The following is a 110,435-nucleotide window of genomic DNA, read 5'->3' as shown; positions in this document are numbered from 1 at the left end:
CCAGCGCGGCTTCGATGATGCCCTTGCCCTGCAGTTCCAGTTCGCGGGCGAACTCGACGATCAGGATGGCGTTCTTACACGCCAGGCCCATCAGCACGACCAGACCGACCTGCACGAACACGTTGTTGTCGCCGCCGGTCAGCCACACGCCGAGCAGCGCGGACAGCATGCACATCGGCACGATCAGGATCACCGCCAGCGGCAGGGTCCAGCTTTCGTACAGCGCCGCCAGCACCAGGAACGCGAGCAGGATGGCCAGCGGGAACACGATCAGCGCGGCATTGCCCTGGCTGGCCTGCTGGTAGCTCAGGTCGGTCCATTCGATTTCCATGCCGTGCGGCAGCACCTTGGCGGCCACGTCCTTGACCACGTCCATGGCCTGGGCCGAGGACATCACGCGCGGATCGACGTCGCCGGCGATGTCGGCGGCCGGGTAGCCGTTGTAGCGCAGCACCGGGTCGGGGCCGTAGGTCTGCTTGACGCTGACCATGGAACCGATCGGCACCATCTCGCCGCGGTCGTTGCGGGTACGCAGGTTGGCGATGTCCTCGACGCTGTCGCGGAACGAACCGTCGGCCTGGGCGATGACCTGCCAGGTGCGGCCGAACTGGTTGAAGTCGTTGACGTAGGCCGAGCCCAGGTAGGTCTGCAGGGTGTCGAACAACTCGGTCAGCGGCACGCCCTGCGCCTTGGCCTTGACGCGGTCGACTTCGGCGTCGAGCTGCGGCACGTTGGCCTGGTAGGTGCTGTTGGCGTAGCCCATGCCCGGGGTCTGCATGACCGTGCCCTGGAACGCGCTGACCGCGTTCTGGAGCGCGCCGTAACCCAGGTTGCTGCGGTCCTCGATGAACATCTGGTAGCCCGCGCCGTTGCCCAGGCCGAGGATCGGCGGCGGCATCAGGGCGAAGGTGAAGCCTTCCTGGAAGCCGCCGATCTTCTGGTTGAGCTCGGCGGTGATCTCCACCGCGCTACGGCTGCGCTCGCTGAAGGGCTTGAGCGGCAGGAACGCCACGCCGGTGTTGGGCGTGTTGGTGAACTGCACCGCGTTCAAGCCCGGGAAGGCCATGGTGTTCTGCACGCCGTCGATCTTGCCGGCGATGTCGGTGACCTTCTTCAGCAAGGCGTCGGTGCGCGCGATCGACGAACCTTCCGGCAGCTTCACCGCCGCGATCAGGTACAGCTTGTCCTGCAGCGGGATGAAACCGGCCGGCACCAGCTTGAACATGAAGCCGGTCGCGACCAGCAGCACCGCGTACACCACGAACACCGCGCCGCGCTTGCCCAGCGCGCGCGAGACGGCGCCCTGGTACTTCTGCGAGCTGGAGGCGAAGAAGCGGTTGAACGGACGGAAGATCCAGCCGAACAGACGATCGATCAGACGCGAGGGCGCATCCTTGGCGGCGCCGTGCGGCTTGAGCAGACGCGCGGCCAGGGCCGGCGACAGGGTCAGCGAGTTGATCGCCGAGATCACCGTCGAGATGGCGATGGTCACCGCGAACTGCTTGTAGAACTGACCGGTCACGCCCGACAGGAACGCCATCGGCACGAACACCGCGCACAACACCAGCGCGATCGCGACGATCGGGCCGGACACTTCCTTCATCGCCTGATGCGCCGCGGCCAGCGGGGTCAGGCCTTCCTCGATGTTGCGTTCGACGTTCTCCACCACCACGATCGCGTCGTCGACCACGATGCCGATCGCCAGCACCAGGCCGAACAGGGTCAGGGTGTTGATCGAGAAGCCCAGCAGGTACAGGGCGGCGAAGGTGCCGACTACCGAGACCGGCACGGCCAGCAGCGGGATGATCGAGGCGCGCCAGGTCTGCAGGAACAGGATCACCACCAGCACCACCAGCGCGATCGCCTCCAGCAGCGTGGTCACCACGGCCTTGATCGAATCGCGCACGAAGATGGTGGTGTCGTAGACGGCCTCGTACTTGATGCCTTCCGGGAAGCTCTTGGACAGGCGATCCATGTTGGCGATCACCTGCTCCTGGATCTCCAGGGCGTTGGCGCCCGGCGACTGGAAGATACCGATGCCGACCGCGTTCTTGCCGTCCAGCTGCGAACGCAGGCTGTAATCGCCGGCGCCCAGTTCCAGACGGGCGACGTCGGACAGGCGCACGATCTCGCCGTCGTTGCCGCTCTTGACCACGATGTTGCCGAACTCTTCCTCGCTCTGCAGACGGCCCTTGGCGTTGATCAGGGTCAGGAAGTCGCTGTTGGGCATGGGCTCGGCGCCGAGCTGGCCGGCCGAGACCTGCACGTTCTGCTCGCGCATGGCGCGCAGCACGTCGCTGGCGGTCAGACCGCGCGAGGCGATCTTGTCCGGGTCCAGCCACACGCGCATGGCGTAGTCGCCGCCACCGAAGATCTGCGCGTCGCCCACGCCGGACAGGCGCGCCAGGGAATCCTTGACGTGCAGACGGGCGTAGTTGCGCAGGTACAGGGTGTCGTACTTACCGTTGGGCGAGGTCAGGTGCACCACCATCAGGAACACCGGCGCCTGCTTCTGGGTCGTCACGCCTTGCCGGCGCACGTCCTCGGGCAGTCGCGCCAGCGCCTGGCTGACCCGGTTCTGCACGCGCACCGCCGCGTCGTCCGGATCGGTGCCCGGGCGGAAGGTGACGGTGATGGCCAGCACGCCGTCGGAACCGGCGACCGACTTGATGTACATCATGTCCTCGACGCCGTTGATCGCTTCCTCCAACGGCGTGGCGACGGTTTCGGCGATGACCTTCGGGTTGGCGCCCGGGTACACCGTGCGCACCATCACCGAGGGCGGTACCACTTCGGGATATTCGCTGATCGGCAGGATCGGTATCGCGATCAGGCCGGCGGCGAAGATCACGATCGACAGCACGGCAGCGAAGATCGGCCGATCGATGAAAAATTTGGAAAAGTCCATAACGGATTCCTTGGTGCGGCATGTAGCCGCATGAGTCCCCGGCCGACGCCGCGGCGTCGGCCTTGATTGCGGAAACCTGGCCGGAAGGCGGCCGACGCCCGCGCGTGCGGGGCGTCGGCGGCCTGCCTGTGCTTGGTGTTCGGCTAGCGGTCCGCAGTCATACGGTCGTGCGTCACTTCGCGCCGGCGGTGCTGGCGACCGGCTGACCCGGCACCGGCGCGGATGCGCCCATGACGATGGTCTTCGGGGCCACCGGCGCGCCGGGGAAGAAGATCTTCTGCACGCCGTGCACGATCACCTTGTCGGTCGGCGCCAGGCCCGACTGGACCACGCGCAGGCCGTCGATCATGCGACCGAGCACCACGTCCTTGCGGACCGCTTCGCTCTTGGCGCCGAGCACGTAGACGTACTTGCGGTCCTGGTCGGTGAGCACGGCCTTGTCGTCGATCAGCATGGCCTTGAAGTCGCCGCTGCCTTCCAGCTGCACGCGCGCGAACATGCCGGGCGTGAACATCCGGTCCGGATTGGCCACCACCGCGCGGGCGCGGATGGTGCCGGTGGTCGGATCGACCTGGTTGTCGGTGAAGTCGACCGCGCCTTCGTGCGGATAGCCGGCTTCGCTGGCCAGGCCGACACGTACCGGGTTCTTGTTCTCGGCGCGCTCGCCCTTGCGGGCCAGGTCGTTGTAACGCGAGTAGGTCTGCTCGTCGCTTTCGAAGTAGATGTACATCGGATCCTGCGAGACCAGGGTGGTCAGCAGGGTCTGATCGGCCTGGGCCAGGTTGCCGACGGTGGTCAGCGCGCGGCCCGCGCGGCCGCTGATCGGCGCGCGCACTTCGGTGAAGGTCAGGTCCAGCTGGGCCGAGGCCACCGCGGCCTCGGCGGCGCGCACGCCGGCGTTGCCCTGGGTGGTCGCGGCGCGGCGGGTCTCGAACTCTTCGCGCGAGATCGCCTTGGCTTCGACCAGGGTCTGGGCGCGCTGGTCCTGGGTCTGGGCCAGGCGCGCTTCGGCGCGCGCGCGTTCCAGTTGGGCCTGGGCGCGGTTGAGCTCGGCGCGGTAGCGGCGCTGGTCGATCACGAACAGCAGATCGCCCTTCTTGACCTCCTGGCCTTCCTTATAGGCGACGCGCTCGACGTAACCGCTGACGCGCGGGCGCAGTTCGACCGATTCCACCGCCGCGACGCGGCCGGTGAATTCGTCCCACTGGCGGACCTGCTTGCTCAGCACCTGGGCCACGCTGACTTCCGCCGGCGGCGGCATGCCGCCACCACCGGATTCGGCGGCCTGGCTGCCGCAGCCGGCCATGGCCAGCGCAATGACGACGCTCGCGGCCAGCGCGAGTACGGGGAGCCCGGGGCCGGCGCGGCCGGAGCGGGCGAGGACTTTGCGAGGGCTCATTGTGGGGAGGGTTCCTGGTTGGTTTTCGAAGTGGTGATCGCTTTCAGCAGCGCGCGTGCGTCTTGCAGACAGCGTTGCGTTTTGGAGTCGACGGGGCTATCCGGATCTTGCGTAGCGGTCGCTGGCGTCGTCGATTCGGCGGCGGCTGGCTGCAAGCGCGCGGTCTGGGCCGCGGGCGGTGCGGGTTCGCGGTCGATGTCGTCGGACAGATCGACCGCATAGGAAGGCAGCGTGCCGGGGCCGAGCGCGCGCGCGTAGGTGACGATCGCGCGCGCCGGTTCGCTGCGTTGTTCGGCCTGTTCGATCAGCGCCAGCGCGCGCTGGCCGATCGACAGGGCGCTGGGCCATTCCGGGCAGGCATGGCAGCCGTTGAGCTCGGTGCGCACCGGCATGTCGACCGCGAGCAGCTGCACGCGCACCGACATCTGCCGGGCTTCGTCGTGCAGCACGCGCGCCAGCATGCGCAGCGCGGCCGCGCCGATCGAGCGATGGCCGTAGCCGGCCCAGGGGTGTTCGCTGCCGGGGCCGCCGATCAGCACGTAGCTGCCGCCGCGGTCGCCCTCGGCCAGCAGCGGCAGCAGGTGGCGGGCGGCGGCCAGGTGCGGCAGCAGGTCTTCGTCGAGCTTGCGGCGCAGGAACGCGGCCGGGTGATCGAGCAGGCGGCCGCGCTCGTTGCTGCCGCAGACCGCGGCGACCACGCCGGCCAGCGGGCGCCCGAGCTTGCGCAGGGCGCGCGCGAGCTTGGCGCCGTCGGCGTCGCTGGCGACCGAGCCGCTGAGCACGGTCAGGTCGGCCTCGGGGTAGGCCGCCCGCAACAGCTTGAGCTCGCGGCCGCCGCGGGCCACCGCGATCACCGGCCAGCCGGCCTTGATCGCGGCCTGGACCACGCCGCGGCCGACGCCGCCGGTGGCGCCCAGGATCACCAGGGGGGATTTCATTGTCCCGCTCCCGGGATTTTTTCTCCCATCAGCGGGATGGTTTCGCGGCGGGTGTGGTGGGACAGCAGGGCGCCGATCGCCGGCAGCACCAGCATCGCGGTCGGCAGGGCGACCGTGAAAGCCAGCACCCAGGCCAGCATCCAGGCCTCTTCCGTGCCTTCGGACAGGCCTTGGCGGAACACGATGGCGGCCAGCACGATCAAGGCTGACATCGCTATCATCATCAGCGGCAGGAAGGCGAGGCGGGCTTGGCGGGCGGTCAACATGGGGGCGGCAGGGGGTTCCGGGTGTGCGACAAAGACTAGGCGCACGAACGGCACTTGATTAGCCGTTGATTCAGGGAATAATTGTCCCGACATCGGGCTAATGCCCGGCTCGGCCCCCTAGCCAGTCCCGAGACGGCCCCTCCCGTCATCCCACATCCGGAGTCCCCCATGGCCCGCGATCTCAACGACACCCTGATCTTCGTCAAGGTGGTCGAGCACGGCAGCTTCATCTCCGCGGCGCGTGCGCTGCGGCTCCCCAAGACCACGGTCAGCCGCAAGGTGCAGGACCTGGAGGCGCGCCTGGGCGCGCAGCTGCTGCATCGCACGACCCGCAAGCTCGGCCTGACCGAGGCCGGCAACATCTATTACGAGCACTGCCAGCGCATCGCGCGCGAGCTGGACGAGGCCGAAAGCGCGGTCGGCCAGCTCCAGGGCGGCCCGCGCGGCTGGTTGCGCTTCACCGCGCCCTACTCGGTCGGCATCACCTGGATCGCGCCGCTGCTGGGCGAGTTCCACGCGCGCCACCCCGAGGTGCGCCTGGAGATGCTGCTGACCAACGAACCGCTGGACATCATCGACAAGGAAATCGACGTCGCCCTGCGCGTGGGCGAGCTGCCCGACTCCAACCTGATCGCGCGCCGCCTGGCGGTGTTCCGCACCCAGGTCTACGCCAGCCCGAACTACCTGGCCCGCCACGGCGAACCGCTGCACCCGGACGATCTGCAGCATCACCGTACCCTGGCGATGCAGAAGTCGCGGCGCAACGGCGCCTACGTGTGGACGCTCAGCGACGGCGACCGCAGCATCGACTACCGCGTCGATCCGGTGCTGGTGGCCAACGACCCGGGCGCGCTCAAGGGCGCGCTGCTGTGCGGCGAGGGCCTGATGCTGGCCAGCGATGTCACCGTCAAGGCCTATGCCGAGCAGGGCTACGTGCAGCGCGTGCTGGCCGGCTGGACCGGGCCGGAGATGGACTTCAACGCGGTGTTCCCGCGCGGCCAGGTGCAGTCGCCCAAGGTGCGCGCCTTCGTCGACTTCCTGGTCGAGCGTTTGAACTTCGACGCCGACTACATGCAGGTGCTGTGCCCGGACCGCCAGCGCTTCCGCAAGGCCTCCGAGGACGCCTCGGCGGCGATCGCGGCCGAGCTGGCCAAGGTCGCCAAGCAGCGCCCCAGCAAGGCGTCGCCGGAAGTCGAGGTCGATGCGATCGTGGCCGGCGCGGTGCACGACAGCGAGGATGCGGAGCTGGCTTGAGCCGGCTTCGAATACGACTGCGGCCGTAGGGTGCGGTGAGCGTAGCGAACCGCACCATCGCCATAGCCGGCCGGCCGCGCCGGTGCGGTTGTCGCCGCGCCCTACGAGTCCGATGTGCTCCTTCTTTCTTTAGCCCCTCTCCCGCTGGCGGGGTGAGGGTCGGTGCAGGCGCTTGGCTTCAACCTCATGCGCTGCCCTCATCCGCCCTTCGGGCACCTTCTCCCGCAAGCGGGAGAAGGGACGGCTAGTGGCGGGAGCGGGGCTAGCGCAAGCGCGCCGCCAAGCCCGACACCCGCATCGCGTGCCGCGACAAGGCCGCGCGCAGCACCGCCTCGCTCGCGCACAGATGCAGCTCGCGGCGCGCGCGGGTCATGCCGGTGTAGAGCAATTCGCGCGACAGGCTGCGCGCATCCGCGCGCGGCAGTTGCAGCCACACCCGGTCGAACTCCGAGCCCTGGGCCTTGTGCACGGTCATCGCGAACGCGCCCGCGTGGGCGGGCAAGGCGGCCGGGTAATAGCCGCGCACGCCTTCGCTGCCGCCGGCGAACCAGACCACGCTGCCCTCGCCGTCGGCGGGACGCAGGCAGACGCCGATGTCGCCGTTGAACAGACCGTGGCGGTAGCTGTTCTCGGTGATCAGCAGCAGGCGGCCATGGAAGTAGGCCGCGCGATGGCTGCCGGCCAGCGCCTCTTCGATGCGCGCGTTCAAGGGCGCGGCGCCCTGCGCACCGTCGCGCAGCGCGGTTAGCAGGCGCACGCGGCCGGCCAGGGCCAAGGCCTGCAGGGGATCGTCGACCGCGGCCAACGCGCGCCATTCGCCGAGCAGGCGCTCGCGGCCGGCACCGGCCAGCGGGTCGATCGCGTCCTCGTGGAAACTCACGCCGCGCAGCGCGCCGTCGCGCAGCAGGGCCAGCGCGGCGTCGGCATCGCCGGCGCGGGTGGCTTCGGCCAGCGGCGCCAGGTCCAGGCTGTCGGCCTGGCGGTAACCGCGTTGCAGATGCACGCGGTGGCCGGCCAGCGGCGCGGCGGCGGTGTCCGCGATCGGCCCCTCGCCGAGCAGCGGTTGCAGCAGGCGTTCGATCGGCGCCGGCAGCGCTTCGTCCTCGCCGGCCGCGTCGACGATCGCGGCCAGCACGTCGCCGGCTTCCACCGACGGCAGCTGGTCGCGGTCGCCGAGCAGGATCAGGCGCGCGCCGTCGGGCACGGCCTCGACCAGCTTGCACATCAGCGGCAGATCGACCATCGAGGCTTCGTCGATCACCACCGCGTCGTAGGCCAGCGGATCGCGCGCGTCGTGGCGGAAGCGCGGGCTGTCGGGCAGGCTGCCGAGCAGACGATGCAGGGTGCGCGCCTCCACCGGCAGCGCGTCGCACCAGGCCGGGTCGACGCCGGGCAGCATACGCAGGGTGGCGGCGGCGGCGCGCAGGCTTTCGGCCATGCGCTCGGCAGCGCGGCCGGTCGGCGCCGCCAGCGCGATCCGCGGCGGCCGCGCGCCCGCGCGCTGCGCCTGCGCGATCAACAGCAGCAACAGACGCGCGACCGTGGTGGTCTTGCCGGTGCCGGGCCCGCCGGTGACCAGCAGCAGCGAACGCGCCAAGGCCAGCGCGGCCGCGCGCGCCTGGCGGTCGCCGTCGCGTGCGTGCGGAAACAAGCTCGCGAACAGGGGCGCGAGCGCGGCGGTGTCGGCCGGCGGCGGCGCTTGCGCGGCCAGCGCGCGCAGGCGCGCGGCCAGGCGGCGTTCGTATTCGCGGTAACGACGCAAATAGAGCAGACCGCGCTCCAGCACCAGCGGCGCGCCCGGATCGGCGATGCCGTCGTCGCCGGGCTGGGCGATCCAGGGCGAGGCGCGCAACGCCGCCAGCCATTGCGCGGGTTCGACCAGCACCGCCGCGCCGATGTCCTCGTCGGGTCGGGCGACATCGAACGCCGCATGGCCATCGGCGATCGCGCGCGCGGCCAGCGCGGCGCCGGCCTGCACCAGCTCGGGCGTGGCCGGATCCAACCGGCGCAGCGATTGCGCCAGCGCGTGATCGACGCTGCGCACCAAGCCGCGCCGCAGCAGGGCGTCGAGCAGGCTCATGGCGCGCCACCCGCGCCGCCGAACAGCGCGTCCAAGGCCTCGACCAGCGCGCGCGGCGGCACCTCGGCGTGGATGCCCGCGCCTTCTTCATCGGATCGCATCGGATCCAGACCGCGGCAGAACAGATAACGGGTGCCGCCGAAATCGCGCGCGTAGTCGTAGTCGGCGCCGAGCCGGAAGCGCAGCCAGCGGTGCAGGGCCAAGGTGTAGATCAACGATTGCAGGGTGTACTCGCTGTCGTCCATCGCGCGCTCGATCGCGGCGGCGTCGTAGGACGGCAGGCGGTTGGTCTTGTAGTCGAGCAGGTAATAGCGGCCTTCGTGCGCATAGACCAAGTCGATCTTGCCGGTCATCAGACCATCGAGCCGGCGCCGATGGCCGAAGGCCTGGCGCGCGCGCAGCCAGCCGTGCGCGTGCAGCAGTTCCAGCAGGGCCGTGGTGGAGGCGTCGTTGAGCGCGAAATGGAATTCCATCTCGGCGCGCAAGGCGGCCGGCGGCAGGTCGGCCAGGCGCGCGCCTTCGGGCAGGGTCGCGGTCAGGGTCGCGCCGACCAGGCGCGCCAGCGTGTCCAGGCCGCCGTCGTCGACGTCGGCCTCGGTATAGCCCTGTTCGTGCAGGGCCGTGCGCAGCAGCGCCTCCTGTCCGTCGGGTATCGCGCCCAGGCGGCGCCAATCGCCCCAGACGGCGAAGTCGCAGCGCTCCAGCGCGGTGTGCACGGCGTTGCCGAAGCGGCTGCCGGAGAAGCGCAGCTCCATCGCGTCGATCGGCAGCTCGCTGGGCGCGGGCAGCGCCAGCGGCTCGGGTTCGTCCTGCGCGCCGTGTTCGTCCTGGACCCTGCTGCCGGCGTCCTCGCGGGTGAGCTGGGTGAAGCTGTGCACCCACCAATCGCGCGGCAGCCCGCGGCGCAGGCTGCGCGCGGGCGGCACCGCCGCGGGCGCGATCGGAGGCAGCGGTGCGGGGCGCGGCTCCAGCGCGCGATCGTCGATTTCGATATCGCCGGCGTCGCCGCTGTCCAGCGCCTCGGGCGCATCCAGCATCGGCGCCAGCGGCGTCGATGCGCTCAGGTATAGCGGCCCGGTCGCCAGCCACAGCGCGTGGCGGGCGCGGGTCAGGCCCACATAGAGCAGGCGCGCGTCCTCGGCGGCGGACTCGCGCGAGGCGCGCACGCGCGCCTCGCCCCAGACCGGCGTGCCGGCGTCGTCGTGCTCGCCTTCCAGTTGCAGCACGCGGCCGTCGTCGTCGGGGTATTCGCAGTGACGCCCGCCGCGCGGCTCGCGACCGATCGCGGCGAACGGCAGGAACACCAGGCCGAACTCCAGGCCCTTGCTCTTGTGCAGGGTCAGGATCTGCACGCGGCGCGCGTCCGATTCCAGACGCAGCTGCTGTTGTTCGTCGTTGTCGTCGGCCTCGGCGATGCGCAGGCGCAGCCAATCGACCAGGCCGTGCAGGCCCAGCGCCTGGGCGTCGGCCTCCTGCAGCACTTCGCCCAATTGCAGCAGATTGGTCAGGCGGCGTTCGCCGTCGCCCAGGGCGAGCAGGCGCGGCGCCTGCTGCGCGCACAGGTCGGCGACCAGGGCCAGCGGGCCGTGACGCTGCCAGCGTTCGCGCCATTCCAGCGCGCGCAGCTGCCAGTCGCGCTGCCAGGCGTCTTCGGCGTCCATGCGCGCGATCGCGCGCGCGTCCAGGCCCAGGAACACGCTGGCCAGAGCGCCGCGCAGGCGGCCGTGATCGCCGGGTTGGAGCAGGGCCTCGAACAGCGCCAGCAATTCCAGGGCCTGCTCGGTCGCGAACACGCTCTGGCGTCCGGCCGCGACCGCGGGGATGCCGGCGGCGACCAGGGCGCGCTGCATGCGCGCGGCCTCGTCGTGGCTGCGCACCAGCACGGCGATGTCGGCCGGTTGCAGCGCGCGCCCGTCCAGCGTGGCCTGCCCGGCGCGCGCGTCGGCGAGCCAGGCGTGGATCGCGGCCACGCAGGCGCGCGTGGCCAGTTCGCGCGACTCCGGTGCGCTCCATTGCGCGCGGCCCTTGCCGGAGCCGGAGCCGGAGCCGGCGTCGTCGGGCGCGGGCAGTCGGCGCAGGGTCAGCGCGGGCGCGCGCCGGCCGTGACGCGACAGGGCCGCGTCGGCGACGCTGCCGCCGGGCTCGACTTCGAGGAAGCGGATGCGCGCGTCGACGAAGGCGTCCGCGCCCGCGCGTTGGTACAGGGCCTGCACCGCGCGCAGCAGCGACGGCCGCGAACGGAAATTGCGCAGCAGCGGCGGCGCCAGCTCGGCCTGGGCCGCGGCCGCCAGATAGGTGTGCACGTCGCCGCCGCGGAAGCCGTAGATCGCCTGCTTGGGATCGCCGATCACGAACAGGCTGCCGCCTTCGCGTCCGTCGGGCCCGAACACGCGTTCGAAGATTGCCCACTGGCGCGCGTCGGTGTCCTGGAATTCGTCGACCAGGGCGACGGCGTACTGCGCGCGCAGCCGCGCAACCAGGGCGCCGGCATGCGGGCCGCTCAAGGCCTGGGCGACACCGTCGATGAGATCGTCGTAGGTCTGCACGCGGCGCACGCGCTTGAGCTCGGCCAGGCGCGCGGCCGCCTCCTCGCGCACGCGGTGGACCAGGGCCAGGCCCTGCGCGTCCAGCCATTGCGCGCGCGCGGCCGCGGCCTCGAGATAGTCGGCGATGGCGACGAACAGCGGCGAGCTTGGGGTCTGCGCCTGCTTGCCCTTGTTGGTGCGCTCGGCGAGCGCGGCCGGGGTCATGCGGTCGATGCGCGGCTCGATGCGCGCGGCGGCGTCTTCGTTCGCGCACCAGCGCGTCAGCGCCTCGCGCAGCGCGCCCGGCAATTCGGCGCGCCAGGTCTGGCCGTTGAGCACCTTGGCGGCCATCGCGGCTTCGATATCGTTGAAGGCCTGTGCGCCGTGCTGGCGATAGCGCTCGCGCAGGGCGGCCGCGCGCGCCTGCAGCAGCGGCAAGGGATCGGGCGTGGGCGCGGGCAGCGCGGGCTTGAGGCGTGCGGCGCGCAGCAGCGGCCCCAGGTCGGCGGCCAGGGCGGCGGGACCGGCGGGCCAGCGCGCCTGCAGCAGTTCGGCCGCGACCGCGTCGGTGCCCAGCGAGCGCCACAGATCCACCGCGACCTCGTCGCGCAGGTCGCGATCGCTGCCGATCATCTCCGGGGCCAGGAAGGCTTGGCCGGTCTCCAGCGCGTGTTCGCTGAGCACGCGCGCGCAGAAGCCGTGGATGGTCACCACCGCGGCCAGGTCGATCTCGCGCGCGGCGCGGGCCAGGCGCGCGCGCAAGGCCGACGGGGCTTCCTCGCGCAAACGCGCGGCGATCAGCGCGCGCGTGACCGCGCGTTCGCCGTCGTCCTCGCCGATGGCCAGGGCCGGATCGTCGGCGGCGATGCGCGCGGCCAGCAGCAGGCGCTTGCGCAGGCGCTCGCGCAGTTCCTGGGTGGCCGCGTCGGTGAAGGTGACCGCGAGGATCTGGCCCACGCGCAGGCCGCGCTCGATCACCAGGCGCGTGACCAGGGTGGCCAGGGTGTAGGTCTTGCCGGTGCCGGCGCTGGCCTCGATCAGCTGCAGGCCGTGCAGCGGCAGACGCAGGTAGGCGTCGTCCGCGCCGGGCTCGGGCGCCGGCGGCAGCTCGTCGAACAGATCGCGCGTATGCCCGCTCATCGCGCGTCCTCTTCGCTGCGCGCGTGCACCACGGCGTCGAATACCAGCCGCGCGATCGCGCGGAATTCTTCGGCCAGGTCGGCGCCGTCCGCGCTCGCCGCGGCGAACGGGTCGCGGCCGCGCAACGCCAGGCGCGCGCCGCTGGCCTCGGCTTCGCTCCAGCTGTGAGTGCCGCCGTGCCATTGCAGTGCGGCCTGGTTCCAGGCGTCGCGGCCCTCCGCATCGGCCGCGTACCACAGCCAGCCGGCGCGCGGCAGGAACGGCAGCGGTTCGCGCAGGCCGTGCGCGCGCAAGCGCAGCAGCGCGTCCAGCGCGGCGCGCGCCCGCGCGGGCGATGCGGCGGCACGCAGCTGCGGGCCGACGCCACCGGCGGCCTCCGCGAACTGCGCCAAGGGACGCGCATCGCCCAGCGCCGACAGCACCAGCCAGTCCAGCCCGTGGGCGATCTGCGCGGGCCCGTGCAGTTTGCCGAAGCGCAGGCGCGCCAGCCCGGCGGCGTAGAGATCGTCGACGCGGCCGTGCAGGCGGCCGGCAGCGAGCTCGAGTTCGAAGTGCTGCGACTGCGGCGCCTGCTGTTCGCGCCACTGCGCGAAGGCCTCGGCATAGGGGCGCACTTCCGCGAGCAGGCTGTCGAGCTGGCGCCGGCCCAGCGGACCGGACGGCAGCAAGGCGCGCGCGCGCAGTTGCGCCTGCAGATCCTCACCGCGTCCGGCCAGCAGGGCCTCGTACACCGCGTACTGCAGTTGCTGGCGCTGCAGGCCGCGACCGGGCAACAGCAGCGGCTCGACATCATCGACGGCGGCGCCGGCGTCGGGCAGGCGCATGTTGAGGCGCTGGCGCAGGAAGGCGCCGGGCGGATCGCGCAGGAAGGCGCGCAGATCGGCCAGGGCGATGGCCGGCGCGGTCGCATCCAGCGGCGCCAGCGGCGCGTCGATCCAGGGCCCGAGCTCGATGCGGGCCTCGCCGCCCGCTTGCGCGGCCGGCTGCCACTCGCCGCGATAGCTGTAGCGGCGCGGTTCCGGCGCGGCCTCGCCGTGGTCGCCGGCGCCGAACGCGGCCGGCGAGAACGGCTGCAAGGGCTCGCGCACGGTCAGCGCGGCGCGCGCGACGTCCGGTGCCTGGTGGTAGCGCGCGGCCACGTCCAGCAGTTCCGACACCAGCGGCGAGGGCTCGCGCAGGCTGCCGTCGCGCGGGTCGGCACCCAGGTAGCTCAGGTACAGCACCTCGGAGGCGGCCACGAACAACTGCAGGAACAGGAAACGATCGTCCTCGCGCAGCGAACGGTCGCCGTGGCGGCGCGCGGCGGTGCCCAGCTCGGCGGCCAGGCGGTTGAGGCCGCCGACCGGATCGCGGCGCGGGTAGTCGCCGTCGTTCATGCCGAGCAGGCAGATCGCGCGGAACGGGATCAGGCGCATCGGCACCATGCGGCCGAAGCTCACGCCGCCGGTGAGCAGCGGCGCGCGGGTGTCGGCCTCGCTGAGGGCGGCGCGGAAATGCGCGCGCACCACCTCGGCCGGCACCGGTGCATCGAAGCCGGCGCGTTCGGCATCGCGCGCGAAGGTCTCCACCAGCAGACGCAGGCGCTCCAGGGTGCGTTGATCGCCGGCGTCGTGCGGGCGCCGCGGCAGCAGCGCCTGCAGCAAGCCGAGCAGGCGGTCGCGCCACTGCGCCGGCGGCATCGCCGCGCTCAGCGCGCGTTCGTTGCGCGCCAGCACGCGCAGCAAGCGGATCAGCGCGTCCAGGGCGTCCAGGGCGCTGCCTTCGAGCTCGGTATAGGGCGCGACGCCCGCGATGGCCTCGTCGGCGCCGCTGGCGTGCCCGATCAGCAGACGATCCAGAGCGAAACGCCAGGTGTAAGCGTCGTCGGCCGGAGCGTCGTGGCGTGCGCGGTGGGCGTCGTCGATGCCCCAGCGCGCACCGGCCTCGTGCAACCAGGTGTGCAGGCGCTCCAGCGCCGGCGCGTCCAGGCCGGCGGCGGCGGCGATCGCCGGCGCGGCCAGCAGGTCGAGGATCTCGCTGAGGCCGAAGCGCGACACCGGCAGCGCGAGCAGGCGCAGAAACACGTCGGCCAGCGGCTCGGCCGCGAGCGGGCTCACGTCGGCCAGCGCATACGGAATGAAGCCCGGGCGCCCGGCCAGGCCGCCGAACACCGCCGCGATGTGCGGCGCGTAGGGATCGATGTCGGGCGCGAGCACCGCGATCTCGCGCGGCTGCAGCGGCGGATCGAAGCGCGGGTCCTCGAGCAGGCCGCGCAGTTGATCGTGCAGCACCTGCACCTCGCGCAGGCGGGTGTGGCAGGCATGCACCTGCAGGCTGGGGTCGGCGCTATCGACCGCCGCGCGCCAGCCCGGCACCGCCGGCGCGCGCCGATGCAGCAGGTCGCGCTGCAGGCGCCGCAGCAGGCTGTCGCGCGCGGGATCGTCGGCGGGGTCGGTTTCGGGGTCGGCGTAGGCCGCGATCTCGCCCGAGGGGTGCACCACCTCGTAACCGCCCAGCACCGCCATGAAGTCGCGGCCGGCCGCGCCCCAGGCCTGCAGCAGCGGGTTCTCGTCCGCATCCTGCACCGACGCGTCGGCATCGAGCAGGCGCAGGCGTTCGCCGTAACTGGCCAGATCGCCCCAGTACTTGCGGCTGGGCGTGGGCAGATAGAAATGCAGCACGCCGGCGCGGGCCTGGGTGGCGATCACGCGCAGCACGTCGGGCGAGACGTTGAGGGTGGCGAAGGCGAACAAACGCGGCGGCAAACCTTCGGGCACCTCCGCGCCGTCGCCGCCGTAACGCGCCAGATAGTCGCCGATGCGACGCGCGCGGTAGCGGCTGGCGCCGGCGACCCGGCGCCACAGCGCGGCCTGAGCATCGTCGCGGTCCTGGCCTTGGTCCCAGGCGCGCAGCCAGTCGCGGCGCCAGGCCTGGTATTTCTCGAACAGGCCCGCCAGTTCGCCGGCCAGCGACCAGGGCTTGAGCGGGTCGGCGCCGGACAGATAAGCGCGCAGCTCGGCCAGCGCCGGTTCGCGCAGCGCGGCCGGATGCGAGAGTTCCTTATAGAGCCGCCAGCGCAGCGCCTCGGCGCCGATGTCGTCCTCGATGCCGGGCACGTTGGCGTCCAACGCGCGCTGCACGAACTCGCCGGGGGTCAGGAATTCCAGGTTGGCGGCGATCCCGTAGGTCTGGGCCAGGGTCGCCTGCAACCAGCGCCGCATCGCCACCTGCGGGATCAGCACCACCTCCGGCGCCAGCACCGACCGCCCGGGCACGGGCGTGCGCAGTTCCTGTGCCAGCAGTCCAGCCAGCACGTCCAGCGCATTGGAGTGGTAGAGGCGGAAGTCGGGACGGCCGGGCATCGCGACATCTTGCCGGAATCGGGATTGGGGAATGGAGAATCAGGACTGGCTACGACGACCCGCGTCACCCCGATTCGTCATTCCCGCGAAGGCGGGAATCCAGTGATTGGGTCGACCTGCCGCTGGCGACGCGACCGCCATAGCGCCGTGGAAATCATCTGTCTCGGCCGTTCGCGCACGACGCCGGCATACGCGCTGAAGTCACTGGATCCCCGCCTTCGCGGGGATGACGGATCGACGGTGGCGACGCGACCGGCTGGAACACGGCGCTTAAAACCTTCTTAATCCGGGCCGTCCAGGATCGGCCGACACGATGACGACACCGCCTTGCGTAGCGTCGCCGCCGAACCTGCGACAATGACCGCACTGCATCCCCCGTTCAGCCTCAGCCCGCCAAGCTGCCGAAACTTGCGACCCCGCGCGGGCCGCGTGCGGCCGCACCTCTCCGGATGACGCCCCCCAGCATGACGACCGAAACGCCCATCGTCCGCCTGACCGACCTGCGACTGGATCGCGGCGGCCGCGCCGTGCTGCGCGACATCAACCTGTCGGTGCCGCGCGGCAGCATCGTCGCGGTGCTGGGCCCCTCGGGCAGCGGCAAGTCGACCCTGCTGTCGGCATTGACCGGCGAACTCGCGCCGGCCGCAGGCCGGGTCGAAGTGCTGGGCCGCGAAGTGCCGCGGCCCTCGCGCGCGCTGCTCGAACTGCGCAAGGGCCTGGGCGTGCTGCTGCAGGGCAACGGCTTGCTCACCGACCTGACCGCGGCCGAGAACGTGGCCCTGCCGCTGCGCACGCATACCGATCTGCCGGACGCGCTGATCCGCCGCCTGGTGCTGATGAAGCTCAACGCGGTCGGCCTGCGCGCGGCCGCCGACGCCTATCCGCGCGAACTCTCCGGCGGCATGGCGCGCCGGGTCGCGCTGGCGCGCGCGCTGGCGTTGGACCCGCCGCTGATGATCTACGACGAACCGCTGACCGGCCTGGACCCGATCGCCTCGGGCGTGGTCATGAGCCTGGTGCGCCGCCTCAACGACACCCTGGGCCTGACCAGCATCATCGTGACCCACCACGTGCACGAAACCCTGCCGGTGGCCGACCACGCCATCGTGATCGCCAACGGCGGCATCGTCTTTTCCGGCACCCCGGCGGACCTGGAAGCCAGCAGCGACCCGCTGGTGCAGCAGTTCCTGCGCGGCCAGCCCGACGGCCCGATCGCCTTCGATGCCGCGCCGCGCACGGCGGAGGCCGCGTGATGGCCTTCGTCGACGCCACCCGCCAGCTCGGCCGCGCCGGCCTGTTCACCCTGTCGGTGTTCCGGGCCTCCAAGCCGACTCCGGACTTTTTCCGCGAGCTGATTCGCGAAATCTACAAGATCGGCGCACGTTCGCTGCCGATCATCGCCGTTGGCGGCGCTTTCGTGGGCCTGGTGCTGACCCTGCAGGGCTACCGCACGCTCGCCACCTTCGGCGCCAGCAACTCGCTGAGCACCCTGCTGGGCCTGTCGCTGTACCGCGAACTGGGCCCGGTGCTGACCGCGCTGCTGTTCATCGGCCGCGCCGGCAGCTCGATCGCGGCCGAGCTGGGCCTGATGCGCGCGACCGACCAGATCACCGCGCTGGGCCTGATGGCGATCGATCCGGTCGGCAAGGCGGTCGCGCCGCGCTTCTGGGCCGCGGTGCTGAGCGTGCCGCTGCTGACCGGGTTCTTCTGCAGCTTCGCGATCGCCGCCAGCTATCTGGAAGCGGTGCACGTGATCGGCCTGGACCCGGGCTATTTCTGGCCGGCGCTGAAGGACAACGTCGATTTCGTCGACGACTTCTGCGTGGCCCTGTTGAAGTCGGGCGTGTTCGGCGCGATCGCGGCGCTGGTCGCGGCCTACGTCGGCTACCACGCCGAGCCGACCATCGAAGGCACCTCGGTCGCGACCACCAAGGCGGTGGTCAACGCGTCCTTGCTGGTGCTGATGTTCAACTTCGTCATGTCCGCGTTGTTGTTTAAGTAAAGCATCGCCCGCGCATAGAGTTTCGGAGACCCACCTCATGTCCGTCCGCAGTCCCCGCATCGAATTCGCCGTCGGCGCGTTCCTGTTGCTCGCCCTGGCCTCGCTGCTGGTGCTGGCGATCGCCTCCACCAACGGCAAGTGGGGCTTCGGCGGCGACAGCTACGCGCTCAAGGCCCGCTTCACCACCATCGGCGCGCTGCGCCCGAACGCGCCGGTCAAGATCGGCGGCGTCGCGGTGGGCCAGGTCGCCAACATCGAACTCGACCCCAAGACCTTCGAGTCCAAGGTCACCCTGGCGATCAATAGCCAGTACAAGGGCCTGCCCGCCGATACCTCGGCCGGCATCTTCACCAGCGGCCTACTGGGCGAGAGCTATATCGGCCTGACCCCGGGCGGCGATCCGGAGCCGCTCAAGCCCGGCGACGAGATCTTCCTGACCCAGCCGGCGGTGGACTTGATCCAGCTGGTCGGCAAATACATGTTCAGCGGTGGCGGCGCCCAGGGCGGCGACAAGAAGGAAGCCGCGACCCCCGCCGCCGAAGACGTGCCGGCGTATTTACAAGGCGATGCCCCCAAGGGCGACGCCGCCCCCACCCACGACGAGAGCAAGCCATGAAGCGCAACCTCATTTCCCTCGTAATCGCCTCGGCGCTGCTCGCCGCCGCGCCGGCGATCGTGTTCGCGCAGTCCGCGCAACCGGCCGCGACCGCGCCGGCCGGATCGCCCAGCCAGATGGTGCTGAGCAACAGCACCCGCATCCTGAGCACGCTGGAGGCGCGCCGCGCCGAGTTCACCAAGAACCGCGGCGCGCTGAGCAAGTTCATCGCCACCGAGTTCAACCAGATGTTCGACCGCGACTACGCGGCGCGCCTGGTCCTGGGCGCGCACGGCCGCGGCGCCTCCGACGCCGACGTCAAGCTGTTCGCCGACGCGCTCAGCACCAGCCTGATGCAGCGCTACGGTTCCTCGCTGCTGGACTTCAACGCCAAGCTGCAGGTGCGGATCAAGTCCGAGACTCCGCTGCGCGGCGGCGCCATCGTCAAGGTGTCCAGCGAATACCTGCGCCAGGGCGGCGAGCCGGTGCCGGTGGATTACCTGATGCGCAAGGTCGGCGCGAACTGGAAGGTGTTCGACGTGATGGTGGAAGGCGTGAGCTTCGTGCAGACCTTCCGCAACCAGTTCGACACCCCGCTCAAGCAGAAGACCATCCCCCAGGTGGCCGCCGACATCCAGGCCGGCCGTCTGCAGGCCCAGGCCCAGGGCAACTGAGCATGAGCGCGGCCACGGTCCGACGCGAAGGCGAGGCGCTGGTGTTCGCCGGCGCGCTCGAGCGCGCGGCGGTGGCGGCGTTGTGGCGGCAGGCGCAGCCGCTGTTGAAGGACCTGCGCCGGCTGGACCTGAGCGCGGTCAGCGAGGTCGACAGCGCCGGTCTGGCGCTGTTGGCCGAACTCGCCGCGCGCGCGCCCGGCGTAAGCGTGATCGGCACCCCGCCCGGCCTGACCGAGCTGCGTGCCGCGTACCGACTCGACGAGGGATTGGGCTTTTCCAGCTGATCCCGAACACACCGTTGCGGTCGCCATCGCCTCAGGGACATGGCCGGGCCGCCCTTAGCGAATAGACTGCGACCATGCGCTCCCCCACCCCCGTAATCGCTCTCGCCCTCGTCCTGTTGCCGTTGGCCGCCAACGCACAACAGATGTCGGCGCAGCAGCGCGAGACCTTCGAATCCTGTCTGGCCGCCGGCGACGGCAGCGCGGACGCGGCCCTGGCCTGCCGCCGAAAGATCGAGGACGGCGCGACCCAGCCGACCGCCGCTACGCCCGCCGAAGCGGACGCGGCCGCGCAGGCACGGTCGGCCGCCATGGCCGAAGCGGAAGCCGCCGACGCCGCCCAGCGCGCCGCCGCGGCCGCCGCCGACGCGAGGGCCTCCGCCACCGCGGCAGCGCAGGCGTCCAACGACGCGTCCGTCTCCGCGCTGGACGCTTCCACGCCGGCCGACATCGAGGCGGTGGCCGACACCGCGACCGCGGCCGGCGCGGCGGCAGCGGCGGAAGCCGCGCAGCAGGCGGCCCAGGACGCGGCCGCGGCCCCGGCCGTCGACGCCACCGCCGCAGCGGACGCCGGCGTAGCCAGTCCGGCCGATCAGCGCACGCAAGCCGAGCGCGATTTCGACGCGCTCTACGGCGCGCAGTCGCAGGAATACGATCCGGTCGCCGACCCGACGCTGCCCGCGCCGGCCTCGCTGCCGACCATCTACGACCCGTGGGAGCGCTACAACCGCAAGATGCACCGCTTCAACAACGCGGTGGATCGCGTCATCGCCAAGCCGCTCGCGCGCGCCTACGTGCGCGTGGTGCCGCGGCCGGTGCGCCTGGGCGTGAGCAACTTCTTCAACAACCTCGGCCAGCCGGTGTCGGCGGTCAACGCCCTGCTGCAGGGCAAGCCCAAGCAGGCCGCGCAGTCGCTGGGCCGTTTCGCGCTCAACAGCACGGTCGGCATCGGCGGCATCTTCGACCCGGCCAGCGACGCCAAGCTGCCCAATCGCAGCGAGGACTTCGGCCAGACCCTGGGCATCTGGGGCTGGAAGCGTTCGCGCTACCTGGAACTGCCGCTGTTCGGCCCGCGCACCGTGCGCGACGCCTTCGGCGCGGTCGGCGACGCCCCGCTGAGCCCGTTGCGCCAGGTCGAACGCGACCGCATCCGCATCCCGATCCAGGGCCTGCAGCTGGTCGACGTGCGCGCCCAGCTGATGCCCACCGACGCCCTGCGCGAAGGCGCCGAGGACGACTACACCCTGGTCCGCGATTCCTGGATGCAGCGCCGCGACTACCAGATCTTCGGCGACCGCATGGACGCCGAAGACCAGGGCCTGCCGGACTACCTGCGCGACGACAGCAACCCCAGCGTGCCGGCCGATGCCATGCCGCTGATGCCGACGGACGCGAATTACAACCGTTGAAGCTCAGTAGCGCGGGTCGAACATTCCACGCGATGTGCTCCTCTCCCGCTGGGAGTAGGGAAAACAAAGACCCGACGCCATCTAGCCCCTCTCCCGCCTGCGGGAGAGGGGTTGGGGTGAGGGCCGCCGCAAGCGCGCAGCCTCAACCTCGACCGCTGCCCTCATCCGCCCTACGGGCACCTTCTCCCGCCAGCGGGAGAAGGGAAATCAAAGGCTCTGCGTACTGAGCCCCTCTCCCGCTTGCGGGAGAGGGGTTGGGGTGAGGGCCGCCGCCGCAGGCGCTTAGCTCCAACCTCAGTCGCTGCCCTCATCCGCCCTGCGGGCACCTTCTCCCGCAAGCGGGAGGAGGGAAATCAAAGGCTTTGCGTACTGAGCCCCTCTCCCGCTTGCGGGGTGAGGCGCGGCGCGAGCCACTGGCTCACGCTGTGCCGAACGCCCGAGCGCTGTGCGGTCGGGCCGGGGTGTGGGTTGGGGTGAGGGCCGCCGCAGGCGCTTAACTCCAACCTCAGTCGCTGCCCTCACCCGCCCTGCGGGCCCCTGCTCCCGCCAGCGGGAGCAGGGAAATCAGAGGCTTTGTTTCTGAGAGCGTCGCCCGCGCTCAAGTCTCATCGTCGCCCTCAGCGAAATCATCCGCCCCCAGCAACCGCCGCGCCTCGTCTGCCGGCAGTGTCTCCACGCCCTTCAATTGCCGCTCGATCGCGCGCGTGCGTACGCCCGCGGCGTCGATGCTGTTGCGCACCGTATCCAGCTGCGTGCGGGTCTTCTCCAGCACGCCGGCGAACTTGCCGAACTCGTTCTTGACCGCGCCCAGCAGCTGCCAGACTTCGCTGGAGCGCTGTTCGATCGCCAGCGTGCGGAAGCCCATCTGCAGGCTGTTGAGCAAGGCCAGCAACGTGGTCGGCCCGACCAATGTGACGCGGAAATCGCGCTGCAGCGTTTCGAACAGCCCCGGCCGGCGCAGCACCTCGGCGTACAAGCCTTCGGTCGGCAGGAACAGCAGCGCGAAGTCGGTGGTGTGCGGCGGCGCCAGGTATTTGTCGCGGATGCGCTTGGCTTCGACCTTGACCTGACGCTCCAGGCCGGCGGCGGCGATCGCCAGCGCGTCGGGATCGGCGCGGTCCTGGGCATCGAGCATGCGCTCGTAGTCTTCGCGCGGGAACTTGGCGTCGATCGGCAGCCGCACCGGTTGTTCCGGCGTGGTGCCGGGCAGGCGCACCGCGTATTCGACGCGCTCGCCGCTGCCGGGAACGGTGGCGACGTTGCTGTCGTATTGCTCGATCGTGAGCACCTGCTCCAGCAGCGCGCCCAGCTGCACTTCGCCGAAGGTGCCGCGGGTCTTGACGTTGGTCAGCACGCGCTTGAGGTCGCCGACGCCGTTGGCCAGCTGCTGCATCTCGCCCAGGCCGCGCTGGACCTGTTCCAGGCGCTCGGATACCAGACGGAAGGATTCGCCCAGGCGCGTTTCCAGCGTGGTCTGCAGCTTCTCGTCCACGGTCGCGCGCATCTGCTCGAGCTTGGCGGTGTTGTCGGCCTGCAGCTCGCGCAGACGCTGTTCCAAGGTGGTGCGCAGCTCGCCCAGGCGCAGTTCGTTGCGCTGGGTGAGCTCGTTGAGGCGCTGGCCCAGGCCTTCGGCAAAACGCTGCTGCAGCTCCGCCGCCTCGCCGCGGCCCTTGCGCGCATCGTCGGTCAGGGTGACCACCAGCTGATCCAGGCGTTGGTCGGTACGCTGGGTGAGTTCGGTGAGGCGGCCGCCGAAGCCCTCGATGCGCTGCTCCTGCGCCGACGACAGGCTGTCGAGCTGCTGGCGCAATTCTCCGCGCCCCTCGCGCTGTTCCTCGCGCAGCGACTGCTCCAGGCGCCCGTCGGGCTTGCGCAGCAACAGCACGATCAGCAACACGATCGCCACCAGCACGGCGATCAACAACAGGGTCAGCAGCAGCGGGGTTTCGGCCATGGCGACAGTGTAGCCCGCTGGGTCTCAAGGGCTAAGAAGCGGCTTGCCGGGAGGGCGATCGGGTTGAGATAGTGCCGCGCATCGTCGTCGCAGTCCGCGTCGTCCAAGGCCGGAAACCCGCATGCGTATCAAGTCGCTCGCGCTGCTGTTGTCGATCGCATGCCTGGGGACCGCGGCGCAGGCCGCCGAGCCGGCCGCGGAGTCCGACAGCGCCAAAATGATCCGCCTGACCCAGGCGCTGGAGCGCGACCCGCTGGGCGATACGGACAATTCCATGCGCGCCTGGTTGCTGGATTGGCTGATGCAGACGCCCGATCACACCGTCGTGGTCTGCGACGTCGTAAGCCCCCTGGTCAAGGACGACCGCGCGCCGAATGCCGGCATTTACGTGCTGCAGCAGATGTTCGGCAACGGCGCCTATCAGATCGGGCACCCGGACGATAAGGATCCTGGCGCGCCGCAATTGGCCGGCGTCGAAAGCATGCTGCGCGCCTATAGCGCCGTACTGACGAAACAGCCGCAGTCGCGCATCGCGTATCTGGACACGTTGCTGGAGCAGCAGACGGCCGGCAAGCTCAAGCAGTACATGACACCGATCATCGACGAGAAGTGCACGAAGGCTCCGGCCGCGAAATCCGAGGCCTGATCGTTGTCGCAACGCTATGTCCGCCACTACGCTGGAACGCCATGACCTCGACTACGCGCCAACGCCTGACCCAGACCGCGCGCATCGGCCTTGCGATCAAAGTGGCCGTGATGATGCCGGCCTTGACGGCCTGCCTGGTGGTCTTCTTTGGCAAACCCGGCGGCGAATCGGCATTCGTGGCCTGGTGCTTCGACTACTGGTGGGCGGCGCTGCTGTCAGGCGTGTTTGCCCTTGTCGTCATCGAGCTGGTGGTCGTGCTGTTCATCCGCTGCCCTCATTGCAAGTTCCGCCTCGCGCGCGCGCACGGCCCAAGCTGGGCGTTCTTCATCCTCAATGCGCACATCCGCTACTGCGCGCACTGCGGGCGGTCGCTGGACGAAGCCAAGACCACCGCCGTTCGCTAGCGCGTCGCGCCTAGCCAGCCCGGATTCTGCTTCCACCGCGCCTCCAAAAACTCCACGAACGCGCGTACCTTGGCCGGCACGTAGCGCCGCTCCGGCATCACCGCGTGCACGTCCAAACCGGCGATCTCCCAGTGCGGCAGCACGCGCTGCATGCGGCCGTCGCGGATCTCGTCGGCGATGGCGAACTCGGGGATGCGCGCGATGCCGGCGCCGGACAGCACCGCGGCTTTCAGGGCCAGGCTGGAGTTCGCATCCAGGCGCGCGCCCAAGGCCACACGCACGACCTCGTCGCCGTTGCGCAGCTCCCAGGTGCGGCCGGTCGCGGCCAGGCTGAAATGCAGGCAGTCGTGCGCGGGCAGTTCGTCGGGGCGCTGGGGGTGGCCGCGCCGCCGCAGGTATTCGGGCGAGGCGCATAGCCAGACGCGGCTGTAGGAGATCGTGCGCGCCACCAGGCTGGACGCTTCCAGCCGGCCCAGACGGATCGCCAGGTCCTGGCTTTCCATCACCAGGTCGGTGGGGCGGTCGTCCAGCTGCAGGTCCATGTCGATCTGCGGGTACTTGGTGAGGAAGTCGCCCACGTGCGGGGCGACATGCAGCACGCCGAAGCTCATCGGCACCGACACCCGCAACCGGCCCTGCACCACTTCGCCGGTGCCGGCGACGGCATCCTCGGCCGCGCGCGCCTCGGCGAAGGCCGACTGGGCATGGCGCAGATAGGCCTGGCCGGCCTCGGTCAGGCTGAGCCGGCGCGTGGTCCGGTGCAGCAGGCGCGTGCCCAGCCGCCCTTCCAGCGCCGAGACCTGCTTGCTGACCGCGGCCTTGGACAGGCCCAGGGCGTCGGCCGCGCGCACGAAGCTGCCCAGCTCGGCCACGCGCAGGAAGGCGAGCAGGCCGGCGAGGTCGGGGACGGGGAGGCGCCCCTGAGGGATTGTTGACATGGGGAAACAGTTTAACCACGTCCGGGCCGATTATCCGCAGGCCCGGAATCCGTAACTTGGCCTCGTCCCCACCGGTACGACGCCATGAACCTCACCACGAAGCGCCTAGTCCTCACTCTGCTGGCCGGCAGCCTGGTCGGCGCCATCTTCGTGATCAGCAAGCTGCTGCTGGGGCGCGGCCTCAGCCCGTTGATTGTTTCCCTGATCCAGACCGCGGGTGCCGCCGCGGTGCTGCTGACGGTGCAGCGCGCGCGCGGCGAACGCCTGCCGCTGGACCCGGCCTCGCGCCGCTTCTACCTGATCGCCGCCCTGATCGCGGTGGCCGGCTCGGCCCTGCTCGGCAACTGGGTGCTGGCGCGCATCCCGGCCGGCATCTTCACCGTGGTGGTCACGCTATCGCCGATGTTCACCTCGCTGTTCAACGCCCTGGTCGAACGCCGCTGGCCGTCCCCGACCGCGATGCTGGGCACCGGCCTGGGCCTGCTCGGCGTGCTGCTGGTGCTGGTGCCGCGCGCGAAAGCGGTCGAGGCCGAGCAGGCGCTGGCGCTGACCGTGGCCCTGGGCGTGCCGGTGCTGCTGGCGATCGGCAACGTCTACCGCAGCCGTCATTGGCCGACCGGCCTCAGCGCGCCGATGTCCAGCGCCGGCACGATGCTGGTGCAGGCGCTGGCGGTGCTGCCGCTGATCGCGGTGAGCGGCCAGCGCGCGAGCGTCGAGCAGTTGGCCGCGTCCTGGCCGCTGCTGCTGGCGATGGTGCTGGTCACCCTGTCGGCCAACGTCGCCGCCGCCGCCTTGCAACGCATCGCCGACTCCGTCGCCTACAGCCAGATCGGCTACGTGATCGCGCTGACCGGCGTGGTCTGGGGCGCCGTGCTGTTCGGCGAGCGCCTGGGCTGGAGCTTCGTGCCGGCGCTGGCGCTGGTGTTCGCCGGCGTCGTGCTGGCCAACCGTCGCGTCGTCGCCGCCCCTGCGGCGGTCCCCGCCAATGCCGCGCTGCCCGCTCTGAACGGCGCGCGCTGAATCCCCACCCTCCACTCGGAATCCCGTCATGCGTCTCTCGCCAGTCCGTACCGCCCTGCTTTCGATGTTCGCCCTGTTCGCCGCCGCGCCCGCCCACGCCGATCTGCGCGACCCGCTCACGCGCGACAACAGCGCGGTGCTGATGGTCGACTACCAACCGCAGTTCGTGTTCTCGGTGCAGTCGATCCCGGTGCTGGAGCTGATCAACAACGCGGTCGGGTTGAGCAAGGCCGCCAAGGCCTTCGAGGTGCCGACCTTCTACGCCACCATCAGCGCGCAGCGTTTCGGTGGCCCGTTCTTCCGCCAGCTCACCGACGCGCGTCCGGAACTGACGCCGTTCGATCGCACCTCGATCGACGCCTGGCAGGAACCGCGCCTGCGTGCGGCGATCGCGGCCACGGGGCGCAAGAAGCTGCTGGTCAGCGGCTTGTGGACCGACAGCTGCGTGACCCTGCCGGTGCTGTCGGCGCTCAAGGACGGCTACGAGGTGTACGTGGTAGTCGACGCCAGCGGCGACGTCAATCGCGAATCGCACGAGATGGCGGTGCAGCGCATGATCCAGGCCGGCGCGGTGCCGGTGACCTGGATGGCGGTGATGCTGGAATGGCAGGGCGATTGGGCGCGCGGCAACACCGGCGCGCAGGTGCAGAAGATCGCCCAGGAACACGGCGGCGGCTGGGGCCAGGGCATCGACTACCACCAGTCCATGGTCGCGCCGCGCAAGTAAGCGCCCGCGCGCGCTCGACGGCCGCATCGCCACACGGCGTTGCGGCCGTCGGCGTTACAGTGACGGCTTCCTTAGCAATCGCGGCGCAGTCCACGCTCGCCGCCCGGAGTCGTCATGGCCGCTTGGTTCACCGTCGCCGCCCCCTTGATCCCCGAAATCCTGCGCCTGGCGCGGCCCTACTTCACGCGCGCGCCGCAGCAGACCAACGCCGCTGTTTCCGATGTGGTCGCGGTGCAGATCACCGAGCTGCAGGACGTGGCCGCGCAGAACGCCGAGTCGATCAAGGTGCTGGCCGCGGAGATGCAGAAGACCCTGGCCACGCTGCAGGAAGCGTCGATGACGCTGGAGCAGCGCCTGCGCCGCGCGCGGCGTTTGAGTTTGGTGTCGTTGGCGGTGGCGGGCGTATCGCTGGCGGTGGCGGTGGCGAGTTACGCGCTGGCGACCTAGCGGCGCGCGCGGCCGCGCCTGCGGCGCTTGCTGTGGGAGCGGCGCGAGCCGCGATGCCCGTGATGCTTTCTGAGGGAGCAGCGTGAGCCGCGATGCCCGTGATGCCTTCTGTGGGAGCAGCGTGAGCCGCGATGCCCGTGGTGCCTTCTGTGGGAGCGGCGTGAACCGCGATGCCCGTGGTGCCTTCTGTGGGAGCGGCGTGAGCCGCGATGCCGGTGATGCTTTCTGTGGGAGCGGCGTGAGCCGCGATCGCGACAAGGCGCGCGGCCGCGGCTCTCACCATCGCGCGTGCACCGCGTCGGGCGATCGCGGCTCACGCCGCTCCCACAGGAAGCGAGGGCCGCGGTCGCTCTTACGAAAGCGGAAGCGAGAGATCGTCGTCGTGCGGTTTTCGTAGTCGCGGCTCACGCCGCTCCTACAGGGGGCGGGCGAGTGGTAGTCGTCGTGCGGTTTTCGCGGTCGCGGCTTTCGCCGCTCCAACAGGGCGCGAGGGCTGCGCCACCCCTGCCGGTAGCAGCAGGCGCGGCGCGGTCGGTCAGTCCAGGACGCGGCAGAACACCGCCTTGAGGTAGCGCGACTCGGGCACCTGGGCCAGCCAGGGGTGGTCGGCGCCGGCGCCGGAGACTTTCAGCACCTGCACGGTGCGGCCGGCGTAGAACGCCGCGCGGCGGATCATGTCGAGGAACTGCTCCTCGCTGACCAGGCCGGTGCAGGAGAAGGTCGCGAACAGGCCGCCGGGTTTGACCACGCCCAGGGCCAGCTTGTTCATGTCCAGGTACTTCTTCAGCGCCGGGATCACCTGCTCGCGGTCGCGGGTCATCTTGGCCGGGTCCAGGATCACCACGTCGAAGCGCTCGCCCGCGTTACCCATGTCGCGCAGGTAGGGGAAGATGTCGGCCTGGACGAACTTGACGTGGGCGTTGTTGAGCTTGGCGTTGGCCTTGGCGATGTTGATCACGTCGGCGTCGATGTCCACGCCGATCACTTCCTCGGCGCCGCGCGCCTTGGCGTAAACGCCGAAACCGCCGGTGTTGCAGCACAGGTCGAGCACGCGCTTGCCGGCGACCTGACGCGACAGCCACTCGCGGTTCTCGCGCTGGTCGGCGAAGAAACCGGTCTTGTGCGCGCCGGCCGGGTCGGCGCGGAAACGGATGCCGTATTCGGTAATCGTGGCCGGCGGCACCGCCTCGGTGCCGCGGAAGTCGAAGCTTTCCTGCTTTTGCACGTGCTCGTCGGCGAAGGCGTAGAAGCGGCAGCCCGGGAACTGCGCGCGCAGGGCGTCGTAGATCCATTCGCGGTAACGGAAGGCGCCGGCGCTGAAGTATTCGACCACCAGCAGATCGCCGTAGCGATCGACGACCAGGCCGCTGAGGCCGTCGCCTTCGCTGTGGACCACGCGCCAGGCGTCGCTGACCTCGTCCAGGCGCAGCACGTCGCGGCGCAGCGAGACCGCGGCGGCGATCTTGCGCGCGAACCAGTCGGCGTCGATGGTCGCGTCGGGGTCGTTGTCGAGCATGCGCAGGGCGATGCGCGAATGGCCGTTGTAGAACCCGCGGCCGATCCACACGCCGTCGACGCCGACGACGTCGACGATGGAGCCGGGTTTGGGGCGCTGGGCGGGCTTGTCGACCAGGCGCTGGAAGATCCAGGGATGGGTGGATTTCCAGGCGTTCTTGAGGCGTACGGTAGGCAGATCGTTGTTCATCGCCGCATTTTACGCGGGTTGGACGCGGCTCCGGGGGTTTGGCTGCGGCGCGCGCCGGCCCGCGCGTCCCATCGGCGGGACAAACTGGCCCGCCTCGCCCGGCTTGTATTCGCGCCCGGCGGTGCCAATCTCGCAAACATGCACCTGCCCACTCCCGATGCCCCGCCCGACACCCCCGCCCAGCGCGCGGCCGACCGCGGCCGTTTCGTGCGCGCCCTCAACGCCAGCCTGGCCTTCGTGCTGGTACTGGCGGCCGTCTACAGCGCACAGGGCCAGTTCGACGTCGGCGCCTGGTCGGTCCAGCCCTGGTCGCTGGAGGGCCTGCTGGGCCTGCTGACCGCGCCGCTGCTGCACGGTTCGATCGAGCACCTGGCCACCAATGCGATCTCGCTGCTGATGCTGGGCCTGCTGGCCGGCGGGGTCTACCCGCGCGCGACCCTGCGCGCCCTGCCGCTGATCTGGCTGGGCTCGGGCCTGGGCGCCTGGCTGCTGGGCAGCGCCGGCAGCCATCACCTCGGCGCCAGCGGCCTGACCCACGGCCTGATGTTCCTGGTGTTCGTGCTGGGCCTGCTGCGTCGCGACCGGCCTTCGATCGCCGCGGCCATGATCGCCTTCATGTTCTACGGCGGCATGCTGCTGACCATCCTGCCGCGCGAACCCGGCATTTCCTGGCAGGCCCACCTGGGCGGCGCGGTCGCGGGCGTGATCGCGGCCTTCCTGTTCCGCCGCAGCGACCCCTTGCCGCCGCGCAAGCGCTACAGCTGGGAGGACGAGGAAGACAGCATGGTGCCGGCCAACGACGAACTGGAACCGCCCAGCCCGCGCGAGGTGCCGGTGCTGTGGAACCGCCCCGATCCGGAGCAGGGCGTGGTCCTGCGATTTCCGCCGCGGCGCGAACCGTGAAGACCCCGGCTTAACCCGGTCGCGGCGGCAGGCTAGAGTGGCGCATCGACCGCAGCCCTTGCGGCCACAAGGATCCGCCCGATGCGCTTCGTTTCCCGTGCCCTGGTGCTGAGCGCCCTGCTGCTCGCCAGCCCGCTCGTCGCCGCCAAGGGCGCCTGCCTGATCCAGGGCCAGCTGTCCGGCATGTCCTTCACCGACTGCAGCGAAGTCGACGCGGCCAGCCCGGACGGCGCCTACAAGATGCAGTGCGAATCCAACGCCGCCTCGATCAAGTCGGTCGGCGGCAACGCCACCGCCACCGTCAGCGGCGCCTGCCCGGCCGACCCGCAGGGCATCTGCGAGAACCCGATGGGGCGCAAGGTGCGCACCTACTACTACGGCCGCAACGCGCAGACGCTGGTGGTCACCCAGCGCAGCTGCGAAAGCGCGGGCGGCACCTGGCGCTCGCCCTGAGCGCGGCGAGCGAATCGGCCATGACCTGCGCCCTGCTGGTGATCGACGTGCAAAGCGGCCTGTTCGACGGCGAACCGCGCCCGGACGACGCCGACGCCGTGATCGCGCGCCTGAACGCGCTGATCGCGCGGGCGCGCGACGCCGGCACGCCGGTGATCTTCATACGTCACGAACGCATCGGCACCCTGCTGGAACCGGGCGCGCCCGGCTGGGCGTTCCAGGCCCAGCTCGACGTCCACGACGACGACCTGATCGTCGGCAAGACCTCGCCCGACGCCTTCCTGCGCACCTCGCTGGAAAGCCTGCTGCAGTCGCTGGACGTCGACCACCTGGTGATCGGCGGCTACGCCAGCGATTTCTGCGTCGACACCACCACCCGCCGCGCCGCCGCGCTGGGCTATCCGGTGACCCTGGCCGCCGACGCCCACACCACCCACGACAAGCCGCACCTCACCGCCGCGCGCATCCGCGAGCATCACAACGTCACCCTGTCGGACATCGTCAGCTTCGGCGTCGAGATCCGCGCGCTCGACAGCGCGCAGATCCAGTTCGAACGGCTCGAGCGGCCGACCACGCGCGGGACGCGCGGCTGACACGGGCCGACCCGGCCCATTGATTCCGACGGTACGCGCACAGCGCGTATCGGTGGCCACGCCATCGCCAGGCCGCAACCGCGCCTACTGCGGCGGCCGCTCGGTCTCTTGGTCCGGATCGTCGTGCGGCGTGAGCACGGGCGGGTGTTCCAGCGGCGGCGGCGGATTCACCGGGGCCGGGTACAGCATCGAGGCCGGCTTCATCGTGGCCAGCACCTCCTTGGTGTTGTCGTAGCGGTTGCCGCCTGCGACCAGAGGCAGGCTGTGCGGGTCCAGCGTTTTCATGATCGGTCCTTTGTGCGATGCGATGGCAGCTCGCGCGAAGCGCTGCGTGCGCGCCGCACGCCCGGAGGACGTGCGGCGCGGATCCGGGGCGATACCGCCGCGGTTTACTTCAAGATTTCGGTTTCCTTGTCCGGGCCGGGGGGCACGGGGATCGGATTGGGCAGCGGCGGCGGACGGGTGGTGTCGACCGGCGGCTTGGGCTTGACGATGGTGGTGTCGATGCCCTGGCCGCCGGCGATGCGGCGCAGGTCCTGCGTGTCGATGGACTTCATCGGTGTATTCCTTCGTTGAGTGGTAGCGGCCGCGCAACCTTGCGCGACGCGGCCGGGTTCGCGAGCGCGGCGCTGACCGCGCCGGCGACATCGGCCGTTATTCAGTTCGTAGCGGCGAGGCAAAACCCGACACGGCGCCTGCGCGCTCATGCGCCGATGCGGCCGCGCACCGAATACAGCGGTTCCAGCAGCCACTCGTACAAGCGGCGGCGCTCGCCCAGGATGTCCGCGTCCAGGCGCATGCCCGGACGCAGCGCTTCCGCCCGGCCGTAGGCCAGGATCGATTGCCGCTCCAGGGCCACGACCACGCGGTAGGCGTTCTCGCCCTGCGCCGCGTCCGCCCCGGCCGCGACCGCGCTGCGCGAGACCCGCAGCACTCGGCCGCGGTGCTGACCGAACTTCTGGTACGGGAACGCGCGGTAGCGCAACAGCACGCGATCGCCGGGCGCGACGAAGCCGATGGCGGAACTGGGCACCCACAGCTGCGCCTGCAGTTCGGAGCCGCTGGGTAGCAGGCTCAACAGCGGCTGGCCGGCCTTCACGGCCTGCCCGGGTTCGACCAGGCGGCTGGCGACCAGACCCGGCACCGGCGCCTTGATCATCAGCTCGCCGCTGGCGTCCTGCAGCAGGCGTTCGTGTTGCAGTTGCGCCAGAAGCTGCTGGTGCTCGGCGCGCTGCTGCGCGCGCTGCGCCGGCAGTTCCAGCAGGCTTTGCTGCAGTTGCGCGAGTGCGCGCTGCGACTGGCTGGCCTGGCGCTGCATCGCCTGCTGCTGGCCGACCAGTTCCAGCAGCGCCTGCTCCTGCTGCCTGAGTTGCAGCTCGCTGGCGTAGCGCTGCTCCACCACCGAACGGTAACGGCCGACGGTATCGCGGCCGATGCGCACCTGCTCGGTACGCGTGGCCAATTCGGCGCGGGTTTGCGCCTGCTCCTGGCGCAAGGCCTGGATCTGCCGCAGCAGGCCGTCGCGCTGGGCCTGCATCTGCTCGTCCTGCGCGGTGTCCAGGCGCCGCAATCCGTCCAAGCGCCGCTCGATCCCGACGCCCGCGGCGGTGTGCAGGTCGGCGCCCGCGGCGGTGATGCGCGGAATCTGCACCAGCGCCAGCGCGCTGCCCGCCGTCACGCGTTCGCCCTCCTGCGGGAACGAGCGCGCCAGCACGCCATCGGCCGGCGCCAGCACCGTGGACAGGCCCAGGTCCGGCACCAGTTCGCCGCCGACGGTGGCGCGGCGCGTGTACTGACCGAAGGCCAGGAACGCCAGGATCGTGGCCGCCAGCGCCACCGCCAGCGCCGCCAGCAGCCATAGGCGCAGCGGCTGCAGCAGCGACACCGTACCCAGCCAGCTGCCGCGCTGCGCCTGCACGGCCTCGGGCCGGAACAGATCCGCACTCATCGCGGCGCTCCCGCCGGCGCCGGCTCGCGACGCTCGGCCAGCGCCAGCACGCGCTCCTGCGGCCGGTACTCTTCGACGATGCGTCCGCGCTCCATCACTAGCACGCGGTCGGCGCTGGCGATGGTTTCGGGACGGTGCGCGATCACCACCCGTGTCAGCGCCAGGCCGGCGATGGCCTGATTGACCAGGCGCTCGCTGTGCACGTCCAAGTGACTGGTGGCTTCGTCCAGAAACAGGATGCTGGGCCGCCGATACAAGGCGCGCGCCAGCACGATGCGCTGCTTCTGCCCGCCGGACAGGCTGCTGCCCATGTCGCCGATCAGGCTGTGGTAGCCCATCGGCATGGCGACGATGTCCTCGTGCACGCAGGCCAGGCGCGCGGCCTGCTCCACCCGTGCCGGATCGGCATCCTCTTCGAAGGCGATGTTGTCGGCGATGCTGCCGGCGAACAGCTGGTCGTCCTGCATCACCACGCCCAGCGTCGCCCGATAGTCGCGCAGACCGATCGCGGCGATGTCCTGGCCGCCTACGCGCACCGTGCCTTCCTGCGGCACCGCCAAACCCAGCATCAGTTTGACCAGGGTGGTTTTGCCGCAGCCGGAGGCGCCGACGATAGCCACCGATTCGCCGGCGCCGATGCGCAGCGCGCAGTCGCGCAGCACCCAGGGTTCGCCGTCGGCATAGCGATAACCCAGGCCGTCCACCTCGATCGCGCCATCGGCCGGAACCGCCGCCTGCGCGCGCTCGCGCGCTTCGCGTTCGGGCGGCTCCAGCACGATGTCGGCCAGACGCTCGCCGTGCAGACGCAGCATGCGCAGTTCCACGCCCTTGTCGATCAGCCCGGCCACGCGCGCGGAGAACTGATCCTTGTAGCTCAGGTAGGCGATCAGCATGCCCACCGAGAACAGGTTGTCCATGGCCATGCCCGCGCCGAGCCAGATCACCAGCACGCGCTCGAAACCGAACAGCAGCTGGTTGATTCCGTTGAAGCCCAGACCCAGCCGCGCCAGCCAGACCTCGCGGTCGCTGGTCGCGTGCATCAGGTTGGCGTACGCGGCCGCGCGCCCGGCCTCGCGGCCGGCCAGCTTCAGCGATTGCAGGCCGCGCACCGACTCGAGCAGGTAGCTCTGCTGGCGCGCGCCGGCGATCAACTGGCGTTCGGTGCCGTCGCGCATCGCCGGGAACGCCGCCGTGCGCAGCGCCAGATAGGCCGCCACCGTCAGCAGGGTCACCAAGGCCAGCTTCCAGCTGTAGACCAGCAACATGACCAGGGTCGCCGCGGCCATCAGCCCGTCGATGAAGGCCTCGACGAAGCTGGTCGACAACGCGCGCTGGATGCTGTGCACCGAGCCCAGGCGCGAGATCACGTCGCCCAGGTGGCGCTTGCCGAAGTAACTCATCGGCAGCCGCAACAGGTGCCGGAACACGTTGCCGTTCCATTGCAGGCCAAGGGCGGTGGACAGGTGGACCACGGCCCACGCGCGCAGCGCGCCGATGGCGGCCTGAAACACCACGCTGGCGGCGAAGGCCAGGCCCAGGACGGCGAGCAGGTCGCGATCGGACGCGATCAGCACCTGGTCGATCACGCCCTGCATGAAAAACGGCGCGATCAGCACGAACACCTGCAAGGCCGCGGACAGGCCGAACAGCAAGGCCAGCGAGCGCCACAGGCCGCGGACCCGGCCGATCAGCTGGCGCAGCGGCAGCGCGGGCGGCGCGGGCGCGCGTTCGAAGGCTACGCCTGGGCTCAGTTCCAGCGCCACGCCGGTGAAGTGGCGCGAGACTTCCGCGCGCGTGAGGCTGCGTTCGCCCAGCGCCGGGTCGAGCACGCTCACGCGCTCGCCGCGCACTCGCGTCAGCACCACGAAATGGTTCAGATCCCAATGCAGGATGCAGGGCATACGCAGACGCTGCAGCTCGTCCAGCTCCAGGCGCAGCGGCCGGCCCTGCAGGCCCAGTTGCGCGGCGGTGTCGATCAGCTGGCCCAGATGCGCGCCTTTGAGCGACATGGGGTAACGCCGGCGCAATTCGCGCAGGCCCACGGCGTAGCCGTGATGGGCGGCGATCATCGCCAGACAGGCCAGGCCGCACTCGGCGGCTTCGGATTGGACGATGGCGCGCTTGGCGTTCATGCGGCGGGAGCCCGCGATTGAGGCGACGAACGAAGATCGCAACGGGCGGCCGCGACGGCCGCCCGCTGCGTGCGGGCTTACAGCGCGTACACCGGACCGGGCTGCGTCGGCGGCCACGGCGACGGTTGCGGACGCGGGAACGGGAACGGCGGGCGGGGGTCGGTGCAGGTGCCTCCGGTTGCCGGATCGGTGATCACGCCGCCGGCGACGGCGTCCAGCTGTTTGCGATCGAGTTCTTTCATGATCCGGCGCCTCACTTCTTATCGATGATGATCACTTCCGGCAGGCGCACCGTGTCGGTGGGCGGCGGATTCTGCGGCTTGACGATACGGATGGTGTCCTGGTCGCCGCCGCCGGCGACTTGCTGCAGCTGTTGCGGATGAAGGGTGTGCATCGTTGGCTCCTTGCTGGATGAGGGTGCGTTCCTTGCGCGGGGTGACCGGGTCGCGTCCCTGCGTCCGCGGCCGTACCGATGTCAGCGCGCGCTCAGCGTTGCCGACGTCGGCGGGGTTTGGACCGGCGCGCCGCCGTCGCGCGGCGCCGGCTTGAGCACATGGCCGGGGTCGGTGCAGTCGCGCCCTTGTTCGTCCACGCCGCGGCCGCCGCCGACGGCCGCCCGGTGTTGCGGTTCCAGTACTCGCATCGTCTTGTCTCCGGTGAGGTGGTGCGGCGCCGATCGCCGGCCCGTGATCCCTAGTTCGTAAGGCCGGGCGAAAACCCGACACCGGCATGCGACCCGATAGCGGCCGGCGTATGCTGGCCGCACCAAGGACAGGTACGGGGGCGCGATGACGGATCCGCAGACCCGGGGCGAGGTCACCGCCCTGCTGCAGGCTTCGCGCGCGGGCGACGCGCAGGCGCGCGACGCGCTGTACCGCCTGGTCTACGGCGAACTCAAAGGCATCGCCCTGCGCCACCTGGCGACGATGGGCCGACCGCTCGTGGATCCCACCGAGCTGGTCCACGAGGCGCTGCTGCGCCTGCTGGGCGACCGCGTCGACGCGCAAAATCGCCAGCACTTCTTCCGCATCGCGGCCACCGCGATCCGCTACACCCTGATCGACCTGATCCGCCAGCGCCAGGCCGAGAAACGCGGCGGCGGCGCGATCATCACCCGCTTCGACGAAGCCCTGGAGCGGGCTCCGGAAGGGGCCCTGCCCGAGCAGCGCTGGCTGGAGGTGGAAGCGGCGCTGGCCGCTTTCGAAGGCCCTTATCCGCGCCAGTGCCGCACGATCGAACTGGCCTACCTGGTGGGTTTGAAGCAGCACGAGATCGCCGACGCGCTGGCGGTCAACGTGCGCACGGTGGAACGCGATCTGCGTTTCGCCAAAGCCTGGCTGCGCGAGGAGCTGGACCGATGACGCCCGAACAGCATGCCCGCATCGAGCAGCGCTTCCAGGAGGCGCTGACCCTGACCGCCGACCAGCGCTCCGATTTTCTCCAGCGCAACGAGCCCGACCCGCAGGTGCGCGCGGCGGTGGAGCGGCTGCTCGCGCACTGCGCGACCGAAGGCCGCACCGACCCCGTGCTGGGCCGACTGGCGGAGGCCTTGCACACCGCCGCGCCGATGCCGCCGCACGCCATCGGCGCCTACCGCCTGCTGCGCGAACTGGGCAGCGGCGGCATGGGCACGGTGTATCTGGCCGAGCGCGAGGCCGGCGACGGCGTGCAGCGGGTCGCGCTGAAACTGCTGCACGGAGCCTGCGGCGACACCGCGCGACGGCGCATGGCGCGCGAACGCGGCCTGCTGGCCAGCCTCGACCATCCGCTGATCGCCCGCCACATCGACGGCGGCACCAGCGCGCAGGGCCAGCCCTATCTGGTCATGGACTACATCGACGGGGCACCGCTGCACGAGCATCTGGCGCGCTCGCCCGGCAGCCTGCGCGAACGGCTGCAGTTGTTTTTGCGCTTGTGCGCGGCGGTCGACCATGCGCACCGGCGGCTGGTGCTGCACCGCGACCTCAAGCCTTCCAACGTGATCGTGCGCGGCGACGGCGCGCCGGTGCTGCTGGACTTCGGCATCGCCACGCTCATCGACGGCGGCGACGGCCCCGCGCACACCGTGACCGTGGCCTTCACCCCGGGCTACGGCGCGCCCGAGCAGCGACGCGGCGACCCGGCAACCACCGCCACCGACGTGTTCGGCCTGGGCGTCCTGTTGTTCGACCTGATCACCGGCCGGCGCTTGTCGCAACTGCGCGGACCCGACGCGGCGGTGCCCGCGCCGAGCGTCAGCGTGGAAGCGACGGCACTGCGACGGGCCTTGCGCGGCGACCTCGACCGCATCGTCCTGACCGCCTGCGCCGAAGACCCCGGCGAGCGTTATCCCAGCGCGGTCGCGCTGGCCGACGACGTACAGCGTCACCTCGACGGCCAGCCGGTCGTCGCCGCGCACGGCGGCGCCGTCTACCGCCTGCGCAAGTTCGTCGGCCGCCATCGCCTGGCCACCGCCGCCAGTCTGCTCGCGATGCTGGTGGCCAGCGGCCTGGTCTGGCGCCTGGACAACGAGCGCGACCGCGCCGTCGCCGCCGAACATACCGCGCAGGCCGCGCGCGCGCGCGCCGAGCGCGAGGCGCAATACACCGAGGCGTCGCGCAAATTCCTGGAATCGGTGTTGGCCGAAACCGCGCCCGACGCCGTGCGCGGCGCGCCGGTCAGCGTATCGGCCCTGCTCGCGCGCGCCGCCGACAAATTGCAGGCCGATACGCGCCAAGACCCGCGCACGCGCGCGATCGCCTGGCTGACCATCGCCGAGGTGCAGGAAGCCATCCGCGATCCCCAGGCCAGCCTGCGCGCCGTCGACGCGGCCGACGCGGCGATCGTGCGTCTGGATCGCGACGACCCTGAACTGCGCGCGCGCCTGCTCAGCGCGCGCGGCTCCGCCCTGCAAGGCATGGAGCGGCCGGAGCAGGCGATGGCCACGCACCGCGAACTGCTCGCGCTGCGCGAGCGCCAGGGCGCCGACGCCACCACCCTGGCGCAGGCCTACGTGGACTACATCGCGTCGGCCCTGCAGGCCGCCCAGGACCAGGAAGTCGAGCGCGCGGTCCGCCGCGCCACGGCGATCCTGGACGCCGGCGGCGAAGCCGCGCCGGAGCTGCGCCTGGAGCTGACGATCGCCTCGATCGCGCCGGCGTTGGCGGCCGACGATCTGCCGCGCGCCGAACGCCAGTTGCTACGCGCACGCGCGCTGGCCGCGCCGGTCTGGCCGGCCGACCATCCAAGCCGGCTGGTCCTGCACCGTCTGGCCGGACAGCTGCGCAGCGAACAACTGCGCCTCGACGAAGCCCTGCGCGAAGCCCAGGAAGGCCTGCGCATCGCGCGTAGCGCCTACGGCGAACGCAGCCGCAACACCATGGAAATGGAAAGCGAGCTGGGCGACATCTACCACCAGATGGGCCGGCTGCAGGAAGCGGTGGAGCATTCCGAGCGCGCTCTGCGCATCGGTATCGACCTGGGCCTGGATCCGCGCCTGCTGGCCAAGCTGCAGATCGCGCTGGCCTCGGTGTACGGCGAAAGCATGGGCGAGCCGGTGCGCGCGATCGAACTGCTGGACCAGGCGCTGCAGTGGATGCAGGCCTACGGCGACGAGCCGGACCTGCAGCCCTGGCGGATGCGCGCGCTCAACGTGCGCGCCATGTCCCAGGTCGCGCTCAAGCGCGATGCCGCCGCGATGCCGGACTACGAAGCGGCGTTGGCGCTGGCGCGCACCCACGCCGACCCCAAACAGCTGATCAGCATCCAACTGCGCATGGTCCGTCCGCTGATCCGAGAGCGCCGCTACCAACGCGCGCAACAGCTGCTGGACGAGTCCGAGCGCCGGATCGCCGAGGGCCCGCCCGAGCACAAGAACTTCGAGCCCGGCCTGCTCGCGCTCAAGGCCGATCTGGCGTTCAAGCGCGGCGACCTGGCCGCGGCCTCGCGGCAGGTCAGGCGCGCCTTGGCCGCGGCCGCGGCCAGCCCGGCCTACGACCCGCTGATGATCGCCAACGTGCAGCTGATGGCGGCCGAGATCGCCCATGCCCGCGGCGAGCGCCAGTCCGCGCGCGACCTGCTCAAGCACGCCACCGCGGCCTACGACGCCGGCCTGCCGCCCGGCGCGATCCAGCGCGTGCGCGCCGAACAGCTGCGGCGCAAGCTCAGCGGTTGAGTGCCGCAGCGAGCATGGCGGGCCGCTGGCGCGGCGCTGGGCGTACGGCCGGTTCGGTCGCCGCATGCCGGCGACCGCAACACCGCGCTGCGCTGAGGGTTGCCGGCTACTCGCTGGCGCGCACCGCCGGCAATCCGTTCGAACGCAGCTGCGCGTAGACGCTGCGGTTGCGATCGAGCTCGCCCAGGCTGGACAGGCCGCCGAGCACCAAGCGGCCGTCGCGCACGCTGACCCCGCGGAACGGGTTGTCGGTGTACAGATTGGAGCCTTGCAGATAGTCGATGCCGGGCTCGGCGTTGGGGTTGTCGATGCGGTAACCCAGCTGCCCCATCAGGGCGTGGCCGAGGCCGTAGTGGCTGATCCAGCCACCGTTGCCAGGCGGCAACCGATCGACCAGGCCGCGGCTGCGCACCAGCACCGGCACCCGCGCGACCTGCGGGGTGAGCACGTTGTGGCCCCACACGCCGCCCTCGCCCAGCATCTGGCCGTGGTCGGAGGTGACTACGAACACGCCCTTGCCGGGCAGGCGTTCGAAGCGCCGGTACAGCTGCGCGGTCAACGCGTCCTGGTAGAGCAGCGAATTGTCGTAGGCGTTGCGTTGGCGGGTCGCGAACGGCAGGGTCGCCGCGGTCGGCCAGCGCGCGTAACGCTGGCCGTGCTGGGCGTAGTTCTTCTCGTAGGGCAGATGCGCCGAGCGCAACATCATCACCACGAAGTTGCGCGTGCCCGGGGTGATCCGCTTGGCCATGTCCAGCACCGCGTCGTCGCGCGCCTCGATCACCCGCTTGGTGTCGGTATCGCGCGTGCGCACCACGTCGATGCTGGCCACGTCGAGTTCGTTGAGCAGGTTGCCGCTCTGCGTGGACAGCCAGTAGGTGCGGTAGCCGGCGCGTTTGGCCAGGCGCATCAGGTTGGTCTGGTAGGAACGCTGCTGTCCCAGGTTGCCGGGCTCGCGAACGCCGTTGATCAGCAGCGCCAGCGAGGCCGAGGTCGCGGTGGCGCCGGCGATGCCGTGGTGCCAGCGCGCCTGGCCGTCGCGCACCCATTGCGACATCGTCGGGGTGGTGTCGCGCGCGTAGCCGGTCAGGCCCCAGTGATCGCTGCGGGTGGAATCGAAGATCACCAGCCACACGTTCTGCGGCAGGTCCTGCTCGGCGACCGGCACGCGCGCGACCCGATAGGGCTGGTACTGCAGGTCGTAGGACTGCACCGATTTACCGACCAGATTCACCGCGTAGAAGCTGAAGGTATTGATCGAGTTGTGCAGCGAGCTGCGCGCGGGCGCCGGCATGTACTGCGGCATCGCGCGCTGGCTGGCCTTGTAGGGCTTGGTCGCCAGCACCAGGGCCAGCACCAGCAGCGCGATCGGCGCGCGCGGCAGCGGCAGGCGCGGCAGGCCCAGGTTGTAGAGCGCGAACAGCAGCGCATAGGGCAGGGCGCCGGTCAGCAGGGTCGGCCAGTGCGCGCGCGCGCCCGCCAACGTGGCCTCGGCGATGTCCGGGGTCTCGCGCGGAATCATCGCCAGGTCCACCGGCGTCAGCGGCCGGCCCATCGCGGCAATGTGGCACAGCTGCAATAACTGCATCAGCGCGAACACGCTCAGCAGCGCGTTGGCCGCCCAACGGCGGCCGCCCAGCCACAGGCACAGGTGCATGAAGAACAGGCCCAGCACCCACGGCAGTTGCAGGCGCGCCAGGTTATGCGGGCTGGTGAGCTGCTGCAGGAAGTCGTCGCTGAGCATCAGCGCCGTGCTCAGGCCGGCGACCGCGGTCAGGCTCGCCCAAGGCCCGAGCCGGACCCGCCAGCCCGGTCCAGGAGCGGGCGCTATCGCGGTCGCGCCGATCTTCATGTCGCCACTCTCCAAACCCAAGTGGCGTTGGAAGGTAAGTAGGTGATTTCACCTACGCGTTAAGGAATTGCTGGCCCACATAGAAAGGGCACATGAAGTGCGCTGTTGCTTGCAGTGATGTGTGCGCCGTAGGCGCCGAGCCTTAACGAGGATTCAGCCGCTGCCGATGCGGCGCATGCCTGCGAGCGCAGCTAAGCCTCTGACCCAGATGAACTTCGCGAATCTGCGGCCAGCGGCCGACGGCTTCGGCTTATGATCGCGCCAACTATTTTCACATTTTCGTCACATTGGCGATCCAGCGGCCAGCCGCGGAACGTCGCCCGCGATGCTAGCGTCGCGACCGATCACGCGACCGGAACCCCTGATGCGCATCGCCGCCGCCGCTGCCCTGCTCGTGTTCGCACTGACCGCCTGCCAGCGCGCGCCCGAGAGCGCCGGTGAGGGCTACGACGAGTCGGCCGCGGCCGATGCGCGCCGGATCGAGGCCGACGTGCGCTATCTCGCCGACGATCTGCTTGAAGGCCGCGAGACCGGCAGCCGCGGCCACGACCTGGCCGCGTTGTACGTGGCCCAGCGCCTGCGCGCGATGGGCCTGCGTCCGGCCGGCGAGAACGGCGGCTACACCCAGCGCGTGCCGCTGCTGCGCGCGCAACGCCTGCCCGAGGGCAACGAACTGGTGATCGAACGCAACGGCGCCACCACCGCGCTGCGCTTTCGCGATCAGTTCCTGCCGCTGCTCAATTTCGACCTGCCGCAGGCGCGGGTGGAGGCGCCGGCGGTGTTCGTGGCTCAGGCGGTGCATGCGCCCGAGTTGGGGCACGACGATTTCGCCGGCCTGGAGGTGCGCGGCAAGATCGCGGTGCTGTTCGGCGGTGCGCCGGCGCGCTTCGCGCCCGACCAGCGCGCGTTCTATTCCAGCACCGACGAGAAGCTGCGCGCGCTGGCCGAACGCGGCGCGGTCGGCGCGGTGTTCGTGGCCACCACCGGCGACGAACAGACCTATCCCTGGGCACGCTCGGCCGAGGACTGGCAGCGACCGGGCATGCGCCTGCGCGGCGCCGACGGCCGCGCGATCGACAGCACACCGCAGCTGCAGGTGGTGGCGCGGGTCAGCGCGGCGGTGGCCGACGTGCTGCTGGCCGGCAGCGGCCATACCGCAGCCGAGCTCTACCAGGCCACCGACGCCGGTCGCCTGCGCGGCTACGCGCTGCCCGGCCGCATCGTGCTGGCCGCGCGCAACCGCATCGCGCCGCTGGAATCGCGCAACGTGGTCGCGCGCCTGCCCGGCCGCGACCGCGCCCTGACCGACGAGCACGTGGTGTTCAGCGCCCACCTCGACCACGTCGGCCTGGGCCCGCCGGTGGACGGCGATGCGATCTACAACGGCGCGATCGACAATGCCCTGGGCGTGGCGGTGATGCTGGAGGCCGCGCGCAAAGTGGCCGCCGCGCCGAATGCGCCGCGCCGCTCGATGCTGTTCGTCGCGGTCACCGGCGAGGAGCAGGGCCTGCTGGGCGCGCAATGGTTCGTCCGGCACCCGACCGTGCCCGGCGCGCTGGTGGCCAACCTCAATCTGGACATGCCGCTGCTGCTGACGCCGACCCGCGACGTGGTGCCGATCGGAATCGAGCACTCCAGCCTGGCGCCGCTGCTGCGCCAGGCCGCTCAGGACACCGGCGTGAAACTGTCGGCGGACCCGGCGCCGGAGCTGAGCATGTTCGTGCGCAGCGACCAATACGCCTTCATCCGCGCTGGCGTGCCCGCGGTCTATCTCAACGGCGGCATCGAGGGCGCAGGGCTGGGCGACGATCCGCGCGCGGCCCAACGCGGGTACCTGCGCCTGCGCTATCACCAGCCCAGCGACGACACCCGTCAGCCCATCCACTACGCCGACGCCGCGCGCCTGGCCCGGCTCAACGCGCGCCTGGGCCAGCTGATCGGCGACGCGCCGCAGCGCCCGGTCTGGAATGATGGCGACTTCTTCGGCCGGCGCTTCGGTGCCGGCGCACAACCAGGGAAGACGAATGCGCATTGAGCCTGCTCACCGACTCGCACCGCTGCTGCGCTGGCCGTTCCTGCTGGCGCTGGGGTTGCTGATCCTCAACGATGCGGTGCTCAAGAGCGCCTGGCATAACGCCTTCACCGGAAAGCTCTCGGACTTCGCCGGCGTGTTCGCGTTCGCCTACTTCTGGGCGGTGGCGATCGGGCGTGGGCGCATGGCGGTGCATGTCGCGGTGGGGCTGGCGTTCGTGTGGTGGAAGTCGTCGTGGTCGACCTCGGCGATAGACGCCTGGAATGGCTTGCCGCTGTTCGATGTGGCACGCGTGGTCGACTACGGCGATCTGTGGGCCCTGGCTGTACTGCCGTTGTCGTGGTGGTGCTTGGCACGAGGCGCGCAGCCGAATCCTCGCGACGGCGTTACGCCGGCCTGGCCCCAGTTGGCGGTCGCGGCCATCGCGCTGGTGGCGTTTACGGCGACCAGCCGCCCGTTGACGACGATGACGATCAAGGGCGGCGTCGTGTACCTGGTGCCGCTGTCACCGGAGCAGATGCTGCAGCGCTCACGCGACTATCTCTACGATGAGCGACACGATCCGGAGCTTTATCCGGTAGGGTTCGACTGGTCGGACTGCGCGGTCACGGCCGAGTTCGAACTGCACAGCGCCGACGCCATGACACAGATGACCCTGCGTAAGTTCACCAGCCGCAGCTGCGACATACGCGATGCCAAGCCCGCCGAACTGTTCCTGGCGATGCAACCGGAACTGCGCTCGCGCCTGGGCGCGCGGCTGCTGCAACCCTACGCCATGCCCAATCACACAGAGCTCGAAGCCCGATACGGCGGTCCGCCGAGATGTTGCGAGGCTGATGAGGAAGTCGAAGCAGCGAAACCGTAGGATGCGGTGAGCGCAGCGAACCGCATCGGCGCGCATGCTCGCATTGGCGTTGCCGTGCGGTTCGCTGGGCTCACCACACCCTACGCGGCGCTGACGCAACGACAGCGCGCCGTCCCTATACTCAAGCCATGAAAACACTGGGCCTGCTGGGCGGGATGAGTTGGGAATCGACGGTTCCCTATTACCGCCAGATCAACGAGACCGTGAAGGAACGCCTGGGCGGCCTGCATTCGGCGCGGCTGTTGCTGTACAGCGTGGACTTCGCCGACATCGAACGCCTGCAGCATGCCGGCGACTGGGAGCAGGCCGGGCGCGTGCTCGGCGAGGCCGCGCGCGGTCTGCGCCTGGGCGGCGCGGAGCTGCTGGTGATCTGCACCAACACCATGCACAAGGTGGCCGCGCAGGTCGAAGCGATCTCGGGCCTGTCGCTGCTGCACATCGCCGACCCCACCGGCGCGGCGATCCGCGCCGCCGGTCTGCGGCGCGTCGCCCTGCTGGGCACGCGCTTCACCATGGAGCAGGACTTCTACCGCCAGCGCCTGAGCGAACGCCACGGCCTGGAGGTGCTGGTGCCGGATGCGGACGAACGCGAACGCGTGCATCGGGTGATCTACGACGAGCTGTGCCTGGGCACGATCCGCGAGGCCTCGCGCCAGACCTACCGCGAGATCATCGCCGGGCTGGTCGCGCGCGGCGCGCAGGGCGTGATCCTGGGGTGCACCGAGATCGGCCTGCTGATCGGGCCCGACGATGTCGCGGTGCCGGTGTTCGACACCGCGGCCCTGCATGCGCGCGCGGCGGCGTTGGCGGCGATCGAGTAAGGGAGCGGCGCGGGCGTTCGGCTTGGCGCGATGATGCGGTTCGCTGCGCTCACCGCATCCTACGAATGCGCATGCCTACGAGGTCGACCGTAGGATGTGGTGAGCGCAGCGAACCGCATCGCCACCATCGACACCATCAACGCGCCGGCAGCGGCAGCCCGCGGAACGCCTTGACCGTGCGCAGCACGAAGCTGGAGTTCACGTCGGCCACGCCGGCCTGGTTGAGCAGGCGGTCGAGCAGGAAGTGCGAGAAGTGCTCCAGGTCGCGCACCGCGACCAGCAGCAGATAGTCCATGTCGCCGGTCAGCGCGTGGCAGGTGACCACCTCGTCCCATTCGTTGACGAAACGGCGGAACAGCTCCAGCGCGTCGGTGTCGTGGTGGTTGAGCTGCACGCGCACGAAGGCCTGCAGGCCCAGGCCGATGCGCTCGGGGTCGACTTCGGCGCGGTAGCCGGCGATCACGCCCTCGCGCTCCAGGCGCTGGACCCGGCGTAGGCAGGCCGAGGCCGACAGGTGCACGCGCTCGGCCAGCTCGGCGTTGGTCTGGCGGCCCTGGCGCTGGAGTTCGGCCAGCAGCAACAGGTCGGTGCGATCCAGCTCGATGGCGGGCATATTCGTGCAACCAAATCGTTAAACACGCAATAATCATGCGCCGTAACCGAGTTCTAGCGCAACAACGCAAGCTTATTGCGCGAATCCGGGGCTACAGTCCTAAGTCGAGCCGCGATCCAACGAATCGCGGATCCACCCGGAATCCCGCCATGAACGACACCACGCCGCAGCGCGTCGAACACCAGCTCACCGACAAGGGCTACGTGCCGGTCTATACGACCGCCGTGGTGGAGCAGCCGTGGTCGAGCTATACCGCCGGCGACCATGCGGTGTGGGCGCAGCTGTTCGAGCGCCAGCAGCGGATCCTGGTCGGCCGGGCCAGCGACGAGTTCCTGACCGCGCAGCGCGCCATGCACATGACGCCCGACCGCATCCCCAAGTTCGAAGACCTCAACGCGGTGCTGCGCACCGCCACCGGTTGGGAGCTGGTCGGCGTGGAAGGCCTGCTGCCGGAACTGACCTTCTTCGATCACCTCGCCAACCGCCGCTTCCCGGTGACCTGGTGGATCCGCAAGCCCGAGCAGATTGACTACCTCAGCGAGCCCGACCTGTTCCACGACCTGTTCGGTCACGTGCCGCTGCTGATGAACCCGGTGTTCGCCGACTACATGCAGGCCTACGGCCGCGGCGGCGTGAAAGCGCACGCGATCGGGCCCGACGCCCTGGTCAACCTGACCCGCCTGTACTGGTACACGGTGGAATTCGGCCTGATCAAGCAGGCCGACGGCCTGCGCATCTACGGCAGCGGCATCGTCTCGTCCAAGGGCGAGTCGATCTACTGCCTGGACTCCGACGCGCCCAACCGCATCGGCTTCGATCTGGAGCGGATCATGCGCACGCGCTACCGCATCGACACCTACCAGAAGACCTACTTCGTGATCGACAGCTTCGAGCAGCTGATGGACGCGACCGCGCCGGACTTCACCCCGCTGTACACGCAGCTCGCCGCGCAGGGTTCGGTGCCGGCCGGCGAGGTGCTGGCCGGCGACACCGTCTACCACCGCGGCACCGGCGAAGGCTGGCTCAACGACGGCGACGTCTGAGCGGGCGCGCTCACGGCGCGCCCTGCCCCAGTCGAACGGCGCTCAGCCCCGCGCCGCGAGCGCCAACGGCGCCGGCCGTTGCGAGCCTTCGGCCGCCGCCGACAGCTGTCGCGCCAACGCACGCGCCGCCACGCGCAGCTCCGGCACCGCGGTGATCTCCCACAAGCGCCCGCGCAGCAGCGGCCCCAGGCAGTACAGGCCGCGCACCGGCGCGCCGTTCGCGTCCAGGGCTTCGTAGCGCTCGGAGGCGTTGAGGCCCAGGCCCAGGGGATCGGCGCTGATCAGGCTGGATTCGCGCAGGTGCGCGATCAGCGGATGGGTGGTGCGTTCGATGTCGGTGTCGAAGCCGGTGGCGCGGATCAGCACGTCGTAGGTCTCGCTGCGCACCTGGGCCTGGCCGCGCTCGCGGATCAGCGCCTCGACCGCGTCGGTGCCGCGGCGCGCGCGCAGCAGCCGCCCCGCGCGCACGGTGAGCTGGCCGCTGACCTGCAGCGCGTCCAGTTCGGCCGCGACCGGCGGCGCCAGGCGGTGGCGCACGCTCTCCCAGTACGAACGCAGGTGGCGCAGGAAGCGCGCGCGCTGCGGCTCCGGCAGGCCGCGCCAGAATCCCTGCAGATACGGACGCAGCGCGTCGATCAGGCTGCGCCAGTCGGACACGATCGGCAGCAGCATGCGCAGCGAGCGCAGCAGCTGACCCAGGTCGTGCGCGTTCAAGGCCTGCAGCACGGTCGGCGGCAAGGCGATCGGCGCGCTGGCCTCGTCCAGATGCCGGCGCGGCAGCAGGCCATGGCGCGACAGCGCCGCGATCGGCCCGGTGTGGCCGCGCCGGCGCAGGGTCGCGACCACATCGGCCATGGTCAATCCGGTGCCGACCACCAGCAGGCGCGCGTCCGGGGCGATGCGGTCGATCGCGCCGTCCTGCCAGGGCCAGCCCAGATAGCTGGGATGCACCGCCAGACGCGGGCCCACGCCCGCCAGCGGCTGCGGCGGCAGCGCGCCCAAGGTCAGCACCACGCGCTCGCTGAAGAAATCGCTGCCGTCGGCCAGATGCACGCGGAAACCGCCGGGGTTGCGTTCGACCGCGATCGCCTCCTGTTCGACCAGGTGCAACGTGGCGGCGCTGGTGTCGGCGGCCGAGCGCAGGCGCGCATGCAGGTATTCGCCGTATAGCAGCCGCGGCAGGAAGCTCTGGCGCGCGCGCTCGGTGAGATTGAGCCAATCGGCGAACTCGGCCGGATAGTCCGGCGTCGCGCCCAGGTCGCGCGCGCGCACGTTGAGCAGATGCTCCGGTCGTGCCTCGCCGTAGGCCACACCGCGGCCGTAGCTGTCGGCCACGCCGACCAAGGTGATGTCGACGCCGGGACCGGCCTGCGCCGCCAGTTCGCTCGCCAGGGCGCTGCCGCTGAAGCCGGCGCCGATGATCGTGATCCGCATGCGCATCGCCTCACGTGGGGGGAGGCTACGTTCTAGTGGATCGCGCCGGCGGGTGGGTAAAGCGCGGGTTATTTGGGCGGGCCGCTCACCCAACGAAATGGCACAGGCACATAGCCGAACGGAATCTCGCCGATGCGGCCGCGATCACAGCGCGCGCGAACTTGCCGCGCCCCGCGCGGTAGGCACGGCCGACGCGGGCCGCGCAGCCGCGTACTTGCGGTCCAGCACCCGCTTGGCGATCACCGCCGCCAGCAGCGGGCCGAACCAGGCGAAGTAATGCAGGGCCACGCCGTCCACCGCCGGCAACAGGCGCGGCAGGCCGATCGCCAGGAAGGCGACGTGGGTGGCGATGGCGTTGCCCAGCATCGCGCTGTAGTGCTCGCCCAGCCACCAGCGCGGGCGCGCGGCCAAGCGCGCACGATGCAGGCGCTTGTTCAAGGTGTCGTAGCCGACGTACAAGCCGATCGCGGAGAAGCCGATGAACAGCGGCGAGCCGTCGTGCACGCCCAGCGCGAGCACGCCCACGCCGGCCAGCAGCGCGAGCAGGCCGGAGGCGACGTAGACCGGTCCGGTGTAGCGCGCGACATCGTGCTTGTCGCGGATCGCGCGCCAGGCCGCCCACACGCCGTTGGCGGTGATCGCGACCAGGTAGCCCAGGAACACCGCGATGTAGAGCTGGCCCTGCAGATAACGCACCACCGCCATCGGCACCGCGGTGATCAGGATGCCCAGCATCGCCAGCAGATAGGCCTGGCCGAAGCGACGGTGCAGCGCGCTGCCCTTGCGCAGCGCGGCGGAGGCCCAGAACGTGGCCAGGGCGAGCACGCCGATGCTGCCGTGCGTGGCAACCAGGATCGAGTAAGCGGTCATGACGTCGGCTACTTGGCGGTTGCGCACAGCCTCGCGCCGCGCGCCGCACCGACGCAGTGCCCGCGGTCACCGACCCGACCTGCCGGAAGTCACCTTTCGCCGAACGGGCATTGCCAGTCGCGGCGCCCGCCCGCAGCATGCGGACATGAAGTCATCCTTACTGCGAGCGATCCTCGACAACGCGTTCCTGCGCGTGGTGTTCCAGCCGCTGAACCTGCCGGCGTTCCTGACCTGGCTGGCGGTGGGTCTGTCGCTGCGCTTCGACAACCGCGCCGACGATGTCTGGCAATGGCTGGCGATGGCCGGTTTCGGCCTGGCCTTCCTGATCGGCGACTTCGTGCCGCGCAACCAGCGCGCGCTGACCGCGCTGCTGCTGACCAGCGAAGCGATCTGCGCGCTGGCGCTGACCTGGCTGGCACCGCGCGGCGGCACCACCCCGGCGCTGCTGGTGATCCTGTCGGCGCAGCTGGCGATGATCTATCCGGCGCGGACCACCCTGGTGGCGATGCTGCTGATCGACTTGGGCCTGTTCCTGGTGCTGCGCGCATCGGGCCACGACGCGGCCCTGATCGTGGTGCTGATCTTCGCCGGCTTCCAGGCCTTCTCGTCGCTGATCGCGCACTACGCGCGCCGCGCCGAGGAGGCGCGCGACCAGCTGTCGCGCGTCAATGCCGATCTGCTGGCCACGCGCGCGCTGCTGGCCGACAGCGCGCGCGACGCCGAGCGTTTGCGGGTGGCGCGCGAGCTGCACGACGTGGCCGGGCATAAACTCACCGCCATGACCCTGAACCTGCGCGCGCTCGCGGCCGACCCGGAGTACGCCAAGCGCCCCGAAATCGCGATCGCGCAGCGCCTGTCGAGCGAGTTGCTGGGCGATATCCGCAATGTGGTCCAGGCCCTGCGCGATACGCGCGGTCTGGACCTGGGCGTGGCCCTGCGCGCGCTGGCCGCGCCGATGCCGCGCCCGCGCCTGGAACTGAGCATCGCCGACGACGTCCATCTCACCGATCCGGCGATCGCCGAAACCATCCTGCGCCTGGTCCAGGAAGCGCTGACCAACAGCGCCCGCCACGCCGACGCCGAGCGCGTGCGGGTCGCGATCGCCCGCGACGGCGCCCGACTGCGCATCAGCGTGGAAGACGACGGCCAGGTACGCGGTGCGCTGCGCGAGGGCAACGGCCTGGCCGGCATGCGCGAACGCGTGGCCGCGGCCGGCGGCACCCTGGCCTTGCAGACCACGGTGCGCGGCGCGCTGCGCATCGAAGCGGAGCTGCCGGCATGAGCGGCCCGAAGATCGCCCTGGCCGACGATCAGGCGCTGGTGCGCGCCGGCCTGCGCGCCTTGTTGGAACTGCAGGGCGTGAGCATCGCCTTCGAGGCCGACGACGGTCAGGTCCTGCTGGACCGCCTGCAGCACACCCCGGTGGACGTGGTCCTCAGCGACATACGCATGCCTGGATTGGATGGCATCGAAGCGCTGGTGCGCCTGCGCGAACGCGGCGACCGCACCCCGGTGCTGCTGCTGACCACCTTCGACGACGGCGACCTGCTGCTGCGCGCGACCGAGGCCGGCGCGCAGGGCTTCCTGCTCAAGGATGCCGCCCCCGAAGACCTGTACGACGCGATCGTGCGCGTGGCCGCCGGCGACACCCTGCTGCAGCCGGTCAGCACCGAGCCGGTGCGCGCGCGCTACCGCTACCACGCCGACGACGCCCCGCGCGCGCTGTTCACCGAACGCGAGGTCTCGGTGCTGCGGCTGATGGCCGGCGGCTATTCGAACAAGGAGATCGCGCGCGCGATGTTCCTGGCCGAAGGCACGGTCAAGAACTATGTGTCGGTGATCCTGGAGAAGCTGGACACGCGCGATCGCACGCGAGCGGTGTTGAAGGCGATTACCCTGCGGGTGATTTGAGAGGGCGGTGCGTGCGCGTGGAGGACGAAGCGGCGCCGCGGCGCCAAGAGCAAATCCCCCTCAATCCCCCTTTTTCAAAGGGGGAAGACAAGCACGACTACACGCGCGGAGGCCGTGCGCCGAATTCAAATCGTGGGGAGGCTTAAGACCGCGGTCGCGGACCGGGTGGAAGCGCACACCCTCTCCCGCGGACGGAAGAGGGTGCGGCGTGCGGAGGCGGCGCTAGGCCGCGCTCCGCTGGACGGGCGATTAGGCCGCGGCGTCCTTGAGCTTCTTGAGCGGACGCACCTTGACCTTGACCGAAGCCGGCTTGGCAGCGAACCACTGCTCTTCCTTGGTGAAGGGGTTGATGCCCTTGCGCTTCGGCTTGGCCGCCACGTTGACGGCGGTGATCTTCAGAATGCCCGGCAGGGTGAACGCGCCTGCGCCCTTCTTGTTGATCGAAGCGTGCACGGCGCCTTCCAGCGCGCTCAGCACCGCACGCACGTCCTTGGCGACCACGCCGGTGGCTTCGGCCAGATGCGCGACCAGGCCCGACTTGCTCAGGGCTTCCTTGATCGGCTTCGGCGCGGCCGGCTTGGCGGCAGCAGCCTTCGGAGCGGCCTTCTTCTTCGCAACAACTTTCTTCTTCGTCGCCATTTATTTGTCCCGGTGGTACTCGATGAATGGATGGTTTGCCAGGAAACCCCTTCGGCAAGGCGGAATGTAGGGCAACATCGCGGCCACGCCAAGCGCCGAATGGCGGAAAAAGCGCTTTTTTTTCGTCATCGCGCCCGAGCGGTCGCCGATACGGGCGCGAAAGGGCCGGGAATCGCCCCGCAGCCGGCGCGCGCGCCGGCGTGCCGGGCACCGCCGATACGGCCCGAATGCGCCCGTTTCCGACCGCTCGCGCGCGTTCATCGCTAGCCGCGGCGGCGTCAGCGGGCGTCGGCGGGATTGGCGCCGACCGAGCGCAGGTAGGCGTCGAGGCCGCGTTCGCGGCTGTCGCCAAAGGTTTCGCCGGTGGGCGCGTACTCGACGATGCGATCGGGGCGGAAATTGCGGAAGTCGCCGCGCAGGCGGCACCACGCGCCCAGGGTCCAGCTGCCGCCCCAGAACGACAGGCACAGCGGCTCGACCTCGCGCTGGCTGGCGCGCGCCTCGTTGTCGCGGTACAGCAGGCGCAGCACGCGCAGGTCGGAGATGGCCCCGTGGAGGGCGTCGATCAGCCCGCTGGCCTCGATCCGATTGTCGAGCTGGGGCGCGAAGATGCGGGTGCGCCGGCTGCGGTCCTTGAGCTCGGGCGGCAGCACCGCCTCGATCTTCAGCAAGGCCGCGGTCGCACTTTCGCCCAGGCGCTCGCCCGCGAACGCGCGCACGAAGCGCGTGCCGACCACCAGGGCTTCGAGCTCGTCGGGACTGAACATCAGCGGCGGGATGTCCGAGCCCTTGCGCAGCACGTAACCGACGCCGGCCTCGCCCTCGATCGGCACGCCCGAACGCTGCAGGTCGGCGACGTCGCGGTAGACCGTGCGCAGCGATACCGCCAGCGTCTTGGCCAATTGCTGGGCGGTGATCGCTTGGCGGCGTCCGCGCAGGGCATGGATCAGCAGGAACAGTCGGTCGGCACGGCGCATGCCGCATGATCCCGCGCCACGCGTTCGGGCTCAACACGCGCGCGGCGGCGGGTCATGAGGGGCAGGGCCTTGGTCGGGCCGGGTGCGCGCATCGCCACGGTCCTAGGACGCGACCGCCAGCTCCGCGTCCGAATCGCGGTCGTGCTTGGGCCCGCCCACCGCGCCGGCCATGGCCATCGCGCGGGCCACCGCGGCCGCCGCGGCCTGTTGCGGGCCATCGGCATCGGCCAGTTCCGAACGCGCCGACGGGCCCAGCCGCAGCAGCACCGGCGCCGCGGCCAGATCGCCCAACATCGCGTCCACCAACACCTCGCGCCAGCGCGGATCCAGATTCAGGCTGCGCGTGGCCTGCGCCCAATGGTCCTCGTCGGCATAGCGTGCGAACCACACGAACACGCGCTCGCCCTCGCGCACCGGCAGGCGCGGGAAGGTGTTCTCGGAGGCGTCGGTGACGTAGGTCGCGACCAGTTCGGCGCCGGAGCCGCGCAACAGCGGCGCGAACGCGGACTCGAACAGGTCGTCGAAACCGTCCTCGGCCGGCGCGTTCAAGCTGCAGATGCCGGCCACATAGACCGATGGCGGCAGCGTATCGGCGCCCACCGGCGCGCGCGCCGACGCGGCCGGCTTGAAGCCCGAACCCGCGCGCGCGGGCTTGAGCAGCAGCACGTTGTCGTTGTCCAGCAAGGTCGCGTTGGCGGCATCGCGATGGCGCTGCCAGACCGGGCCGAAATAGAACGAGTTCAACGCGGCGGCGCGCTCGCGCATGCCGGGAAACCCGCGCACCCAGACGTAGCGGTCGGGTTCGTCGAGGTCGCGGAACTGGCCGATCACGTGGATGCCGACGGCTTCCTGGGTCTCGACGAATTCGCGTTCGAACAGCTCGACCAACTCGTCGCGGCGGCCCGGCTGCATCTGGTACTGGCGCAGTTCGATCACCGCGTCGTCGTGGACCAGGCGGCCGTGCTCGTCGATGCGGCGCATCCACATATGCCAGTTGGTTTCCCAGGTCTTGCCGCCGTCGGTGGAAAAGGCTTGGTGCCAGTGCGCCGCGTTGGCGCTGATCTGATCCCAGGTGAATTTCGCCAGCACCGGCCGGCCTTCGTGCTCGGCCGCGCCGACGAACGTACCCACGCCGTCCTTGAACGCGCCCACCACCGGCGGCTCGAGCACGCCGTCGTGGTTGCCGGCCCAGTACAGGCTCCACTGCCGGGTTTCCGGATTGAACAGGCGCAAGGTCATGCCGAGAAACTTCTCGCCACGACCGGGGCGGCCCCAATCGGTGACGAAGTCGTCGACGTTGCCCAGCCCGCCCAGGATGGGCTCGCAGCCCTGGGTGGCCTCGAACACCTCCCAGTCGGTGGAGCCGACCAGGCGTGCGCGCAGGCGTTCGTTGCGGATGGTCCAGCGGCCGTGGAAGAAGTCGAAATCGTGGCGGCCGTCGTTGGCTGGCGTGCTGTCGTTCATGACTGTCTCGCTGCGCGCGGTGCGCGCCTGGGGTTCACGGAATCGTGCGTAGGGACTGCGTCGTCGCTCAAGCCAGCCGGGTCATGTGCATGACCCAGTTGGTTTCCCAGGTCTTGCCGCCGTCGGGCGACAGCGCCTGTTCCCAGCGCAAGCTGCGTTCGGTGATCTGCGACCAGACCGCGCGCGAGGGCAGCATTCGGCCCTGGTGCGCCTCCTGGCCTTCGAACACGCCCACGCCGTCGCGGAAGGCGCCGATCAGCGGCGGTTCGAGCACGCCGTCGCGGTCGCTGGCCCAGTACACGAACCACTGCCGCGTTTGCGGCCGGTACAGGCGCAGCGCCATGCCGACGATGCCGCCGCCCCAATCGGTGGTGTAGCGGTCCATGCTGCCCAGGCCGCCGAGCACCGGTTTGCATTCGTCGATGGCATCGAACTCGATCCACTCGTCGCTGCCGGCCAGGCGCTCCTTGAGGCGGCGGTTCTTGACCTGCCAGCGGCCGTGATAGAAGTCGAAATCGTGGCGGCCGTCGCGTTCGGGCATGGCGGAGCTTCCTGTCGCTGGAGTGGAGGCGGCGTGCGCGAACACCGTCGCGGGCAGCGTGGCGGCCATCGCCGCCGCCGGGGCGGCCACGCCCCATCGCAGGATTCGTCGTCGTTGCCGGTCCATGCTCGCGCCCCGCCCGTGCCGATCGCACCGGCACAGACTGCGCCCGTCCTACTGCCAGCCTGCTGTCAGTAGCCTGGCTTGCGATTTCGCGCGAGCCGGCTCATCGGGCCGGGTCGGGCGCGCGCGGGAAGAACACCGCGATGCAGAAGCCGCGACCCTCGATGCCGTCGCAGGGCTCGATGCGCGCGTCATGGATCTGGGCGATGCGCGCCACCAGCGACAGGCCGATACCGCTGCCGCCGTCGGCGCGCCCGGGCTCGGACTGGCCGGGTACGCGGAAGAAACGGTCGAAGATGCGTCCGCGATCGGCCTGCGGCACGCCCGGGCCGTTGTCGGACACGCGCAGCTCCACGCCGCGCACGCCGTCGCGCACCGCCTGCAGGCACGACACCGCGACCTGGCCGTCCATGCCGGCGTAACGCACCGCGTTGTCGATCAGGTTGCGCAGCAGGATGCCGAGCTGGTCAACGTCGCCCAGGATGGTGCAGGGCTCGGACTGCAGGCTGACGCGCTGGCGGCGGTCGCGCGCCAGGGTCTCGAAATCGCGCACCACCAGCACCACCAGTTCCGACAGCGACACCGGCAGCAGCGGCGGCGGGCCGGCGCCGGCGTCCAGGCGGGCCAGATCCAGCAGCTGCTCGGACAAGCGCGCGCTGCGCCGCACGCCCGCGCTCAGGCGCTGCAGGGCGGCGTTCTTCTCCTCGATGGTGTCCGCGCGCAGGGCCAGGTCGGCGTGCGCGGTCAGCACCGCCAGCGGCGTGCGCAGTTCGTGGGCGGCGTCGGCGATGAAGCGGCGCTCGTGCTGGACGGCGTTGTCGACGCGTTCGAGCTGGCCGTTGAAGGCGTCCACCAGCGGGCGGAATTCGCTGGGCAAGCCCGGCGCGTGCAGCGGCGTGAGGTCCAGCGGCTTGCGTTCCAGCAAAGTACGCCGCAGCGCCGTCAGCGGGCGCAGCGAGCGCCCGATCACGCCCCATACCGCGATGCCGAACAGCACGAAGATCAGTGCCGCCGCCAGCACGCTCCAGGCGATCCAGCCGCGCATCTCGTTGACGATCTGGTACTTGGAGCGGCCGACCTGGACGGTGATGCCGCGCTGCGGCTCGGTGAGGCTGTACACGCGCCAGCGCTCGCCATCGATCACCCGGGTGGCGAAGCCGTCGCGGAAGTCCGGCTTCAGCGGTTCCAAAGGTGCGGCCGGCGAATAGACCACGTTGCGGCCGTCGACCCAGACCTGGAAGCTCATCTTCCAATCGCGCGCGCCGTTGGGCTTGGGCGGACGCGCGCGCGCCGGCAGGGCCTTCAGGCCATCGGGCATCGAGCCCAGAACCTGCGCGGCGATGTCGCGCAGCGAGGCGTCCCACAGACCGGTGCGCTCCATGCGCTGCTGCCAGACCTGGCAGCCCATCCAGACCAGCCAGGCCACCATCACCGCCTTCAGCAGCACCCAGGTCAGGCGCCAGCGCAGCGAACGCGTCCTCATGCCGGCGCACCGCCGATGCGGTAGCCGTAGCCGTGCACGGTCGCGATCACCTGCTCGCCGAGCTTGCGCCGCAGTTGGTGCACGTAGACCGCGATGGTGTTGCTCTCGATGGTGCCGGAGCTGCCGTACACGGCTTCCTCCAACTGCTCGCGCGTGACCACGCGGCCCTGACGCTCCATCAGCAGCATCAGGGTACGGAACTCGTGCGCGCTCAAGGGCACCGGCTCSCCGTCGCGGGTGACTTCGCGCCGCGCCGGGTCCAGCACCAGGTTGGCGTAGCTGAGCACCGGCGACACCCGGCCCTGGCTGCGTCGCATCACCGCGCGCAGGCGCGCGTACAACTCGTCGGGCTGGAACGGTTTGACGATGTAGTCGTCGGCGCCCGCGTCCAGGCCGACGATGCGGTCGCTGAGCTTGTCGCGCGCGGTCAGGATCAGCACCGGGGTGGCGTCGTAGCGGCCGCGCAGCACCGACAGCACGCTCAGGCCGGAACTGCCCGGCAGGCCCAGATCCAGCAGCACCGCGGCGTAGGAATGATCGATCAGCGCGGTCTTGGCCAGGGCCGCATCGCCGACCCAATCGACGCTGAAGCCGTTCTGGCGCAGCCCGTCGCGCACGGCCTCGCCGAGCATGACGTCGTCTTCGACCAGCAGGATGTTCATGACAGCAACCGGTGGCGGTGAATGGGCTATAGCTAACGGACGTATCGTGCGCGACGGCGATTAAGAAGTTCTTAAAGCGCGGCGCCGCGCATTCAGCCGATCTTTACGCCACTTAAAAACTTCTTAAAAGCGCGCGCGCAGCATCCTCCTCGCCGACCCACCCCACGGGTCGTATCGAACGGAGATCGCCATGCCCGCATCGTCACGTCCCGTTTTGTCCCTGATCGTAACCCCGGCGTTGCTCGCAGGCTGCGCCTCCATCCCGCGCAGCCAGACCCCGCTGGCCGCGATCGCCGGCCTGGACTGCGAGGCCCTGGCCCAGGAGCAGGCCCTGAGCGAACGCAGCCGCGACGCCGCCCAGCACGCGCGCAGCAACGCCTGGAAGGCGGTGCTGCCGATCGCGGTCGGCGTGCGCTACGCCTCGGCGCGCTCGGCGCAGTCGGAGGCCGAGCAGCGCCTGCAGGCGATCCGCGCCAGCCGCGACGCCCACCGCTGCGCGGACGCGCCCGCCCAGTCCGTCGACCTGGGGGCCGAGGTATGAGCCTGGTCTCGCCCCTGATGAGCGTGGTGCGCATCGCGCAACGGCCGGCCGCGGTCGCGCCGGCGGGCCCGCACGCACGCGCCGTGCGCCCCGACGACCTGCCCGCGCTATTGCGCCTGTGCACCGAACACGCCGAGCTGACGGTGTTCGAGCGCCTGCCCTACGGCCACGCCCGCGACAGCCTGCTGGAGCTGCGCGAGGCGCTGTTCGAACCGCCGCTGCGGGCCTGGGCCTGGATCGCCTACGTCGACGGCGAAGCGGTCGCCTACGCCAGCGCCACGGTCGGCTTCTCGTTGCTGGAACGCGCCTATCACCTGTGCCTGGAAGGCCTGTACGTGCGTGCGGCCTGGCGCGAACGCGAGATCGAAGCCCTGCTGTTCGAGCAGGCGCTGGACGCCGCCGCGCGCTTCGGCTGCCTCAACCTGCAATGGCAGGCGCCGGCCTGGAGCGAGGCCGCGCGCGCGTTGGACCTGCCGCGCCGCGCCACCCGCATGGAAGCGCTGCGTTACGTGCTGCCGGTAAGCCCCGCCGGCGACGCCGGCTAAGCCCATGTCCGCGCCGCGCGCCGCCCTGCCCGTCCCCCTCGCCCCAGCGCGTCCCCCGCGCAGGCGCCGCGCGCGTCGCGCGCTCCTCTTCCTTTTGGTAGTCGCCACTGTCATGACCACGCTCTCCCTCAGCGCTTGCCGCACCACCGCCTACCCGGACTCACCGCAGTTCCGCGACGGCGGCTTCCGCAACCCGATCGCGCCCAAGACGGTGGGCTGGCGCGAAATGCCGGCCATGCTCTGGCGCTTCGCCTTCGACAAGCCCGCCGACACCGTGCCCAAGACCGCGCCGCCGGTGGCCGCGCTCACGCGCGAACAGTTGTTGGCCGCGCCCGACGGCAGCCTGGTGCGCTTCGGCCACTCCACCGTGCTGCTGAAGCTGGACGGCGCGTTCTGGCTGACCGACCCGGTGTTCTCCGAGCGCGCCTCGCCGGTGCAGTGGGCCGGCCCCAAGCGCTTCCATGCGCCGCCGATGACGATCGCGCAACTGCCGCCGATCAAGGGCGTGATCCTGTCGCACGATCACTACGACCACCTCGACAAGGCGGCGGTGCTGGAGCTGGCGGCCAAGACCGAACACTTCCTGGCGCCGCTGGGCGTGGGCGATCTGCTGATCGAATGGGGCGTGGACGCGGCCAAGGTGCAGCAGCTGGATTGGTGGCAGTCCGCCACCATCGACGGCGTGCGCTTCGTCGCCACGCCCTCGCAGCATTTCTCCGGGCGCGCGATGTTCGCCGACAACCCCACCCTGTGGACCTCGTGGGTGATTCGCAGCTCGCGTCTGAACCTGTACTTCAGCGGCGACACCGGGTACTTCGACGGCTTCAAGGCGATCGGCGAGAAGTACGGCCCCTTCGACCTGACCCTGTTGGAATGCGGCGCCTACAACGCACAGTGGGCGGGCGTGCACATGCTGCCCGAGCAGACCTTGCAGGCGCATCTGGACCTGCGCGGCCGGCGCCTGCTGCCCATCCACAACGGCACCTTCGATCTGGCCATGCACGCCTGGACCGATCCGATGGAGCGCATCACCGCGCTGGCGCGCGACGCCGGCGTGGAAACCCTGACCCCGGTGATGGGCACGCCGGTGAACCTGCACGCGCCGCCGGCGACCTCGGCGTGGTGGCGTACGGGGCGTTGATCCAAAGCGAAGCCGTAGGATGCGGTAAGCCGCAGGCGCACCGCATCGCGCGCGCCGGCCCGATTGCGCCGCAACCCGATGTCGCGATGATGCGGTTGTCACCGCATCCTACGGTTACATCGACGGTCGTAGGATGCGGTAAGCCGCAGGCGCACCGCATCGCGCGCCGTGAATCGATGCCGCGATGATGCGGTTGTCACCGCATCCTACGGCTACGTCGCTGGTCGTAGGATGCGGTAAGCCGAAGGCGCACCGCATCGTGCGCGCAGGCTCGGAATCGCAGCGCAACTTCCTGGCCGGCTGCCGCCTACTCAAACGCGCGCCGGCTTACTCGCCGATCGCGAACAAATCCGACTGCGCGACGTAGCCGTCCTCGTCGACGAAACCCGACAAGCCCACGCCGACCAGGCGATACAAAGTCTCCGCCGGAAGCTCCACGCGCGCGCGCAAGGCGCAGGCGATGTCGGCCAGCTCCTGTTCGCTGGCCGGCGGCGTCGGTTGGGTGAGGCTGCGGGTGAGGGTGCGGAAGTCGGCGGTCTTGAGCTTCAGCACCACCGTGCGCGCGAGCCGTCCGGGCTCGCGCTGGTAGCCGGCCCAAGTCTTGCTGGCCAGGCGGCGAATATGCGGTTCCAGCGCGTCCAGGCGCAGATCCTCGGCGAAGGTGTCCTCGGCCGAGATCTGCAGGGTCGGCCGCTCCGGCTCCACCGCGCGCTCATCGATACCCAGCGACAGCTCGTGCAGACGCCGACCCCAACGCCCGAAGCGCTGCTCCAGCGCCAGCGCGCCCAGCGCGCGCAGGTCGGCGACCACGCTTACGCCCAGCTCGGCCAGCTTGGCCTCCATCACCTTGCCCACGCCGGGCAGCCGGCCCACCGGCAGTGGCTCCAGAAAGGCCTCGACCTGGTGCGGACGAATCACGAACAGGCCGTCGGGCTTGCGCCAGTCCGAGGCGATCTTGGCCAGGAATTTGTTCGGCGCCACGCCCGCCGACGCGGTCAGCTGGGTCTCTTCGCGGATCGCGGCGCGGATCGCCTCGGCGGTGGCGGTGGCCGAAGGCAGCCCGGTCTTGGTCGCGGTGACGTCCAGATAGGCCTCGTCCAGCGACAGCGGCTCGATCAGGTCGGTGTGGCGAGCGAAGATCTCGCGCACCTGGCGCGAGACCGCCTTGTAGCGCACGAAATCCGGCGGCACGAAGATCGCGTGCGGGCACAGGCGCTCGGCACGCACCGCCGGCATCGCCGAGCGCACGCCGAACTTGCGCGCCTCATAGCTGGCCGCGCACACCACCGAGCGAGCGCCGCGCCAGGCCACCACCACCGGCACCCCACGCAGCGAGGGATCGTCGCGCTGTTCGACCGACGCGTAGAACGCGTCCATGTCGACGTGCAGGACTTTGCGGTTGGGGGCGGACACGGTAAGCGGGGACGATGCGAAGGCGGCATGGTAGCGCGCCGGAGCTGGCGCGGCCCCTGCCTTGCGTCATCGCATTCCTGCCACGGCCGCTCTCTGTGGGAGCGGCATAAGCCGCGATCGTCGATCGACGCAGCCGCGATGCATTTCGCGACCGCCGTCGCGGCTTACGGTTGCAGGAAGCCCCCATGGCACCTCGCTCCCACGGTCGGCGTCTGGACCACGTCGAAACGCAGCACCGAACACACGCCCTCCGAAGAAAGCAGCGCAACGGCGACGACGCCACTCGGCCACGCCACAAGCCCGGCGCGGCGGCGCCCCACGCACCGCCGCGCCGTCCCCCACTGACGCTCAGTTCGGCGTCGGGTAGGCCGTGTACACCACCCAGCGGTTGTTGATCCGCCGCATCACGATCTGCACCGCGTTGACCTGGATGTCGTGGCCGGCCGTGCACATGCCGTTGCCGTCGGCGGCGGTGCACTGGCGCGCGAAGTACTGCCACTGCAGGGTGCGCGCGGCCTCGCTGCCGTTGGCCGCGGGCTCGGGGCAGTACAGCGGATTGGGCTGGCGCGACAGGCGGTCGAACGCCTCGCGCCAGGCCTGCGCATCCCAGAACAAGGTGCGGCCGTACTGGCTGAAACCCGGCGGCGGCCGCACCCCGGGAACGTGCGCGGCCAGGTGACCGCCGCTGTCGGCGTTCATCTCCGGAATCGCGCTCATCTGCACGGTGACCAGATTGGCGCAGGGCTCCACGGCGTGAGCGGGCAGAACGGTGGCGGACAGCAGCGCGGCCAGGGCCGCGGCTTTGTTGCGCATGCGCATGTCGATACTCCGGTGGCGTTGCGTGGAGGTCAGTAGGTCGGTTCCAGCGCGCCACCGGCGCTGATGCCGGCGCCGTAGGTGCCGTCGGCCAGCGAATAGATCTGCGCGTTGGGCAGCGCGGCGATCAGGGCGTTGTAGGCGGCCAGCACCGAGGCCTGCCACACCGCGGTCTCGCCGATGATGAACAGTTCGTTCGGGTTGTAGTTCTGACCCTGCAGGATGCCGACCACGGTGGGCACGTCGGCGGCCGAGAACTGGTTGTTGGCGCCGTCGTAGATCGACAGATGGATGCCGATCACCTGGGTGCCGGCGGCGTTGCGCGCGGCGATGCCGATGCAGGAGGTGAAGGCGGTGAACTGGATGGTCGGCTGGGTGTCGCCGCCGGCGGTGGGGGCGACGTTGGCGGCGGCCGCCCATTCGCATTCGGCGATGGCCAAGGGCGCGGCGCCGGCGTTGATCGTGTAGGGCATGACGGACTCCAGTACGAGGAAGGGAGTGCACCTTGTAGGCCCCTCGTCGACGCGGCGACATGCGGAAGCCGCGCGCAGCCCCGGGGCTTCACAGGCTTTCGGCCGCGCGCGTTGCCGTTTCACGGCCGCGACGGCGCCGCGTTGTGATCGGTATGGACATACTCGCGTCGTCGCATCCCAACGAGCCCGCGTCGCGGCCGCCCGCCGCTGCTTCCGCCGCCGTATCGGCCACCGTGCGCGCGCCGGCGGCGCTGTTCCTGGGCCTGCCCTGCCCCGGCACCCCGGCCTTCGACGCCTTATGCGATTTCTGCGACGAACACCGCGTCGCCGTGCTGGCCTCGCTGCCCTGGGTCGCGGCCGAGATCGCCGGCCACGACGGCTTCGACGCCATGCTGCGCTTCGTGCGCGCGCTGGGCGGCCGTCGCGTCTACGTGCCGCGCGACCGCAGCGGCTTCGCCGACCGTCTCGGCGTCGAGCTCAGCGCCACCACCCACGCGCGCCTGCTCGCGCACACCAGCGAAGCCGGCACCGTCGAAGTGCCTTCGGCCTGGGGCGTGTTCATCGCCCTGCGCCGCATCGCGATCCGCGCCGCGATGGCGGCCGGCGGCGACCTGCGCTCGGTCGCGCAGTCGTTCGGGGTGAGCGAGCGGCATTTGCGGTGTAAGTGATCCGCGCCGCGGGCCGCAGCCACCGCATCGGCTCAGGGTCCAGACGTAATTCCGGCTCACGGGTGTCCTGGCCGGGCCCATCGGCGACAATAGCGGCCTCGCCACCGCCTCCCAGCCCCGCCATGACCCAGGCCCCCAGCGCCAGCACCGCCGTCTCCCTTACCCGCTACCTGATCGAGGAGCAGCGCGCCGGCCGGATCAGCCCGGATCTGCGCCTGTTGATCGAGGTGGTGGCGCGTGCCTGCAAGACGATCTCGATCGCGGTCGGCAAGGGTGCGCTGGGCGGCGTGCTGGGCGATGCCGGCACCGGCAACATCCAGGGCGAGGCACAGAAGAAGCTGGACGTGCTCAGCAACGAGATCCTGCTGGAAGCCAATGCCTGGGGCGGCCACCTGGCCGGCCTGGCCTCGGAGGAGATGGACACCTCGCATCCGATCCCGGACGTCTACCCGCGCGGCAACTACCTGTTGCTGTTCGATCCCCTGGACGGCTCCAGCAACATCGACGTCAACATTTCGGTGGGCACCATCTTCTCGGTGCTGCGTTGTCCGGACGGCGTGACCCAGGCCCAGGACCAGCACTTCCTGCAGCCGGGCACCGAGCAGGTCTGCGCCGGCTACACCACCTACGGCCCCAGCACGATGCTGGTGCTGACCATCGGCAATGGCACCCACGCCTTCACCCTGGACCGCGAGGTCGGCAGCTTCGTGTTGACCACGCGCGACATGAAGATTCCGGAAGAGACCAAGGAATTCGCGGTCAACATGTCCAATCAGCGCTACTGGCAGGCGCCGATGCAGGCCTACGTGGGCGATCTGCTGGCCGGCAAGGAAGGCCCGCGCGGCAAGGACTTCAACATGCGCTGGGTCGCGTCCATGGTCGCCGACGTGCACCGCATCCTGACCCGCGGCGGCATCTTCAGCTATCCGCTGGACGCCAAGTGCGCCGCCCAGGGTGGCAAGCTGCGCCTGATGTACGAAGCCAACCCGATGAGCTTCCTGGTCGAGCAGGCTGGCGGCGCGGCCAGCACCGGCCGCCAGCGCATGCTGGAAGTGCAGCCCACCGGCCTGCACATGCGCGTGCCGGTGTTCCTGGGCAGCAAGCACGAGGTCGAAGCCGCCGTGCGCTACCACGCCGAGCACGACGCGCAGGCCTGACCGGCCGCGCGTCGGCGCGCGCCAGCCGCAGATGAATCGGCAATGGCGCGATTCGTGCATTCCCCTGCGTGGTCCCCTTCACCGCGATGCCCGTCATCGCGGTGACCGCTCTTGGCCACCCACGGCGTTGAATACTCTTGCCCACGGACAGCGGCGCGGAACGCGTTATGGGCGGGGAGAGCACGATGGCCAACGGTGTGCCGCGCGGGCCCCAGGCTCGAGGCGCGGGTAAGCACGATTCGGCAGACACGGAAGCGGCCCCGCGCGAGCCATTGCCTCGAATTCCACAGGCACGCGAACTGATCTACGTCACCCGCGGCAGCGCCGGCCGGGTGCTTTCGCTGGGGCGGCTGCAGCAGTTGGGCTGGAACCTGCGCCGCGCCCCCGATTCACGCAGCGTGCTGCGCATCCTGCAACGCGACCCTCGCCAGCCGCACGCGGCCCTGCTGGACCTGCGCGAGGGATTCAGCCATCACGACCTGGCCGAGTTCGGCGCCGCCCTGTCGGCCAACAACGTCGGCTGGGTCGCCGGCATCGAGGCCTCGCAGTTGGACCAGGAGCCGGTGCGCCGGCTTATCCGCGACTACTGCTACGACTACGTCACCCTGCCCTGCCCCGAGGCCGTGCTGAACACCATCATCGGTCATGCCCACGGCATGGCCACCCTGGCCTGCGAACACGGCGAGACCACCAGCGAGGCCGGCTTCGACGGCATGATCGGCGAGAGCGCGGCGATGCGCGTGCTCTGCCGCACATTGCGCAAGGCCGCGCTGACCGAGGCGCCGGTGTTCATCGCCGGCGAGACCGGCACCGGCAAGGAACTGGCCGCCAACGCGGTGCACCGGCATTCGCGCCGGCACGCGCATCCGTTCGTGGCGATCAACTGCGGCGCGATCCCGCACAGCCTGGTGCAGTCGGAGTTGTTCGGCTACGAGCGCGGCGCATTCACGGGCGCGCAGCAGCGCAAGCTGGGCCGGATCGAAATGGCCAACGGCGGCACCTTGTTCCTGGACGAGATCGGCGACCTGCCGCTGGAAAGCCAAGCCTCGCTGCTGCGCTTCCTGCAGCAGGGCAGCATCGAACGCCTGGGCGGCCACGAGCAGATCCCGATCGACGTGCGCATCATCTCGGCCACCCACCACGATCTGGAAGCGGCGGTCGTCGATGGCCGCTTCCGCGCCGATCTGTTCCACCGCCTGTGCGTGCTGCGCCTACAGCAGCCGCCGCTGCGCGACCGCGGTGTCGATATCGACCGCCTGGCCGAGCAAGCGCTGCAACGCTATTCGCAGGAAAGCCAGCGCACGCTCAAGGGTTTCTCGCCCTGCGCGCGCCACGCCCTGCACAGCCACCCTTGGCCGGGCAACGTGCGCGAGCTGATCAACCGCGTGCGCCAGGCCGTGGTGATGGCCGAGGGACGGCTGATCACCGCCGCGGATCTGCATATCGACAGCGCCGGCTTCACGCCGCCGCCGACCTTGGACGAGATCCGCGACGCCGCCACCAAGGACGCGATCGAACGCGCGCTGCAGCGCAACCGCGGCCGCCTGATCGATGCCGCGCGCGAGCTCGCGGTGTCGCGGGTCACGCTATATCGCTTGATGCAGCGGCACGGCTTGCGCACGGGCGACGATACGGGGGCGCCGGACACGTTTAGTGCGGCTTAGATGCCGCGAGCGGCGACGCGCGGCCGCGGTGCGCGCGACGATCGTGTTCGGGTCTTCGACGCCCGCGCCACTCTTCTCCGGCGCGGGCGTCTGCTGCGCCCTCGGGGGAACGTCTTACCAGGCCAGCGCGGACGCCAACATCGCAGTCGCGGTCCGCTGCGGACGGCGCCGGATGAGGCTGCGGGGGGAGGGGGTAGCGGGCATGGCGGACTCCGTCGGGGGACGGTCCCGACGCGCGGACGGCGCAGGGGGACGATATCTACCCAAGCCAGCTTCGTGCCAATCGCTCAAGCGATTGATTCGACGATGTTTTTCCGCGCGGCGGGCGGCGGGTGCCGGCATCGGACCGCATAAATGTTTCGTCGCTGCAACTTGAAATGGCGTTGCGCCGGCGCCGTCTGGGGGCTTTCACCAGGGAACAGCGAGGCCTGGCGTCCTCACGCCGCGCACACCTGCCTGAGCAGGCGAGGTTGCGTTTTTGCAACGCCGATTGAGCGTGCGAGGATGGCCGCTTTCCCGCCGCATTGCGTAGAGACGCCGCATGACCGAGGCCCCGCCGCAGGACGCCATCCACGACTTCATCGAGGTCTACCCGCAGGTGCTGGACCGCGCCGCCTGCGCCGCCCTGCTGCAGCGTTTCAATGCCAGCGGCGCCGTCGCGCCGGGCCGGGTCGGCGGCGGCGTGATGCCCGAGCTCAAGGACAGTCGCGACCTGACCATCTCCGGCCGCGAGGAATGGCGCGACGCCGAGGCCGCATTGAACAACGCCGTGTTCGCCGGCCTGCTGCATTACCTGCGCCGCTACCCCCACACCCTGATCGCGCCGCTGATGCTGGAAGTGCCGGGCGCCGACGGCCAGGGCCGCCACCGCCTCACCAGCGAACGCTTGACCGCGATGGACGACGCCACCCTGGCCCCGGTGGTGCAGGCGGTGCTGCGCCCGGGCGCGATCAACCTGCAGCGCTACACCGCCGATCGCGGCGGCTATCCGTATTGGCATTGCGAGTTGTTCCCGCGCGACGCCAATGCCGAGACCCTGCATCGCCACCTGCTGTGGACGATCTACCTCAACGACGGCTTCGAACAGGGCGAGACCGAGTTCCTGTACCAGCAGCGCAAGATCGCCCCGCGCACCGGCGATCTGCTGATCGCCCCGGCCGCCTTCACCCACACCCATCGCGGCAATCGGCCCAAGGGTGGAGACAAGTACATCGCGACGAGCTGGATTCTGTTTCAGCGGGCGGAACGCTTGTATGGAGGTGGCTGAGGTGCGCGGGATGCGGATGCTTTGGCTCTGCCTGCTCCTGGCGCCTGCTTCCGCGTTCGCGTTCGAGGGCGAAGTCGCCGGCAGCGAAATCTCGCTGGGCGGCATTGCGGTGGGCGCGACCACCAGCGAGGTAACGAAGACACTCGGAAAGCCGTTGCGTCAACAGCCGCAGACGGACTTCATCGATCTCGACTACCACTACCCGAACCTGCGGGTGTCCTTTAGCGATGGCGTGGTCGCTGGCTTGTATAGCGACCACCGCAAGGGCTGCACACCGATGCGCCTGTGCCCCGGCGATAGGCTGGACAAGATGCGATCCCTATACGGGGCGCCCATCGTGGCGAACCGGGAGACGGGACAGTTCTACGAGTACTACGCTACCGATTTCGACTGTTGGCTTGAGATCGCCGCCGAAGGCGAGACGATCAAATCCATCGCAGTGGCATGCCAGCCGTGACGTTTCCGCCGGCCAGGAGTGCGAAGCATCGTCGCTGCAAGTTTTCGCATAGATCGAGTTCCAGGGCGCGCAAACCCCATGTCCGATATCACGTTCAGTAAGGAAGAGAAGGCGATCGTCGTCCGCAAGATCCAGGGCTACTTCTCCGAGGAACTCAATCAGCAGATCGGCCAGTTCGACGCCGAGTTCCTGCTCGACTTCTTTTCCAAGGAGTTGGGCGCGTACTACTACAACCGTGGCCTGTACGACGCGCAGGCGGTGTTGAACGCCAAGCTCGAGGATGTGCAGGACGCGATCTATCAGCTCGAGCAGCGCACGGATTTCAGAAGGTAAGCGTGCACGCGCGGGCCGATGGGCAGGTACGCCGATCCGGCCAGCGCCCTAGCCGCACGCCAGGAGGGTCCGTGGACAAGCAAGCGCGACCAGCGAGGGATTGCATGGGCATCGAATACAAGATCCGGTTCGAGGTACCCCCGCGCTACGACCACTCCGCGGTGGCAGGCAGATTGCCGACGGCGGCCGACGCCGCGGGGGCGATCTACGGCTACGAGCTTGAAGCGGATGGCTACTACTTCATAGATCACCTGGTCGATCCCGCGATCGCCGCGGTGGCGTTCCGGCGACTGGTCGATGAGGCGCTGCGGCACAGCGATCTCGTCCAGATCCTGGAACCGTGACAGGAGCGCCGGCGTGGTCTATGTCCTGCTCGTTATCGCCGCCTGGGGATCGCTGTTCTTTCGTCTGCCCGTTTGGCTTTCGATCCTGAGCAGCTGCGCGTTCCTGGGCCTGGGCGCTGTCTTTCTGCTGTTCGGTTTGGCCGGGTCGTACTGGGACAGCCATATGACCTCGGGGGACTCCGCGGCCACATCGACGCTGGTAACCGGGGTCCTGTTGCTGCTGTCGCGCGCGGCCTTGGTGGTCAAGCTGATACTGCATGCCTTGGTGGCGCCGCCGGAGCCGTAGCGCGCGCGTTCTGATGGAAGCGGCCGGGTCGTTCGGTTCGACTGGGCATGGCCGCAGCCACCGACGATGGGGCAACGTCGGGTCTCGCGGGCAGGCCGCAACAGTCCGGCGGTTGGGTCTTGCCAAGCCTTGCGGCCGGGTCTGCGTGGAGACCGATCGCGTCTGGCCATCGCGGATCGCGAGCAAGAAGCTGCGGGCGCGCGTAGAGTCGGCTGGCCGGATTGGCGCTTGCCGCAGGCGCGGGCCGAGGTTCGCCAGGACCGTACGGTTTATCGGCTCGCACCCGCTCGCATCCGCGTCGCAACCCACCTTCCACCGCCCGGTGAGGCCGCATGAGACATAGCGAACGACATCGAACGCAGCGAACCGGCTGGCTACGCGCCGCCGTGCTCGGCGCCAACGACGGCATCGTGTCCACGGCCAGCCTGGTGCTGGGCGTCGCGGCCGCCGGCGCCGATACCCGCGCCATCTTGGTCGCGGGCGTCGCCGGCCTGGTCGCCGGCGCCATGTCCATGGCCGCCGGCGAGTACGTGTCGGTGAGCTCGCAAGCCGACACCGAGCGCGCGGATCTGGCGCGCGAGCGCAAGGAGCTGGACGACAATCCCGAGCAGGAGCTCGAGGAGCTGGTGTCGATCTACGTCAAACGCGGACTGGACCGCTCTTTGGCCTCCCGCGTCGCCACCCAACTGATGGCCCACGATGCATTGGGCGCGCATGGTCGAGACGAGCTGGGCATATCCGATACCTTGGCGGCCAAACCGGTCCAGGCGGCCTTCGCTTCCGCCGGCACCTTCGCCGCGGGCGCGGCCCTGCCCTTGTTGACCGTGCTGATCCTTCCCAGGGCCTGGCTGATGTGGGGCCTTGCCGGCAGCTCGCTGTTCTTCCTCGCCTTGCTGGGCCTGCTCGCCGCGCGTACCGGCGGCGCACCGGTGCTCACCTCTGTACTGCGCGTTTCCTTCTGGGGCATGCTGGCCATGGGTTTGACCGCTGGCGTGGGTGCGCTGTTCGGCGTCTCGGCATGAGCCCGCGCCGCTACGGCACGCGTCCGGCATAGATCCATCGGCAAGGAGTCGGCTTGAATGCTTCGGCGCGGCATGGCTAAGTTGGTACTCGTTGCGGTCTTCTTCGCGGTCTCCTTCTTTCTGTTGGCCGACGTCATCGGTTTCGACTCGCCCTGGCTGGGCCTGTTGCTGATGTTCTATTTCATGGGCTTGGCGAAAGTCGCCGAACCCTTGTTCGCGCTGCGCATGCCCGCGGCCCTGCGCGATGTCGATCCGGCGTCGGCCACGGCGCCGCTGTATCGGCGACTGGGCGTGCACCGCTTCGGCAGCCTGCTGCGAAATACACCGCTTCGGTACTTGAACGCCTCCGTGTACCGGCTGGGCGGTAAGCGCAGCCTGGCGGCGGTGCAGGCGAAAGCCGAGTCCGCAGAGGCCACCCACTTCTGGGCGGCGTTGCTGTTCACTCCGTACATCGTCTACGTCGGGGCGCGCGGCTACCTGGCGGAGGCGACCTTGTTCGCGGCGGTGCAGATCGCGTTCAACGTCTATCCGATCCTGCATCTGCGTATCGTTCGCGCGCGGCTCAAGAGGGTGGGCGCGTCTGGCGATGTTCGAAAGAACGCCATGGGCGCACGGACTACGACGCGGCCTGAGTCTCCAGCGAAGAATTCGACTTCCGTGGACCCGTCGTCGGACCAACGGCGAGAAAGGCTCAAATCGCTGTTTGAAGAGTTCCTCCGCCAAACATTCCCGTCTCTAGGATTGGCCCAGGAGATAGAGGGACTTATCGCAACCGAGTTCTGTGCGGATCATGCGCTTCAGGAGCTCGCGAATGAGCTGGCTCAGTATCGACCCGGAGGGGGCGATATGCTGTATGCGGAGCATGAGATGCGCCCCAAGGTCGCTGCCTGGCTCGCACGGTTACCGAACATCGAAATGTAAGGGAGTTAAGTCCGCATCGAGACGCAGAAGAAAGCTCCGTCCTGACTCGTCTCCATTCGGTATCGAACGCGCGATCTCGACCGCCCTGTGCGGGGCGACATATTCAATTCGTTAGGCCGCCATGTCTGGTCCAAATCCCAATTTGCAAGGCAAGTCATTCCTGTGGGCCTTTTTCCTGTTTGTAGCGCTTTTCTTTACCGGCGCCATCCTTGGCGGCTTCCTGGGACTGAGCCGGGAATGGTCCGCGGTGCTTGTCGCTGCAGCTGGCTTCATCCCCATGTTGACTCAGGCCGTTACCGGATACGCGTTGGATCGGTCCTGGCGGGCGAGATTCAATCGCGAGGAGCATCCGGCTAGATTCCGGGTCATGCTTCTGCTTTCCTCGATCATCGCTGCCATGTTCACCTATGCCGCATATAGCGTGTACATCGCCGCACCCAAAGGCGACCTGGCTTCGAGTGTCGCCTGGTAAGGAGACCCTGTTTGTGTCCGAGCTTCGTGAACACATCGCCGCCAGCTTCTCCGCCCAAGGATTGATGGCTACCTTGGGCGCGCGGTTGGTCGTAGTGAACGAGGGCGAGGTGCAGATCGCGCTGCTGCCACGCCCGGAACTGTCCCAGCAACACGGCTATATCCATGCCGGCGCATTGACCAGCGTGCTCGACAGCGCTTGCGGCTACGCGGCGTTGACCGTCGCGCCCGCCGGGCTCGATGTGCTTACCGTCGAGTTCAAGATCAACTTCGTGCGTCCCGCCCTAGCCGACCGGTTCCTGGCGATCGGCAAGGTGACGAAGGCGGGCAAGACCCTGACGGTGTGTCAGGGCGAAATGGTCGGCGAGTTGGGTTCGCGCCGCGAGACCGTCGCGGTGATGCAGGCCACCATAATCAACGTCGCAGGACACGCCCGATGAGCAGACAGCTGCGTTTTCCCGGCATGGCTGCCGCATGCTTGCTGCCTCTGCTGGTGCTTCCGCTCGGCGCCTCGTCGACGCCCGTCGGGCCCATCACCGAGATCGTCGTGGAGGAGAACGGCATCGGTCCGAAGGGCGAAGGTTGCGAGACGTTCGTGATGACCCGGGCGCGCGCTCGTGCCTTCTTCAACAAGGCCGTGGTTATTTCAGGGCGCCAGCAGCACGACTTCTTTCTGTACGGCCCTTGCTCCGCGCGCGGCATGTTCAAGACCCGCTACGACACCTGGCAATGGGAGATACGCAGCCTAGGCACCGGTAGCATCGCCGCGACGAATGGCGATGTCTTCCTGCTCGGCGATCCGCGCCAGGAATCCTCGGTCGCCGAGTATTGAAATCCGACCCTGCGCCCCATTCACGCGGAATCCTCCGCGGATCCACTCAGCCCAACCGTTCAATGTCTGCCATGAGCTTCCAAATCCGCCCAGCCAACGTAGGCGATTCCGACGAGATCAGCGGGTTGATCACGGGCTGGGCCCACCATTACCTGGAAGATCCGCCGCCGCCGGAAGCCGCCGTTTTTCTGGCGACGCTTACGCCGGCCGCCACCGCCGAGCGCATCGCGGCGGCCAGTTACCGCTACTACATCGCGGAAGGCGCCGACGGAATTCTGGGCGTGATCGCCCTGCGCGAGGGTTTCCATCTCTACCATCTGTTCGTTCGTGAGGACGCTCATGGGCGAGGCATCGCCCGCTCGCTTTGGGAGCGCGCCAAGTCCGAATCCGGCAGCGACAAGTTCATGGTCAACTCGTCTCTGCCTGCCATTCCCGTCTATCAGCGTTTTGGTTTCGTCGCCAAGGACGGTCCGCAATCGAAGAATGGCTTGGTGTACGTGCCTATGGAGTACGTACATGACCGCTGAGCGCTCAATCCACGTGGCGCGGAATCGCGTAGCCATTTTGTTGGAGGGCCAGATCGCATGCGCCTAAGCTTACTTCTTGTTGTCCTGCTTATTGCTCCTGGCTGCACAACGGCCGCTCGTTACAGGGCCGTCGCACATCAGCTATTGGTGAATCCTCGTGATGAGATCGCAGTCATGTGCTGGGGCAAGGCCGAATCATTTCCTACTCAAGACGAATGCAGGAACGGGGCGATCGCGGCACGCAACGATATCAAGGCCTGCGTAGCGCAACTGGCCGGTACCGCCCCAAGTCGTCCTGCCGTTCCTGTGGCCAGAGCAGCTCTGCTCAAATGCATGGCGGACCGAGGGTGGTTCGTTAGGTTCCGCGATGTGCAACTAAGCCTTGCCCCCGTATCGGCAGACAACGGCGCTGGTCTGTCTCACGCTTTAGGAGCGAGTCCAGGCCGAATCCGGCAGCGAGACTTTCGTGGTTAAAACTCGTCGCGCCCCGTCGAAGGCTGACGTCTTGCCAGACCGCAGCGGTCTCGTTCGCAGAACTGCTTCATTTAAGCCTTGGGTACAACCGGATGGAATCTCGTAATTTGAACGCAATGGTTCTCGACTCGCTTGAACCTGAGATCTGCTTCTTGATCCGCGATGACTTCTACTACGGCCCCGATCGACACGCGGACCTTTCCGAACGAAATCTCGTGGAGAAGCTGATACCGCCGATGCTACGTCAGGAGTTTGCCTCGATTGTTCGTACGACCGAGGCGCGGGGCCACGAGAAGGAGCTGGCCGACTACTACTGGCAAATCGTCTCTGCCGCCCGACGTCATGCGAAGGACTTCAATCATGTTCGGCACTATTTCTGGATGCGGCTTTGGTTGTCGAACGCCGCGGAGAAGCTGAGCATTTCTTTCCCGTGGTACGACTCCCTGTCGGAGATGCGCCGCTTTTCCGGCGCCATCGCGACGGATGCCGTGGGAGATCTGTACTGGGACGAGGATCAGGGCTGGAGGCTGGACGTCAAAGGCACCGACGATCGGCTGTTGATACACCAGCGCGACCCCGACAGCGATGACACGGGTCTCCTGGTGTCCGTCCCACGCAGCGCGTTCCTACGGAAGATGACCGAGTCCATGCAGGACGCCACGGCCATCGTGGCGCGCTTGACGCAGGAGATGGGAGCCGATGTTTGGACCGCTTATGTTAGCGATGGGCCGGTCTGGAACCGGCCGTGATGCGGGTGCCAGGTCAAGGCGTACGCGGATGGTTCAACACCAGCCAGTACAAGCCCACCTGCTTCACCGCCCACACGAACTGCTCGAAATCCACCGGCTTCTGGATGTAACTGTTCACGCCCAGGGCGTAGCTGGCTTCGACGTCGAAGGGTTCGGTGCTGGTGGTCAGCACCACCACCGGCAGGGTGCGGGTGGCTTCGTTGGCGCGGATCGCCTGCAGCACTTCGCGACCGTCGACCTTGGGAAGGTTGAGGTCCAGCAGCACGATCGAGGGCAGGTCGGCCGGGTCGCGGTCGGCGTAGCGGCCGCGCGCGAACAGGTAGTCCAGGGCCTCGGCGCCGTCGCCGACCACCACCAGTTTGTTGGCGACCTTGGCCTCCTCGAACGCGAGCCGGGTCAGCTCGACGTCGTCGGGGTTGTCTTCGACCAACAGGATGACCTTATGCATGCGCGGCTACCTCGCCCGCGGCGGCGGGCAATTCGACGGTGAAAGTGCTGCCCACATCGGGCTCGGATTGGGCGCGCAGCTGGCCGCGGTGACGGTCGGCGATGCGCTTGGCGATCGCCAGTCCGAGACCGTGGCCGCCGCCCTGATCCGGGCCGTGCAAGCGCTGGAAGGGTTCGAACAGTTTGTGGGCGTAACGCATGTCGAAACCGGCGCCGTAGTCGCGGATCGCGATGCGTAGGCGGCCGTTATCGCGCTCGCCGGATATTTCGATGCGGATCGGATCGCGCTCGCGCGAGAACTTCCAGGCGTTGCCCATCAGCTGGGTCAGCATCAGTTTGAGCAGGCGCTCGTCGCCTTCGACGAACAGGCCGGGTTGTACCCGGATGTCGGCGCGGCGGTGCGGATCGGCGTCCAGCAGCTCGGCGCCGACCCAGTCGGCGAGCAGGCTCAGGTCCACGCGCGCCTGCCGCATCGAGGTGCGGGTGACGTGCGAGAGGTCGTTGAGCGCGGCCAGCAGCGCGGTCATGCGTGCGGAGGCGGCGCGGATGCGGTCCAGGTAATCGCGGTCGGTCTCGTCCAGGCGCTCGGCGGCGCGGTCGGCGAGCAGGCCGGAAAAGCTTTCGATCGAACGCAGCGGCGCGCGCAGGTCGTGGGCGACCGCGTCGGCGAACAGCTGCAGATGGCGGTGGGACGCATCCAATGCGTGGGCGAATTCGTCGGCGTCGGTGCGAGCCTGGGCTTCGGCCGCGAGCTGGTCGCCGATGTCGCGGATTTGCACTAGCAAACAACGCGGTGCGCCGTCGGCGCCGCGCACCAGGGCCACGTTGGCGTGCGTCCAGACCGCCGTGCCGTCGCGGCGCAGATAACGCTTGCGCACATCCAGTGCCGGAATGCCGCCGTCGTTGAGCCCCTCAAGGAAGCCGCGCGACAGGGCGACATCGTCGGGGTGGGTGAACTCGGCGGCGCTGCGGCCGACCATATCGGCGGCGGCGTAACCCAGCAGGCGCTCGAACACCGGATTGACCTCGACCCAGCGGCCGTGCAGATCGACGATGGCCATGCCGATGCCGGAGGCCTGCATCGCCATGCGGAAACGGTCCTCGCCCGTTTCGTGAGCGGCGGCTTCGGTCATTCGTTACGGACTCGGGGCTCCTCTGGCGGTGAAGTGTACCGGCTGCCGCCGTGACGGTGCGGTGCAGGGGGGCCGCGGGGCTGAACCGCGAGCGACTGCCGGAGCGCGCGCCGGAACCGCAGCGGCGCCGCGGACGCCGACCGACGCGGACGCTCCCGCCGGCGGCTCAGAACAGCTCGCCCTGGGGCGAATCCGGGCGCGGCGGCACGAATTGACCGGTGTCCAGGCCGGGCAAACGGCCGTAACCGATACGACGCCAAGCCTTGGCGAAGCGCTGCTCGATCAGCTGGGCGAAGGGGCCGGTGCCGCGCATGCGGGTGCCGTAAGCGCTGTCGTAGTCCTTGCCGCCGCTCATCTGCTGGACCAGGCTCATCACGTGCTCGGCGCGGTCGGGATAGTGCAGGGCCAGCCATTCGCGCCAGATCGTCTTGAGCTCGTGCGGCAGGCGCAGGACCACGTAGCCGGCCGCGCGCGCGCCGGCCTCGAAGGCGGCGGCCAGGATGTGCTCGAGCTCGGCGTCGTTGATCATCGGGATCATCGGCGCGGCCATCACCCCGACCGGCACGCCGGCGTCGGCCAGCTCGCGCATCGCGCGCAGGCGCGCGTGCGGGGCGGAGGCGCGCGGCTCCATCTTCGCCGACAGGTGGTTGTCCAGGGTGGTGACCGAGAAGTACACGGTGACCAGCCCGCGCCGCGCCATCGGCGCGATCAGGTCGAGGTCGCGGACCACGCCGGCGTTCTTGGTGATCAGGCTGAAGGGATGCGCGCATTCGCTGAGCACCTCGATCAGCGAACGGGTGATCTTGTAGCGGCGCTCGATCGGCTGGTAGGAATCGGTGTTGATGCCCAGCGCGATCGGCGCGCAGCGGTACGAGGGCCGCGCGAGCTCGGCGCGCAGGCGCTCGGCGGCGTTGGTCTTGGCGTAGAGCCTGGTTTCGAAGTCCAGCCCGGGCGACAGGTCGAGGTAGGCGTGCGAGGGTCGCGCGAAACAGTACACGCAGCCGTGCTCGCAGCCGCGATACGGGTTGATCGATTGGCCGAAGGCGATGTCGGGCGATTCGTTGCGGTTGACGACGCTGCGCGCGCGTTCCTCGGTGACCTGGGTGTCCGGGCGCGAGCCCTCGTCGGCCGGGTCGTGCAGCGAGCCCCAGCCGTCGTCCTCGCCTTGGGCGGTGGTGACCGCGTAACGCCCGGGCACGTAGGACGCCGCGCCGCGGCCTTTGATCGCGGCGGCTTGGATCGAGAGCTGGGAGCGGCGGGTGTCGTGCATGGGGGCAGGCTAGGCCGGGGGTGTCGCAGTTGTTGCGACGGGTTGGAGCCGGGGCGCTAGGCTGTTGTTGGCTATGAGGGGGCGACGGACCCTTCGTGATGAGTGCGTCGGACTGTGGATGACGATTGCTTGGGCTGTGGAAGCAAATCCCCCTCAATCCCCCTTTTTCAAAGGGGGAGGCAGAGCGAAGGGGTGGATGGCCTGAGGCGGTGCTATTCGATCGCGAAGCTCACGTCCACCGAGGCGGTCACGCTGATCTGGCCGACCGACAGGGTGGCGCCGTCCGCGCTTTCGCCGCCGCCGTTGCTCTGCGACACGTTCTGCATCATCTGCCCTTGCCCACCGCCCCAGCTCGCGCCGCTGCGCCACCAACCGCCGGAATAGGATTCGGACACGCTCTGCACGGGGCCGCGGCGCGCGCCGAGCCCGGTGGTCAGGGCGTCGGCTTTTTCCTTGGCCGCCTGCACCGCCAGCGCGCGCGCGGCGTCGCGGTGCTTGCGCAGCTGCGAGGTGCGGAACTCGATGCCGTGGATGTGCTGCACACCGTTGTCGAGCAGGCCGGCGAGGATGGTTTCGAAGTGGTCGGTACGGGTCAGGCGGATGCCGATGCTCTTGCGCACGATGTATACCACCGGCACCACGCGCGAACGCTCCTGGGCGGCGCGGTCGCGGCTGTCGTCGTACTCGTACTGCGGTTCGATGCTGATGAAGTCGGTCTGCACATCCTTGCTGGGCACGCCGTTGCGCGCGAGGAAGGCCAGCGCCGCGGCCACGCGTTCGTCGTTGAGACGCTTGGCCGGGGCGAGCTCGACGTTGCGGGTCTCGACGCCGACGTTGAGCAGGATTTCGTCCGGGGCGACCTTGATCTCGGCGCTGCCGGACACGCTGACCGTGCGCGCGGGGGCGACGCTGGCGGCCTGCGCTGCGGTGGGCAGCAGCAGGCTGGCCAGGAGGATCGGCAGCAACAGCGATGCGATTTTCATGGGTTGGAGTCCTGGGTCGTGGGTGTGCGTCGGCGGCCGGTCGAGGGAGCTGCGCATCCGGGCTGGAGACAGCTTGCCGACCGCGCGGCGGCATGCCGTGGCGGGCGGATGCTTGCCTCATCCTAGGCGGTCGCTGTGCCAGTGCATCGTAGCGCCCGCGAATTGGCGCACACTTTGCGCGACTGTCGTCGCGGGCTAGCCTAGGCCTGCGATCGACGCGTCCGCGCCGATCGCCGCCTGGAGAGCCCCGTGTCCGACCTGTTGTCCTCGCTTTGGAACGCGATCAGCGGCATCCCCCACCTCAGTCTCTACCTGACCCTGGGCTGGGCCGCCTACCTGATCGGGCTGGGGCTGTGGATCGTGCTGCAAAAGCGCGAGCCGGTGGCGACCATCAGCTGGCTGATAAGTCTGGCCGCCCTGCCCTATCTGGGCTTCTTCATCTATTACGTGTTCGGTCCGCAGCGCATCCATCGCCAACGCCTGCGCCGGGTGCGCGCGCGCGCCGCGCTGCCGGCGACCATGTCGGGGCTGAGCGAGTCGCCGGAGGCGGTCGAGCTGGCCAAGCTGGCCCAGGCCACGACGGGGCTGCCGCCGACCACCGCGACCCAGGCGCGCTTGTTGATCGACGGCGGGGCCAAGTACGAGGCCCTGCTGGAGGCGGTCGGCCAGGCCCGCGAACACATCCACCTGGAGTACTACATCTACCAGCCCGACGCCTGCGGCCTGGCCTTGCGCGATGCTCTGGTCGAGCGAGCGCGCAACGGCGTGCAGGTGCGTTTGCTGCTGGACGCGGTGGGCTCGGGTTCCACCTCCAACCGCTTCCTGCAGCCGCTGGTCGACGCCGGCGGCGAGGTCGCCTGGTTCCATCCGATGAAGCTGCGCTGGTTCTGGAAGCGGCCGTGGTTGAACCTGCGCACCCATCGCAAGATCGTGGTGATCGACGGCCTGGTCGGCTTCACCGGCGGCATCAACATCACCGACGAGGAAGACGAGCGCATCCGCAAGGACGCCTACCGCGATCTGCACCTGCGCCTGGAAGGCGACGTGGTGCGCGAACTGCAGCTGGTGTTCTGCGAGGACTGGGCCTACGCGACCGGGCAGGCGCCGCCGCGCCTGCAGCATCCGGCGCCGCAGCCGGGCGCGGTGGCCGCGCAGGTGCTGGTGTCGGGGCCGGATTCGTCCTGGGAGGCGATCCACCGCCTGCACGTGGGCGCGATCCATGCCGCGCGCGAGCGGGTGTGGCTGGTGACGCCCTATTTCGTGCCCGGCGAAGCCGCGCGCATGGCCCTGACCTCGGCCGCGCTGGGCGGGCTGGATGTGCGCCTGCTGGTACCTCGGCTCAGCGACAGCCGCCTGGTCACGTATGCGGCGCGTTCCTACTTCGACGAACTACTGGAGGCCGGGGTCAAGATCCACGAGTACGGCCCGCGCATGCTGCACACCAAGGCGCTGCTGTGCGACGAGGACCTGGCCATCATCGGCAGCGCCAACTTCGACCACCGTAGCTTCCGCCTGAACTTCGAGATCTCGGTCCTGTTCCACGACCGCGGCCTGGCCGCCGAGCTGGCCCAACTGATCCAGACCGAATGCAGCTATGCCCCGCGCGTGCGCGCCGACCGCGAACAGGGGCTGTGGCGGCGGCGCCTGCCCGAGGCGCTGGCGCGCCTGGTCTCGCCCTTGCTGTGAACGCGCACTGGGTCACGTCGCGCGCGACGAGCGGTCGCCGCAACGGGCTTGTCGGGCTGTAGGCGGGCGGGCGGCGCGCTACACTCGCGGCGACTGGCAACCACCCTAACGACGGGAGCACCGCCGCGATGTATTGGCTGTTTTTGCTGCTGGCCCTGGCCGCGCTCGTAATCGCCTTCAAAGCCTCCTCGGGCTTGTTGCTCGTGGTGTCCCTGCTGGCCTCGTTGGGGTTCTTCATCGCCTGGATCCTGGGCCTGCTGGCCGCGCGCATCGGCAGCAGCAGCCGCGATGAGGGCTTGATGCTGGATCCGAACGAGCTGCGCCGTCTGCGCGAGCAGGCCGAGGCGCGCAAGCTGGCGGCCGCGCAGCCGCCGCAGACCTCTTCGTCGGAGCCGCAGCAGCAACGTTGAGCTTGGCCGCGCACGCGCGGCGCTTGCGCGCTGCCCTGCCCTGGCTGCCCGCGCCGACAAGGTCGGGGCCGGTTCGATAGCGCGACGATTCCTGCCCTTGTGGAAGCGGTGCAAGCCGCGATGCTTTGGTGCTTGCTTGGTCGCGCCTGACGTTCCCACGGGAACAAGCTGGGCGCGCATTGCATCGCGGTTGCGCGCGGTCCGCGCATGCGTCGCAGGTGGGGCTCATCGCGGCTTACGCCGCTCCCACAGTGCTGGTGGCTGAGCTTGTGGGGGCGTGGGTCGACTTTGGGGCTCGTCGGTTTCGATGCGGGCGCGGGCTTGGGAAACGCGGCGCTGCGGCCTAGACTGCGCGGATGACCGTACTCAGCGTCAACGTCAACAAGATCGCGGTGCTGCGCAATTCGCGCGGCGGTAACGAGCCGGACGTGGTGGCGGCCGCACGCGCCTGCCTCGATGCCGGCGCGCACGGCATCACCGTGCATCCGCGTCCGGATGCGCGCCATATCCGCGACTACGACGTCGCTGCGCTGGCCGAGCTCACCCGCGAGCGCGGGGTCGAGTTCAATCTGGAAGGCAATCCCTTCGCACCGGCGCGGGCGGGCTATCCGGGGTTCCTGGCCTTGTGCGCGCAGGCGCGGCCGGCACAGGCGACCCTGGTGCCGGACGGCGACGGGCAACTCACCTCCGACCACGGTTTCGATTTCCGCCGCGACGGCGAATCGCTACGGCCGCTGATCGCCGAGCTCAAGGCGCTGGGCTGCCGGGTCAGCGTGTTCGCCGACGCCGGTTCGCAGGATTTCGAGACCGCCGCGGCAATCGGCGCCGACCGGGTCGAGCTTTACACCGGCCCCTATGCCGAGGCCCACGCGGCCGGCGACCCGGCTACGGCGCTGGCCCTGTTCGCCGATGCCGCCCGGCGCGCGCAGGCGGCCGGGCTGGGCGTGAACGCCGGCCATGACCTCAGTCAGGCGAATCTGGGCGAGTTCCTGCGCGCGGTGCCGCAGGTGCTGGAAGTGTCGATCGGCCACGCCCTGATCGGCGAGGCCTTGTACGCGGGACTGGATGCGACGGTGCGGGCCTACCTGCGTCTGCTGTAGGCCCGAGCCGGGCGCGAATGCCGCGCTTATTCGAGCGCGAGATTCTGCAGGCCGCTTTCCTTGGCCGCCGAGACCGCGGTGGCGAAGCCCTGGTAGTCGGCGTCGGCGTTGGCGCTGATCTGCAGCACCGTGCGCGGCGCGGCCTTGGCCAGGTTGGCCAGTTCGTCGCTCAGCATGGCTTTGGCCACGGCCTGGCCGTCCAACAGGTAGCTGCCATCGGCCTGGACCGACAGCTGCGCACGCGGCGGCGGCTCGGCCTTGTCGGGCGGCGTCGGCATTGGCAGCTTCAGGTCCAAGGTGCCGCTCATGACCGGCGCGGCGACCATGAAGATCACCAACAGCACCAGCATGACGTCGACCAGGGGGGTGATGTTGATCTCGGCGACGGCGCGCGCGTCGCGGCGGGACGGGGACTCGAAATACGCGGAGACGGCCATTGCTCTACCCCCACTAGGGCGGGATGCCCGATCTCACGCTAAACCCGATCCGGCCCGGCTGGCAAGGCCCAAAAAAAACGCCGCCCGAGGGCGGCGTTTTCACGACGGTAAGCGTCAAACTTGTCGATCGGTCAGTCGTTTTGGACGAAGCCGATCTTTTCCATATTGGCGTTCTTTGCCTTCGCCAGCACCTTGGCGAGGATGCCGTAATCGGCATCGGTGCTGACGTCGATCTCCAGCATCGGCTGGTTGGTCGGATCACGCTGCACTTCGGCGCCCATCATGCTCTGGAGCGCCGTGATCGGTTGCGGCGTATCGTTCCAGAAGACCTGACCCGAGGCGTCGATGCGCAGACGGATCGGCTCCTTCGGCGGCGTCGGCGGCGGCGGCGTGGTCGTGCGCTGCGGCAGATTGACTTCGATCGGGTAAGACATCACGGGCGCCGTCACCATGAAGATGATCAGCAACACCAGCATCACGTCCACCAGGGGCGTGACGTTGATGTCGGCCATCGGTGCGCCTGCGCCGGAGCCAGAACTGAATGCCATAAATAGTCTCCGGGTGCCTTAACGTTCTTTGATCGCTACGAAGCCGACCTTGCGCATGCCTTGGCTCTGCGCAATCTTCACCACGTCTTGCACGATGCGGTACTTGGTCGTCTTGTCGCCGCGGACGTTGATCTGCGGCTGCGGCGTCTTCTGCGCTTCGATCGAGAGCCGGCTTTCCAGCAGGCCCTTGGTGATCGGTTCGTCGTTCCAGAACAACGAACCGTCTTCCTTCACAGCCAAGGTGATCGGCTGGGTCGCGGGCGGCTTATCGCTCGGCTTGTTGAGGGTGGCTTCGGGCAACTCGACCTTGACCTTATGCGACATCAGAGGCGCCGTGATCATGAAGATGATCAGCAGCACCAGCATCACGTCCACGAGGGGCGTGACGTTGATCTGTGCCATCGGGCCGCCGCTATCGCTGTCTGTACTGAAGGCCATGTCCGAACTCCAACTACTACAAGTAAGGTGAAGACGTCGCGGTTAGGCGACTTAGCGCTTAGCGGCCAGTTCGCCGACGCGCGAACCGGTAGCGAAGAAGTCGTGCAGGTCGTGCGCGAACGTGTCGAACTTGTTGTTCGTGACGCGGTTCAGGCGGACGAAGAAGTTGTACGCGAGCACCGCCGGGATGGCGACGAACAGACCGATGGCGGTCATGATCAGCGCTTCACCCACCGGGCCGGCGACGGCGTCGATGGACGCCTGGCCGGTCGCACCGATCTTGATCAGGGCGTGGTAGATGCCCCACACGGTGCCGAGCAGGCCGACGAACGGCGCGGTCGAACCGACGGTGGCGAGCACGGTCAGGCCGCTTTCCAGACGCGAGGATTCGCGGGTCACACCCTGACGCAGGGCGCGATCGACGAACTCGGAACGGTTCAGCGACTCGACCAGGCGCGAACCTTCGTGGCGCTGGTGGTGAGCGGCGGCCTGGGCGGCGTCGAGCGCGATCTTGGAGAACGGTTCGCTACGCGACTGTTCTTCCATGAAGCGGATGGCGTCCTGGGCGTTCGGGGTTTCCCAGAACGTGCTGACGACGCGATCCGAACTGCCGCGAAGACGCAGGTTCTTCACGAAGTTCACGACGATCCAGTAGACCGACAGGACCGACATGATCGCGAGCGTGAGGAACACGACCCAGCCGACCAGGTCGAAGTTTTGCAACAGATGGGCGAAGCTCATCTGCTGGAGGGCTTCGGCGTTGGAGCCCCCGGCAGTAGCAGCGGTGGTGGTTTCCTGCAGCATGACGCTTACCTTTGAATGTCGTGGATAAGGAAAGAAGAGTTACGTGGTGCGTTACAACCGTCCCGCGAACCCGATCAGTTCGGAGGGACGAAATCTACCGGGACGCGAACCTTGCTGGTCACACCAACGCCGTTGCGCATCTCGGGGTTGAACTTCCACTTCCGTGCGGCATCCATGGCGCTGCGGTCGAGGTTGCGGTTGCGGCTGGACTTCTCGACGGAGACGTCGAGCACGTTGCCCGAGGCATCGATGGTGATGACCAGGACCACGGTGCCGCCCACGCCTTGACGCGCTTCGGTCGGCGGGTACTTAGGCGGATTGAGTCGCTTCGACGACGGATCGACGCCGGAGCTGATGGTGGTGGCCGGAGCGGGCGTCGACGGCGGGGTCGGCGGTTCCTGCTGGACGTCCACCGGGCTCGGCTCGTCGACGACGATCGGCGGGTCTTCCGGCGGCGGCGGCAGCGGAGTCGGCTGCGGCGCGGCCAGCTGCTTGATCTGCTGCGGCGGCGGCGGTTCCGGCGGCGGCGGCGGGGGCGGCGGCGGCGGTTCCGGCGGCTTGATCAGGTTGACGACGGTCACCTGTTCTTCCGCCTTTTCGGTCGCCGGCGGCGCCATCGGCGCGAGCAGCAAGAGCAGCGCCGCGACATGCACGGCGATCGCGGAGGTGATACCGGCGATACGTGCCCAGTTCAGCCCTTCGCGGTCGTCATCTTTCTTAGCGTGGATTTCGAGGTCTTGCGTCATGCCGTCAGCTCGGGAAGTGTTTCCGGACGCAAGGGCGCCACGGGCCGTCGTTCGGTTCTCGCAACCGTTTCCAGTCGCGTGAACCTCCTAGCATATACCAAACCGCGCCCTAGGTTCCAAGGGCGGATTTGCCTATCGTGCGCCGATTATTTACCCGGCAGCGCGATGATCTTCTTGGCGTCGTCGGGCTTCTTCACGCCCTTGGCGATCGCCTGCTTGGCGGCTTCCTTGGCCTCTGGAATGCGGTCTTCCTGCCACAAGACACGAGCGAGATTGAGGTAGGTCTCGCCATCGGGCGCGAGCGGGGCGGCCTTCTTGTACGCCTCGATCGACGGGTTCACCTGGTCGGAGAAGTAGTACGACTGCGCCAGCGCCAGGTAGGCCTGGAAATCCGGCTTCAGCACGCCTTTGCTCAGACCGTCGTTGATGACCTCGGCGGCCTTCTTCTCGTTACCGTCGATCTGCAGGTAGGTCGAGTAGAGCTGACGGTAGTCCTTGTCTTCGTTGAGCTGACCGGCGGCGCGCAGCTTCTCCAGCACCGCGGCGGCCTTGTCGAACTGGTCGGCCTGCAGGTAGGTGGCGACCAGGTTGAGCTGGGCGCGCTTGTCGCCCGGGTTCTTGCTGGCGACGGCTTCGGCCATCTTGGTCGCTTCGCCGGTCTGGCCGGACTCGGCGTAGGCGGCCATCAGCAGCTGCTGCCAGTCGGACTTGGGCTCGGGCGAGGCGTCGATGGCCTGCTTGATGATCGGCGCGGCATCCTTGTAGCGCTCCAGGCGGTACAGGGCGTTGCCCTTGACGATCAGGTGCTCGGGCTTGGTGCTCTTGGTCTCGCCGAGGAAGCGATCCATGGTCGCCAGCGCCTCGGCGTACTTGTCTTCCTGCAGCTGCAGCTGGGCCATCATGAACATGGCGCCGTAGTGGCCGTTGTTGTCCAGGCCGTTGAACTCCAGGGCCTTGGTCAGATAAGCGATGGCGGCGGCGCTGTCGTCGGCGCCGTAGGCCAGTTGCGCGCCGATCTGGGCGGCGAAGGAGCGGTCGTAGGCGTTGGCGGCCGGGTTGGCGATGATCTCGTCGGCGATGGCGCGGCCTTCGGCCGGCTTATCGTCGTCGTAGAAGTCCATCATCTTCTTCAGCTTCGGCGTGACCTTGGCCGAGGCCTTGGCGTCGGGCTGCTCGCGGGTGGCATTGGGGTATTCGACCTTGGACGCCGAGGAAGAGGTCTTCTTGTCTTCCTTCTTGTCCGCGTGACGCTGACGGCGCTCTTCGGCCCGTTCCATCGCCGACTGCGCGTGAACCTGGGCGATCGAGCCCAGCGCGAGCACGGCGCCGATGGCGGCCGTCAGCACGGTGCGATGGCGGGTGGAGAGCTTGTTCATGGTCACCTCAATCAGCTGCCGCCGTGGCGGGGTCGATGGCCGCAGGGCCGGGGGGCCGTCACGCTAACAGAAACGCGGGGCCGGGCGATACGGGGTTTTACAGCGGTTAATGCTTCTCGTTCATCCACACTTGGGCGTACGGCCGGCCGAACGCGCCTGTTGGTACACCGGCATCAGCCCGCCGGCCCGCGCGCGCAGTTCCTGGATGCGCGATTGCGGGTCCGGATGGGTGGACAACCACTGCGGTGGCCGGCTCTGGCTGGCGGCGATCATGTTCTGCCACAGGTTCACCGCCTGCTGCGGGTCGAAGCCGGCCTGGGCCATCAGCTGCTGGCCGACCACGTCGGCCTCGGATTCCTGGGTGCGCGAACCGGGCAGCAGGAACAGGCCCTGCACCGCGGCGCCGCCGAGCTGGTTGGTGGCGCTGGCCGCGCCCTCGCCGTAGCGCGAGCCGAGCAGGGCGCCGGCGATGCTCAGGCCGGTCTGGGCGGTGACCTGGCGGGTGATGCGCTCATCGTGGTGGCGCGAGACCACGTGGCCGACCTCGTGGGCGATCACCGCCGCCAGCTGGTCCTGGTTCTTGGCGACGCTGAAGATGCCGGTGTTCACGCCGACCTTGCCGCCGGGCAGGGCGAAGGCGTTGGGCGAGGTATCGACGAACACCGCGACGTCCCATTGCGCCTGCCAGCCGGCGGGCAGCTGGCGGGTCACCGCATCGACCACGCAGCGCACATAGGCGGTCTGGCGCGCGTCGGTGCTGAGGTTGCCCTTGGACTTGGCGTCGATGAACGCCTGCGCGCCCATCTGGTTGAGCTGTTCCTGCGATACCGCGCCCACGCTCTGGCGACGCCCGGTGGGCGAGGTGGTGGTGGCGCAGGCGGCGACGACCAGCGCGATCGAGACACCGAGCAGTAAACGCTTCACTGAGCAGAATTCCCCTTGCGTATGACCGCGTTGTAGACCGATCGGTATTAACTTTTCGTCAAACGCGCCAGGGCGGGGACATCAGCCCTGCAAAACCAGCAGGGCGCAGGCGAGCAGATTGTTGATCGCGTGCGCGGCGATGGCCGCCCACAGCGTGCCGGTGCGGCGGTAAACCCAGGCGAAGGCGGCGCCGATGCTGGCGTAGGTCAGCCACAACAGGCTGATCGCGCCGGGGCCGTTGCCGCTCAGGCCGGGCAGTTCGTGCAGCAGGGCGAAGGCCAGGCTGCTCAGGACGATGCCCAGGCCGGGCAGGCCGGCGGCCCAGAAGCGCCCGAACAGCACGCGCCGGAACAGCAGCTCTTCGTAGGCCGGCGCCAGCAGCACCGCGAACACCAGGGTGAGGACGAACTGGCTGCGCAGGGCGGCCTGGATCATCTCGACGTTGCTGGGCAAGGGTTCGATGCCGAACTGCTCGCCGATCCAGCTCAGCGCGGCGCTGAGGCCGAAGCTGGCCAGGCCCACGCCCGCGGCCCAGGCCCAGGTGGAAGGCCGGCACGCGGCGCGCCAGGAGGCGGCGCGTTCCTCGCGCCCGGCGCGGCGGCGCAGCAGGTAGACCGCGAGCGAGGCGCCGCCCATCGCGACCAGGGCCATCGCCAACTGAGCCAGGCCGCCGGGCTGGCCGACGTCGCGCAAGGCTTCGGTGGCGGTCGCGCCTTGGTGCGCCAGGCCGATCTGGAAGCCGCGCACCAGCGCCCAGGCCACCATGGTGGCGAAGCTCAGGGCCAGCATGATCGCGACCGCGATCAGGAAATCCAGCGCGGCGTGGCCGAGCACCGCGCGGGTGCGCGGCGCGGGCAGGGCCGCCGCGGGCGGCAGCGGCGGTGGCACGGCCGCGGGCAGGGCGGCGGCCGTGGGCCCGGGATCGCGCTCGGAATCTGGCGCCATCGGCGTCGGCTCAGACGTCGAGATTGGCGACCTTGAGCGCGTTGTCCTCGATGAAGGCGCGGCGCGGTTCGACCACGTCGCCCATGAGGGTGCTGAAGATCTGGTCGGCGGCCACCGCATCCTCGATGCGCACCTGCAGCAGACGGCGCGTTTCCGGATTGACCGTGGTGTCCCACAGCTGCTCGGGGTTCATTTCGCCCAGGCCCTTGAAGCGCTGGATCTGGCGACCCTTCTTGGCTTCCTCGAGCAACCAGGCCTGCGCCTGGGCGAAGCTGTCGACCGGCTGGGCGCGATTGCCGCGCACGATCTGCGCGCCTTCGCGGACCAGGCCGTGCAGCAGCGAGGCCGCTTCGCGCAGGGCGCGCAGCTCGCCGCCCTCGAAGGCCGACAGCGGCAGCACCTGGGTCAGTTCCTGGCCCATGTGGCTGCGCGTGACCAGCAGCGCGGCCTGGCGCGCTTCGCTGGCCGGATGCAGACGCAGGCGGTAGCGCGGCTTACCCAGGCCGGTGCGGTTGAGACGCTTTTCCAGCGCTTCGAGTTCGTGTTGTTCGTCGACGTTGGCCAGCAGGTGGGCGCTGTCCAGCGGGGTGAAGTCGATCAGCGCCTCGAGCACGTTGGGATCGTAGCGGTGCGCGTTGCGCGCGATCGCTTCGCGCGCGCCGGCGTAGGCCAGCAGCAGCTTCTCCAGCGCCGCGCCCTCGATCGGCCGCTCGCCCTCGGCCGGAATCAGGCCCGCGCCTTCGACGGCGTTGTTGGCCAGGTACACGTCCAGCGCGGTGTCGTCCTTGAGGTAGATCTCGTTCTTGCCCTGCTTGATCTTGTACAGCGGCGGCAGGCCGATATAGATGTGGCCGCGCTCGATCAGCTCCGGCATCTGCCGGTAGAAGAAGGTCAGCAGCAAGGTGCGGATGTGCGAGCCGTCGACGTCGGCGTCGGTCATCAGGATGATGCGGTGGTAGCGCAGCTTGTCCGGGTTGTACTCGTCCTTGCCGATGCCGGTGCCCAGTGCGGTGATCAGGGTGCCGACTTCGGCGCTGCCGAGCATGCGGTCGAAACGCGCGCGCTCGACGTTGAGGATCTTGCCCTTGAGCGGCAGGATCGCCTGGGTCTTGCGGTTACGGCCCTGCTTGGCCGAGCCGCCTGCGGAGTCGCCCTCGACGATGAACAGTTCCGACAGCGCCGGGTCTTTTTCCTGGCAGTCGGCGAGCTTGCCGGGCAGGCCGGCGATATCCAGCGCGCCCTTGCGGCGGGTGAGGTCGCGCGCCTTGCGCGCGGCTTCGCGCGCACGCGCGGCGTCGATGATCTTGCCGGTGATCGCGCGCGCTTCGTTCGGGTGCTCCTGCAGGAATTCCTCCAGGCGCGCGCCGAAGGTGCTTTCCACCACCGGACGCACTTCCGAGCTGACCAGTTTTTCCTTGGTCTGCGAGGAGAAGCTGGGGTCGGGCACCTTCACCGACAGCACCGCGATCATGCCTTCGCGCATGTCGTCGCCCGACAGCGCGACCTTGGCCTGCTTGGCGATGCCGCTGTTTTCGATGTAGTTGGTCAGCGTGCGGGTGAGCGCGGCGCGGAAACCGATCAGGTGGGTGCCGCCGTCCTTCTGCGGAATGTTGTTGGTGAAGCAGAACATCGTTTCCTGGTAGGAATCGGTCCACTGCAACGCCACGTCCACGGTGATGCCGTTCTGCTCGCCCGACACCGAGATCACGTTCGGGTGCAGCGGCGTCTTGACCTGGGCCAGATGCTCGACGAAGGAGCGGATACCGCCTTCGTACTGGAACACGTCGCGACGGCCTTCGCCGCGCTCGTCGACCAGGGTGATCTTGACGCCGGAATTCAGGAACGACAGTTCGCGCAGGCGCTTGGCCAGGATGTCGTAGTGGAATTCGACGTCGGTGAAGATTTCCGCCGCCGGCTTGAAGCGCAGCAGGGTGCCGCGCTTGTCGGAGGCTTCGAGTTGCTTGAGCGGATACACCGGCTCGCCCAGCGCGTATTCCTGCTGGTGGTGGTGGCCGTCGCGCCAGATGTCCAGCCACAGTTGCTCGGACAGCGCGTTGACCACCGACACGCCCACGCCGTGCAGACCGCCGGAGACTTTGTAGCTGTTGTCGTCGAACTTGCCGCCCGCGTGCAGCACGGTGAGGATGACCTCGGCCGCCGACACGCCTTCTTCCTTGTGGATGTCGACCGGAATGCCGCGGCCGTTGTCGTAGCACGACACCGAGCCGTCGTCGTGCAGCGTGACGATTACATCGTCGGCGTGGCCGGCGAGCGCTTCGTCGATCGCGTTGTCGACGACCTCGAACACCATGTGGTGCAGACCGGTGCCGTCGTGGACGTCGCCGATGTACATGCCCGGCCGTTTGCGTACGGCTTCGAGCCCGCGCAAGACGGTGATCTTGCTGGAGTCGTAGGTCTGGTTCGGGGTCGGCTCGGGAAGCTGGTCGTTGTTTTCAGACATGCGCTGTGGGATTCCGCGGTCCGCCTACGGAGGTCGGAGACGCGACACATTAGCTGTAGGGACTGAGGCCGAGTATACCGCGCCTGGGGCCTGCCGGTCCGCCCGGGATATCCCCCCGGTCAGACGGCAGCGGGAGAGGCCCTGGGCGGGCGTTGCCGGGCCGTGCGGGCTGCGCGGAGGGGGCGGGGCGGCCCCCTGCGTCTGCTGAGCGCACGAGGGTGCATTGCGGAGGAATTCGGGCAAGGGGCGTGGCGCGGTCGGGCGTGCGCGGCTTCCGGTGTGGGTGCGGGGAAGCGGGAGCGGGTCGCGCGGTTCCGATCGCGATTGGGAGGCGGACGTCGCTGCGCGCCCGCAGCGCAGCGATCGATGAGCTCGCTGGCCTTGGCCCCCGCGGCTGCCGGTTATCGCGACGCAGCGCAGTGGGCCGGCGCTAGATGTTCCACGTGGAACATCTAGGTAGGACAAATTTCTCCTTGTTCCACGTGGAACACCTTGGTCTCGACGCCCAGCTCGGCCAGGGCACTGGGCGCCTCGGTGCCGGTGATGAAGACCTGCGCTCCGCAGGCGATCAGGCGCTGCAAGACCCGGCGCTGGTGCTGGCGGTCGAGCTCGGAGGCCAGATCGTCCAGCGCGATCACCGGCCATTCCTTGCGCGCCAGGGCATGGTGCTCGGCCTGGGCCAGCAGGGCGGACAGGGCCGTGAGCTTGGCCTGGCCGCGCGACAGCGCGTCGCGGCCGGGCAGGCCGCCGAACTGGATACGCCAGTCGGCGCGATGCGGGCCGACCGAGGTGTAGCCGGCGATCTGGTCGCGCTCGCGTGCCAGCAGCAGGGCGTCGGCCAGCGGCAGCTCGTCGCGGCGCCAACCCGGCAGGTAGTCCAGGCGGGTGTCGCCCAGCGCCGGGGCCAGTTCGGTGGCCAGGGCCGAGAAGCGCGGTTGCAGATCCTCCAGATAGTGCTGGCGGCGCCGGCTCAGGGGTTCGCCGGCATCGGCCAGCTCCCGGTCCCAAGCGTCGAGCTGGCCGTCGCGGGCCCGGGCCTTGAGCAGGGCGTTGCGCTGCTTGAGCGCGCGGGTGTAGCGCCGCCACAGGGCGATGAAGTCGTGTTCCACGTGGAACAGACCCCAATCCAGGTAGCGCCGACGCGCTTCGGCGCCACCGGTAATCAGGGCGTGGCTGCCCGGCTCGAAGCTGACCACGGCCAGCGCCGCGCACAACTCGCCCAACTGGGCCACGGGGCTGCCGTCCAGGCGACCGACCCAGTCCTGCCCGCTGTGGCGCAGCCCGGCCTTGCGCAGCCGGGTCGCGGTCGGGCCGCCGTCGGCGACCGCGGCCACATTCGGGCCGAGACCCTCCTGCCATTCGACGAACACCTCCAAGGCCGGATCACCGGCCCGGACCAGGCCATCGCGGACCCGACCACGGAAGCTGCGCCCGTAGGCCATCAGGTGCAGGGCCTCGAGCAGGCTGGTCTTGCCGGCGCCGTTATCGCCGGTGATCAGATTGATCCCGGGCGCGGGCGCCAGCCGGACATCGGCGAAGCGGCGCAGGCCACGGGCTTCCAGGCGGGTTACGTGCATGTGCGGATGATCGCAGATCGGTTTCGGGAGGCGCGGGAGGAACGCAGGACGCTGGGGGATTGGAAGGACTGGGAGGTAGCGGGCAGAGGGGCAGAGGGGCAGAGGGGCAGGCGGACCAGGGAGTAGGGGGCAGGGGGCAGAAATCGATAATCCATCGATGCGGCCTCCCCCTTTGAAAAAGGGGGATTGAGGGGGATTTGCTTTCAGGCCAGCCGCAAGCGGGGCCTCATCCTCCCCAACCCGTCCGGCCTCAGCCTTTCAGACGAGCGAGCAATGCACAGCCAAACCGAGGCAACGCACAGCCCACACCGGCGCCAAAACGAAACGCCCGGCAGCGCCGGGCGTTTCATGTTCCACGTGGAACCGGCCCTTCCGGACCGTCGGCCGATCAAAGCCGCAGCGGCATCACCACGTGGCGGCACTTCTCGTTGGCCGCTTCGCGCACCAGCGCCGAGGAATTGGCATCGCGCAGCGCGATCACCACGTGCTCGTCGCGCAAGGCGGTCAGGGCATCGAGCAGGTAGTTGACGTTGAAGCCCACCGCCAGATCGTCGACCTTGGTGTCGGCTTCCACTTCTTCCTGCGCCTCTTCCTGCTCCGGGTTGTGCGCGCTGATCTTGAGCTGCCCGGGCGAGACTTCGATGCGCACGCCGCGGTACTTCTCGTTCGACAGGATCGCCGCACGCTGCAGGGCCGCACGCAGGGTTTCGCGCTCGATCCGCACTTCGCGGTCCGCGCCGATCGGAATCACCGCCTCGTAATCCGGGAAACGGCCGTCGATCAGCTTGCTGGTGAAGGTCACATCGTCGCGCTTGACCCGGATGTGGCCACGGCCCATCTCGATCTCGATCTCGCGGTCGCCGCCTTCCAGCAGGCGCTGCAGCTCCTGCACGCCCTTGCGCGGCACGATGATCTGGCGCTTGGTCTGGCCGCTGCCTTCGTAGGCGGTTTCGCACAGCGCCAGGCGATGGCCGTCGGTGGCCACGCAGCGCAGGCTGTTTTCGCGCAGATCGAACAGCAAGCCGTTGAGGTAGTAGCGCACGTCCTGCTGGGCCATCGCGAACGCGGTGCGTTCGATCAGTTCCTTCAGCGCCGCTTCCGGCACGCGCACGCGCTCGGTGGCTTCGACTTCGTCGATCGACGGGAAGTCGTTGGCTGGCAGGCTAGCCAGCGTGAAGCGCGAACGCCCGGCCTGGACCGTGATCTTCTCGGCGGTCTGGGTGACGGTCACCTTGCTGCCGTCGGGCAGGGCCCGAACGATTTCGAACAGCTTGCGCGCCGGGATGGTGGTTTCGCCGTCTTTGGCGTCGTCGACAAGGATGCGCGACACCATTTCGACTTCCAGGTCGGTACCGGTCAGCGAGAGCTGCCCGTCCTTGACCTGCACCAGCAGGTTGGCCAGGACCGGCAGGGTCTGCCGGCGTTCGACTACGTTGACGACTTGCGCCAACGGCTTGAGAAACACTTCTCGTTGCAGGCTGAAACGCATGCGGACCCCTTAGCCCCTAGTCGGTTCGGGCGGCAACGCCCAATACAAAAGAGATGGATAAATCAAAAGCATGGTGGTGATGGTGTCGCCGAAAATCCGGGAAAACTAAGACAACCTATTGTTTATACTGGATTTTTCGTTCATGCAAAGTTCGGTAGAACCGGACCCTGAGCTCCGGGACAATCTGTGGATAAATTTGGAGGCCGGTCGCCGGCTCCGATCTATCCACAGCTTGTACGCGAGCCATGCACCGCTTTGTTCGAAGAGTACCTGCACCGGCGCCGTTCGTCGCCTGCAGGCTCATTCGCTGAGCTTGCGGATCAGCTTGTCCCAATCCTCGCGGAGCTTGCCGTCGGTCTCCATCAGGGTGCGGATCTGCCGGCAGGCGTGCAGCACCGTGGTGTGGTCGCGGCCGGCGAAGGCGTCGCCGATCTCGGGCAGGCTGTGCTCGGTCAGTTCCTTGGTCAGCGCCATCGCGACCTGGCGCGGACGCGCCAGCGAGCGGGTGCGGCGCTTGGACAGCAGGTCCTTCATCTGCAGGCCGTAGTAATCGGCCACGGTCTTCTGGATGTTGGGGATGCCGATGGCCTGCTGCTGTGCGCGCAACAGGTCGCGCAGGGTTTCCTGGGCGAACTCGACGGTGATCGCGCGGCCGGTGAAGTTGGCGCGTGCGGTCAGGGTGTTGAGCGCGCCTTCCAGGTCGCGCACGTTGCTGCGCATCTTCTTGGCCAGCAGGAACGCGACTTCCTCGGGAATCGCGGCGCCGCGTTCCTTGGCCTTGGAGATCACAATCTGGGCGCGGGTCTCGAAGTCCGGCGGCTCGATCGCCACCGACAGGCCCCAGGCCAAGCGCGATTTCAGGCGTGGCTCCAGGCCCTCGACTTCGCGCGGGTAGCGGTCGCAGGTCAGGATGATCTGCTGCTTGCCGTCGAACAGCGCGTTGAAGGTATGGAAGAACTCCTCCTGGGTGCGGTCCTTGCCGGCGAAGAACTGGATGTCGTCGATCAACAACGCGTCCACGCGCTGGAACTGGCGCTTGAACTGATCCATGGTCTTGTCCTGCAGCGACTTCATCATCGCGCTGAAGAACTGTTCCGAACGCAGGTACATCACGCGCATGGCCGGATTGGCCTCGCGCATGGCGTTGCCGGCGGCGAACATCAGATGGGTCTTGCCCAGGCCGGTGCCCCCGTACAGCAGCAGCGGGTTGTGCGCGCGTTCGCCGGGCTTCTGCGCGGCCTGCAGCGCCGCGGCGCGGCCGAGCTGGTTGCTGCGGCCTTCGACGAAGTTGTCGAAGGTGTAGTGATTGTCCAGGTTGCCCTGGAAGGGTTCGACCGGCGCCACCGCGGCCGCGCGCGCGGCGTTGACCGGCTCGGCTTCGCGCACCGGCGCCACGCGCGGCAGCGAACCGATTTCCAGGCTGACCTCGGCGCTGCCGGCGAAATAATTCAGCAGTTCGCGGATGCGTCCCAGGTAGCGTTCGCGCACGTGCTCGACGACGAAAGCGTTGGGCGCATACAGCACCGTGACGTCGTCGCGCTGGGCCGCTTGCAGCGGCTTGAGCCAGGTGTGGACATCCTCGACCGGGTATTCGGCTTCGAGTCGTTCGAGGCAGCGGGGCCAAGCTTCCATCGGTCGGCAGGTCTTCTTAGTGCGGTGCGGCCGGCCTGGGGGCGCGGCGGTCGAAACGCCGCCGGCCGCGCGATGCGACTCGCGGCGAACGGGGCAGGGGGGTCGGCCAGACTATCACCGCGGCGAGGTCCGGAACAGGACTTGTCCACAAGGCTGAACACAGGCTAGTCCACAGGCACGGACCCGGCGCGAGCCAGCCAGGACGCGGATTGGCGCGTTCTTGACCAAGCGCCGGACACCGCATCGCCGTAGCATGGACCCCGGCCGTCGCAGCGGCCGGGGACACCGCCCCTCGCGCCCCGCTGTTCAGTTCAACTTGACCGCGCCCTGGGATCGCCGCTATGATCGCCGGTCTTTTCCGCCGTATTAATAGAGCCGGACCATGGCCACCAAGCGCACCTATCAGCCCAGCAACCTCAAGCGCAAGCGCGACCACGGTTTCCGTGCCCGCATGGCGACCGCCGACGGCCGCAAGATCCTGGCCCGTCGTCGCGCCAAGGGCCGCAAGCGTCTCTGCGCCTAAACGTCGTTCCGGTTGCCCATCGCTAAGGCGATCCCAGGCAACCGTCCGGCAATCGCCGGTACCGACCTGATGAATTCCACCCGCTTCCCGCGCACCGCGCGGGTACGCGCGCGTTCGGATTTCGACCGCATCTTCAAGCACGGCCGGCGCATCGCGCTGCCCGTGCTTGCTTTGCATTGGCAGGTCGTCGATTGCGAGCCGCGTCTGGGCCTGGCGGTATCGCGCAAGGTCGACCCGCACGCGGTCGGCCGCAACCGCATCAAGCGCGCCCTGCGCGATACCTTCCGCAAACTGCGCGCCGAGCTGGCGCGCGGCGATTACGTCGTGGTCGCCCGCCCCGGGGCCTCGCGCTGCACGCGTGAGGAACTCGATCAGGCCTTCCTGGGTCTGCTCAAGCGCGCCGGCGCGTTGCCCGCACCTGCGGTGCCCGGCACAATGCCGGCCGATCCCATTCCCTCCCCACTGCCGGACCCCGGTCCCGGCTGAGCCCGCCTGCTGCCCATGAACCAGACCCGTGTATTCCTGATCTTCGCCTGGCTGATGGTGGCGACCCTGCTGTGGATGGAATGGGGCAAGGAGAAGTCCGCGCCTCCGGCGCCGGCGGTCACCGCCGCTTCCGCCGCCGCCACGGCCAGCACCGTGCCTGGCGCGACCGTGCCCACGGCCGCGGCTGCGGCCGGCAAGGGCCTGGTACCCGCCGCGCCGGCCCTGCCCGGCGCTACGCCGACCGCCACGGTCGCCGCGCCCAGCGCCGCGCAGACGGTCACCGTCACCACCGACGTGCTCAAGGTCGTGCTCGACGGCGGCACCCTGCACCGCGCCGACCTGCTCAAGTATCCGAGCGAAGCGGCCGACGACAGCGCGCCGGTGCGTCTGCTGGCCGAGGACGCCAACAATTACTTCGTCGCCCAGAGCGGTTGGGTCAGCCAGAACGGCGCTACCCCGACGCATGAGGGCGGCTTCGTGCCCGAGAGCGCGCAGCGCGACTACGTGCTGGCCAACGGCGCCAAGGAAATCGCGGTGCCCTTCGTCTGGACCGGCGCCAACGGCGTGACCATCCGTCGCACCTACGTGTTTCAGCACAGCGGCTATGCCGTGACCGTGCGCGACGAAGTCATCAACGCCGGCGCCGCGCCGTGGCAGGGTTCGGTCTACCGCCAGCTCGCGCGCGTGCCGCGCGCGCTGACCCGCAGCGGTCCGATGAACGCCGAGCAGTACAGCTTTCAAGGCGCGGCCTGGTACAGCGAGGCCGAGAAGTACGACAAGCGCAAGTTCGACAAATTCGTCGACGAAGGCCCGCTCAACCTGAAGGTCACCGGCGGCTGGGTGGCGATGTTGCAGCACCACTTCTTCGCCGCCTGGATCCCGGGCGCGAACGACCAGACCGAGTTTTCGCTGGCCACCGCCAATACCAACGGCGGCATGCCGCAGTACCTGATCCGCGACATCGGCCCGGGCGTCAACGTCGCCCCCGGCGCCAAGGCGCAGACCACGGCGCGTTTGTGGATCGGCCCCAAGCTGGTCAAGGCGATGGAGGCGCAGAACGTGCCGGGCCTGGAGCGCGCGGTCGACTGGAGCAGCTACAGCATCATGGCCACGATGGCCAATGCGATCTTCTGGCTGCTGTCCAAGCTGCACGATCTGTTCGGCAACTGGGGCTGGTCGATCATCGGCCTGGTGGTGCTGATCAAGCTGGCCATGTACCCGCTGTCCGCCGCGCAGTACCGCTCGATGGCGAAGATGCGCAAGTTCCAGCCGCGCATCGAGCAGCTCAAGGAGCGCTATGGCGAGGACAAGCAGAAGTTCCAGATGGCGATGATGGAGCTGTACAAGAAGGAGAAGATCAATCCGGTCGGCGGCTGTCTGCCGATCCTGGTGCAGATGCCGGTGTTCCTGGCGCTGTACTGGGTGCTGCTGGAGTCGGTGGAGCTGCGCCACGCGCCGTGGATGCTGTGGATCCACGATCTGACCGCGCGCGATCCGTTCTTCGTGCTGCCGCTGATCAACATCGCGGTGATGTGGGCGACGCAGAAGCTGACGCCGACGCCCGGCATGGACCCGATGCAGAAGAAGATGATGCAGCTGATGCCGCTGGTGTTCGGCGTGATGTTCGCCTTCTTCCCGGCCGGTCTGGTGTTGTACTGGATCACCAACAGCGGTCTGGGTCTGCTGCAGCAGTGGTGGATGACCAAGCGTTACGCCGAGGCGCCGGCCAAGGCCTGATCCGCGCCGCATCGTTCGCTCACGAAGCCCGCCTCTCGGCGGGCTTCGTGTTTGTGGGGTGCCTGCTGGCTACGCCGATCGGTTGGGCTGGATCGGGCCGGACCGAGACTTTGGTCTTTGACTCCCTCCTTTGGAAAAGGGTGAAGCCGTGCGGCTTACGAACTACAGGTTCGTGCATGGCTGAACGCACGCAGGCTCTTGCTCCTAGGTGCGGCTTACGAACCGCAGGTTCGTGCACGGGTGAACGCCGGCAGGCTATGCCTGCTGGCCGGGCGGGTTGGGGAGGATTTGCTTTTGCTTTGCTTTGCGCGGGTTCTTCACGGAAGTCAAAGGCTTCCGCCTGCTGCGCATGCGGGTCACTTTCTCTTGCTAACCCAAGAGTCCGCCTGGATTCCCTTCGGTCAAAAGTAACCAAAGAGAAGGGTTAGCGTGACCAACCCTCCCTTGCGAGCGCGGTGCCTGCACCGGGATTTTCCGATAGGACATCCATGTCCTATCGAAAAACGGCGCGCGTCCTGCGCGCCGCCCTTCGGGTCTACGGTTGGTCGTGTGAGTGCGGGGCTTTTGGATTTGAATGCCGCGGCAACGGCAACGGCAACGGCAACGGCAACGCAACGGCCATCGTCGTCGCAACCGCTACCGCCGCTTGGGCGTCCCGTCTCCCACCTGCGGGGTGAGGGGCCGCGCTTGCGAGCCATGGGCTCGCGCTGCACCGAATGCCCGACCGCTGCGCGGTCGGGCCTCAGGGTGAGGGCGGCGCAGCGCCGTAAGCGCAATTGCCTTTTCTCCCGGCCGTGCGTCATCTACCCCACACCCAACGCGTTACCCTGATGCCCCGCCGCCGCCTCGAACCCGCATGACCGCCACGCCCCCTTCCGACCGCGACACCATCGCCGCGATCGCCACCGCGCCCGGCGCGGGCGGCGTCGGCATCGTGCGTTTGTCGGGACCGCGTGCGCGCGCGATCGGCGAGGCGCTGGCCGCGCGCCGCCTGCGGCCGCGCCATGCCCACCATGTACGGTTCGTCGATGCCGACGGCGAGGCCATCGACGACGGCATCGCGCTCTACTTCGCCGCGCCCGCCAGCTACACCGGCGAGGACGTGGTCGAGCTGCAGGCGCACGGTAGTCCCGCGGTGCTGCAGGCCCTTGCCGCGCGCTGCGGCGCGCTCGGCGCCCGCCGCGCGCGACCCGGCGAATTCAGCGAGCGCGCTTTCCTCGAAGGCCGCCTCGACCTGGCCCAGGCCGAGGCCGTCGCCGACCTGATCGCGGCCGCCGACGAACGCGCCGCCCGTGCGGCGCGGCGCGCGCTCGACGGCGAGTTCTCGCGCCGCGTCGATGCCCTGGCCGACGAGCTGCTGGCGGTGCGGGTGCACGTCGAAGCCGCGATCGATTTCGCCGACGAACCCCTGGACACCCTGGGCGGCGCCGGGCTGCGTCGCCGCCTCGCATCGCTGTCGACCGACCTGGACACCCTGCTGGCCGCGGCCGAACGCGGCCGCCGCCTGCGCGACGGCCTGCACGCGGTCATCGTCGGCCCGCCCAACGCCGGCAAGAGTTCCCTGCTCAACGCCCTGGCCGGCAGCGAGCGCGCCATCGTCACCGACATCGCCGGCACCACCCGCGACCTGCTGCACGAGACCATCCGCAGCGACGGGGTCGAACTGACCCTGGTCGATACCGCCGGCCTGCGCGAGGGCGGCGACGCGATCGAGCGCGAGGGCATGCGCCGCGCCCGCGACGAACTCGCGCGCGCCGATCTGGCGATCGTGGTGCTGGACGCGCGCGATCCCGAGTCCGGCCATGCCGCGGTCGCCGACGCCATCGCCGGCGTGCCGGCGCGGCTGTGGCTGCACAACAAAGCCGACCTGCTGGACCCGGCCGCGGCCGCCGTGCTGGACGGCGACGACCGCATCGCCCTGTCCGCGCGCACCGGCCAGGGCTTGGACGCCCTGCATGCGCACCTGCGCCGGCTTGCCCAGGGCGAGGGCGCCGACGCCAGCGAAGGCGCCTTCACCGCGCGCGCCCGCCACGTCGAGGCCTTGCGCCGGGCCCAGACCGAACTGGCCGATGCCGGGGGCCAGCTCGAGCGCGAGGTCCTGGATCTGGCCGCCGAGTCCCTGCGCCAAGCCCACGACGCCCTGGGCGAAATCACCGGCCGGGTCCGCGCCGACGATCTGCTCGGGCACATCTTCTCGAGCTTCTGCATCGGCAAATAGGACACCACCGAGGCGCCATGCGGCACCCGCATTGCGGGACGCGCCGCCGTGCGCGCGCGGTCGCCCCGGGCGACGCGGCGACGGTCCCGCCACGTTGCGGAGTTTGGCCGCGCGCCCCCAAGCGGGCGCTCGCGGAACCCTCTTGCCCCGGATCGGTCACAATCCCCGATTCATGCCTGGCCGAGGCCGTTTTTTGGCCCCCGGCCGCTTGACAAACGCGGCCTGCTAGCGCGTCCTATCCGGCGTGTGCTCGCTACGGCGCACTTCAGGGGAGTTTTGCCAATGACTGTGAACCAAAATGACCGGCGTTCACGCCGGCTGTCCGTCGTAACGCATGCGACCATCGCGCTGGCCCTGGCCTGCACGCTGGCTGCTTGCGGTAAGGATCAACCCGCCCAGGATGCGGCGGCCACCTCCGCGGCCACCACGGCCCCGGCGGTAACACCGGAAACCGCAGTGTCGGCCAAGGTCTCGGCCTTGACCGTCGATCAGCTGCGCGAGGCCGCCCGCAAGGCCTATGCGGAAAACCGTCTGTACGCACCGGTCGAAGACAATGCGGTCGAGTACTACCTCGCACTGCGCGACAAGGCGCCGGCCGATGCCGCCGTCTCCAGCGCGCTCACCGACCTGCTGCCGATGACCGTCATCGCCACCGAGCAGAGCGTCGGCCGCGAGGACTTCGCCGAAGCCCAGCGCCTGTCGGCCCTGTTGGAAAAAGCCGATGCCCAGCATCCGGCGCTCGCGCGCCTGAAGGCCAGCATCGTCGCCAAGCAGGCCGAGGTCGCCAAGCGCGCCGAACAGCAGGTGCTGACCGCCGAGGAGCAGGCCAAGAAGCAGGCCGACCTCGAGAAGCAGCGTCTGGCCCAGCAGGAAGCTCAGCAGAAGCAGGCCGCGACCCAGCTGGCCGCCTCGCAGGCCGCCGAGCGTCAGGCCGCCGCCACCCGCGAAGCCGATCAGCGCGCCGCCGACCAGCGTGCCGCCGATCAGCGCGCGGCCGAGCAACGCGCGGCCGAAGCGCGTGCGGCCGAAGCGCGTCAGACCGCCGCCGCCACGCCGTCGGCGGGCAACGATCTGCGCGCGGTGTCGACGCCGGCGCCGCGTTATCCGCCGGAAGCGCTGCGCGCGGGCCAGTCGGGCGAAGTGCAGGTCGAGTTCACCGTCGGCACCGACGGCTCGGTCACCGCCGCCCGCGTGGTCCGTTCCAACCCGGCGCGCATCTTCGACCGCGAAGCGGTCAATGCGGTACGCAAGTGGCGGTTCCAGCCGGTGGGGGCACCGGTCACGACCCGTCGCACGATCGGGTTCAATCCCGGCGGTTAAGCGATCCAATGGCGGGAGTGCGTATGCACAGGGGACCCGTCCGCAGTACCCGCAACGCCCGGCTTCGGCCGGGCGTTGTTTTTTGCGCGGCTTACGAACCGTAGGCTCGTGCGCGAATCTCGACCACTTGCTCCTAGCTCTTTAGCTCCCTCCTTTGAAAAAGGGTGAAGCCGTGCGGCTTACGAACCGCAGGTTCGTGCGCGGCTGAACGCCGGCAGGCTGTGCCTGCTGATCGGGCGGGTTGGGGAGGATTTGCTTTTGCTGTTGCTTCGTCGGCTCGGTCCGAAGGTCAACGGCTTCCGCCTGCTGCGCATGCGGATCACTTTCTCTTGCTTCTGGCTCCCTCCTTTGGAAAAGGAGGGTTGGGGAGGATTTGCTTTAGCTTTGCTTTCGTATTTTCTGACCGAAGGTCAAAGGCTTCCGCCTGCTGCGCATGCGGGTCACTTTCTCTTGCTTATAGCTCCCTCCTTTGGAAAAGGAGGGTTGGGGAGGATTTTCTGTTGCTTTGCTTTCGTCTTTTCTGACCGAAGGTCAACGGCTTCCGCCTGCTGCGCATGCGGGTCACTTTCTCTTGCTCGCCCAAGAGAAAGTAACCAAAGAGAAGGGCTGGCCGGACCAAACCTCCCCTGCGAGCGCGGAGCTCGCGCCGGGATTTTTCGATAGGACATCCTTGTCCTATCGAAAAACGGCGCGCGTCCTGCGCGCCGCCCTTCGGGTCTACGATTGGTCGTGTGAGTTCAAGGCCTTTGGACTTCAATGCCGCAGCAACAGCAACAACCGCAGTTGCAGATGCAGAAATCGCTTCGTCGTTACGACGACGCTCGCGAACGTAGGATGTGGTGAGCCTTGGGCGAACCGCATCGTCGCGTGACACCGAAGCATCGCGACGGTGCGGTGGTCGTCGCATCCTACGGCCACGCGACGCGCCGCATCGAAACAAAAAGCCCGGCGCGAGGCCGGGCTTTCTGCGATACACATTGCGGCTCGAACCTCAGCCCGAAATCGCCAGGCGTTCGTTGTGGTAACGGCGCACCGCCGCGAACCACAGCAGCGCGGCCAGGGCGAAGCCGGCGGCCAGGTAGACCATCCACACCTGCGGCGCGATGAACTCGCCGCGGATCACCTTCAACAGCAGCTGGTTCTGGGCCAGGAACGGCACCGTGAACTGCCATAGCTGGGTCTTGAGCGGGTTCACCATCAGGATGATGGTCGGCACCATCGGCATCAGCATCAGCCAGGTCATGTGGCTCTGCGCTTCCTTAATGCTCTTGGCGCCAGCGGCCAGATAGGTGAGCAGCGCGGTGCCGATGAACAGCATCGGCAGCAGGATCAGCAGCATCTTGCCGATCGCCATGAAGCTCACGTCGAGCATGCGCGAACTGCCCGTGCCCATCTGCGCGCTGAGCTTGAACGCCAGCAAGGTCAGCAGCAGGGACGTGAAGCCCAGCACGCAGGCCGCGGCGATCTTGCCGCTGACGATGGAGCCGCGCGAGGCCGGCGTGGCCAGCAACGGTTCCAGCGACTGGCGTTCGCGCTCGCCGGCGGTGGCGTCCAGGATCAGGGCCGCGCCGCCGATGAAGGACGAGAAGATCAGCAGGTAGGGCAGCATGAAGGACAGCATCAGGCCGCGCTTGGCTTCCGGCGTGGCCAGATCGCGCGTGCCGACGTTGACCGGCCGCACGATGGTCGGCGACAGGCCGCGCGCGAGCAGGCGCAGCGCGCCTACCTGCTGGCTGTACGACTCCAGGGCGTTGCGCAGACGCGCACTGGGAATCTCGGCGTCGCGCCGCGTCGTGTCCTGCACGATCTCCACCTGCGCCGGCTGTCCGTCCTTCCACTGTTTGCCGTACTCGGCGCCGATCTGCAGGGCGACGTCGACGTCCTGGCGTGCGATCGCCTGGTCCAGGTCGGCCGGCGGCTTGGTCGCGACGATACCGCGGGTGGCCAGGTAGGCGATCAAGTTGGGCGCGCGCTCGGCGCCCAGCACCGGCACTTCCAGGGTTTTGTCGAGCTGGGTCTTGGCGCGCTTCTCGGCCAGCGAGCCCATGCCCAGCATCAGCACCGGGTACAGCAGCGGACCCAGCAACAGGGCCAGGGCGAGGGTGCGGCGGTCGCGGCCGATGTCGCGCAGTTCCTTGCGCATCACCGCCATCGTTGCGGAGAACCAGGAGGTCTTCATGCGTGCAGGCCCTCGTCGCTGCCGATCGCGCGCACGAACGCGTCCTCGAGATTGGCTTCGCCGGTCTGTGCGCGCAGCTCGTCGGCGGTGCCGGAGGCGACCACCTTGCCCTTGGCCACGATCACGATCCGATCGCAGAGCGCGGCCACCTCTTGCATGATGTGGCTGGAGAAGATCACGCAGCGGCCCTCGTCGCGCAGCTGCTTGAGGAAGCCGCGCATCGCGCGCGTGGTCATCACGTCCAGGCCGTTGGTGGGCTCGTCCAGGATCACGTTGCGCGGGTCGTGGATCAGGGCGCGCGCGATCGCGGTCTTGGTGCGCTGGCCCTGCGAGAAGCCTTCGGTCTGGCGGTCGAGAATGTCGTTCATGTCCAGCGCCGCGGCCAGGGTGCGCGTGCGTTCGGCGATCGCCGCGCGCGACATGCCGTGCAGCTCGCCGAAGTAGGCGATGTTCTCGCGCGCGGTCAGGCGCTTGTACACGCCGCGCGCGTCGGGCAGCACGCCCAGCGCGCGTCGTACCGTGGCCGGATCGCGGCGCGCATCGACGCCATCGACCTGGATGTCGCCGCGATCGGGCTGCATCAGGGTGTAGAGCATGCGCAGGGTGGTGGTCTTGCCGGCGCCGTTGGGGCCGAGCAGGCCGGTGATCTGTCCGTCGCGGGCCTCGAAGTCGACGCCCTCGACGGCGTGGACCACGCCGGTCTTGGTTTTGAAACTCTTGTGCAGATCGTTAGCGGTGATCATGGCTTCGCCCGGGATTTGGGATTAGGGATTCGGGATTGGCAAAAGCGGAGAGAATCGAGGGAGGGGTTCTACGAATCCCAAATCCCCAATCTCCAATCTCGGCCCTCAAGGCTCCCACCCGTTGAACGAGACGAACGGCGGCACGTAGTCCAGGGTGCCCAGGCATTTGGCGTCGAGCTGCTTGGCGTCGGCGCTTTCCAGGAACTGGCTCAGCAGCTTGGGCATGCAGCCCGAAGCGAAGCTGCCGTGGCCTTGGCCGCGCAGCACCAGGTGACGGCCGTTGGGCAGGCCCTTGAGCACCTGCTCGCCGTAGCGCGGCGGCGTCACCGGATCGAATTCGCCCGACAGCAGCAACGTCGGCAGGGCCGATTTGAACGGTGCGTGGAAATCGGCCGGACGCTTGCCGGTCGGCCAGGCCTTGCACTGCGCGACCAGCACCGTGGACAGGTCGCTGCCCATCACGGTGTCGGCGTCGGCCGGATCGTCCTTCAACAGATCCGCGTCTTCGGCGCAGATCACCGACAGCTGCATGCCGTGCATGATCTGTTCGCTGACCTGGCCCTGGATCATCTGCGCTAGTGACATCAGCGGCGCGTAGCGGCCCTGGTCGGCCTCGTTGAGCACCAGCGGCAGCAGCGCGGCGGCCTGCGGCGCGTAGGCGAACATGCGGGTGAGGCCGGCGACCGCGCCGGCGGTGGCCATGTCGCGCTTGAGTTCGCCGGTGGTCGGATCGCGGTACTCGACCTCGACCGGATGCGCCTTCAGGCGCGCCATCAGCTCGCGCAACTGCGCGCGCGGATCGTCGCCGAAACGCTGGCGGCAGGTCGGCGTCTTGCGGCACTGCTCGAACTGCAGCGCCAGCGAGGCGTCCAGGTTGCGCGCGTGCTCGGAGCCCAGCACCAGCTCGTTGGGGACCACGCCGTCGATCACTACCGTGCGCGTGTGCGCCGGGTAGCGCATCGCGTACTGCTGCGCCACGCGGGTGCCGTAGGAGCCGCCGACCACGTCGATCTTGTCGGCGCCCAGCGCCGCGCGCACCGTGTCCAGGTCGCGCACCGCGTCGGTGGTGGTGTAGTAGCGCGGATCGGCCTGCAGCTTGGCCGCGCAGTCGCCGGCGAACTTGACCGCGGCGTCGATGCCGCCGGCGTCGTCCTCCATCACCGCGCTATCGCCCTTGGCGTTGCGGCAGATCAGCGGGTTCGACTCGCCGGTGCCGCGCTGGTCGATCAGCACGATGTGGCGGTGCTTGCGCACTTCGCGGAACGCCGAGTCCATGGTCGGCCAGACTTCGGTGGCGGCCTGGCCGGGGCCGCCGGCGAGGAAGAACACCGGATCGGCGGCGATGTCGGCCTCGTCGGTCGCCGGCAGCCAGGCGATGTTGAGCTGGACCTGGCGGCCCTTCGGCAGGGCCGGGTTCTCCGGCACCGCAAAGCGCGCGCATTGTGCGGCGATGCTGTCGGCCGCGAACGGGCTGGCCAGCGAGCAGGGCTTGAAGGCGATCTTGCCGTACAGGCGCTGGCCGGCGCCGGCCTGGGCCGGATCCTTCGCGGCCGGGCCCTGGCCGCAGCCGGCCAACAGCAGGGCGGCCGCGAGCGCGGCCGTCAAAGTCTGGGTGATACGCATGGATCCCTCTCGTCCTAAGGCGATACGCCTTCAGGATGACAGACTGAGGCAGGCGGAAAAATGTGACCAGTGCGGACCGGTCGCGGTCGCGTCGGTGCAGGCGGGCCCAGCGGCGGGGTAGCCGCGACGCCTCCTGTGGGAGCGGCGTAAGCCGCGATCGCGACAAGGGGCGTCCGGCGTCGGCGACATCGTGCGCAAGACGCCGGTGCCAACGACCGGCATCTTGGGTATCGGGACGACAATCGCGGCTTACGCCGCTCCCACAGGAGGCGGTAGGTCGCGCTTACAGATCCGGCGCCGGGTCGGAACGGCGCTCTTCCAGTTCGTCGCTCTCGCCGCCCTGGCGCGCGGACAGGGCCAGCGCCTGATAGCGGCTGCGGTAACGGTCCAGCGCGGCCTCGTCCAGCTCTTCCAGGTCCAGCAGCGCGTTGTGGGCGTCGTGGCTGGCGCGGATCAGCTCATCGAGCTTGATCTGCATGGCCTCGGTGTCGCGGTTCTGGGTGTTCTGGATCAGGAACACCATCAGGAAGGTGATGATGGTGGTGCCGGTGTTGATGACCAGCTGCCAGGTATCGCTGAAGCCGAACAGCGGCCCGGTGATCAGCCAGACCAGGATCAATCCCACCGCCAGCGCGAAACACAGCGGCCGGCCGGTGAAGCGCGACGCCCATTTGGCGACACGGGTGAAACCGCTGTGCATGCCCATGACCGGCCCCGCTGCTGGGAGGCCGCCATCGTGGCGGGCATGGTGTGGAGCAGGAGTGAGGCTGGGAGCGAAAAGCGAGAAGTGAGCGTAGAGGAGTGAGAAGTGAGTAGAAGCGCTTTCGCTCGCTCCTCACTCCTCTACGCTCACTCCTGCTACTTGCTACTGACGTACTTCTCGCGGCGGATCGCCGGCACCGGCAGGCCGTGGCCCTTGAGCGCCTCGAAGCAGGCGTCGACCATGTTGGGGTTGCCGCACAGGTAGGCGATGTCGGTCTCGCCCTGGGGCGCGAACTCGTCGAGGAACTGCTGCACGTAACCGCGGCGGGTGTCCGGGTGCGGGTCGGCCGGCAGCTCGCGCGAGTAGCAGGGCACGAAACGGAAGTTGGGCTGGCGATCGGCGAAGGCGCGGAACTCGTCGCCGTACAGCAGCTCGTCCGGGGTGCGCGCGCCGAACAGCAGCACCACCTCGATGCCGCGCTCGCGGATCAGGGTTTCCAATTGCGGCAGCATCGCCCGGTACGGGGTCACGCCGGTGCCGGTGGCGATCAGCAGGTAGCGCCGGTTGGCGTCGGCGGGCATCAGGCAGAAGCGCCCGAACGGGCCGCTGGCGTCGACCGTGCCGCCCTCGTCCAGGCCCTCGAACAGCGCGGTCGCCGCGCCGCCGGGCACGTAGCTCACCGCGATCTCCACCGCCTCGCCCGGTCCCAGGGCGTGGTCGTGGATGGTCGCCAGCGAGTAGCTGCGCTTGGTGGCGGTGCCGTCGGCGTACTGGAAGTGAACCTGGATGAACTGGCCGGGGATGTAATCCAGCGGCTGGCCGTCGTCGCGGACGAAGGTGTAGTGGCCCACGGTGGGGGCCAGCATGCGGCGCGAGACGAGCTTGAGGGGGAAATGCTGGATGGCCACGGCTACCGACAAACCTGCAACAGTCTGTGGCCGGAGCGCGACCACGGGGGCGCCTATACTACCGGTTATCGCCGCGCGGCTCGCGGCGCAGGCTTCCCGAAATGACCCAAAACCAAGCTGGTACGGCCTCCGCGGCGCTCGCGCCCACCGCGGCCGGCGGCACCGCGGCGGTGCCCGCGCTGTCCGTGCGCGCGCTGCGCAAGACCTACGACAACCGCGTCGAAGCCCTCAAGGGCGTCTCCCTGGACGTCGCCCCGGGCGACTTCTTCGCCCTGCTCGGGCCCAACGGCGCCGGCAAGTCGACCCTGATCGGCATCGTCAGCTCGCTGGTCAACCTCAGCGCCGGCTCGGTCGAGATCTTCGGCACCGACCTGACCAAGCAGCGCGGGGCGGCGATGCGCCTGATCGGCCTGGTGCCGCAGGAACTCAACTTCAACATGTTCGAGAAGCCGCTCGACATCCTGGTCAATTACGCCGGCTTCTACGGCGTGCCGCGCAAGGTCGCGATCGAGCGCGCCGAGGAAGAGCTCAAGCGCGCCCAGCTGTGGGACAAGGCGCAGATGATGAGCCGCACCCTGTCGGGCGGCATGAAGCGGCGCCTGATGATCGCGCGCGCCATGATGACCCGGCCGCAGCTGCTGATCCTGGACGAGCCCACCGCGGGCGTGGACATCGAGATCCGCCGCGGCATGTGGAAGACCCTGCGCGAGATCAACGCCGCCGGCACCACCATCATCCTGACCACGCATTATCTGGAAGAGGCCGAAAGCCTCTGCCGCAATCTGGCGATCATCGACCACGGCCGCATCGTCGAGCAGGGCCCGATGAAGGCGCTGCTGGCCAAGCTCGACGTCGAAGGCTTCTTGTTCGACATCGACGGCGTGCTGCCGGCGAACCTGCCCAGCATCGAAGGCGCCACCTTGAGCGCCACCGACGACCACACCCTGGACCTGGAGATGCCGCGCGCGATGGATCTCAACCGCGTGTTCGCGACCCTGGGCGAGGCCGGCATCCGGGTGCGCTCGATGCGCACCAAGTCCAACCGACTGGAGGAGCTGTTCGTGCGCTTGACCGGCGACCATCTAGACAAGGGCCCGCTCGCCAACGGCGCGCCCGCGCAACCGGAGCCCAGCGCATGAACGAGGTCGTCGCGAATCCGCCCATCAGCAACGCGCAGCGCAACCTGACCGCGCTGGGCACCATCGTGCGGCGCGAAGTCGCGCGCATCCTGCGCATCTGGGGCCAGACCCTCGTGCCGCCGGCGATCACGATGGCCCTGTACTTCCTGATCTTCGGCGGCCTGATCGGCTCGCAGATCCGCGACATGGGCGGCTACAGCTACATGGAGTTCATCGTCCCCGGCCTGGTGATGATGAGCGTGATCCAGAACAGCTACGGCAACATCTCCTCCAGCTTCTTCGGCGCCAAGTTCGGCCGCCACGTCGAGGAGCTGCTGGTCAGCCCGATGCCCAACTGGGTGATCCTGACCGGCTACGTCGCCGGTGCGGTGCTGCGCGGCCTGATGGTGGGCACCATCGTGCTGCTGATCGCGATGTGCTTCACCAAGGTCAGCGTGCCGCACCCGCTGGTGACCCTGACCACGGTGTTGCTGGGCGCGACCATCTTCTCGCTGGCCGGCTTCATCAACGCGGTCTACGCCAAGAAGTTCGACGACGTCGCGATCGTGCCGACTTTCATCCTGACCCCGCTGACCTACCTGGGCGGCGTGTTCTATTCGGTCAAGCTGCTGCCGCCGTGGGCCGAGGCCATGACCCACGCCAATCCGATCTTCTACATGGTCAACGCCTTCCGCTACGGCCTGCTGGGCAGCTCCGACGTGCCGCTGTGGGTGGCCTATGCGCTGATGCTGGGCTTCGTCGTCGCGCTGGCGGCGCTGGGCCTGTGGCTGCTCAAGCGCGGCGTCGGGCTGCGCAGTTGAGCGCGCGCCGCGGCGCGAACGCGGCGGCGCTGATGCTGGCACTGGCTCTGAGCGGCGGCGCTGCCGCCGCCGAAACCGCCGCTGCGCGATCTGAGGTCGAGTCGGACGCGGTGCGCCTGCTGCGCGAACTGGCCATCGCCGACGGCATGCGCCTGAGCCGCGCGTCCCTGTGCGGTTACGGCGAAGACGATCTGGGCCGGCTGGCCGCGAGCTTGCGCGCGCAGACCGACGCGCGGGCGCGCGAAGCGGGCGTGTCCGTCGACGAGGCGCGCTACGGCGACGACATGTACGAGGGCATGGGCCAATCCATGATCGAGTTGCTGAAGTTGCCGGCGGAAGAGATCGCCGACGAGCAAAGCTATCGGGCCAGCCACTGCGCCGAGGTACGCGGCGACATCGATGCCTTGCTGCGGCAGGCGCCTTAAGCCGCAGGCGGACGCGCCGTAAGCTCGTAGGATGCGGTGAGCCCCAGGCGAACCGCATCGCCGCGCCGCATCGAACACTCGCGACGGTGCGGTTAACACCGCACCCTACGACGCGATCGCGCGCAGAACCCCAAGACACCCACACTCGTAGGATGCGGTGAGCCCCAGGCGAACCGCATCGCCGCGCCGCATCGAACTTCCGCGACGGTGCGGTTAACACCGCACCCTACGGCGCCGACCTAGTCGCACACCGCGCCGTCGCCGCCGTCCGAGCGGCACAGCGGCGGCCAGCCCTGCTCGCGCCAGAACGCGGCCAGTCCGCTGTCGCGCAGATAGGCCTGGAACGCGGGATCGCGGCGCAGCGCGCGCGATTCGGGCTGCCACAGCACCCAGTGGTACGAGGCGTAGCCCGCGCGCTGCACCGCGTCGAGTCCGGCGATGTCGCGGCGGTAGTCGCGCACCGGCAGCAGCAGACGGGTGAAGTCGTAGTCGACCTGGCCGTAGCTCAGGCTGCGTTCGGAGATTTCGATCGCCGGCAGCACCGCCGGCCAGCGCGAGGGATCCTGCAGCGCCGCGGCCGCGGCGATTTCCGAATTGCGCCAGGGCATATCGGACGGCAGCGTCTGGGCGATGCGCGCGGCGGTGGCGTAGTCGCGGCGCCAGGCCGCGTTGAAGTAGCGCGCGGTCTTGGCCTGGACGGGATCGGCCATGGCCAGATGCGACTGCGCCTCGTCGTGGCGGCCCAGGGTGTCCAGCAATCGGCCGCGCCAGAAGTGCAGCATCGGATCGTAAGGCGCGATTAGCAGGGTGTCGTCGATCTCGCGCAGGGCTTGATCGACGTAGCCCATGGTCGCCAGGCGCTGCGCGTGGGCGCCGCGCCAGGAGGTGTCCGAGGGCGTGAGCGCGATCGAGCGTTCGGACAGCCTCAGGCATTGCTGCCATTGCTGTTCGCGGCAGGCGCGGTTGGCCTGCACGCCCAGCGCGTCGGGTTGTTGCGGATCCAGCTTCAGCGCCGTGGCCGCGGCCCGATCGGCTTCGGCGCGCACGGCGTCGCGACCGGGCTCCTTGGCCAGCGAGCGCAGCCACAGCCGCGCCGCCAACGCGCCCCAGGCGCGCGCGTAGTCGGGATGCTCGCGCAGCAGCGCGCGCAAGGCGTTCTCGGACGCCAGCCCGGAGGAGTTGGTGTTGCGCAAGCCGCCGGACGAGGCGTTGCGCGCGATCAGGTAGCGCTGGTACAGCGCCGGGTCTTCGTTGGCCGGTGGCGCCGGCGGCTTCTCGCCGAGCTGGCGCTGCATGGCGTTGCCGATCGCGTAGGCGATGTTGCGCTGGATCGCGAAGATGTCGCGGAACTCGCGGTCCAGGTCCTGCGTCCACAGGGTGCGGTCGCTGGCGGCTTCGACCAGGCGCAGGCTGATGCGCAGGCGCTCGCCGTCCTGGCGCACGCTGCCTTCCAGCACGTGGGTCGCGCGCAGGCGGCGCGCGATCTCGGCCAAGGGCAGCTTGGCGTCGCGGAACTGCACCGAGGAGGTGTGCGAGGTCACGCGCAGGCCGTCGATGCGCGCGAGCAGACCGATCAGCTCCTCGCTCAGGCCGTCGGCGAAGTCCTGGCTGCGCGGGTCGTCGCCGAGCGCGCGCAGCGGCAGCACCGCCAGCACCGGCGGCGCTTCGCTGCGGGCGCCGGCCCCGCCGGGGTCGCCGCCGCCCTCGCCGCCGTAGCGCCACCACGCCAGGGCGGCGATCGTCAGCAGCGCGGCCAGGCCGGTCAGCAGGATCGCGCGCGTCCGCGTCCGGGGCGGCATCGCCACCGCGTCGCCGGCGCCACGCGGCGGGATCGGGGCGTTCGTATCGCCCACCGATTCCGGGCCGGCCCCGCCGGCGGACGCGGCCGCCGGCGGCAGATCGAAGCGATAGCCGTAGCCGTGCACGGTGTGCAGGTAACGCGGCGAGGCCGCGTCCTCGCCCAGGGCGTGCCGCAGCAGGGTCATGACCCGGTTCAGCACGCCCGGGGTGACATGCCGGTGGCCCCAGACCGCGTCCAGGATCTCGTCGCGCGCATACACCCGCCCAGGGGCGCCGGCCAGCAGTGCCAGCACCGCATAGGCCTTGGGCTCCAGCGCCTGCACCTCGCCGTCGCGCAGCAGGCGGCGTCCGCCGCGGTCGATCACGATGGCGTCGAAGGCGAGCGGGGCGAGGTCGGGCGGGGCAGGATCGATCGGGGGCACGGCGGAGGTCATGTGATGCGGTCGCGGACCATCGGGGGACGGGCCATTAACGGTTACGCGCGGGCCGCGCTGACGCGGCCTAAGCTTTTCCCAAGCTTAGGTCTGCGGCCTCGGGCTTCCCAGTGACCTTCCTCATGCCGCCCTAAAGACCGCGCGGCGACGCGGCGCCAGCCTGGGCGGGCCGGGCCCTCCGGCGCTACCGACCTTACGCCATGAAGCTGACCGTCCTGTCCCTGGCCGCCGCGCTCGCGCTGGCCGCCTCCCCCGCCTTCGCCACGCCGCCGCAAGCCGACGCGCTGTCGATCGACTGCGCGCGCCCGGCGCTGCCCGACCAACAGGCGGTCGCGCGCCTGACCGGCATCGACAACCTCGGCCAGGCCTACGCCGTGCGCGCGCGGCTGATGGCCGATGTCGGCCGCGCCTGCCGGCGTGCCGGCGCCCAGCGCGTACGCATCGTGCTGGCGCCGCAGGCCGTGGACGCGCGCCGGCTCGCCGCCGTCCGTTAACCCTACGCCCACACGGCATGCGCTCTACTGGCGCCCTCGAACGTCCCGGAGCGACCGCATGCGCCTGTCCTATCTGTCCGCCGCCGTACTGAGCGCGGCCTTGGCCGGCTGCGCCGCCACCACCGCCGCCCCGGCCGAACCGGCGGTCGCGCCGGACCGCCTCGCGCCCGCCGAACGCCCGGCCGGCAAGATCGGCGCCGACCAGGTCGGCAAGGTCAGCCCTGTGCCCGCGTT

106 protein-coding genes (2 of these 106 running past the window's edge) are annotated in these 110,435 nt (G+C 69.3%); 54 read left to right on the top strand and 52 right to left on the bottom strand.

All coding sequences use genetic code 11. The annotated features are described in order from the left end of the window. The 4 genes from ASE35_RS16545 to ASE35_RS21555 all read right to left on the bottom strand — a co-directional run. Nucleotides 1–2,908: the 5' portion of a multidrug efflux RND transporter permease subunit gene (locus tag ASE35_RS16545; protein WP_056177287.1), read on the bottom strand. It extends 260 nt beyond the left edge of the window; the window shows 2,908 of its 3,168 coding nt (coding positions 1–2,908); its start codon is at nucleotides 2,906–2,908; its stop codon lies beyond the left edge, outside the window. 172 nt (nucleotides 2,909–3,080) lie between these two features. Beyond that, nucleotides 3,081–4,307 carry an efflux RND transporter periplasmic adaptor subunit gene (locus ASE35_RS16540; protein WP_082576406.1) on the bottom strand — a complete coding sequence of 409 codons (1,227 nt, stop codon included), beginning with the start codon at nucleotides 4,305–4,307 and terminating at the stop codon, nucleotides 3,081–3,083. Further along, on the bottom strand, nucleotides 4,304–5,245 hold the full coding sequence (locus ASE35_RS16535; RefSeq protein ID WP_056177289.1) for an SDR family oxidoreductase: 942 nt from the start codon (nucleotides 5,243–5,245) through the stop codon (nucleotides 4,304–4,306). The genes ASE35_RS16540 and ASE35_RS16535 overlap by 4 nt, the downstream gene beginning before the upstream one ends. Next, nucleotides 5,242–5,466, bottom strand: coding sequence for a DUF2798 domain-containing protein (locus ASE35_RS21555; RefSeq protein ID WP_343123524.1), 225 nt, complete (start codon nucleotides 5,464–5,466; stop codon nucleotides 5,242–5,244). The genes ASE35_RS16535 and ASE35_RS21555 overlap by 4 nt, the downstream gene beginning before the upstream one ends. A gap of 213 nt (nucleotides 5,467–5,679) precedes the next feature. On the opposite strand from ASE35_RS21555, the gene ASE35_RS16525 reads away from it, so the two are divergent. After that, a complete protein-coding gene (locus tag ASE35_RS16525) occupies nucleotides 5,680–6,765 on the top strand; it encodes a LysR family transcriptional regulator (RefSeq protein WP_056177292.1) in 1,086 nt (361 codons plus the stop codon). Between the two features lie 262 nt (nucleotides 6,766–7,027). Here the strand turns inward: ASE35_RS16525 and recD are convergent, their stop codons facing one another. From recD to recC, 3 genes are read right to left on the bottom strand one after another with little or no spacing between them, the layout of a single operon-like run. Then, nucleotides 7,028–8,845: an exodeoxyribonuclease V subunit alpha gene (recD, locus tag ASE35_RS16520; protein WP_082611328.1), complete on the bottom strand. Its 1,818-nt coding sequence runs from the start codon at nucleotides 8,843–8,845 to the stop codon at nucleotides 7,028–7,030. Beyond that, nucleotides 8,842–12,510 (bottom strand): exodeoxyribonuclease V subunit beta, encoded by a 3,669-nt coding sequence (locus tag ASE35_RS16515; RefSeq protein ID WP_082611327.1) that lies wholly within the window; start codon nucleotides 12,508–12,510, stop codon nucleotides 8,842–8,844. Before ASE35_RS16515 ends, recD begins: the two co-directional genes overlap by 4 nt. After that, nucleotides 12,507–15,851: an exodeoxyribonuclease V subunit gamma gene (gene recC, locus ASE35_RS16510; protein ID WP_057164521.1), complete on the bottom strand. Its 3,345-nt coding sequence runs from the start codon at nucleotides 15,849–15,851 to the stop codon at nucleotides 12,507–12,509. The genes ASE35_RS16515 and recC overlap by 4 nt, the downstream gene beginning before the upstream one ends. 464 nt (nucleotides 15,852–16,315) lie before the next feature. On the opposite strand from recC, the gene ASE35_RS16505 reads away from it, so the two are divergent. The 6 genes from ASE35_RS16505 to ASE35_RS16480 all read left to right on the top strand — a co-directional run bounded on the left by ASE35_RS16505 (nucleotide 16,316) and on the right by ASE35_RS16480 (nucleotide 20,812). Then, a complete protein-coding gene (locus ASE35_RS16505) occupies nucleotides 16,316–17,104 on the top strand; it encodes an ATP-binding cassette domain-containing protein (RefSeq protein WP_056177298.1) in 789 nt (262 codons plus the stop codon). Beyond that, the gene (locus ASE35_RS16500; protein ID WP_056177300.1) at nucleotides 17,104–17,853 is read left to right on the top strand and encodes an MlaE family lipid ABC transporter permease subunit; all 750 of its coding nucleotides are present in this window, start codon (nucleotides 17,104–17,106) and stop codon (nucleotides 17,851–17,853) included. Before ASE35_RS16505 ends, ASE35_RS16500 begins: the two co-directional genes overlap by 1 nt. Nucleotides 17,854–17,890: 37 nt before the next feature. Then, nucleotides 17,891–18,469, top strand: a complete 579-nt coding sequence (gene mlaD, locus ASE35_RS16495; protein WP_056177303.1) for an outer membrane lipid asymmetry maintenance protein MlaD — start codon at nucleotides 17,891–17,893, stop codon at nucleotides 18,467–18,469. Beyond that, nucleotides 18,466–19,122 (top strand): ABC transporter substrate-binding protein, encoded by a 657-nt coding sequence (locus tag ASE35_RS16490; protein WP_056177305.1) that lies wholly within the window; start codon nucleotides 18,466–18,468, stop codon nucleotides 19,120–19,122. Before mlaD ends, ASE35_RS16490 begins: the two co-directional genes overlap by 4 nt. Before the next feature lie 2 nt (nucleotides 19,123–19,124). After that, nucleotides 19,125–19,406 carry an STAS domain-containing protein gene (locus ASE35_RS16485; protein ID WP_056177307.1) on the top strand — a complete coding sequence of 94 codons (282 nt, stop codon included), beginning with the start codon at nucleotides 19,125–19,127 and terminating at the stop codon, nucleotides 19,404–19,406. Nucleotides 19,407–19,480: 74 nt separating this feature from the next. Then, complete coding sequence (locus ASE35_RS16480; protein ID WP_343123523.1) at nucleotides 19,481–20,812, top strand: VacJ family lipoprotein; 1,332 nt, start codon at nucleotides 19,481–19,483, stop codon at nucleotides 20,810–20,812. Nucleotides 20,813–21,410: 598 nt separating this feature from the next. On the opposite strand, the gene rmuC is transcribed toward ASE35_RS16480, so the two are convergent. Next, a complete protein-coding gene (rmuC, locus tag ASE35_RS16475; protein WP_057164520.1) occupies nucleotides 21,411–22,766 on the bottom strand; it encodes a DNA recombination protein RmuC in 1,356 nt (451 codons plus the stop codon). A 121-nt stretch (nucleotides 22,767–22,887) separates the two neighbouring features. Between rmuC and ASE35_RS16470 the strand changes: the two genes are divergently transcribed. Both ASE35_RS16470 and ASE35_RS16465 read left to right on the top strand, forming a co-directional pair. Next, entirely contained in the window at nucleotides 22,888–23,412 is a 525-nt protein-coding gene (locus ASE35_RS16470) for a hypothetical protein (protein WP_057164519.1), read from the top strand. A gap of 41 nt (nucleotides 23,413–23,453) precedes the next feature. Beyond that, entirely contained in the window at nucleotides 23,454–23,816 is a 363-nt protein-coding gene (locus tag ASE35_RS16465; RefSeq protein WP_057164518.1) for a hypothetical protein, read from the top strand. Here ASE35_RS16465 and ASE35_RS16460 read toward each other — a convergent pair. Further along, nucleotides 23,813–24,754: a LysR family transcriptional regulator gene (locus ASE35_RS16460; RefSeq protein WP_082611326.1), complete on the bottom strand. Its 942-nt coding sequence runs from the start codon at nucleotides 24,752–24,754 to the stop codon at nucleotides 23,813–23,815. The genes ASE35_RS16465 and ASE35_RS16460 overlap by 4 nt on opposite strands. 84 nt (nucleotides 24,755–24,838) lie before the next feature. On the opposite strand from ASE35_RS16460, the gene ASE35_RS16455 reads away from it, so the two are divergent. From ASE35_RS16455 to ASE35_RS16445, 3 genes are all read left to right on the top strand, one after another. Next, a complete protein-coding gene (locus ASE35_RS16455) occupies nucleotides 24,839–25,774 on the top strand; it encodes a DMT family transporter (protein WP_057164517.1) in 936 nt (311 codons plus the stop codon). A gap of 28 nt (nucleotides 25,775–25,802) precedes the next feature. After that, on the top strand, nucleotides 25,803–26,501 hold the full coding sequence (locus ASE35_RS16450) for a hydrolase (protein ID WP_200943976.1): 699 nt from the start codon (nucleotides 25,803–25,805) through the stop codon (nucleotides 26,499–26,501). A gap of 114 nt (nucleotides 26,502–26,615) precedes the next feature. Then, nucleotides 26,616–26,948, top strand: a complete 333-nt coding sequence (locus tag ASE35_RS16445; protein WP_056177317.1) for a hypothetical protein — start codon at nucleotides 26,616–26,618, stop codon at nucleotides 26,946–26,948. 535 nt (nucleotides 26,949–27,483) lie between these two features. Here ASE35_RS16445 and ASE35_RS16440 read toward each other — a convergent pair. Continuing rightward, nucleotides 27,484–28,653: a class I SAM-dependent rRNA methyltransferase gene (locus tag ASE35_RS16440; protein ID WP_056177318.1), complete on the bottom strand. Its 1,170-nt coding sequence runs from the start codon at nucleotides 28,651–28,653 to the stop codon at nucleotides 27,484–27,486. A gap of 138 nt (nucleotides 28,654–28,791) precedes the next feature. On the opposite strand from ASE35_RS16440, the gene ASE35_RS16435 reads away from it, so the two are divergent. The 3 genes from ASE35_RS16435 to ASE35_RS16425 all read left to right on the top strand — a co-directional run bounded on the left by ASE35_RS16435 (nucleotide 28,792) and on the right by ASE35_RS16425 (nucleotide 30,602). Then, nucleotides 28,792–29,556: a rhomboid family intramembrane serine protease gene (locus tag ASE35_RS16435; RefSeq protein WP_056177320.1), complete on the top strand. Its 765-nt coding sequence runs from the start codon at nucleotides 28,792–28,794 to the stop codon at nucleotides 29,554–29,556. Between the two features lie 81 nt (nucleotides 29,557–29,637). Then, complete coding sequence (locus ASE35_RS16430) at nucleotides 29,638–30,009, top strand: hypothetical protein (RefSeq protein WP_057161644.1); 372 nt, start codon at nucleotides 29,638–29,640, stop codon at nucleotides 30,007–30,009. Between the two features lie 20 nt (nucleotides 30,010–30,029). Beyond that, nucleotides 30,030–30,602, top strand: a complete 573-nt coding sequence (locus ASE35_RS16425) for a cysteine hydrolase family protein (protein ID WP_056177324.1) — start codon at nucleotides 30,030–30,032, stop codon at nucleotides 30,600–30,602. 84 nt (nucleotides 30,603–30,686) lie between these two features. On the opposite strand, the gene ASE35_RS16420 is transcribed toward ASE35_RS16425, so the two are convergent. The 7 genes from ASE35_RS16420 to ASE35_RS21340 all read right to left on the bottom strand — a co-directional run bounded on the left by ASE35_RS16420 (nucleotide 30,687) and on the right by ASE35_RS21340 (nucleotide 35,325). Continuing rightward, the gene (locus tag ASE35_RS16420; RefSeq protein ID WP_056177326.1) at nucleotides 30,687–30,887 is read right to left on the bottom strand and encodes a hypothetical protein; all 201 of its coding nucleotides are present in this window, start codon (nucleotides 30,885–30,887) and stop codon (nucleotides 30,687–30,689) included. A 104-nt stretch (nucleotides 30,888–30,991) separates the two neighbouring features. Beyond that, nucleotides 30,992–31,159, bottom strand: coding sequence for a hypothetical protein (locus tag ASE35_RS21355; protein WP_157489525.1), 168 nt, complete (start codon nucleotides 31,157–31,159; stop codon nucleotides 30,992–30,994). A gap of 146 nt (nucleotides 31,160–31,305) precedes the next feature. Then, nucleotides 31,306–32,550, bottom strand: a complete 1,245-nt coding sequence (locus tag ASE35_RS16415; protein ID WP_057164516.1) for an HlyD family efflux transporter periplasmic adaptor subunit — start codon at nucleotides 32,548–32,550, stop codon at nucleotides 31,306–31,308. Further along, a complete protein-coding gene (locus ASE35_RS16410) occupies nucleotides 32,547–34,682 on the bottom strand; it encodes a peptidase domain-containing ABC transporter (protein WP_057164515.1) in 2,136 nt (711 codons plus the stop codon). Before ASE35_RS16410 ends, ASE35_RS16415 begins: the two co-directional genes overlap by 4 nt. Nucleotides 34,683–34,759: 77 nt before the next feature. Further along, nucleotides 34,760–34,924, bottom strand: a complete 165-nt coding sequence (locus ASE35_RS21350; RefSeq protein WP_157489524.1) for a hypothetical protein — start codon at nucleotides 34,922–34,924, stop codon at nucleotides 34,760–34,762. 11 nt (nucleotides 34,925–34,935) lie between these two features. Then, a complete protein-coding gene (locus tag ASE35_RS21345; protein WP_157489523.1) occupies nucleotides 34,936–35,076 on the bottom strand; it encodes a hypothetical protein in 141 nt (46 codons plus the stop codon). Between the two features lie 81 nt (nucleotides 35,077–35,157). After that, nucleotides 35,158–35,325 (bottom strand): hypothetical protein, encoded by a 168-nt coding sequence (locus ASE35_RS21340; RefSeq protein ID WP_157489522.1) that lies wholly within the window; start codon nucleotides 35,323–35,325, stop codon nucleotides 35,158–35,160. 145 nt (nucleotides 35,326–35,470) lie between these two features. On the opposite strand from ASE35_RS21340, the gene ASE35_RS16405 reads away from it, so the two are divergent. Together ASE35_RS16405 and ASE35_RS16400 are read left to right on the top strand one after the other, a co-directional pair. Then, a complete protein-coding gene (locus tag ASE35_RS16405; RefSeq protein ID WP_056177332.1) occupies nucleotides 35,471–36,043 on the top strand; it encodes an ECF-type sigma factor in 573 nt (190 codons plus the stop codon). Beyond that, nucleotides 36,040–38,835 (top strand): serine/threonine-protein kinase, encoded by a 2,796-nt coding sequence (locus ASE35_RS16400; RefSeq protein ID WP_057164514.1) that lies wholly within the window; start codon nucleotides 36,040–36,042, stop codon nucleotides 38,833–38,835. Before ASE35_RS16405 ends, ASE35_RS16400 begins: the two co-directional genes overlap by 4 nt. A 106-nt stretch (nucleotides 38,836–38,941) precedes the next feature. Here the strand turns inward: ASE35_RS16400 and ASE35_RS16395 are convergent, their stop codons facing one another. Beyond that, nucleotides 38,942–40,684, bottom strand: a complete 1,743-nt coding sequence (locus ASE35_RS16395; RefSeq protein ID WP_057164513.1) for a phosphoethanolamine transferase — start codon at nucleotides 40,682–40,684, stop codon at nucleotides 38,942–38,944. Between the two features lie 364 nt (nucleotides 40,685–41,048). On the opposite strand from ASE35_RS16395, the gene ASE35_RS16390 reads away from it, so the two are divergent. From ASE35_RS16390 to ASE35_RS16380, 3 genes are all read left to right on the top strand, one after another. Continuing rightward, nucleotides 41,049–42,719: a M28 family metallopeptidase gene (locus ASE35_RS16390; RefSeq protein ID WP_057164512.1), complete on the top strand. Its 1,671-nt coding sequence runs from the start codon at nucleotides 41,049–41,051 to the stop codon at nucleotides 42,717–42,719. After that, nucleotides 42,709–43,581, top strand: coding sequence for a hypothetical protein (locus ASE35_RS16385; RefSeq protein WP_057164511.1), 873 nt, complete (start codon nucleotides 42,709–42,711; stop codon nucleotides 43,579–43,581). Before ASE35_RS16390 ends, ASE35_RS16385 begins: the two co-directional genes overlap by 11 nt. 128 nt (nucleotides 43,582–43,709) lie before the next feature. Beyond that, nucleotides 43,710–44,402, top strand: a complete 693-nt coding sequence (locus tag ASE35_RS16380; protein ID WP_057164510.1) for an aspartate/glutamate racemase family protein — start codon at nucleotides 43,710–43,712, stop codon at nucleotides 44,400–44,402. A 136-nt stretch (nucleotides 44,403–44,538) separates the two neighbouring features. Here ASE35_RS16380 and ASE35_RS16375 read toward each other — a convergent pair whose 3' ends face one another. After that, nucleotides 44,539–45,015 (bottom strand): Lrp/AsnC family transcriptional regulator, encoded by a 477-nt coding sequence (locus ASE35_RS16375; protein ID WP_057161638.1) that lies wholly within the window; start codon nucleotides 45,013–45,015, stop codon nucleotides 44,539–44,541. A gap of 149 nt (nucleotides 45,016–45,164) precedes the next feature. On the opposite strand from ASE35_RS16375, the gene phhA reads away from it, so the two are divergent. After that, nucleotides 45,165–46,058 carry a phenylalanine 4-monooxygenase gene (gene phhA / locus ASE35_RS16370; protein ID WP_057164509.1) on the top strand — a complete coding sequence of 298 codons (894 nt, stop codon included), beginning with the start codon at nucleotides 45,165–45,167 and terminating at the stop codon, nucleotides 46,056–46,058. 42 nt (nucleotides 46,059–46,100) lie between these two features. Here phhA and ASE35_RS16365 read toward each other — a convergent pair whose 3' ends face one another. Then, complete coding sequence (locus ASE35_RS16365; protein ID WP_157489521.1) at nucleotides 46,101–47,492, bottom strand: FAD/NAD(P)-binding protein; 1,392 nt, start codon at nucleotides 47,490–47,492, stop codon at nucleotides 46,101–46,103. Nucleotides 47,493–47,636: 144 nt separating this feature from the next. Next, nucleotides 47,637–48,362: a hypothetical protein gene (locus ASE35_RS16360; protein ID WP_057164507.1), complete on the bottom strand. Its 726-nt coding sequence runs from the start codon at nucleotides 48,360–48,362 to the stop codon at nucleotides 47,637–47,639. A gap of 145 nt (nucleotides 48,363–48,507) precedes the next feature. Between ASE35_RS16360 and ASE35_RS16355 the strand changes: the two genes are divergently transcribed. Continuing rightward, nucleotides 48,508–49,644, top strand: a complete 1,137-nt coding sequence (locus tag ASE35_RS16355) for a histidine kinase (protein WP_057164506.1) — start codon at nucleotides 48,508–48,510, stop codon at nucleotides 49,642–49,644. After that, nucleotides 49,641–50,273, top strand: coding sequence for a response regulator transcription factor (locus tag ASE35_RS16350; protein WP_057161633.1), 633 nt, complete (start codon nucleotides 49,641–49,643; stop codon nucleotides 50,271–50,273). Before ASE35_RS16355 ends, ASE35_RS16350 begins: the two co-directional genes overlap by 4 nt. 249 nt (nucleotides 50,274–50,522) lie before the next feature. Here the strand turns inward: ASE35_RS16350 and ASE35_RS16345 are convergent, their stop codons facing one another. From ASE35_RS16345 to ASE35_RS16320, 6 genes are all read right to left on the bottom strand, one after another. Continuing rightward, a complete protein-coding gene (locus tag ASE35_RS16345; RefSeq protein ID WP_056177357.1) occupies nucleotides 50,523–50,912 on the bottom strand; it encodes an HU family DNA-binding protein in 390 nt (129 codons plus the stop codon). Nucleotides 50,913–51,190: 278 nt separating this feature from the next. Continuing rightward, nucleotides 51,191–51,889, bottom strand: coding sequence for a YafY family protein (locus tag ASE35_RS16340; RefSeq protein WP_056177359.1), 699 nt, complete (start codon nucleotides 51,887–51,889; stop codon nucleotides 51,191–51,193). A 102-nt stretch (nucleotides 51,890–51,991) separates the two neighbouring features. Beyond that, entirely contained in the window at nucleotides 51,992–53,353 is a 1,362-nt protein-coding gene (locus ASE35_RS21795) for an NIPSNAP family protein (RefSeq protein WP_056177361.1), read from the bottom strand. A 67-nt stretch (nucleotides 53,354–53,420) separates the two neighbouring features. Beyond that, entirely contained in the window at nucleotides 53,421–53,894 is a 474-nt protein-coding gene (locus ASE35_RS16330) for a hypothetical protein (RefSeq protein ID WP_057164551.1), read from the bottom strand. A gap of 226 nt (nucleotides 53,895–54,120) precedes the next feature. Beyond that, complete coding sequence (locus ASE35_RS16325) at nucleotides 54,121–55,500, bottom strand: ATP-binding protein (protein ID WP_057164505.1); 1,380 nt, start codon at nucleotides 55,498–55,500, stop codon at nucleotides 54,121–54,123. After that, nucleotides 55,497–56,162 (bottom strand): response regulator transcription factor, encoded by a 666-nt coding sequence (locus ASE35_RS16320; protein WP_057161630.1) that lies wholly within the window; start codon nucleotides 56,160–56,162, stop codon nucleotides 55,497–55,499. The genes ASE35_RS16325 and ASE35_RS16320 overlap by 4 nt, the downstream gene beginning before the upstream one ends. Before the next feature lie 190 nt (nucleotides 56,163–56,352). Between ASE35_RS16320 and ASE35_RS16315 the strand changes: the two genes are divergently transcribed. The 3 genes from ASE35_RS16315 to ASE35_RS16305 all read left to right on the top strand — a co-directional run bounded on the left by ASE35_RS16315 (nucleotide 56,353) and on the right by ASE35_RS16305 (nucleotide 58,389). Further along, nucleotides 56,353–56,703: a hypothetical protein gene (locus ASE35_RS16315; protein WP_157489519.1), complete on the top strand. Its 351-nt coding sequence runs from the start codon at nucleotides 56,353–56,355 to the stop codon at nucleotides 56,701–56,703. Continuing rightward, nucleotides 56,700–57,248 (top strand): GNAT family N-acetyltransferase, encoded by a 549-nt coding sequence (locus ASE35_RS16310; protein ID WP_057164503.1) that lies wholly within the window; start codon nucleotides 56,700–56,702, stop codon nucleotides 57,246–57,248. The genes ASE35_RS16315 and ASE35_RS16310 overlap by 4 nt, the downstream gene beginning before the upstream one ends. 112 nt (nucleotides 57,249–57,360) lie before the next feature. Continuing rightward, entirely contained in the window at nucleotides 57,361–58,389 is a 1,029-nt protein-coding gene (locus tag ASE35_RS16305; RefSeq protein WP_057164502.1) for an MBL fold metallo-hydrolase, read from the top strand. Nucleotides 58,390–58,716: 327 nt separating this feature from the next. Here ASE35_RS16305 and dinB read toward each other — a convergent pair whose 3' ends face one another. From dinB to ASE35_RS16290, 3 genes are all read right to left on the bottom strand, one after another. After that, nucleotides 58,717–59,802, bottom strand: a complete 1,086-nt coding sequence (dinB, locus tag ASE35_RS16300; protein WP_082611324.1) for a DNA polymerase IV — start codon at nucleotides 59,800–59,802, stop codon at nucleotides 58,717–58,719. A 348-nt stretch (nucleotides 59,803–60,150) separates the two neighbouring features. Then, complete coding sequence (locus ASE35_RS16295; RefSeq protein WP_057164501.1) at nucleotides 60,151–60,621, bottom strand: hypothetical protein; 471 nt, start codon at nucleotides 60,619–60,621, stop codon at nucleotides 60,151–60,153. Nucleotides 60,622–60,650: 29 nt separating this feature from the next. After that, nucleotides 60,651–61,091: a hypothetical protein gene (locus ASE35_RS16290; protein WP_056177375.1), complete on the bottom strand. Its 441-nt coding sequence runs from the start codon at nucleotides 61,089–61,091 to the stop codon at nucleotides 60,651–60,653. A gap of 152 nt (nucleotides 61,092–61,243) precedes the next feature. Between ASE35_RS16290 and ASE35_RS16285 the strand changes: the two genes are divergently transcribed. The 15 genes from ASE35_RS16285 to ASE35_RS16215 all read left to right on the top strand — a co-directional run bounded on the left by ASE35_RS16285 (nucleotide 61,244) and on the right by ASE35_RS16215 (nucleotide 72,263). Continuing rightward, complete coding sequence (locus tag ASE35_RS16285) at nucleotides 61,244–61,759, top strand: hypothetical protein (protein WP_057164500.1); 516 nt, start codon at nucleotides 61,244–61,246, stop codon at nucleotides 61,757–61,759. A 122-nt stretch (nucleotides 61,760–61,881) separates the two neighbouring features. Next, a complete protein-coding gene (locus ASE35_RS16280) occupies nucleotides 61,882–62,916 on the top strand; it encodes a class 1 fructose-bisphosphatase (RefSeq protein ID WP_056177380.1) in 1,035 nt (344 codons plus the stop codon). A 272-nt stretch (nucleotides 62,917–63,188) separates the two neighbouring features. Next, nucleotides 63,189–64,580, top strand: a complete 1,392-nt coding sequence (locus tag ASE35_RS16275; protein ID WP_200943977.1) for a sigma-54 dependent transcriptional regulator — start codon at nucleotides 63,189–63,191, stop codon at nucleotides 64,578–64,580. A 541-nt stretch (nucleotides 64,581–65,121) separates the two neighbouring features. After that, complete coding sequence (locus ASE35_RS16270) at nucleotides 65,122–65,847, top strand: 2OG-Fe(II) oxygenase (RefSeq protein ID WP_057164499.1); 726 nt, start codon at nucleotides 65,122–65,124, stop codon at nucleotides 65,845–65,847. Further along, a complete protein-coding gene (locus ASE35_RS16265; protein WP_057164498.1) occupies nucleotides 65,834–66,304 on the top strand; it encodes a hypothetical protein in 471 nt (156 codons plus the stop codon). Before ASE35_RS16270 ends, ASE35_RS16265 begins: the two co-directional genes overlap by 14 nt. Before the next feature lie 78 nt (nucleotides 66,305–66,382). Beyond that, nucleotides 66,383–66,637 carry a DUF2164 domain-containing protein gene (locus ASE35_RS16260; RefSeq protein WP_056177384.1) on the top strand — a complete coding sequence of 85 codons (255 nt, stop codon included), beginning with the start codon at nucleotides 66,383–66,385 and terminating at the stop codon, nucleotides 66,635–66,637. Between the two features lie 104 nt (nucleotides 66,638–66,741). Continuing rightward, nucleotides 66,742–66,981 (top strand): hypothetical protein, encoded by a 240-nt coding sequence (locus ASE35_RS16255; protein WP_057164497.1) that lies wholly within the window; start codon nucleotides 66,742–66,744, stop codon nucleotides 66,979–66,981. A 13-nt stretch (nucleotides 66,982–66,994) separates the two neighbouring features. Next, nucleotides 66,995–67,267 (top strand): hypothetical protein, encoded by a 273-nt coding sequence (locus tag ASE35_RS16250; protein WP_057164496.1) that lies wholly within the window; start codon nucleotides 66,995–66,997, stop codon nucleotides 67,265–67,267. A gap of 332 nt (nucleotides 67,268–67,599) precedes the next feature. Continuing rightward, entirely contained in the window at nucleotides 67,600–68,289 is a 690-nt protein-coding gene (locus ASE35_RS16245) for a VIT family protein (RefSeq protein ID WP_057164495.1), read from the top strand. Nucleotides 68,290–68,361: 72 nt separating this feature from the next. Further along, entirely contained in the window at nucleotides 68,362–69,210 is an 849-nt protein-coding gene (locus ASE35_RS16240; protein ID WP_157489518.1) for a hypothetical protein, read from the top strand. 121 nt (nucleotides 69,211–69,331) lie between these two features. Continuing rightward, nucleotides 69,332–69,682, top strand: a complete 351-nt coding sequence (locus ASE35_RS16235) for a hypothetical protein (RefSeq protein ID WP_235570092.1) — start codon at nucleotides 69,332–69,334, stop codon at nucleotides 69,680–69,682. A gap of 13 nt (nucleotides 69,683–69,695) precedes the next feature. Beyond that, nucleotides 69,696–70,121, top strand: coding sequence for a PaaI family thioesterase (locus tag ASE35_RS16230; protein WP_057164492.1), 426 nt, complete (start codon nucleotides 69,696–69,698; stop codon nucleotides 70,119–70,121). Beyond that, on the top strand, nucleotides 70,118–70,513 hold the full coding sequence (locus ASE35_RS16225) for a hypothetical protein (RefSeq protein WP_057164491.1): 396 nt from the start codon (nucleotides 70,118–70,120) through the stop codon (nucleotides 70,511–70,513). Before ASE35_RS16230 ends, ASE35_RS16225 begins: the two co-directional genes overlap by 4 nt. A gap of 71 nt (nucleotides 70,514–70,584) precedes the next feature. Then, nucleotides 70,585–71,040, top strand: a complete 456-nt coding sequence (locus tag ASE35_RS16220; protein ID WP_057164490.1) for a GNAT family N-acetyltransferase — start codon at nucleotides 70,585–70,587, stop codon at nucleotides 71,038–71,040. A gap of 581 nt (nucleotides 71,041–71,621) precedes the next feature. Further along, entirely contained in the window at nucleotides 71,622–72,263 is a 642-nt protein-coding gene (locus tag ASE35_RS16215; protein ID WP_157489517.1) for a hypothetical protein, read from the top strand. Between the two features lie 13 nt (nucleotides 72,264–72,276). Here ASE35_RS16215 and ASE35_RS16210 read toward each other — a convergent pair whose 3' ends face one another. The 4 genes from ASE35_RS16210 to ASE35_RS16195 form a co-directional block, all read right to left on the bottom strand. Continuing rightward, a complete protein-coding gene (locus ASE35_RS16210; protein WP_056177404.1) occupies nucleotides 72,277–72,711 on the bottom strand; it encodes a response regulator in 435 nt (144 codons plus the stop codon). Next, on the bottom strand, nucleotides 72,704–73,843 hold the full coding sequence (locus ASE35_RS16205; RefSeq protein WP_057164488.1) for an ATP-binding protein: 1,140 nt from the start codon (nucleotides 73,841–73,843) through the stop codon (nucleotides 72,704–72,706). Before ASE35_RS16205 ends, ASE35_RS16210 begins: the two co-directional genes overlap by 8 nt. A gap of 166 nt (nucleotides 73,844–74,009) precedes the next feature. Beyond that, nucleotides 74,010–75,113 (bottom strand): PA0069 family radical SAM protein, encoded by a 1,104-nt coding sequence (locus ASE35_RS16200; protein ID WP_057164487.1) that lies wholly within the window; start codon nucleotides 75,111–75,113, stop codon nucleotides 74,010–74,012. 212 nt (nucleotides 75,114–75,325) lie between these two features. Next, nucleotides 75,326–76,096: an SIMPL domain-containing protein gene (locus ASE35_RS16195; protein ID WP_057164486.1), complete on the bottom strand. Its 771-nt coding sequence runs from the start codon at nucleotides 76,094–76,096 to the stop codon at nucleotides 75,326–75,328. A 249-nt stretch (nucleotides 76,097–76,345) separates the two neighbouring features. Here ASE35_RS16195 and cls point away from each other — a divergent pair, with 249 nt between their 5' ends. The 3 genes from cls (at nucleotide 76,346) to ASE35_RS16180 (ending at nucleotide 79,292) form a co-directional block, all read left to right on the top strand. Further along, a complete protein-coding gene (gene cls, locus ASE35_RS16190) occupies nucleotides 76,346–77,782 on the top strand; it encodes a cardiolipin synthase (RefSeq protein WP_056177412.1) in 1,437 nt (478 codons plus the stop codon). A 128-nt stretch (nucleotides 77,783–77,910) separates the two neighbouring features. Beyond that, nucleotides 77,911–78,192, top strand: a complete 282-nt coding sequence (locus ASE35_RS16185) for a hypothetical protein (RefSeq protein WP_056177413.1) — start codon at nucleotides 77,911–77,913, stop codon at nucleotides 78,190–78,192. Nucleotides 78,193–78,548: 356 nt separating this feature from the next. Continuing rightward, nucleotides 78,549–79,292, top strand: coding sequence for a pyridoxine 5'-phosphate synthase (locus ASE35_RS16180; protein WP_057164485.1), 744 nt, complete (start codon nucleotides 78,549–78,551; stop codon nucleotides 79,290–79,292). A gap of 26 nt (nucleotides 79,293–79,318) precedes the next feature. On the opposite strand, the gene ASE35_RS16175 is transcribed toward ASE35_RS16180, so the two are convergent. From ASE35_RS16175 to dnaA, 12 genes are all read right to left on the bottom strand, one after another. Next, on the bottom strand, nucleotides 79,319–79,729 hold the full coding sequence (locus ASE35_RS16175; protein ID WP_057164484.1) for a biopolymer transporter ExbD: 411 nt from the start codon (nucleotides 79,727–79,729) through the stop codon (nucleotides 79,319–79,321). A 131-nt stretch (nucleotides 79,730–79,860) separates the two neighbouring features. Continuing rightward, nucleotides 79,861–80,277 carry a biopolymer transporter ExbD gene (locus tag ASE35_RS16170; RefSeq protein ID WP_056177419.1) on the bottom strand — a complete coding sequence of 139 codons (417 nt, stop codon included), beginning with the start codon at nucleotides 80,275–80,277 and terminating at the stop codon, nucleotides 79,861–79,863. Nucleotides 80,278–80,295: 18 nt separating this feature from the next. Continuing rightward, nucleotides 80,296–80,715, bottom strand: coding sequence for a biopolymer transporter ExbD (locus ASE35_RS16165; protein WP_056177421.1), 420 nt, complete (start codon nucleotides 80,713–80,715; stop codon nucleotides 80,296–80,298). Between the two features lie 51 nt (nucleotides 80,716–80,766). Beyond that, the gene (locus tag ASE35_RS16160; RefSeq protein WP_056177423.1) at nucleotides 80,767–81,519 is read right to left on the bottom strand and encodes a MotA/TolQ/ExbB proton channel family protein; all 753 of its coding nucleotides are present in this window, start codon (nucleotides 81,517–81,519) and stop codon (nucleotides 80,767–80,769) included. 74 nt (nucleotides 81,520–81,593) lie between these two features. Continuing rightward, nucleotides 81,594–82,265: an energy transducer TonB gene (locus tag ASE35_RS16155; RefSeq protein ID WP_056177425.1), complete on the bottom strand. Its 672-nt coding sequence runs from the start codon at nucleotides 82,263–82,265 to the stop codon at nucleotides 81,594–81,596. Between the two features lie 146 nt (nucleotides 82,266–82,411). Beyond that, entirely contained in the window at nucleotides 82,412–83,542 is a 1,131-nt protein-coding gene (locus ASE35_RS16150; RefSeq protein ID WP_157489528.1) for a tetratricopeptide repeat protein, read from the bottom strand. Nucleotides 83,543–83,761: 219 nt separating this feature from the next. Then, a complete protein-coding gene (locus tag ASE35_RS16145; RefSeq protein WP_057164483.1) occupies nucleotides 83,762–84,565 on the bottom strand; it encodes a M48 family metallopeptidase in 804 nt (267 codons plus the stop codon). A gap of 81 nt (nucleotides 84,566–84,646) precedes the next feature. Then, on the bottom strand, nucleotides 84,647–85,510 hold the full coding sequence (locus ASE35_RS16140; protein WP_056177431.1) for a CPBP family intramembrane glutamic endopeptidase: 864 nt from the start codon (nucleotides 85,508–85,510) through the stop codon (nucleotides 84,647–84,649). Nucleotides 85,511–85,520: 10 nt separating this feature from the next. Then, nucleotides 85,521–87,971: a DNA topoisomerase (ATP-hydrolyzing) subunit B gene (gene gyrB, locus ASE35_RS16135; protein WP_056177433.1), complete on the bottom strand. Its 2,451-nt coding sequence runs from the start codon at nucleotides 87,969–87,971 to the stop codon at nucleotides 85,521–85,523. A gap of 452 nt (nucleotides 87,972–88,423) precedes the next feature. Beyond that, entirely contained in the window at nucleotides 88,424–89,548 is a 1,125-nt protein-coding gene (recF, locus tag ASE35_RS16130; RefSeq protein WP_057161606.1) for a DNA replication/repair protein RecF, read from the bottom strand. A 388-nt stretch (nucleotides 89,549–89,936) separates the two neighbouring features. Continuing rightward, on the bottom strand, nucleotides 89,937–91,037 hold the full coding sequence (gene dnaN, locus ASE35_RS16125) for a DNA polymerase III subunit beta (protein ID WP_056177437.1): 1,101 nt from the start codon (nucleotides 91,035–91,037) through the stop codon (nucleotides 89,937–89,939). A 300-nt stretch (nucleotides 91,038–91,337) separates the two neighbouring features. Beyond that, nucleotides 91,338–92,669 (bottom strand): chromosomal replication initiator protein DnaA, encoded by a 1,332-nt coding sequence (gene dnaA, locus ASE35_RS16120; RefSeq protein WP_056177439.1) that lies wholly within the window; start codon nucleotides 92,667–92,669, stop codon nucleotides 91,338–91,340. Nucleotides 92,670–93,051: 382 nt separating this feature from the next. Between dnaA and rpmH the strand changes: the two genes are divergently transcribed. From rpmH to ASE35_RS16095, 5 genes are all read left to right on the top strand, one after another. After that, complete coding sequence (gene rpmH / locus ASE35_RS16115) at nucleotides 93,052–93,192, top strand: 50S ribosomal protein L34 (protein ID WP_031374044.1); 141 nt, start codon at nucleotides 93,052–93,054, stop codon at nucleotides 93,190–93,192. Between the two features lie 69 nt (nucleotides 93,193–93,261). Continuing rightward, entirely contained in the window at nucleotides 93,262–93,678 is a 417-nt protein-coding gene (gene rnpA, locus ASE35_RS16110; protein WP_056177441.1) for a ribonuclease P protein component, read from the top strand. A gap of 15 nt (nucleotides 93,679–93,693) precedes the next feature. After that, nucleotides 93,694–95,415, top strand: coding sequence for a membrane protein insertase YidC (gene yidC, locus ASE35_RS16105; RefSeq protein ID WP_057164482.1), 1,722 nt, complete (start codon nucleotides 93,694–93,696; stop codon nucleotides 95,413–95,415). A gap of 856 nt (nucleotides 95,416–96,271) precedes the next feature. After that, complete coding sequence (gene mnmE, locus ASE35_RS16100) at nucleotides 96,272–97,633, top strand: tRNA uridine-5-carboxymethylaminomethyl(34) synthesis GTPase MnmE (RefSeq protein ID WP_057164481.1); 1,362 nt, start codon at nucleotides 96,272–96,274, stop codon at nucleotides 97,631–97,633. 282 nt (nucleotides 97,634–97,915) lie between these two features. Then, a complete protein-coding gene (locus ASE35_RS16095; RefSeq protein WP_056177448.1) occupies nucleotides 97,916–98,953 on the top strand; it encodes an energy transducer TonB in 1,038 nt (345 codons plus the stop codon). A 991-nt stretch (nucleotides 98,954–99,944) separates the two neighbouring features. On the opposite strand, the gene ASE35_RS16090 is transcribed toward ASE35_RS16095, so the two are convergent. The 5 genes from ASE35_RS16090 to ASE35_RS16070 all read right to left on the bottom strand — a co-directional run bounded on the left by ASE35_RS16090 (nucleotide 99,945) and on the right by ASE35_RS16070 (nucleotide 105,067). Next, nucleotides 99,945–101,132 carry an ABC transporter permease gene (locus tag ASE35_RS16090; protein WP_056177451.1) on the bottom strand — a complete coding sequence of 396 codons (1,188 nt, stop codon included), beginning with the start codon at nucleotides 101,130–101,132 and terminating at the stop codon, nucleotides 99,945–99,947. Continuing rightward, on the bottom strand, nucleotides 101,129–101,875 hold the full coding sequence (locus ASE35_RS16085; protein WP_056177453.1) for an ATP-binding cassette domain-containing protein: 747 nt from the start codon (nucleotides 101,873–101,875) through the stop codon (nucleotides 101,129–101,131). The genes ASE35_RS16090 and ASE35_RS16085 overlap by 4 nt, the downstream gene beginning before the upstream one ends. A gap of 105 nt (nucleotides 101,876–101,980) precedes the next feature. Further along, the gene (locus tag ASE35_RS16080; RefSeq protein WP_057164480.1) at nucleotides 101,981–103,498 is read right to left on the bottom strand and encodes an alpha/beta hydrolase; all 1,518 of its coding nucleotides are present in this window, start codon (nucleotides 103,496–103,498) and stop codon (nucleotides 101,981–101,983) included. A gap of 283 nt (nucleotides 103,499–103,781) precedes the next feature. Continuing rightward, the gene (locus ASE35_RS16075; RefSeq protein ID WP_057161807.1) at nucleotides 103,782–104,204 is read right to left on the bottom strand and encodes a low affinity iron permease family protein; all 423 of its coding nucleotides are present in this window, start codon (nucleotides 104,202–104,204) and stop codon (nucleotides 103,782–103,784) included. 152 nt (nucleotides 104,205–104,356) lie between these two features. Further along, the gene (locus ASE35_RS16070) at nucleotides 104,357–105,067 is read right to left on the bottom strand and encodes an FAD-binding oxidoreductase (protein ID WP_057164479.1); all 711 of its coding nucleotides are present in this window, start codon (nucleotides 105,065–105,067) and stop codon (nucleotides 104,357–104,359) included. Between the two features lie 227 nt (nucleotides 105,068–105,294). Here ASE35_RS16070 and ASE35_RS16065 point away from each other — a divergent pair, with 227 nt between their 5' ends. From ASE35_RS16065 to ASE35_RS16055, 3 genes are read left to right on the top strand one after another with little or no spacing between them, the layout of a single operon-like run. Further along, nucleotides 105,295–106,248 (top strand): ABC transporter ATP-binding protein, encoded by a 954-nt coding sequence (locus ASE35_RS16065; RefSeq protein ID WP_057164549.1) that lies wholly within the window; start codon nucleotides 105,295–105,297, stop codon nucleotides 106,246–106,248. Then, nucleotides 106,245–107,048, top strand: a complete 804-nt coding sequence (locus tag ASE35_RS16060; protein ID WP_056177461.1) for an ABC transporter permease — start codon at nucleotides 106,245–106,247, stop codon at nucleotides 107,046–107,048. The genes ASE35_RS16065 and ASE35_RS16060 overlap by 4 nt, the downstream gene beginning before the upstream one ends. A gap of 32 nt (nucleotides 107,049–107,080) precedes the next feature. Continuing rightward, nucleotides 107,081–107,473, top strand: a complete 393-nt coding sequence (locus tag ASE35_RS16055) for a hypothetical protein (protein ID WP_157489516.1) — start codon at nucleotides 107,081–107,083, stop codon at nucleotides 107,471–107,473. Between the two features lie 239 nt (nucleotides 107,474–107,712). Here ASE35_RS16055 and ASE35_RS16050 read toward each other — a convergent pair whose 3' ends face one another. Beyond that, nucleotides 107,713–109,707, bottom strand: coding sequence for a winged helix-turn-helix domain-containing protein (locus ASE35_RS16050; RefSeq protein ID WP_057164477.1), 1,995 nt, complete (start codon nucleotides 109,705–109,707; stop codon nucleotides 107,713–107,715). Nucleotides 109,708–109,907: 200 nt separating this feature from the next. Here ASE35_RS16050 and ASE35_RS16045 point away from each other — a divergent pair, with 200 nt between their 5' ends. Both ASE35_RS16045 and ASE35_RS16040 read left to right on the top strand, forming a co-directional pair. Continuing rightward, complete coding sequence (locus ASE35_RS16045) at nucleotides 109,908–110,201, top strand: hypothetical protein (protein ID WP_057164476.1); 294 nt, start codon at nucleotides 109,908–109,910, stop codon at nucleotides 110,199–110,201. A gap of 58 nt (nucleotides 110,202–110,259) precedes the next feature. Beyond that, nucleotides 110,260–110,435: the beginning of a hypothetical protein gene (locus tag ASE35_RS16040; RefSeq protein WP_057164475.1), read on the top strand. It continues 322 nt past the right edge of the window; only the first 176 of its 498 coding nucleotides appear in the window; its start codon is at nucleotides 110,260–110,262; the stop codon falls past the right edge of the window.

This window comes from Lysobacter sp. Root916, from assembly GCF_001429785.1.
In the GTDB taxonomy this organism is placed as follows: Bacteria; Pseudomonadota; Gammaproteobacteria; order Xanthomonadales; family Xanthomonadaceae; genus Lysobacter.
The sequence above is the reverse complement of the archived record's forward strand: the minus strand, read 5'-3'. Positions and strand labels throughout refer to the sequence as shown.

Excerpts from the sequence above, each read along its gene's own strand:
- ASE35_RS16540 (WP_082576406.1), bottom strand. The coding sequence starts at position 4,307 with ATGAGCCCTCGCAAAGTCCTCGCCCGCTCCGGCCGCGCCGGCCCCGGG.
- ASE35_RS16535 (WP_056177289.1), bottom strand. The coding sequence starts at position 5,245 with ATGAAATCCCCCCTGGTGATCCTGGGCGCCACCGGCGGCGTCGGCCGC.
- ASE35_RS21555 (WP_343123524.1), bottom strand. The coding sequence starts at position 5,466 with ATGATAGCGATGTCAGCCTTGATCGTGCTGGCCGCCATCGTGTTCCGC.
- ASE35_RS16525 (WP_056177292.1), top strand. The coding sequence starts at position 5,680 with ATGGCCCGCGATCTCAACGACACCCTGATCTTCGTCAAGGTGGTCGAG.
- recD (WP_082611328.1), bottom strand. The coding sequence starts at position 8,845 with ATGAGCCTGCTCGACGCCCTGCTGCGGCGCGGCTTGGTGCGCAGCGTC.
- ASE35_RS16515 (WP_082611327.1), bottom strand. The coding sequence starts at position 12,510 with ATGAGCGGGCATACGCGCGATCTGTTCGACGAGCTGCCGCCGGCGCCC.
- recC (WP_057164521.1), bottom strand. The coding sequence starts at position 15,851 with ATGCCCGGCCGTCCCGACTTCCGCCTCTACCACTCCAATGCGCTGGAC.
- ASE35_RS16505 (WP_056177298.1), top strand. The coding sequence starts at position 16,316 with ATGACGACCGAAACGCCCATCGTCCGCCTGACCGACCTGCGACTGGAT.
- ASE35_RS16500 (WP_056177300.1), top strand. The coding sequence starts at position 17,104 with ATGGCCTTCGTCGACGCCACCCGCCAGCTCGGCCGCGCCGGCCTGTTC.
- mlaD (WP_056177303.1), top strand. The coding sequence starts at position 17,891 with ATGTCCGTCCGCAGTCCCCGCATCGAATTCGCCGTCGGCGCGTTCCTG.
- ASE35_RS16490 (WP_056177305.1), top strand. The coding sequence starts at position 18,466 with ATGAAGCGCAACCTCATTTCCCTCGTAATCGCCTCGGCGCTGCTCGCC.
- ASE35_RS16485 (WP_056177307.1), top strand. The coding sequence starts at position 19,125 with ATGAGCGCGGCCACGGTCCGACGCGAAGGCGAGGCGCTGGTGTTCGCC.
- ASE35_RS16480 (WP_343123523.1), top strand. The coding sequence starts at position 19,481 with ATGCGCTCCCCCACCCCCGTAATCGCTCTCGCCCTCGTCCTGTTGCCG.
- rmuC (WP_057164520.1), bottom strand. The coding sequence starts at position 22,766 with ATGGCCGAAACCCCGCTGCTGCTGACCCTGTTGTTGATCGCCGTGCTG.
- ASE35_RS16470 (WP_057164519.1), top strand. The coding sequence starts at position 22,888 with ATGCGTATCAAGTCGCTCGCGCTGCTGTTGTCGATCGCATGCCTGGGG.
- ASE35_RS16465 (WP_057164518.1), top strand. The coding sequence starts at position 23,454 with ATGACCTCGACTACGCGCCAACGCCTGACCCAGACCGCGCGCATCGGC.
- ASE35_RS16460 (WP_082611326.1), bottom strand. The coding sequence starts at position 24,754 with ATGTCAACAATCCCTCAGGGGCGCCTCCCCGTCCCCGACCTCGCCGGC.
- ASE35_RS16455 (WP_057164517.1), top strand. The coding sequence starts at position 24,839 with ATGAACCTCACCACGAAGCGCCTAGTCCTCACTCTGCTGGCCGGCAGC.
- ASE35_RS16450 (WP_200943976.1), top strand. The coding sequence starts at position 25,803 with ATGCGTCTCTCGCCAGTCCGTACCGCCCTGCTTTCGATGTTCGCCCTG.
- ASE35_RS16445 (WP_056177317.1), top strand. The coding sequence starts at position 26,616 with ATGGCCGCTTGGTTCACCGTCGCCGCCCCCTTGATCCCCGAAATCCTG.
- ASE35_RS16440 (WP_056177318.1), bottom strand. The coding sequence starts at position 28,653 with ATGAACAACGATCTGCCTACCGTACGCCTCAAGAACGCCTGGAAATCC.
- ASE35_RS16435 (WP_056177320.1), top strand. The coding sequence starts at position 28,792 with ATGCACCTGCCCACTCCCGATGCCCCGCCCGACACCCCCGCCCAGCGC.
- ASE35_RS16430 (WP_057161644.1), top strand. The coding sequence starts at position 29,638 with ATGCGCTTCGTTTCCCGTGCCCTGGTGCTGAGCGCCCTGCTGCTCGCC.
- ASE35_RS16425 (WP_056177324.1), top strand. The coding sequence starts at position 30,030 with ATGACCTGCGCCCTGCTGGTGATCGACGTGCAAAGCGGCCTGTTCGAC.
- ASE35_RS16420 (WP_056177326.1), bottom strand. The coding sequence starts at position 30,887 with ATGAAAACGCTGGACCCGCACAGCCTGCCTCTGGTCGCAGGCGGCAAC.
- ASE35_RS21355 (WP_157489525.1), bottom strand. The coding sequence starts at position 31,159 with ATGAAGTCCATCGACACGCAGGACCTGCGCCGCATCGCCGGCGGCCAG.
- ASE35_RS16415 (WP_057164516.1), bottom strand. The coding sequence starts at position 32,550 with ATGAGTGCGGATCTGTTCCGGCCCGAGGCCGTGCAGGCGCAGCGCGGC.
- ASE35_RS16410 (WP_057164515.1), bottom strand. The coding sequence starts at position 34,682 with ATGAACGCCAAGCGCGCCATCGTCCAATCCGAAGCCGCCGAGTGCGGC.
- ASE35_RS21350 (WP_157489524.1), bottom strand. The coding sequence starts at position 34,924 with ATGAAAGAACTCGATCGCAAACAGCTGGACGCCGTCGCCGGCGGCGTG.
- ASE35_RS21345 (WP_157489523.1), bottom strand. The coding sequence starts at position 35,076 with ATGCACACCCTTCATCCGCAACAGCTGCAGCAAGTCGCCGGCGGCGGC.
- ASE35_RS21340 (WP_157489522.1), bottom strand. The coding sequence starts at position 35,325 with ATGCGAGTACTGGAACCGCAACACCGGGCGGCCGTCGGCGGCGGCCGC.
- ASE35_RS16405 (WP_056177332.1), top strand. The coding sequence starts at position 35,471 with ATGACGGATCCGCAGACCCGGGGCGAGGTCACCGCCCTGCTGCAGGCT.
- ASE35_RS16400 (WP_057164514.1), top strand. The coding sequence starts at position 36,040 with ATGACGCCCGAACAGCATGCCCGCATCGAGCAGCGCTTCCAGGAGGCG.
- ASE35_RS16395 (WP_057164513.1), bottom strand. The coding sequence starts at position 40,684 with ATGAAGATCGGCGCGACCGCGATAGCGCCCGCTCCTGGACCGGGCTGG.
- ASE35_RS16390 (WP_057164512.1), top strand. The coding sequence starts at position 41,049 with ATGCGCATCGCCGCCGCCGCTGCCCTGCTCGTGTTCGCACTGACCGCC.
- ASE35_RS16385 (WP_057164511.1), top strand. The coding sequence starts at position 42,709 with ATGCGCATTGAGCCTGCTCACCGACTCGCACCGCTGCTGCGCTGGCCG.
- ASE35_RS16380 (WP_057164510.1), top strand. The coding sequence starts at position 43,710 with ATGAAAACACTGGGCCTGCTGGGCGGGATGAGTTGGGAATCGACGGTT.
- ASE35_RS16375 (WP_057161638.1), bottom strand. The coding sequence starts at position 45,015 with ATGCCCGCCATCGAGCTGGATCGCACCGACCTGTTGCTGCTGGCCGAA.
- phhA (WP_057164509.1), top strand. The coding sequence starts at position 45,165 with ATGAACGACACCACGCCGCAGCGCGTCGAACACCAGCTCACCGACAAG.
- ASE35_RS16365 (WP_157489521.1), bottom strand. The coding sequence starts at position 47,492 with ATGCGGATCACGATCATCGGCGCCGGCTTCAGCGGCAGCGCCCTGGCG.
- ASE35_RS16360 (WP_057164507.1), bottom strand. The coding sequence starts at position 48,362 with ATGACCGCTTACTCGATCCTGGTTGCCACGCACGGCAGCATCGGCGTG.
- ASE35_RS16355 (WP_057164506.1), top strand. The coding sequence starts at position 48,508 with ATGAAGTCATCCTTACTGCGAGCGATCCTCGACAACGCGTTCCTGCGC.
- ASE35_RS16350 (WP_057161633.1), top strand. The coding sequence starts at position 49,641 with ATGAGCGGCCCGAAGATCGCCCTGGCCGACGATCAGGCGCTGGTGCGC.
- ASE35_RS16345 (WP_056177357.1), bottom strand. The coding sequence starts at position 50,912 with ATGGCGACGAAGAAGAAAGTTGTTGCGAAGAAGAAGGCCGCTCCGAAG.
- ASE35_RS16340 (WP_056177359.1), bottom strand. The coding sequence starts at position 51,889 with ATGCGCCGTGCCGACCGACTGTTCCTGCTGATCCATGCCCTGCGCGGA.
- ASE35_RS21795 (WP_056177361.1), bottom strand. The coding sequence starts at position 53,353 with ATGAACGACAGCACGCCAGCCAACGACGGCCGCCACGATTTCGACTTC.
- ASE35_RS16330 (WP_057164551.1), bottom strand. The coding sequence starts at position 53,894 with ATGCCCGAACGCGACGGCCGCCACGATTTCGACTTCTATCACGGCCGC.
- ASE35_RS16325 (WP_057164505.1), bottom strand. The coding sequence starts at position 55,500 with ATGAGGACGCGTTCGCTGCGCTGGCGCCTGACCTGGGTGCTGCTGAAG.
- ASE35_RS16315 (WP_157489519.1), top strand. The coding sequence starts at position 56,353 with ATGCCCGCATCGTCACGTCCCGTTTTGTCCCTGATCGTAACCCCGGCG.
- ASE35_RS16310 (WP_057164503.1), top strand. The coding sequence starts at position 56,700 with ATGAGCCTGGTCTCGCCCCTGATGAGCGTGGTGCGCATCGCGCAACGG.
- ASE35_RS16305 (WP_057164502.1), top strand. The coding sequence starts at position 57,361 with ATGACCACGCTCTCCCTCAGCGCTTGCCGCACCACCGCCTACCCGGAC.
- ASE35_RS16295 (WP_057164501.1), bottom strand. The coding sequence starts at position 60,621 with ATGCGCATGCGCAACAAAGCCGCGGCCCTGGCCGCGCTGCTGTCCGCC.
- ASE35_RS16290 (WP_056177375.1), bottom strand. The coding sequence starts at position 61,091 with ATGCCCTACACGATCAACGCCGGCGCCGCGCCCTTGGCCATCGCCGAA.
- ASE35_RS16285 (WP_057164500.1), top strand. The coding sequence starts at position 61,244 with ATGGACATACTCGCGTCGTCGCATCCCAACGAGCCCGCGTCGCGGCCG.
- ASE35_RS16280 (WP_056177380.1), top strand. The coding sequence starts at position 61,882 with ATGACCCAGGCCCCCAGCGCCAGCACCGCCGTCTCCCTTACCCGCTAC.
- ASE35_RS16270 (WP_057164499.1), top strand. The coding sequence starts at position 65,122 with ATGACCGAGGCCCCGCCGCAGGACGCCATCCACGACTTCATCGAGGTC.
- ASE35_RS16265 (WP_057164498.1), top strand. The coding sequence starts at position 65,834 with ATGGAGGTGGCTGAGGTGCGCGGGATGCGGATGCTTTGGCTCTGCCTG.
- ASE35_RS16260 (WP_056177384.1), top strand. The coding sequence starts at position 66,383 with ATGTCCGATATCACGTTCAGTAAGGAAGAGAAGGCGATCGTCGTCCGC.
- ASE35_RS16255 (WP_057164497.1), top strand. The coding sequence starts at position 66,742 with ATGGGCATCGAATACAAGATCCGGTTCGAGGTACCCCCGCGCTACGAC.
- ASE35_RS16245 (WP_057164495.1), top strand. The coding sequence starts at position 67,600 with ATGAGACATAGCGAACGACATCGAACGCAGCGAACCGGCTGGCTACGC.
- ASE35_RS16240 (WP_157489518.1), top strand. The coding sequence starts at position 68,362 with ATGGCTAAGTTGGTACTCGTTGCGGTCTTCTTCGCGGTCTCCTTCTTT.
- ASE35_RS16235 (WP_235570092.1), top strand. The coding sequence starts at position 69,332 with ATGTCTGGTCCAAATCCCAATTTGCAAGGCAAGTCATTCCTGTGGGCC.
- ASE35_RS16225 (WP_057164491.1), top strand. The coding sequence starts at position 70,118 with ATGAGCAGACAGCTGCGTTTTCCCGGCATGGCTGCCGCATGCTTGCTG.
- ASE35_RS16220 (WP_057164490.1), top strand. The coding sequence starts at position 70,585 with ATGAGCTTCCAAATCCGCCCAGCCAACGTAGGCGATTCCGACGAGATC.
- ASE35_RS16210 (WP_056177404.1), bottom strand. The coding sequence starts at position 72,711 with ATGCATAAGGTCATCCTGTTGGTCGAAGACAACCCCGACGACGTCGAG.
- ASE35_RS16205 (WP_057164488.1), bottom strand. The coding sequence starts at position 73,843 with ATGACCGAAGCCGCCGCTCACGAAACGGGCGAGGACCGTTTCCGCATG.
- ASE35_RS16200 (WP_057164487.1), bottom strand. The coding sequence starts at position 75,113 with ATGCACGACACCCGCCGCTCCCAGCTCTCGATCCAAGCCGCCGCGATC.
- ASE35_RS16195 (WP_057164486.1), bottom strand. The coding sequence starts at position 76,096 with ATGAAAATCGCATCGCTGTTGCTGCCGATCCTCCTGGCCAGCCTGCTG.
- ASE35_RS16185 (WP_056177413.1), top strand. The coding sequence starts at position 77,911 with ATGTATTGGCTGTTTTTGCTGCTGGCCCTGGCCGCGCTCGTAATCGCC.
- ASE35_RS16180 (WP_057164485.1), top strand. The coding sequence starts at position 78,549 with ATGACCGTACTCAGCGTCAACGTCAACAAGATCGCGGTGCTGCGCAAT.
- ASE35_RS16175 (WP_057164484.1), bottom strand. The coding sequence starts at position 79,729 with ATGGCCGTCTCCGCGTATTTCGAGTCCCCGTCCCGCCGCGACGCGCGC.
- ASE35_RS16170 (WP_056177419.1), bottom strand. The coding sequence starts at position 80,277 with ATGGCATTCAGTTCTGGCTCCGGCGCAGGCGCACCGATGGCCGACATC.
- ASE35_RS16165 (WP_056177421.1), bottom strand. The coding sequence starts at position 80,715 with ATGGCCTTCAGTACAGACAGCGATAGCGGCGGCCCGATGGCACAGATC.
- ASE35_RS16160 (WP_056177423.1), bottom strand. The coding sequence starts at position 81,519 with ATGCTGCAGGAAACCACCACCGCTGCTACTGCCGGGGGCTCCAACGCC.
- ASE35_RS16155 (WP_056177425.1), bottom strand. The coding sequence starts at position 82,265 with ATGACGCAAGACCTCGAAATCCACGCTAAGAAAGATGACGACCGCGAA.
- ASE35_RS16150 (WP_157489528.1), bottom strand. The coding sequence starts at position 83,542 with ATGGAACGGGCCGAAGAGCGCCGTCAGCGTCACGCGGACAAGAAGGAA.
- ASE35_RS16140 (WP_056177431.1), bottom strand. The coding sequence starts at position 85,510 with ATGGCGCCAGATTCCGAGCGCGATCCCGGGCCCACGGCCGCCGCCCTG.
- gyrB (WP_056177433.1), bottom strand. The coding sequence starts at position 87,971 with ATGTCTGAAAACAACGACCAGCTTCCCGAGCCGACCCCGAACCAGACC.
- recF (WP_057161606.1), bottom strand. The coding sequence starts at position 89,548 with ATGCACGTAACCCGCCTGGAAGCCCGTGGCCTGCGCCGCTTCGCCGAT.
- dnaN (WP_056177437.1), bottom strand. The coding sequence starts at position 91,037 with ATGCGTTTCAGCCTGCAACGAGAAGTGTTTCTCAAGCCGTTGGCGCAA.
- dnaA (WP_056177439.1), bottom strand. The coding sequence starts at position 92,669 with ATGGAAGCTTGGCCCCGCTGCCTCGAACGACTCGAAGCCGAATACCCG.
- rpmH (WP_031374044.1), top strand. The coding sequence starts at position 93,052 with ATGGCCACCAAGCGCACCTATCAGCCCAGCAACCTCAAGCGCAAGCGC.
- rnpA (WP_056177441.1), top strand. The coding sequence starts at position 93,262 with ATGAATTCCACCCGCTTCCCGCGCACCGCGCGGGTACGCGCGCGTTCG.
- yidC (WP_057164482.1), top strand. The coding sequence starts at position 93,694 with ATGAACCAGACCCGTGTATTCCTGATCTTCGCCTGGCTGATGGTGGCG.
- mnmE (WP_057164481.1), top strand. The coding sequence starts at position 96,272 with ATGACCGCCACGCCCCCTTCCGACCGCGACACCATCGCCGCGATCGCC.
- ASE35_RS16095 (WP_056177448.1), top strand. The coding sequence starts at position 97,916 with ATGACTGTGAACCAAAATGACCGGCGTTCACGCCGGCTGTCCGTCGTA.
- ASE35_RS16090 (WP_056177451.1), bottom strand. The coding sequence starts at position 101,132 with ATGAAGACCTCCTGGTTCTCCGCAACGATGGCGGTGATGCGCAAGGAA.
- ASE35_RS16085 (WP_056177453.1), bottom strand. The coding sequence starts at position 101,875 with ATGATCACCGCTAACGATCTGCACAAGAGTTTCAAAACCAAGACCGGC.
- ASE35_RS16080 (WP_057164480.1), bottom strand. The coding sequence starts at position 103,498 with ATGCGTATCACCCAGACTTTGACGGCCGCGCTCGCGGCCGCCCTGCTG.
- ASE35_RS16075 (WP_057161807.1), bottom strand. The coding sequence starts at position 104,204 with ATGGGCATGCACAGCGGTTTCACCCGTGTCGCCAAATGGGCGTCGCGC.
- ASE35_RS16070 (WP_057164479.1), bottom strand. The coding sequence starts at position 105,067 with ATGCTGGCCCCCACCGTGGGCCACTACACCTTCGTCCGCGACGACGGC.
- ASE35_RS16060 (WP_056177461.1), top strand. The coding sequence starts at position 106,245 with ATGAACGAGGTCGTCGCGAATCCGCCCATCAGCAACGCGCAGCGCAAC.
- ASE35_RS16055 (WP_157489516.1), top strand. The coding sequence starts at position 107,081 with ATGCTGGCACTGGCTCTGAGCGGCGGCGCTGCCGCCGCCGAAACCGCC.
- ASE35_RS16050 (WP_057164477.1), bottom strand. The coding sequence starts at position 109,707 with ATGACCTCCGCCGTGCCCCCGATCGATCCTGCCCCGCCCGACCTCGCC.
- ASE35_RS16045 (WP_057164476.1), top strand. The coding sequence starts at position 109,908 with ATGAAGCTGACCGTCCTGTCCCTGGCCGCCGCGCTCGCGCTGGCCGCC.